The sequence below is a fragment of the Cupriavidus sp. 2TAF22 genome, from assembly GCF_052115045.1.
Classification (GTDB): domain Bacteria; phylum Pseudomonadota; class Gammaproteobacteria; order Burkholderiales; family Burkholderiaceae; genus Cupriavidus.
Genome location: NZ_JBFRFX010000030.1, coordinates 1 through 92,023, shown reverse-complemented (window position 1 = coordinate 92,023; position 92,023 = coordinate 1). Strand labels below are relative to the sequence as shown.

Here is a 92,023-nt window from a genome sequence, read left to right as displayed (position 1 = left end):
CTACTGCAGCGCTCACGGATGAATGGCATGGCTTGCCTGGGGCAATACGAAGCTGCGCTAGAGACCGCTGTGGGCTGAGTTCTCGGCAGGCGCAAGATGGAAAGCACCCGCGGCTATGTTGAAGAGTTGCAGGGTACAAGGCGCTGGCGCAAGCGGCCTGAAGCCGGGTTTTCAATAGGCGGGGCGTTGACCCGTACTCATCTCGGCGGTGTGCAGTTGAGGAGTTTGCGATAAAGCGAAGCGCGCAGCAAATGACGCTTGAGAGCGAAATGCTGCCAGATCAGGCCGAAGTTCGGCAGGAAGGCCTGCGTGCGCCTTGGGTCGCGGAATCCGCGCATGCGCCGCTCCCGTTCGCGGGTCAGCTGATGACTGTTCTCGGCGCGATTGTTCACGCGGGCGGGGGCCTTCACGAACACGTGCTTGACGCTGGCCAGCTCCGAGATTTCGGCCTTTGCGGCTGGGTAGCCGCGCAGTTGATCGGTGACGATCTTGCGTGGCGCCGGGCAGGAACGCAGCACGCGCTGAAAGAAGCGTCGGGCGGCGGCCTTGTCGCGCCGCTTCTGCAGCAGGATGTCGAGTTCGGCACCATATTCATCGACGGCCCGCCACAGCACGTAGGGCTCGCCACGCAACGTCGCGAGCATCTCATCCAGTTGCCACGTGCTGCCTGGTTTGCGGCGCGCAGCCTTGGCGCGATGCGCAAAGGCCGCGCCAAACTTGTCGCATCAGCGGCGGATCGTCTCGTAGCTGACGATCACACCGCGCTCGAACAGCAGCTCCTCAATCTCGCGCAGGCTCAGGTTGTCGTCATGGCTCGTTGTAGGAGGAATCCTCGTTGTGGGAGAGCCCATTTCCTACATTCAACCGGCAATCCAATGCGTACCCTGAAGAAAGAACGAAGTTGAATAGGAGAACCTTATGAAGCTCATCCTTGTGTTGCTTGCCGCTTCCATTGCATTGCTCAGTGGCTGCGTTGTGGCGCCCTATGGAGATGAGCACCGGGGCGGTGGCGGGTACTACGGCGGAGATGGCCGAGGGGACCACGACCGGGACCACGGCAATCGCGACCGGAGCGATCACCGGGACGACGGTAGCGACAGAGACCGGTGGCAGGGCGGGCAGCGATACTAGCGCCTCGCTAGCGAGTGCGCGAGGCCATGTGATGAATACGCATTACGATTTCGTTACGAGTAGCCTCCGGAGCCCGGAATAGACTGAATGGTAGGGTCCTCAATTACATAGCCTCTGGAGATCGAGATGCGGAAGATCAAGATGTTCGCCAGCCTGGCGCTAGCGGCGTGCACTGTCATTTCGATTGCCGCCTATGCCCAGGATAGGGGTCCTGGTGGAGATGATCGCGGAAGGCCCCCCATGGGTCACGATCAGGGTCAAAATCACGATAACCAGCACGGCTACAACGATCGCGGTCGGGACGGTGACCACGGCCGGCAAGGTGACATAGGTTGGGAAGGTGACAGGGGCAGGGGGCAGATGGACAGAGGGTACGGCCCTGACCGTCGCGCTGATCGCCCGGGCCCTGGCCATTGGCAAAAGGGTGAAAGGATCCCGTCGGAATACCGTCACCGTCAGTACGTGGTCGATGACTGGCGCGCCTATCGGCTATCGCCTCCGCCGCGCGGATACCAGTGGGTGGGGGTTGGCGGGGATTACCTACTGGTCGCCGTTCCGACCGGCGTGGTCTTCCAGGTGGTCATCGGGCGCTAGGTCGCGGGCAACAAAAAGCCGGCAGATGTGAATTGACGCCAAAAAAATGGACGGATCGGAAAGCTAGGCCTGGCAGGGCTGAGTTTCGCTAAAAGGTCGCAGATCAGTCGTCCCGATTCTGAACCCGAGAGTTGTCCCAATTGTTGCATCTTCCTAATATCCTGAAGGAGCGAAAACCGTTCGACGTGACGCGCCGCTTCGCGTACACATTTAGACTAGACCCGTAGCACTGTGGGTACAGGCGACACGCCGCTAATACCTCTCGGATTTGGCAAAGGGCTTGAAAGAAGTCCGTCGCGGTCACATCGATCACCTGGTCTCTATAGCGACCTCGCAAGCGACATTTTGGGTAGGTGCCCGAGGCGCGAAAGTGAATCTGTTCGTCCTCCTTACCCCCTATAAGCCTGGCGCGGAACTTGAGCATCACCAATAAGCCGACGGCCCACCCATTATCCATACAACTAGAGTGTAGGGCGGTCTCGTGGATTCCGGCGTCAGCGTAATCCTACATTTCTGGCTGTCGGCTCGATCGGCATCATGCACTGGCGGAACTCCCCGCTTCCCGAGATTGTCCGTCTTTATAGGGAGGCCATAGCGCTGTTGGGACGAGCGCGATATGAAACGAGTTGGGAGGCATTACAGGAGACGATGATGAAACTTATCGTGAAGATGTGTCTCGCTAGTCTTGCGGGATTGCTTGCGACCGCAGGCGAGGTAACCGCCGGGACAGATGCGCCCAGATTGCCGACGGTAACGGAGGGCGTCCCCGCCATAAATAATAGACCCGTCGGAGCCCCAGAAGGTGAGTTTGGCGGCGGCATCATGAAGTCCGCGCCGATCGCAGCACCCGCGACAAACGTTTCCGACAATGCAATCACCATGAAGGTGAGAGAGCAGCTTCTAGCCTCCGGGCTTCGATCAGGCCGGATGCGGGTGAGTACCGAGAACGGCATCGTGCAGCTCAATGGCAAGGTGCAAAGCGACACCGAAAAGCTGACGGCCTTGAATGCGGTCCGAACAGTGGAGGGCGTGCAATCTGTCGTGGACGGCCTTGAGGTCGAGAAATAGTATCGCGCACCTTTCGCAGGAAAACGCCCCCGGCGATGCTTGGCGTGTTGATGGGGCGATTGAACCTCCCGCCGGGCGCTTGATGGCAGCGGCGGGCCTTCCAGCAAAGTAATGCAGATAGGAAGGTAATGGAGCGCACGAAGCATCGCTATTGGTCGTTTGGCTGACCACCTTCGCTCGGTGTCGGCGCGCGCCTAAGGCCGGGCCGTTATGTCGCAGGCTGATCCTCGCATTGTCGGAGATGGGTACGAGTGAGTCCGTCGGCGGGGGTGAGGGTCAGGATCAATTGTGTCAGGGGGCCGTAGAAATTTATGGAAAAGCCTCCTGCAACAGCACTGCGGCCCCGCACATTAGTTTTTTTGCGATTTGGATTCCGCCTTAACGATGAGGCGATCTTGATTTGCGTCCAACTCCACGCGGGGGCGGTTGCCCTGCACGAGACAGTCCCGCATGTCGGAGACGATATGAGGAGGCATCTCGTCGCGCTCGGATCGGGCCTGTGCGCCGACGCCGACCTCAAATGGGCCACCGCAACTCGCGCAGTGATATACGTAGCCAGCCAAGGTGCGCCGGCGTTCCGCGAGCGTCTGGCAGAGTGGACAGCTAGCTGTTTCAAACGGCAATTCGTTCACGTCTTCACCATTAAAACCATGTCATGTGAGATGCGGGCCTTTCCTCAGTAGAAATGGGCCTCATGCTGAGCTGGCAGCGGCCGGTAGTATCCGACCGAGCGGAATGGTCCAGGCTCCACGCGGATTCCGCCCGCTAAGACTGGAGTTCTTCGGCTGCCGCCGCGAGCGAATTTACGCTTCGAAACAGTTGGCGGGAAAGCATTGCATCGGGGATCTCGATGTTGAATGCATTCTCAATGGCCAGCATCACGTGCACGGTAGCCAGGGAGGAGAGGCCCGCTGCGTAAAGATCTGCTTGGTCGTCAAGCGCTTCGACGGGCACGTCGAGCCGTGCGACGTCGCTAAGGATCTGTCGAATGATAGCCTTCATCTGGAACCTCTCGGCGGATGAGTATGATCGAAAGAAACCATTGGGCCGAATCCGTCGTGGGGCTTCAGTGCGCCGCCGCACAAGCTCGCCACGTTGGTAGCCCATCTGCTCGCGTAGCTCATCTCGCGGCGAGCGCGCTGCTGCTGTGACGTCCCGATGTGCGATGAGAAGTACATCCGAAAGCTGCCGCGATCGTGTCGAAATTGCGCGACCGGAAATGACCGAAGTCTTCAGGCATAACGGCTAGATCATTTGCGAAATGCGAATAGGAATCTGAACACTTCAACTGCCAGGCAGATTTCTCAGGCTTCCGCCCGGGATCCGGAGCTTTCTCGGCGAGCTTAACTCGGCCAAAAACGTGCTTTCGCGCTTCCGGGCCCAGAATCGTACCCTCTGCAGACCGACCCTCCGCGTCACATTCAACTCAAAATCGCTATGACGGTGCCCCTGACAGCGGGAGCTGCGTGTAGCTAGCTCATTGGCTTAAATTTTGCCCAATCGTCCTTTGCGCGCGGGAACAGAGTGTGCTCTCTTGACTGCGAGCATGCGAAGCGCATGCCGTTTCCCCAAAATGACACGTAAGAGTTGACCATGGACAAAGCAAAAGTACCAACAGACCAACGTGCAGCTCACGGCCTCCTGGCAGACGACCATCGTGCGGCCAAGAAACTGTTCAAGCAATTCGAGGAAAGCTCCAGCATAAGTTGCGAAGTCTGCGTCAAGAATGAATGCCCAATTCTCGACCACTTGGAACGCATACGCGCGCAGGTCGCGTTGGCACGCGAATGGGCCGCCGTTACCGGACGCTGCATGAGATCGACCAGGAGCGCAATGCTGCTTACGCACGGCGCAGTTCCCTGGGATGATTAATGTATTTCGTCGGCGTGAGCGTGCGTGAGGGAATGCGCGCGGTGCAGGGGGCGGAGGCTTTCCTGCCCATTCGACGCATTGAAGGTCCCGAATTGCCGCTTGGAATTTGGGTCCTGCTGATCGGGCCAATCAGGACGGGCGCGCGGAGGCAACCTCCGCACCTGGGCGGTGGCGGCTGCGACTGAGCGCCCTAGCGAAACCAGGTGCCGGCGCGCAAGAGGGTCGGGCCTGGTCCGCGATTCAGTCTATCTTCAGTCCTAGCCCCGGTCGCCACCCCGGTTTGCCATCAACAGGCCCAGGATAATGCCGACCCCGACCGCCACGCTCATGGAACGCAGCGGCTGATCCTTAACATAGGCGGCGGTATCCTCGGCTCGCCGGGAGATTTGCTGGCGCACATTTTCCGAGATGCCCTTTGCGGCATCCCTGGTCGCGTTCATCTTGCTCAGGAACTCTTCCTTGGCCTCGTCCAGCGCAGCCCCGGACAGGGTGGGAATGCGGCTGATCAGGTCGTCGAGCTCCCGCTTCAAGCCGTAGGCTTCGCTGCGTGCGACCGCACCGACCTGTTTGCCGGCGTCCTTGGCAGCGTCCAGGATGTTTGTGGTTGCCGTGCCGAACTTGCCGGCGATACCCGGCGAATCGTTCTGGACGGAGGATTGGGTATTGCCTTGGGTTTCCATTAGTCGTGCTCCTGAAAGTCGGTCGTTCGGCATCAGGTCATCGCGCGCCGGACACGCCGCGCGGTACCCCGTGGTCGTCCGCCTGCTCGTCGGCGGCGCAGGCCAGGTACACAGCGCATGTTTCATGCCATGAATGCATCATTACCCCCAAGTGGAGCGCGCTCTGGCCAGGCATCGCCGGTCGGTCACTGCGGGGAGCAGCGCGGCAGCCGTGATGCGACCAGAACCAAGCCCTCGCGGCGAATCCAGCAGCCCTGCCTCTCGCGCACGGCTGCATAGAAAATTACCGGCCTTGAAATTCCTCCCTCGGCCGGAGGTTGGCAAAATTTCGGAGATCCTGCTCGACGTGCGTGGCGGACGCATACGCTGTGCTGACCAACGGTGGCTTCCTCGGAATGGGCGATTCCCTGCATGCCAGTCCCTGGGGCGCGCTCAGCCTGGACACCGACGATAAGTGCTTCAGCACCGGTGTGACCGCGCAACGGATCAAGAATGCGCCGGGTTTTCCTATCTGATTTATGAATAATTCCATGGGAGCGCAGCGAGCGGTGCGCGTGCGCGGCAGGGCGAGCGGGTGGCGGCTCAGGGTCAGTCCGGGCTTTTCATCGGCGACAACTAAAGGAAGGGAGCAAGGTCCGTGCAACCTTTGAGAAGGTTAGTGGCGTGGCAACGGTGACGAATATCGAGCCGGAATAAGCGCCCTACGGATTAGGCAATGCTGCCTGTGGCCCCGCCGCCACAACCTCGTGCACGAAGCGGAGCTTGTCCACCACGACAGGGCTCAGTGCGAACGGATAGCCATCCGGCACGCCCAGGCTTCGGTTGAGGCTGTTGCGCACGTAGGTGAGCGGAAACCACCGATTCATCAGACTTTGAAAGCTGGCATCCTCGACGGGTGTCTGGTCCGTCAGGGTAGGCTCTCCGACTGTGGCTGGCTTGAGCGCAAGCCCGCATGCCGCGGCGGTGTCCACGGTATCGACGATGTGGAGATAGTCTGCCCAGGTTTCGGCCCAGTCCTCCCACGGGGGCATGGCCGCGTAGGCGCTGACATAGTGCCGAGGTGGGTGCAACGCCTGGACGCCGTGTATAAAAAGAAATGAGCTCATCTGGATCGCTCGCCTTCTACCTGCGACTGCATCGCAAGGCTGGCAATGCCATCAAGTACACCCCGGACGGTGGCGTCATCGATCTGAGGATCAAACGGCAGGGCGAAGATGCGGTGCTGAGCATCACCGACAACGGCATCGGCATCCGCAAGGAGTTTCTTGCCAGCATTTTCGAGATCTTCGTGCAAGCCGAACCGGCTACCGACCGCCGCGCGTCAGGACTCGGCCTCGGGCTGGCCCTCGTGCGCAAGCTGACCGAACTCCATGGGGGGACCGTGACGGCCACCAGCAACGGGCAGAATGTCGGGAGCCGGTTTGTCGTGCGCCTGCCGGCACTGCCGGACGGCACGCCAGCGGCTGCGCCCGAGCCCTTGCACACCGTGACGGCTTCGGTCGTTTTACCCCGCCGCATACTCGTGGTCGACGATAACTGCGATGCTGGCGACAGCATCGCGACGTTACTTCGCCTGGACGGCCACGAGGTGCGGGTCGCGCGGGACGGCTCGAGTGCCCTGACATGCGTGGATAACTTTCATCCCGAGGTCGTCTTGCTTGATATCGGCTTGCCAGATATCGACGGCAATGAAGTGGCACGGCTGATCCGGGCGAACCCCAATCTGCCCGATGTCCGGCTGGTGGCCCTGAGCGGATACGGGAGGCCGGAAGGAGGCCTCGGCGAACGGCGGGATTTTGATCACTATCTGGTCAAGCCAGCCGCATTGACGCAGTTGAATGCCTTGATTGCCATGGGCGCAAAGCGCGTATAGGCAGCAGGGCGGGGCATTCACATACTGTGCCCCATCACATCACTTCTGCCGTGGCGCCAACACCTTGCGGTCGGGCGCTTCCAGCTTGCCCGCACGGCGCAGACTTACCGCCTCGGCAATCGCGCCGGCCACATTGTCCACCTCGCGCGGCATCGCCTGGTCGTGATCGAGGTCAGCATGGCTGGTGGCGTACGGGCGCCAATAGCCGATATAGCGGTCGAGTTTCGCCAGATGCCTGCGTCTATCAAGCCCATCCAGTCCATCCAGTCGCACAATGCGCGTCGCACACCATCGATTCCGGCCACGTCGCCATGTACCGCCACACCGTAGACGCGCCCGGCCAAGTGCTTGGGGTAGTCCCAGCCCCGCAATTCCAGCGCCTTGGCTTGCTCCGGCTTTTGCCATGCGTGCTGCTCGGATCGGGGTTACCGCCATCGGCACAGACCAGCCGGTTAATCATCAGCTTGAGCGGACTTGTGGCCTGATACCAATAGACCGGCGAGACGATCATCACGCCATGGGCGCCTACCCAGCGCGGATAGAGCGCGTTCATCCAATCGTTGACCTGGCCGAGCGAATGATTGGGATAGCAACTGCATGGCCAATGGCAAAGTGGCATGGCCGTAAGCTGCGCCGCCGTCGGATAGATGAGCGCAACAGCACGAAGATTAATGCCAATCAAATGTTGTGCTCAGCGTGACGGGGGACCGGCGGGGCGCATGTCCCGTGGCTACAGGCATTTTGCCGCGCGAAGGAAACTTCGGCCATGCAGCAACAGAGGGCAGGACAAATGTCCCGCCAGCTAATAATCCCTATTGGCCGATGTTCTTCCCATAACCGCCCTTACCAACTTTCGCGCGGCCGAGCATTTACCCCTCAACCCGGCCCCATCCCCTTCGGACCTGCACCACCACCGGTAACAGCGATACGACGATAATTGCTATCGTCAGCCAACTCATATGCGAACGCACCCACTCGATGCCGCCCAGCCAGAAGCCGGCAAGCAGTAAGCCACTTCCCCACACCACCGCGCCGAGCACGTTGAAGGCAGCGAAGCGCCGGGGGTGCATGCCAGTCAGGCCGGCGAGGAAGGGGGCCACGCTGCGGACGATCGGCACGAAGCGCGCGATGGTGATGGTCGAGCCCCCGTAGTGATCGAAGTAGGCACGAGTCTTTGCAATATATTGCGGCTTAACCCAGCCACCGCGCAGCAGATGCTGACCCAGGGGGGACCGGCCTATCAGGTAGTTGACGCCGTCGCCGACAATGGCTGCGGTGCAAATCATTGCCATTGCTGGTAGCGGCGACAAACCATTGACGCCGAGGAATGCGCCAGTCGCGAACAGCAATGAATCACCCGGCAAAAACGGCAGAATGACGAAGCCGGTCTCCAGGAAGATGATGGCTGCCACGAACAGCACGCCGGTGACCCAGTTCTGGGCCAGCATCGACATAATTTGCTGGTCATTGAAGAGCCAACTGAGCAATCCGGTGGATAACATGCGATGTCCCGGACCTTAACGTCGTCCGCCGAGCCGGTCAAACGTGCCTAAAAGATCCGTCAATGCTTGCTTGCACTCCACCGCATTTGGTGTGGTAGACCGCACTGCTCCGAGCGCGCGGTCGATGGCCTTGTCGGCGACGTGCCAGTCCGCGGCGGCGCGCGGCTTCAGGCCGGCTTCGGCGTTATCCCACGCAACCTCTAGGTCCTTGATCCTCGTCTTTGCCGCGGGTAGATTGCCCTTTTCAACGAGCAAGGCCACGTCTGCAGCGATCACGCGAAAGGCGGACAGGTCGCCTAGCCTGGATTGCGTGGGCGTGTCCGCAGGAGTGGCCGCCACAGCGATGTGAGGGAGGAGGGCGAGGGCCGCGGAAACACTTGCGTAGCTTGGCGCCAGCACGGCTGCGGCGAGCAAGGCCGCGTCAAGTCGGCGGTGAATGATGTGTCGCTTCATGTCGTACTCCTAAAGGATTCGCGTGATGCATTACGAGGTGCGAGGGGCGGGATTACCGGGCCCGCGCTGACTAACATTCCGTTGGGCGATGGCGACCATCAGAACGATCACCGATAGGAAGATCGCGCTTGTCACCAAGGCGCCGAGACCAACGCCGCCATACTCGTGCGACTGTGACAACATGTCACCGAGCGAAGCGCCCAGGGGACGCGTGAGGATATAAGCGATCCAGAACGCCAAGACAGTGTTTAAGCCACAGTAAAAGGCCGCGACGGTGAGCGCGATCAACGTGCCAAATGCCACGCAGCCGAGTCGGAATCCCAGTCCCAGGGCTTCGGTGGCGAGGTCGCCTGCTGCGGTGCCCAGTGCAAATGTGCAAAGAATCGCAGCCCAGTAAAACAGCTCTCTTTGGGGGCTATCTATGGATTGGATAGATAGCGTCCTTTCTCGGCCGTACCAGAGCAGGAAAACCCCAGCGAGCAGGATGGCGAAAAGCGCGGTGCTTAGGTATAAGCTCACGCCTAAGCCGTCAGTCAGAGCGTCGGTGATCTGGGTGCCTACTACGCTGACCAGCACTACCGTCAGCCAGTAAAGCCATGGAACGTAACGACGCTGCCGCACGTGGGTGAGCAAAGCAAGGCACAGCAGACCGAACATACCAGCACGTGTGGCCGCCTGTCCCAGTCCCGCATTGACAGCGAGGTAATCGGCACCAGTCTCGCCAACGGTGGTCGACATAATCTTGATGATCCAAAAACCGAGGGTGACTTGCGGCACCTTGTTCTGCCAATTGGACATGGGATCTTGCAGTACGGTGGGCATAAAGGGCTCTCCGATTCGGTCAGCGGGTTGGCGTGCGCAGTCGCATCTGGCCAGATACATGGTCGCGGTACGCAACCAACTGGATACCCGACACGGAAACGGGCAGCAAAGGATGGAGTTAAGGCTAACGCCGTATGCCTTAAGGAAGAATTAAAGGAACGACGTTTGGGCGAAGTGACTAAGGCAATACCGGCCGGCGCCGGCAACTGAGCGTTTTCCCATCGCGGGATGGCGCGTGGCACGGGGACAGCCGGCCGCATACGGCGAGGGGAGTGCCTTTCCGATGCCTATGCGGCGATGAACGTTCGCAAGGTTAGATCAATGCCTGGCCCCTGGCCCAAAATGTCGATGAAGCCGCTACGCCTGGCGGCGTGCTCCAACGCGGCGCGCATAAGTGGCGACAAAAAAGAGGGCGGGGAGTTCGTCGGCGTTCCGGTAGCCTCCACCCTCGGCGAAACAGCGGAGCCTGGCAGTGCAGCGGGGTGAAGGGGGAGCAGCAGGACTGGACTCCTACGCGGAGGGGGGCGCGGCGGTTAGACCGTAAGCGCCCGGCGAACGCGCCTTGACAGCGCACGACGCGGTGGCGGGAGAAACAGGCATGACCTCGAAGAGGCTGCCGACTGTATTCGCTTACGAGTAGCTACAGGCCGCTATACATGACGAATCCCTTGGTCCAAGCAATGTGACCTTCTTCGTCAGCCTTCCAAAAAACCTGCGCGGACACATCGTATGGCAATGGACCCTTTCCCTTGCGGAAGAACTCCGCACGATGGATGGAGATGTCACTCCTACACACACCATCAATCTTAAACTCCTGATTCCGAAGCGCATTTTCGAGCGCGGCCACAGGTGACCCAGGCGGGAATAATGTTCGCAGCCGAGCGTCGAACTCTGGCGAGATTGCCAGCTTCCCGCCCCATCCCTTCAGCATCTCCACTTCCGTCTTGTTGCTGGGCGGGCACGGACTCGCATGGCCGCCTCCAGCCGTCACATTGCGCAACAATGGTGGTAAATCGTTTGCCTTCGGTACCGGACCACACCCCACAGACAACAGGCTGACCAGGCCGATCCAGACCAGCGATCGGACAGATATACGTCTGCGGTAGGCGTGCCTCATTTTTTTCACCAAGGCCTCACGGCCGGACTAGCTCTCCTTCTGGCCGGGTTTTGGGTGGCTACGTTATTGGGGGAAGGGCGGATGTCTGTCTGCGCCGCCAACAACTCAAGTCAGCCGTCGGCGCGCTGGCCCTCAGTTCCGGATTCCCAATCAATATTTTCACGATGGTGAAAGTACTGGGTTGTGACCATGGCATCCCGCGGACACTCAACGGTCGTCTCTTGCCACGACCCTTCTCCGCCGGTCGACCGGTCTAATTGTTCTGACTGAAGTCGCGACAAGAGCGGTCGCCCGGTTCGGTGTTGCGACCGTCGCCCGCAAGTTGGATGCCAGGTTTTGGCAGACGATCAGGCGGCAATGCAGGAAATCAGGCTTATGTTGTCGGATCCGCCAATGACGAGCCGAACGACAGGTTGCTCCCGCAAGATCGCGAGATGCTCACGCTTGCGTCGACCAGCGCTTTGATTGCCTTTGTCTTGATGCGCCGGACATCGGGGCTTGCGCCGATTAGCGTCAGACACGCGACTGCCTCGTTCTGAACATCGAGAATCGGCGCGCTCACAGCGGACAGTCCTGGGATGAGAACCGATTCCGCTTCGTCGTATCCGACTCGCCGGATCGTCGAAAGACGCTCAAGCAACTTCACTGGCGGCTGTTCATGGTTCTTCGAAACGGCCAACTCGATCAGGTCATCTCTGACCTGATCGGGGGTGAAGGCGAGCAGCACGCGACCCGTTGCCGAATTTGTCAATTGGAATGTCGAGCCCACCGACAACGTAGTAATGAACGGCACATAGCTGCGTTCCCATCGCACGATAGTGGGGCCGCGATCGCCGAGCACACAGAGGAGGGCGGGCAATCCCGTGATAGAAACTAGCTGTGGCATTGCTTCACTGGCGAGGCGCAGATGATCAATACGCGCGAGGGCAGACGCGCCGATGCGTACCGCCGTCGGCCCAAGGTCGTAGAGACCGGTGACTTCATCCTGTACCGCGAGACCGCTTGCCATTAGGCTCGCGAGGTAGCGATGCGCGAGGCTGTTTGGCATGCCGATGGCGCGCGCCAGATCGCGGAGGGGTGTCGCCTTACCCGCCTCGACAAGCGCAAGAAGAACCTCCGTTGCCTTGTCGGCCGACTGAATCCGGCGTCGTCCTCCGCTATTGCCGGCAGCAGTCGGTGGCGGGTCGTCCGCCGACACCGCCGATGGTTCTGCGATGGTTTTTTTTGCTTCTGTCAAAGCCGTCGATACTCCTCTCGGAAGGGGGCGAACCTCGGATTCAGGGTGCGCGAACGATTTTTGAGTTTATCACGGGCGATGACACGGGAATTCAGCCAGCTCCAGGCAAGCAGATGACGCGCGCATCGGCATTGCGGAGGCGGAGCGGCAAAATGCGCTGATAGTCTGTGGAGGTGTACCAGGCCGTGGCGTCCTCGGGGCTCTCGAACTCCAGAACCACGAACGTCCCGGTTTTGGCGTTGCCCTCGAGCACGTGGGGCGTGCCTCCCCGAATCAGGAACACGCCGCCATAGGAATCCAGCGTGGGCTGGACCTTGCTGGCGTACTCATCCCACTCCGCGCCGGGGGTGGATGTCTACCTCGGCAAAAATGTAACCTTTCGTCATGTCGTCTCCCGTCAGAAGGATGAGGTGAAGTTCGCTGGAGCGTCGCAGGCCACCGTTCCCATCTTTGCCGGAATCGAGACTTCGAGAAGCTCGAGGTCTGGTGAGATCGCCAACTCGTTGTGCTTGAGTCCGCCAGGGATCAGGAGCGATTCTCCCGCGCTGACGCGAATATGGCGGCCGTCCTCGAAGACCAGGTCGACCCAACCGCGCAGCGTATAAATGAACTGCGAATCGCAGAGGTGATAGTGCCACCCGGTTTGCTGCATTTCGCCCGTTGCAAGAGTTATCTGCGCGCGCATGCGGCCATCCGTGGCAGTCGTCACGCCCAGGTCCCGATACTTGAAGAATGAGCGGCGTCCCGGCACCAGTGGCGCCGTTTCGGGCGTGGCATAGGAAAGCCTTTGCGCAAGCGCTTCGGCGTCGGCAATCGACGTGGCGGAATGAACGTGTTCGGTGGATGAGTCCATGGTCTGCTCCGTGGGTGTTGTCGTTGTTAAAGTTGCTGATTGGCGGGTTGCCGCCGTGGTGCCCCGCGTACCAGCACGGTGGCGCGTTCTTCCACACTCTTGATGATCGAAGTGAAATCGTCCTGGCCGCGTCCTTCTTCCATTGCCGTTTGCCAGACGCCCCGGGCCTGCTCTAGAACGCGCGCCGGGATGCGCAGATTGCGGGCCTCTGCGATGGCGAGCTCCACATCCTTTGCGAGGATCGACATGTGTGCCCCGAAGTCGAACGATCCAGGGAGGGCGAAGCGAGCAAGTATGTCTGCTGCCGCGCTCTGGCCGGTGCTGGATCGGATGACGTCGGCCATGGCGTCGGCGTTCAGGCCTGCTTTGGCGCCCATTGCCAACGCCTCCGATGCAACGGCCATGTTGGCGGCCAGCATGATGTTGTTCACCAGCTTCATCGCCTGTGCCTGGCCGGGCTGATCGCCCAGCTTGTGAATTGTCTTCGCGATGCGATCCAGCGAGGGCATGGCGCGCGCAATGTCATGGCTCGCGCCGGCCAGCATGATGGACAGCGTGCCCGCACGCGCGGCGGACGGCCCACCACTGACTGGCGCGTCCACCGTGGCGATATGCTGACGCTGAAGTCTCTGTGCGATGGAGGACACCGCAGTCGGACCGATCGTCGACATCTCGATGTACGTATGCAGCGCGTTGCCGGCCGCCACGCCGTCCTGGCCGAAAATCGCCGCTTCGCATACCGCCTGGCTTGGCAGGCAGGCCATGACGATGGCGGCGGCATCCGCCACCGAACGTGGACTGGCATGCGCCACTGCGCCAGCGTCCACAAGTCGCGACACGGCTTCCGCGTTAGGGTCGTAGACGTGCAGTCGGCACCCGGGATGAATAAGCCGCATTGCCATCGCGGCACCCATGTTGCCAAGGCCTAAAAARCCGACKTGGGTAATCTYGCTCACGTTCGTATGTCTCCGTATCTGGGTAGATTTCCGCGCACCGCGTCTACCAGTCGGTGCCGCGCGCGTCGTGCTTCGGGTAATGTTGCAGTGCCGGCCTTCACTCAGATCAACAGTTCGATCAGGAAGGGGCCGTCCTGGCGGAAGCTCTGCTTCATGAGGTCGGCGCACTGCTCGAGCGTCGTTGCGCGTGCGGCCTCCACCCCCATGCCGTTGGCGAGCCTGACCCAGTCGAGATCGGGATTCGACAGATCCAGCATGCTCATGGCCGTGGGCCCCGGTAATGCCCCGACGTTCTCGTATTCGCCGATCAGGATGTTGTACTTGCGGTTGGCCAACAAAATCGTCGTGCAGGGGAGTCGTTCACGTGCCTGCGTCCAAAGCGACTGAAGCGAATACATCGCCGAGCCGTCAGCCTGCAGGCTGATGACCCGTCTCGAGCCCCCACAGGCCACCGCCGCGCCGGTTGCAACCGGGAGTCCGTCGCCAATGGCACCGCCGGTCAGTGAGAGCCAGTCATGTGGTGCTGCAGCGTGGGTGAATCGGTAGAAGCTGCGGCCATACGAAATGCTTTCGTCCGATATGATCGCGTTCTCCGGCATCACGGCGGCGATCGTCTGGGCCAGCCCTTCCGGCGTGGGTACACCGGTAGCGATCTCCGGGCAGGGCTGCGCGGGCGGCATATCGACCACTGGCGCGTTCAGCGCCTCCGCCAGCGCGAGCAGGGCCGCTTCGGGATGCTGGTCGACGCGCGACAAATGATGGATCTGGGCTTCGCGCGGATACTGGAGGGAGGGCTTGCCGGGATAGGCGAAGAATCCGACTGGTGGCCTGGCGTTGACCAGGATGATGTGCCGGAACGATGCCATCATCGTGATGGCTTGATCGGTGTTGTAGGGCACCCGCTCGATCGGCAGACGGCCTCGTCCACGCGAGACCCGCCCCATCACGTACTCATATTTCAGGGTCGCGCCCGTCGCGCTGGCAATGCGCCACGCGAGCGCCTGCGCTTCGGGCAGCGCGCACTCGCCGCCAAGCAGAATCAGCACGTCATTGCTATTCTGGCGCAGAATGCGCGCCGCGTTGTCGACGGCAAACGTATCGATCGATGGCGCTGACGGTACGGGCAATGCGCGCGCGGCAGCGCCGCCCGCATCCCATGACGTATCGGAAGGCAGGATCAGCGAGGCGATCTGCCCGGGCGCGGTCCGCGCAGCGGCTACTGCGGCGGCCGCATCACGACCGACGTCGGCTGCGGACTGGCTCGTGCGGACCCATGCCGATACGGCGCCCGCGAGCGCGGCCGTATCGGCAGTGAGGGGCGCATCATACGGGCGGTGATAGGTCGCCTGATCTCCCACGATGTTGACGACCGCGCTATTCGCGCGGCGAGCGTTGTGAAGGTTCGCCCACCCGTTGGCAAGTCCCGGTCCGCAATGCAATAGCGTGCTCGCGGGCTTGCGGGCCATGCGGAAATAGCCGTCGGCCATGCCGGTCACGACGTTCTCCTGCAGTCCCAGCACACACCGCATACCTGGAATTTGATCCAGGGCCGCGACGAAATGCATTTCGCTGGTGCCGGGATTGGCGAAGCAGGTATCGATGCCCGACTCGAGCAGTGTGGTGACCAGACTTTCAGCGCCGTTCATGTTGTGTGTTCTCCGGTTCGATGAGGATGGGTCGCGTGGGGTCAGCGCGAGCAGGCAGGATCCGTCCAACCGGAAACTGCCTTGGCTTCGAGGAACTCCTCGATGCCCCAGATCCCGCCTTCGCGGGCGCGTCCGGACGCCTTGATGCCGCCGAAAGGAGATCCCGGGGCGCGCGGCCTGCCATTCATCTCCACCATGCCCGAACGCAGCCGGCCCGCGACGCGGCGGCATCGTTCGTCATCGGTCGATTGCACGTAATTGGCCAGCCCATACGGCGTATCGTTCGCGATGGCGATCGCCTCTTCCTCGGTGTCGAACGGAATAATGGAGAGCACAGGGCCGAAGATCTCCTCTCGGGCGATGGTCATCTGGTTGGTCACGTCGGCGAAAACAGTCGGCCGCACGAAGTAGCCGCATTCGTGCGCTTCGGGACGCCCGGGGCCGCCTGCAACAAGTCGCGCGCCCTCCGCCGTGCCTGTCTCGATCATCTCCTGGACTTTCCTGAATTGCGCCGCCGAGGTCAGCGGGCCGAAGAACTTCCCCGGCGCGTGCGCCGCCTCGGCCGCGAAGTTCTCGGCGATTTCCCGGGCCTCGTCGACTACGCGCGCATAGATCGAGCGCTCGACCAGCATGCGGGTAGGGGAGTTGCAGCTTTGACCGGTGTTCTTGAAGCAATGGAGCACCCCGCGTCTCACCGCATCCGCATCGGCGTCGGCAAAGATGAGGTTGGCCCCTTTTCCGCCGAGTTCGAGCACCACTCGCTTGAGTGTCTCGGCGGCGGCTTTCGATATGGCGATGCCAGCGCGGGTCGAGCCGGTGAAGCTGATCATGTCGATATAGGGATGCGACGACAGGCGCGCGCCGACCCCCGTGCCGTCACCGTTCACGAGATTGAACACGCCGCTCGGAAAGCCGGCTTCCTCGATGAACTCGGCAAAGAGCATCGAAGAGAGCGGCGCGATTTCCGATGGTTTCAGCACGACGGTGCATCCGGCCAGCAGTGCGGGCACCACCTTCAGCGTGACCTGATTCATGGGCCAGTTCCATGGTGTGATGAGGCCGGCCACGCCGATCGGCTCCATCAGGATCCGATCGTTGGGTGCATGCGTGCCGATGGAACGTTCGAACGAGAACGTGCGAAACGCGGTAATGAAGTTCCTCATGTGATACGCGCCAGCACCGACATGTTCGGCCCGCGCCATGTCGACGGGCGCCCCCATCTCCAGGCTGATCATCCGCGCCATTTCCGCGGCGCGTCGTTCGTAGATCTCCAGCAGCCGCTCGACCAGCCGAAGCCGCTCGCCCGGCTCGGTGCGACACCAGCCTGCGAAGGCTTGCCTTGCCGCCTGCACCGCGCGGTCGGCATCGATCGTATCGCCGACGGATATCACCGCGCAGGGTTGTTCGGTGGATGGGTCGATCACCGTCAGGTCTTGGGGCCGTGCGGGCATTACCCACTTCCCACCGATATGGAACTGTCTCTTATCAAGCACGTTGTCTCTCGTAGTTTTTGCGTTGCGGCGTACCGATCATGGCCGGGATGCTGCCGATGAATCGAACGGTAGAGCATCGCCTCCTCTTTGTAAATAGGGTTGTATCGTTATCCATAGGATAATTTTCTACGCAAACAACCCGGGGATCACTTTTCCTAAAATTATCCTATGGACAACGTTGAATCCCTATTTACAACCATGAATCGTCCGTCTATGGTTTGACCGACGGCGCTTTCGACCGCAATCACCATTCAGGAGACAACCACCATGACCCACCGCTTCAGCCCCATTTCTCATTTCCGTTCACGCCGCGCCGTATTGGCGCTGGGGGCCGCCATGCTGGCTGGTGCGGCGTTTCCGGCCGCGAGCCAGAGTGCGGCGTGGCCGGCACGGCCCATCCGCCTAGTGGTGGGTTTCGCTCCCGGCGGCGGAACGGACGTGATGGCGCGTGCGATTGCACAGTTGCTGAATGAAGCACTGGGGCAGACAGTGATCGTCGAAAACAAGCCGGGGGCGAGCGGCAACCTGGCGGTCGGCGAAGTCGTGAGGGCGGCGCCGGACGGGTACACGTTTCTGATTGCGCCCACCTCGGTTGAGACGGCCAACCCATATCTGTTCAAGTCGAATCTCGTCCCGTCCCGGGATCTAACGCCCGTCATGGCGATCGGACGCGCCCAGATGTATCTGGTCGCCCGTCCCACGCTTGAGGCCAGGGACGCCAAGCAGTTCATCGCTTTGGCGAAGTCGCAACCGAGCAAGATCACCATCGCGTCGGCCGGTACCGGGACGGCACCGCATCTCGCCGCCGAGCTATTCAACCAGAGCATCGGCACGTCGATCACGCAGGTGCCGTACAAAGGCTCCGCCCCTGCGCTGCAGGATGTGATGGCCGGTCAGACGGACGTCGTATTCGACCCGGGGATTGGCTTCCCCCACATCCGAAGTGGCAAGGTCAAGCTGCTGGCAGTGGCGAGCGAGAGCAGGTCGCCGTTCTTTCCGGACGCACCGTCATACGGGGACCTGGGCATCCGCAATGCGAGTCTTGATGTCTGGTTCGGGGTGTGGTCACCGAATAAGGTCCCGGCCGACATCAGCGAGCGATTTTCTGCGGCGTTAAAGAAGGTGTTGGCCTCGCCAGTGCTCAAGCAACGGTTCGCGCAACTCGGCGCCGAACCGGTGGCACTGGACAAGTTAGCTTTCCGAAACCTGCTGACTGACGAGAGCAGGCGGCTGTCAACGCTGATCAAGGAGCGCGGGATCGTCGTCGAGTAAGCACCTCGGCAGCCTCCCACCTCTGATTGTCCCGGACCCTTGCGGCCCGATTCCATATCAGCTTCCAAACCGGTCATCCGTGGCCGAATGTTCATCGCGGACTACAGCTTCTCCAGGCGGACCGATGTGTATCGGCGTACACGCGCAATGCGGCATTGAACATTTGTTCCGCCGCGATCGGCTACACAAACGGCTATTACCTCGGTACAGACAAGGATCACATGTTTGGGGTGGCGGTCGGCGTCAGGCACAAGTCCTGAGCGCGCCGGGAGACCGGCAAGGAATAGGGGGTGCACGCCCACTACGATGACGGAATGGAGTCATAACTCGGACATCGACCTGGTTCCTGAACACCCGGAGCTTGCGAGGACGTCTGCGAAGGCTCAGGCGTTCTTTGCCCCCTGTCATGGACAACGCTGCGAACTTCGCAGGGGCGCACAAATCCGCATAGGGCGGTCGAGGCGTCGCTTGCGATTCATCGAAGCTTCGACCAGCCCGACATCGTCCGGGCGTGCGCGTTACTGGGGCGTTAGCGACTGAATCCCGATTGGTGCCCCTCATCGGGATAAGGGCATCGACAGGGCCCCTGTTCGCCCCGGCAAGCGCCTAGTCGCCCCCGAGGTTCGCTGCGCCTGCGCCAGCCGGCAGGAGGCGACCCTTCTCCACCATTCCCAATCACGCATCGGAATGGCAGTTCGCAACCGGAAACTAGCCATTCAGTTGTGCCGACATCTGGCGCCAGAAGCGTACTTTGGGCGCATGCGGCTCACATTTCGGTGGCGATCTGCCTGAGCGGGTCAGTCCAGAACTTCAGTATCTCGAGGTCAAGTTTGCCGCGTTGATGTCGTATGGTCTGACTGTCAACGTCCTGCAGGAGGTATTGCCGCTCGATCTTGTGCTGGCAGCCAGCTCGATCCGGCGGCAGGTCACCACGCTCGGTCGCCGGTTGGGAGCGGAACGGGCCGCCGACGCCCGGCAGCAGGCTGAGGTGGCGGCGAACGTCCGCTCGCTCGAGATCCCGGAGCCCAGTCCGGTCCGCGCGGTCGGCATTGTCGGCGGCTACCTTCGGGGGGGCCGGCCACCGGCGCCGCCAGGACGCTGGTTTGAAGTGATCGTCGGGAAGTCCCTGCGGGATCGGGATGGCGGAAATAGTTTTGCCTACGCGCACAAGCTGGAGCGCCGACCGGCCGATCGTATGTGGAACTTCCTGCTACGAGAAGGTGTGCAACCCAGTCAGCCGGTCACCTTCCTGTCGGACGGCGGGGATACCGTACGGTTTGCCCAACTCGGCTTTGGTGACCGCGATGAGTACGTTGTCGATTGGTTCCACATCGCCATGCGGGTACAGAAAATGCGGCTAACCTGTTGTTGAGCGAAATCAAGATGCCTGTCATCCGCGCATCCTAGGATGAATGCGGAAAGCCAGATTTGCGGTGACACCTGTCCCTCGCGGTAAGCTCTAGTGAATTTGGGGCTCATGCGGCTTCTTCAGGGCGGTGGCCAAAGTACGGAGGTATCTCGTGCACTGATACGGTCGATACGCTTAGTGTATTGCTCGCAGCTAGCCCTCACGGGATATGCCTACAGCACCATCCAGTCGGAGGATGCGTGCCATGGTGTCGAAGCGCGTCTCCTTGAGTCTGCGACGGTAAGCGGCGCTCATCTCGGCCAAAGGTAGCTCACCCGAGCCGCAGACCAGATCATTGTTCTGATCCTAGTGCAATGGGTGCCCATGAACGCATAGCGGATGCGCAAACTTGTGGGGGGCAGTGTCACGCGCGCGCTACTGGAGTCGACGACAGTACCAGTGCTGTTGTCGGACTGATTGGCCAGCAGTTGGGGCGTGCTTGGCCGCAGGCTGAACACAATCCAGCAATCCTGAAGGAGATGGCGCATGTACAAGAATATCTCGGTGGCGATCGACGGCAGCCACTGCAGCGATCAGGCCCTGGAAGAGGCGATCGATCTTGCCGGCGCTTGCGGCGCGGAGCTGGAGATTGTTCACGTCATTGACAGTGGATATGAATTGGCAGAGGTGCGGGTAGGCTTGGTCAGGAGGGGGCAGGAACTGCTGACGGCGGCACAGGCGAAGGCCGAAGCCAACAATCTGCACTGCCATGTCGTCCTGGTCGACGACGTCGCGGCGCTCGGTGACATTGCCAATCAGATCCGGCAAGTCGTGGAAGGCAGCCACGCTCGGCTCGTCGTGATCGGCACCCACGGACGTCACGGGGTGACCCGGCTGCTGATGGGCAGTGTAGCTGAAGGGCTTGCACACCAGTGCAAGGTGCCTGTCATGCTTGTGAGGGCACCACAGGAAGCGTGAGCCACGGATGCGGTGCAGTCGGTTCGGCAGGCGACCGGCGAGTCGGCCATCTTGCGAGCCGCGGCGCGGCTGCAGGCGAGCGAGGCGGAAGCTCAGCGCGACCTTCAGCCGGCAGTGGGGAGCAGCGGAGCAGGCACGCATGCAGGGGACGGCAGAGTGGAGGCGCCTGCTGACCAAATTGGAAGCCGCTCTGCGGCGGGCCGGGCGCGCGCAAGCGAACGCGATAGAACCTTGACACTTACCAATTCCGCACGCGCCCCGTATCCGCATGCACGAATTGCTCTTGCGGATAGAATCCCACACCGCCACCGCGCAGCGACAGGGCGGCATCGCGCAGATCCGCCAGCGGCACGCCGGGCAGGCGGATATCGATGGCCTTGCCGTCCATATGCAGGCTATGGGTGGCGACGCCGCCGGCGCCCGTCTTGCGTAGGCGCGCGTTTGTGGCCGGGCTGCGATAGCCTGAGATGACCTGGAAGGGTGCTTCGCAGGATAGTGTCTGCTTCAGGCTGTAGAGCAACGCGAACAGTTGCGGGTCGATCGAACCGACTTCGCCGGAATAGTGATCGCGCAGGAACCGGTTGAGCGCGGCCAGCGCCTCGGGCACGAACTGCTCGCCCACGGCGTAGACGATGGCAATGCGCTCGCCGGTGTGGGTATGGTCGAAGGCGAGGCTGCGGGCAGCCGGCAACGTTGGCAGGGCCGCAAGCGCGGGGTGGGCCGGTAGCGGCAGCAGCATGCCGGCCAGGGCGAGTTCGCCGGTGCGGCGCAGGAAAAGGCGGCGAGGGTCGCTGTGCGGTCCGGTCATCGAACACTCTCCCTTGACTTATTGGCTCAATCTTGCGCGTGTACTAGTCCATGAGGAAGTCCGCAGGTTCGCGGAGCGTTGCCGCAGCGCCTCGTCCAGCACTCGGTCGAGCCCATAGATATCGGAGAAAAAATACACGCGCCCGTCGGCCTTGACGATGACCGTGCCGTACGCGAGCACCACAGGCAGCGGCTGCTGCAAGCGCAGCGTGCTGGATTGCCCTTTGTCCATGGCATCGCGAATGCGCGCTTCAGTCCAGCCTGGCATGTCCTGCAGCACAAAGCTGGCCAGGGCCGCCGGTTCCTCGACCCGGATGCAGCCATGGCTCAGGTCGCGCCGGTCCCGCGTGAACAGCCCGGGCGCGGGCGTGTGATGCAGGTAGATGTTGTCGTTGTTGGGGAAGATGAACTTGATGTCCCCAAGCGCATTCATCGGCCCCGGGCGCTGCCGGATGCGCATCTGCCCGCGCTGGACGGCATCCAGGCTGGCCGCCGACAGCGTGGTCACCGCCTTGCCGTCGGCACCGACGAATTCGAAGCCCTGCCGCTCGAAATAACCGGGGTCGCGCCGCAGCCTGGGCAAGGTCTCCGCACGCGCAATAGAGGGTGGCACGTTCCAGTACGGGCTGAACTCGATGAAACGCATGTCTTCTTTGAAGAGCGGTGTCCGCGTGTCGAGCGCCTTGCCGACGATGACCTTCATCTCCACCTTGACCTGGACGTTACCGTCGTGGACTTCATAGGCGCGCAGCACGAACTCCGGCACGTTGACCACGATCATGCGCGGGCTCTCCAGCAGCGGCGTCCAGCGCAGGCGCTCCAGCGTCAGTTCGATCTGCCGCACGCGGCTGGCGGGCGAGGCATTCAACTGCGCTAGTGTGCTGGCCCCGATAGCGCCATCGGCCTCCAGCCCGTGGCGGGCCTGGAATGCCTTGACACCTTCCACCAGCGCGCCTTCGTAGCGCTCCGGGACGGGCGTGCCCGTGGGCAGGTCGCCCAGCGCGATCAGTCGCTGCGTCAGCACCGGCACGCCAGCGTAGGCCTGGCCATGCGCCAGCTTCTTGCCCGGTAGCGGCGGCAGCGGCGCCTGCCAGGCCGGATCACCTGCCAGCGCCCGGTAACGGGCGAGTGCCTCGCGCAGGGTGCCATACAGGGGAAACGACGGCGCCGCCTGCTGGACGGCCCTCGGCAGGCTGTGCCTGGCGACGGCTGTGCGCAGGTAGGCCGAAGGATCGAACTGCCCATCCGGTGCGGCGGCAAAATTCTCGTGGATCTGACGCGGCTCGACGCGGCCGCCGTGCAGGTCGGACAGGTAGCGCAGCATTGCGCCCGTCAGATCGCCATCAAGCCGCGCCACCGCTTCCGGTGCCAGTGGCGGCCCTTGCGCGGCCTGGTCAAGCGCACGATGCAGGACGTCGGCGTCATAGTCGCGGGGCTCCAGCCCGTCGGCCGCGGCGGCGACCAGGATATCCGCGGCCTGCCGCGCGTCGGCAGTGGGGTGGCCGTGCGAAAACCAGAGCGCGACATCCGTGGCCAGCACTCCCGCATGCCAACTCGAGGCCCATGCGGCCAGCAAGCCCGCCACGATTCTGGGCGTGCCGGCGCGGCGGATCAGCGACACGCCTAGCACCAAGCTGCGCGCCGCCGGCGCGACGCCTATCATCCGCGTTCTGCGCTCATTCAGGGCGCTCGCTGCGGACCATCAGCACAGGCTTGTTGCTCTTGTGCACCACGCCTTCGGAAACGCTGCCCATGATCAGGCGCCGGAAGCCGCGGCGGCCGTGCGTGCCAATTACGATGAGATCCGCACTCCAGCGATCGGCTTCTTCCACGATGGTGGTGGATATCTGCCCGGGGGAAACGGGCTTTTCGAGAATCTTCGTCGTATGCGCGATACCCGCTTCCGACAGGCGCCTGGCGGCGGCTGCCAGCGCATCGCGCCCCACGGCCAGGATGCTCTCCATGAGCTTGTTGGCATCGTAGCTGCCAGTGGAGAAGAAGACATCGCTATCGTCCGCCACGAAGAGCACCTTGACCTCGCTGCCGGTAGCCTTGGCGACGGTGATGGCCTGGCTCAGGGCGAGGTCGGAAGAGTGACTGCCGTCCACCGCGAGCAGTATTCGCTGATACATGGTTCGTGCCTCTTGGCTGGATATAGGGAGGTGTGCGCGCATGGGCGCCGCCGCCATCTGCAGCATAGGGGGCGGGCCAGATGCCGTATTGACCTGCATCAAGACACCGGCAGCAGGCAGGCTAGGCGATGCGCAGTACCGCCGCGCCGGCCAGGCGGCCCGCGCGCAGGTCGGCCAGTGCGGCATTGGCCTGCTCCAGCGGATAGACCGTCGTGGTGGTGCGCAGCGGCGTGGCGCGGGCGATTCGCATCAGTTCCAGCCCGTCGTCGCGCGTGAGGTTGGCCACCGACACGATCGACCGCTCCTCCCATAACAAGCGATAGGGGAAGGCCGGAATATCGCTCATGTGGATGCCACCGCAAACCACGGTGCCGCCCTTGGCGACGGCTTGCAGCGCCATCGGCACCAGCGCACCCACCGGCGCGAAGATCAGCGCGGCATCGAGCGGCTGCGGCGCGGGCTGGTCGCTCGGACCGGTCCAGCAGGCCCCGGTGTCGCGGGCGAGCTGGCAGGCGGCGTCGTCGCCGGGGCGTGTGAAGGCGAAGATCTCGCGCTGCTGGGCTACTGCGATCTGTGCCACCAGGTGGGCGGCCGCGCCAAAACCGTAGATGCCGATAGAACGGACGTCACGGGCGTCTCCCGCCATGCACAGCGTGCGGTAGCCAATCAGGCCCGCGCACAGCAAGGGCGCAGCATGCACGTCGTCGTAGTGCTCCGGGACGGGGAAGCAATAACGGCTGTCGGCCACCACATACTCGGCGTAGCCGCCGTCGCGCGTATAGCCGGTGAACTGCGGCGTATCGCACAGATTTTCGCGATGCGCTGCACAATAGCCGCAGTGCCCGCAGGTCCGACCAAGCCAGGGCACGCCTACCCGGTCTCCGGGGGCGAGGCCCGTCACGCTTGCGCCGCAGGACTCCACCCTGCCAACGATTTCGTGGCCGGGAATCAGCGCCGCCTTAGGGTGCGCGAGTTCGCCGTCGAGAATGTGCAGGTCGGTGCGGCAGACGCCGCAGGTGCTCACGGCAATGCGCACTTCGCCGGGGCCGGGAACCGGCACGGGGACGCGCGCCAAGCGCAGGGCTGGCCCGGTGCCGTCGAAGATCATCGCGCGCATCGTACCTTGCATGTTGCCATCCTCCGCGAACGCCCCCAGAGGCACCCAGCATTCATGCTAGGCGACGCCCGCCGCCGCCGCTTGATTCGCGTCAATGGCGCGCGCCAGGCGGGCGTCCCATACAGTTTCCGATGCCATGATCCGCATCTGCACCGAGCGCGTCCGAGCATACACGCTAGATGCATCCAAGGGCGGCGCGCAGGCGTGTGCGTGCCGGCCATCCGCCGATTTCGCTGATGCTGGAGGTGCATGAAGTACAGCAAGATACTGTTTGCGGTGGACGGCAGCGCTTTGGCCAATCGGGCGCTGGCGGAGGCGCCTCGCCCGGCGACTGCGATAGGCTCCGAGCAGGTGGCGCACGTGATCGATAACAGCTATCTCAGGTATGAGGTGGACTATGTCGACCTGACAGACCTGCGCGCCAGCCTGCTCGAGGGTGGACAGATCCTGCTGGACGAAGCCAAGGCCAAGGCTACGGTCCAGAAGGCGGCATGCAACGCGCCGTTGGCAGAAGGGAGCGCCGGCGCAAGGTCGGCGTAAGCCGAAGTAAGCAAGGGGCATCGGCTTGACCTGAGTCAATAGCCCTATCCAGGCGTTTCCTAGACTGGATACAGGCCTCCCAACCGCGCAGAAATGTCATGGATTACGCCAGCATCATGGTCCATCTGGACACCAGTCCACGAGCGCTGGACCGGCTTGAAATCGCTGCCCGGCTCGCCGTCGCCCGCCATGCACGGCTGATCGGGCTGTTTGCCGGCTTTATGCCTGATGCTGCCTGGTTTTACTTGATGCAGGGGGCTGCGACCTATATCGACGAGGACCGCCAGCGGCGCAGCGATGCACGCGAGGCAGTGCGCCGCCGCTTCGAGGCCGCAACGCAGGACCTTGGGGTGGAAATCGAGTGGCGCGCAGTGGAGGGCGATCCATTGATGATGGCACTGCGCGAGGTGCGCGAGGCCGACCTTGTCGTTGCCGGGCAATACGATCCGGCCGCCCCGGACAGCTTTGTCGCGACCCAGTTCCTGGAAAGCATCATCCTCGATGGGGGGAGGCCGGTCCTTGTCATTCCATTCGCCGGCCGGTTCGCCGTGCCCGGCGCACGTGCCATGGTGGCGTGGGACGGCGGGCGCGAGGCCGCTCGCGCCTTGCATGACGCCATGCCCCTGATCGCCGGTGGCCAGGCCAAGGTGCTTTGTGCGCAAGGCGCGCGCGCGCGGCCCGATGCGAGCCCGCCGAGCCATGCTGTTGCTGCGCTGGCAAGCCATGGCGTCCACGCAGACATCGAACACTGCCAGGAAGGATCGGACATCGCCATCGGCGAGACCTTGCTCTCGCGCGGGGCGGATTTCGGCGCCGATCTGGTGGTGATGGGCGCCTACGGGCGCGGCCGCCTGCGCGAGCTGGTACTGGGCGGTGTCACCGCGGCTTTGCTGGACACCATGACGGTGCCGGTACTGATGTCGCATTAACTGCCGGCACTGCGTCGCCACGATACACAAGCGCACCGGAGAACACGATGAAGAGCGATGCGAAACTCAGGCAGGACGGCCGCGAGGAACTGGAGTGGGTCCCCCAGATTTGTGCCGCGGGCATCGCTGCCCAGGTCAGCGACGACGCCAGCAAGGTCATGTTGTCCGGCACGCTGCGCAACTGGGCCGAGATCCGAGCCGCCCGCGAGACGGCATGGTCCGCACCGCGCGTGACTCAGCTGGTGGCCCGCATGATGGTGGGGCCATGACGCGCACATTGCCGCCTGCCGCCAAGCAGCGGCGCCTGGCATGCCAGGCGCTCGCCGGAGTTGCCGTGCTGTGCTGCACCGCAGGCCTGCCTGCGGCCGCGTGGGCTGGTGCCGCCGACAAGGTCGTGCTGGATGCCGACGAACTCGATGCACTCTGCGAAGCCGTGCTGGCGCGCTTGTACGCACGCAATCCTGGCGCGCGGGCCTTGGCGGGCAAGTCCAGCGGTGTGCTGGTCTTTCCCGATGTGCTGGCCGGTGGCGCAGTGGCAGGCGTGGAGCAGGGTGACGGCATGATGCGCGGCGTGGGCGGAGACAAGGCCTATTACCGGCTCATAGGCGCATCGCTCGGGGTGCAGGCGGGCATGGGATCCAAGGCGGTCGTGCTGGTGTTCCTGACCGAGCAGGCGCTTGAGCGCTTTCGCGCCAGCCAGGGCTGGACCGTGGGTGTGGACGGATCGGTATCGATCCTGAGCCTGGGCATCGGGGCCAGCATAGACAGTAATACCGTGCGGGGTGACATTGTGGGCTTCGTGCTGACCAACAGCGGCATCATGATCAACCTGTCGCTCGTCGGCACGCGGATAACGCGGATCGAGAGCTGAGGAGCCATCGATGGAAAAGATCCTGATCGTTTATTACTCACGCACCGGGACGTCGCGCCAAGCCGCGGAAGAACTGGCTGCGCACACCGGCTGGCCGATCGCGGAAGTCGGCGACCAGGTCAGCCGCGCCGGCTTGCTGGGCGATGCCCGCTGTGTACTGGACGTCCTGTTGCAGCGGCATGTAGGTTACCGCTACGCTGGCCCTTCACTGGACGAGTACCAACAGATTGTCATCGTCGCGCCTGTCTGGGTTGGCCACTTGGCCGCGCCTATGCGCAGCTTCCTGCGTGACAGGCTGCCACTGACCTGTAAGACGTCGGTGGTCTGCGTGATGGCCCGGCAAGGTGGGTTCAATGCGGCAGAGGAAGTTGCCCGCCTGGCCTCGGAGGCGCCGTCACCGGTCATTGCGCTGCGCCAGAGCAATGTGGCCAGCGGGGCAGCGCTGCAGGCGCTGCGTGCCTTCGCGGCACAGGTGGAGGCAGCAAGCGCACGGGCCGACACCGCGCAACGGCCTGCCTGGCTATCGCCCAAGGAAGCCTGACCTGGCAAATCTTACGTCGATGGCACAGCTTGATCCGCATCAGCCAGTTGATCTGGCGTCGCCAATACGCACTACATGGCGCCATTCATCGCTGCCCAACGGCTCCTGCACGCGCCGCTGCCACTCCAGCACCTGAAGGTCGGCGTCGGACGGGTCCCCACCCTGGCGCGCGCGCGCGGCGATGCGTTCGCGCAGGGTAGCCAGGTCGGCACTACAGTCGACGATGGAGAACGCCACGCCCCGGCGCGTGGCCAGCGACGCAAACCGTAGCCGGTGCTCGCGTGCAAGGAAGGTCGCGTCGGCGATCATGGGGAAGCCAGCGGCACTGCCAAGCCGGCAGATTGCTAGTAGTCGCCCGTAGACGCGGGCGGTGTGTTCAGCCGTGTAAAGATCGCCTTGTGAAGCGACTTGCCTATGTGGAAGACGTTTGCGCTCAACGTCCGCGCGCACGCGCACCATGGCTGCGGCCACCGCGATCTGCTGGGCAACGGTGCTCTTGCCGCTGCCCGATAGGCCATGCATGATGGCGATCGCGCCCGGAGGCCGCGTCAGGGTAACGCTGGCCAGCGCAAGCAAATCGACGCAGCGCATCTGCATCGTCGCCATTTCCGCGGCGTTGCTCAACCCCGCCACGCTGCGCTGGTGCTCCCGCTCAAGCAGCACGCGGGCGCGCACCACGGCGCGCAGGGCCGTGTAGAACGGCAATAAAGCCAGGCCGGCATAGTCGCCGGTACACTCCAGGTAGGTATTGATCAGGCGATAGGCAAGATCTTGCCTGCCGGCATGCAGCAGGTCCATGAAGAGAAAAGCGATATCGCTGATCGTGTCGATCCAGCGCAGCCCTGCATCGAATTCGAGGCAGTCGAAAGGCGTAGGGACACCGTCGATCAAGGCGATATTGCCGAGATGCAAGTCGCCATGGCACTCCCTGATATGACCACTCTCCAGCCGCTTCTCAAAGGCGGGGTGCAGCGAAGCGGCCCGCTCGCGCAGCAGCGCCGCCAGGTGTGATGTTGCATCGGTGGCCGAGGCGAGCATGGCAACGCGCGCGATGGCCTGCTCCGCCACCGCCACGATCCGTCCTGGCGTGCCGTGCCCGCTGCTGGCCACTGCTACGGGCGCAGCCAGATGGATCGCGGCAAGCCGATGGGCCAGCGTCTCGATATGCGATGCGGTCAACCGGTCCGACTCTGCCATGCGGCAGAACAGATCTCGCTGACGGAAGCGGTGCATCTTCACCACATACTCCAGCGCTTCGCCAGTGCCTCCTACCCGGACATCCCGCTGGCCAGGGCCCGCCACAATCGGTACCAGGCCGAGGTAGAGCGCCGCCGCCATCCTGCGATTCAACTCCAGTTCGGCTTCGCAATCCGCTTTGCGTGCAGCCAGAGTGGAGAGGTCGACGAAATCCAGGCGCACCGGCTTGCGCACTTTGTAGGCAAAGGCGCCGGCCAGGAACACTTGCGAGATGTGCGTCTCGATGACGCTGACTTTGCCCACGGGATGTGGGTAGGCCGTGGGGCGCATCAACGCTTGCGTGAGTACCGCCGGTTCCATGCCGGGCCCTCCCAGGTGCCTGCCTCCCCGATCGGGCCAGGTCATATGCCCATGCTATGCACGTGGCCGGAATTCGGATTGACGCGGATCAAGTTGGCCGGCGGCGACCCGCCTATATTGAAGCTTGAAGCGGAATGAGGGTTCGGCGCGCGACGCCGCGGACACTTGTTGTCGGGGGTCCATGCGCCTGCGACGGGAGAGAGGCGATGAGGAGGTCCGAAGAAGGTCGGGGTGGCGGCTCCACGCGTTCGCGTGGCCTTGCGGCTTGCCTTGCCGCCATGCTTTGCGCCGGCTGTGCGTCGGAACCGAACTGGCTTCGCCCGCCCAAGCCAAGGGCGGAGGCCACCGTTCGTGGCGATCCCGGCGTTGCCCGCAATGGCGCCGGGGGCGACAAGATCCGGATCACGACACCTGACTTGGCGCAAGCCGCTTGCCCGCTCTCATCGGCTCATTGAGAGGATCCACCTTTCCGTGCCCGGGAGCCTGCGATGTCCAATTTGACCAAAGAGCAGATATCCAGCCTGGTCACTGTGCTGGACAGCAGAGAGCAGAGAATCCGCGGCCAGATGGACGCCGCTGCCGTTTCCCGCACTGTGTCCGCCGAGCGAGAACCGAGCGACGACTCTGATCTCGCCAAGCATGGCACTTCCATGGCGGCGTCGGCGGTGTCGGCGGGAGAGCATGCGCACGTCTTGGGCCGCGGCAGGCCCGCCGCCGCGCATATGGCCGCCAATACCCGCTCGCTGACGGCAATGCAAGTGCTACTCAAGCGCACCATGCAAGTCCCACTGCAGGCCCCTAGATCCGGTCCAGTGCGTCAAGATCCATCAGGGTCACGCGTTTTCCCTTGACATCGATGAGGCCGTCGCGCTGGAAGCGCGACAAGGTGCGGCTGACGGTCTCGAGCTTCATGCCCAGGTAGCTGCCGATCTCTTCGCGCGTCATGCGCAGCGTGAGTTCGCGGCGGGAGTAGCCGCGCACCTGCTGGCGGTCCGAGATATTGAGCAGGAATGCCGCCACGCGCTGCTCCGCGGACAGGCTGGCGAGCAGGAGCATGACGCCCGATTCGCGCACGATTTCGCTGCTTAGCATCCGGTGCACATGCTGTTGCAGCGAACGCATTTCGCGGCAGAGTGCTTCGAGCAGATGGAAGGGAATCACGCATACCGCGCTGTCTTCCAGGGCGATGGCATCGCAGGCGTGCCGCTCGGTGCAGATGCCGTCGAGCCCGAGCGTCTCGCCGGTGAGGAAGAAGCCGCTCACCTGCTCGCATCCGTTCTGGTGGGACACCACCGTCTTGAATGATCCGGAACGCAGGGCATAGATGCTCTGGAACGCGTCGCCGGCACGGTAGAGCGCTTCGCCGCGCCGCACCATGCGCCAGTTATGGATCACGGTATCCAGCCTAGTGCGATCCGCGTCGTTCAGGTTGCCACCCATGCAGATGGCGCGCATTGCGCAGCTGGAGCAATTTGCCTTGCGGGTCACACCTGCTGGCGGCGCGGTGTCCCTGTACATGGACAGGGACTCAAGGACTTCAGCACCGATGGGGGCGACAGGCATTGCCGCCGGTGTTGCCCGCTGCAGATACTCTGACATGGTTGCTTCCTTTGTCTCCTGGGCCCAGCCGGTCCGACTGGCCGCTGTTGTGGTTCGCCCTCGCTGCCGGCACCAAGCGCGGCGCTAGAGCCCCGCGCTGGCTATGCCGCTGTGGACTCCTGGACCGTACCCGTCGCCGCGCTCTTGTCCGCTGCCAGGCGGAGCAGGGCGCGGCGCAGCGCGTCGCACTCCGTGGTCTTGTCGAAAAAGAGCGATGCACCGGCCTGCAGGTAGGCACTACGCATCGGCGGCACCGAGCAGTTGCTAAGTACGACCACCGTTACGTGGCGACGCATCCGCTTCAGGTCCTGCAGCACGTTCAGCCAGGATCTTTCGTGCCGGTTCAGGCTGAGAATGACGACATCGGGCAGAAGGATCTGTGCTGCCAGCAGGGCCGCGCACGCATCCCGGGCCAATGCGAGCAGTTCCAACTCTTTGATCGATCTCAACATCCTGGTCTGCCGCGCGCCGATCAGGGTAGAGTCCTCGAGCAGCAGTACAGTCAGGAGGTCGGGGCGGGCCGGGTGGTTCATGCTTCCGAGTATGGTTAATGGCGGGGCCTCTCGAAAGAAGGGGCGGCTGAGAGTGTCGTCGGGAAAGAGAGCCTCCTTGTCAGGAAAGCCTGACAAGGGTCATCGGCTATCCGGCTGATGGCGCCAGATGCTTCCGTCTCGCAAAATTACAGGCGCATCACAATTTGCGTGTGCATTTTGCGCGGATAGCCTACCTTAACAGGAGAGTCTCCGGCGGCCCCCGGCAGGACTTGCCGAGGATCCAGAAGCACTCCGTGACCAGCCATGGCGATCAAAGAGCCTCCTTCACCGAATCTGCCTTCTGCGGCGAAGACATCGCTTCATGCCAAGCTTGGCGAACTGGCGGTGGGCGGCACCGTGCTCTTGCTGTTGATGTCGCTGGCGCTGTGTTTTATCACCGCGCTTGCCCCACGGCCTGGGGGCCTGGCCGCGCCGATGCTCGGCGCCTGGGGACTGGCCGTGGCCGTGATGCTGTCCCTGCTGCTGGTGCGCTTGCGGCGGCTGCAGCGTGACGCAGAAGAGAACCTGGCGCGTACCCAGGGCAGCGAAGCCCGGCTGGCAGGGATCATCCGCTCGTCAATGGAAGCGATCATCACGGTGGACGAAGGCCAGCGAATCGTGTTGTTCAACCCCATGGCGGAGCATTTGTTTGGCTATGCCGCCGCGGACATGATGGGCCGCCCTCTGGCGGACCTGATTCCGGCGCGTTTCCGCTTGGCCCATGAGACGCACGTGCGCCGGTTCGGCGTCACTGGGGTCACGGACCGGCAGATGGGCCAGCAGCGGGTACTGCATGCGCTGCGGCAGGACGGCACGGAGTTTCCCATCGAAGCTTCCATTTCCCAGATGCAGGAGGGCGGCGGCAAGCTGTTTACCGTTATCCTGCGGGACACGACGGAGCGGGTGCGGGCGGAGACGGCCTTGCGGCAGTCGCGGGAGGAGCTTCAGCAACTGTCCGACCGGGTCGAGGCTTCGCGGGAAGAGGAACGTCGCCGTATCGCCCGCGAATTGCACGACGACCTCGGCCAGCGCCTGAGCGCGCTGAAAATGGACCTTGCTCTTCTCGCCAGCGACCTCAAGGACGCTGGAACCGCGCCCGGCTTACTGGACCAAGCTGCAGCCATGCACCTTGTCATTGACGAAACCGTGGCTTCGGTGCGGCGCATCGCCGCGGACCTACGCCCGGCCTTGCTGGACGAGCTTGGCCTGATTCCCGCGATCGAATGGCTGGCGAAGGAATTCTCCGCACGCTACGGCATCACTGTCATCACCCATGCCGCCGAGGAGGAAGACGTCGGCGAGCAGGCGGCCATCGCGGTGTTCCGTATCGTGCAGGAGGCGCTCAGCAATGTCGTGCAGCATGCTCAGGCCGACCGTGTCGATATCGAGCTGGTTCGCCAGGAGGAACATTACGAGCTGACAGTGCGGGACAACGGCCGCGGCAATCTCCCCAGGCAACCTGCCGGTGGCGAGCGGGTATCGCTTGGGCTGGTCGGGATCCGGGAGCGCGCACGGCTGCTTCGCGGCACCGTGGCGACCAGGCAAGCGCCTGGCGAAGGCTTCTGCCTGACCGTGTGTTTCCCATTGACCACGACTGCGAGCGCGGAGGCAAGTCCATGATTCCCGTGATGATCGCCGACGATCACGCCGTGGTGCGCGACGGGCTGCGCCATATCCTGAGCCGCGCGGGCGGCTTCGATGTGGTGGGCGAGGCGGTGGATGGCACCGCCGTGCTCCAGATGGCGCGCGAGTGCAAGCCCCGCGTGCTCTTGCTGGACCTCTCCATGCCGGGGCGCAGCGGGCTGGAGCTGATCAAGCAGTTGCGCGTCGAGCAGCCCGCACTGCGTATCCTGGTACTGACTATGCATGCCGAGGAGCAGTACGTGGTGCGTGCGTTCCGGGCTGGGGCGGCGGGCTACCTGACCAAGGAAAGCGCCGCCACGGAACTGGTCAGCGCCATCAGCAAGGTCGCTGCGGGCGGCACCTACGTCAGCCCGGCAATGGCCGAGAAGCTGGCCAACAGCCTGCAGGACGAACATCTCGAGGATCCCCACCTACACTTGTCGGACCGCGAGATGGAGGTCTATCGACGCCTGGTGCTGGGCGAGCCGTTGACTGAGATCGCCGCCGGCCTGTGCGTGAGCGCCAAGACAGTGAGCACCTACAAGATGCGGCTGATGGAAAAGCTGCAGGTGCCCAGCGAGGCGGCGCTGGTGCGCTATGCGATCCGCCATCGCCTGTTCGGCGAAGGCGACCTCTAGACCAGCCCTGGCCCCCGACGACGTCTCGCTGTCCGTCGACGCCGCGCTTGATCTGAGACAAGGCGCGTCAAGCATGCTGTGCCACCATGAAGTGGAGGTCCGCGCCTCATGCGGACCCGTCACTCCAAGGAGGCGACAAATGAGCAATCTGAGGATCTACGATCCGCTGTCGATCGAACCGGTTGGCGACATGCTGCAAGGCATGTTGCGCGCGTTTCGCGGCAACTACGAAGGGGGCTTCGCATTCAAGGTCGATGTGACCGAGACCGACAAGGCCTACAACCTGGTCGCGGAGATCCCCGGCGCCAGGAAGGAAGATATCGAAGTGTCCGTCGATCGCGGCACGGTGATGATTTCGGCCAAGGTGGAGAAGTCTTCCGAGCAGAAGGAAGGCGAGCGGGTGATCCGGCGCGAGCGCTACAGTGGCTCGATGCAACGGGTCTTTACGCTGGACAGTTCCGTGGACGAGGGCAAGGTGGATGCCAGCTACGAGAACGGCGTCCTTCGCGTGGTACTGCCCAAGAAGGAAGCCTCGCCGCAGCAGCGCGTGACGATCCGCTGACCCGGTGTTTTCCGGGTCCGCCCACGGGCGTGCTGGCCAATACAGCCAATACACGGAGCACATCATGGACTACCGAACCGTGCTGGTCGCGCTCGGAGCGGATCCCGATTGCGCATCGCGCGTCAGGATGGCCGCCGACCTGGCAGCCTCTTTTGGCGCGCATATCAATGGCGTCAGCGCCACCGGCCTGCGCATGGACCCGATCCGGGGTGTTGGCGATGACGCTGTGCGGTATATGGCGGCGTCCCGCCACAGGCTGCTGTCGCAGACAGCACGGCAGGGCGAAATCCTGAGCGAAGTCATGGCAGCGCATGCGCCGGGCGTGCCTTTTTCGCACCGCGTGGTGGAAGAGGAGACCGGCTGGGTCCTGGCGCGGGAGGCCCGCGTGGCCGACCTGGCAGTGATGGCGCGACCTGTGGCAACGCAGGAAGTGGCATCCCTGGGCGCCGGGGAGGCCGAGTACGTGCTGCTCAATGCCGGTCGCCCGGTGTTGCTGGTGCCGCCGGAGTATCGGCGGCTGCATGGCGGGCACGTGGCAATCGCATGGGACGGGCAGCGTGAGGCGGCCAGGGCCGTGGCCGATGCCATGCCTCTGCTGCTGCGCGCCAGCCACGTCACCATCGTCGGAGTCTGGGACGATCGCGGCGAACCGCAGGCAGACTCGGAGCCGGTGGCTGGTTTGCGGCATTACCTGCAGCGCCACGGCATCGTGGCCGGCGTGCGCAACGAGCAGAAAGCGTGGCCGGTCGGCTCCACCCTCCTTGACGTGGTTAGGACACTGGGGGCCGACATGCTGGTGGCCGGGGGGTACGGGCACTCGCGCATGCGCGAACTGATCATGGGCGGCACCACGCGCACGCTGATGCACCATGCGCCGGTGCCACTGCTGTTGTCGCACTGACGGAGCGCCCCATGCAGTTGCAATTTCTCGGCGCGACAGATACGGTCACGGGATCCAAATATGTGCTCGACACTGGACGCAGCCGTGTGATGGTGGACTGCGGGCTGTTCCAGGGCTACAAGGCGCTGCGCCTGCGCAACTGGGACCGCTTGCCGGTCGATCCGTCCAGGCTCGACGCGGTGGTGCTGACGCACGCGCATATCGATCATAGCGGATACCTGCCATTGCTGGTTCGCAACGGCTTTCGGGGACGGGTGTTCTGCACCATGGGCACCGCGCAGCTGTGCCAGATCCTGCTGCCAGACAGCGCGCACCTGGCGGAGGAGGATGCGCAATACGCCAACCGCAAGGGCTTCTCGCGGCATCAGCCGGCGTTGCCGCTCTACGACGGCGCGGACGCCGTGCGCGCCTTGCGCCGGCTCGATCCGCTCCACTACGACACGCGGGTAAGGGTGACGCCCGACGTGGAGGTGGAGTTTCATCGCGCCGGACACATCATTGGCTCGGCCATCGTGACGCTGCACGTGGACGGCAAGCGGATCGTTTTCTCCGGCGACCTGGGGCGGCAGCAGGACATCGTGATGCGCGCACCTGAGATCGTCCGCGAAGCGGATCACCTGCTGGTGGAATCCACCTATGGCGACCGCGCCCATTCCGCAGACGATCCGCTCGACAGGCTGGGTGAAATCGTCAGCCGCACCATCGGCCGCGGCGGCAGCGTGGTGATTCCTGCGTTTGCCGTCGGGCGCACCCAGGCGCTGCTGTACTGCCTCTACAAGCTGCGCCAGCAAAATCGCATTCCGCACGTGCCGGTCTACCTCAACAGCCCGATGGCCATCGACGCCACCACGGTCTTTGCCTTGCACCCCGACGAACTTTGGATCGACCGCGCCGCCTGCACGGCAGCGTGCAACCTGGCCATCCTGGTGCAGAGCATGCAGCAGTCCGTCTGGCTGAACCATGACCGCGCGCCCAAGATCATCCTGGCCGGCAGCGGCATGGCAACCGGCGGCCGGGTGGTGCATCACCTGGAGACATATGGCCAGGACGCGCGCAACACGATATTGCTGTCCGGCTTCCAGGCCGCCGGTACCCGCGGCGCAATGCTAGCCTCGGGCATGCGCGATCTGCGGATCCACGGCAAGCGGGTTGCCATCCAGGCTTCGGTGGAGCAAATCACCTCGCTTTCGGCGCATGCGGACGCCAACGAACTGATGACATGGCTTGGCGGCTTCGGTGGCCCGCCACGGCAGACCTTCGTGGTGCACGGCGAGCCAGCTGCGAGCGACGCCCTGCGGCAGCGGATCGAGCGGGAGCTGCGCTGGCCGGTCACGATGCCGGAGTATCTTCGTTCATATTCGCTGGACTAGCCAACGGAGGAACGGGAATGATGAAAAATGGCTCGCAAGACTGTGTCACACCACGACACTTGCAACTGTTAGGTGCGATCGTCCAGTGGGGGTTCCGTCGCGCCCCGCGATCAGCGAAAGATCGCCAGGGCGCATGACACCTAGGGGAAACCTAATTTGAACAGGAGAACCCGATGATCAGCATGAAGGCAGCGGTCTTTATCGAGCCCGGACGGATTGTCCTGCAAGACAAGCCAGTGCCGGATATCGGCGCGACTGACGCGCTGGTCCGTATCACTACCACCACCATCTGCGGTACGGACATTCATATCCTGAAAGGTGAGTATCCGGTCAAGCCCGGCCTGACCATCGGGCACGAGCCCGTGGGCGTGATCGAAAAACTCGGCAGGGAAGTCCAGGGATACCGGGAAGGGCAGCGCGTGATTGCCGGGGCGATCTGCCCCAGCTTCCATTCCTATGCTTGCCAGGACGGGCTACCTTCACAAGACGGCCAGTCGCACGGACATGGCTACAAGCCGGCCGGTGGCTGGCGCTTCGGCAATACCATCGACGGTACGCAGGCGGAGTACGTGCTTGTGCCCGATGCGCAGGCGAACCTTGCTCCCGTCCCCGACGGCCTGAGCGACGAGCAGGTGTTGATGTGTCCGGACATCATGTCCACCGGTTTTGCCGGCGCCGAGAATGCGGGCATCAAGATCGGCGATATGGTTGCGGTGTTCGCGCAGGGGCCGATCGGCCTGTGCGCGACGGCGGGCGCGCGGTTGCGCGGCGCGGCCCTGATCATCGCGGTAGACGGCATCGACACGCGACTGCGCATGGCCAAGGAGATGGGTGCGGATATAACGATCAATTTCCATCAGGTCGATGTGGTCGACGAGATCCTGAAACTGACCGGTGGCCGGGGCGTCGATGCGGCCATCGAGGCGCTGGGCACGCAAGGGACCTTCGAGACCGCGTTGCGTGTGCTCAAGCCGGGAGGCACGCTGTCAAGCCTGGGCGTCTATTCAAGCGACCTGCGCATCCCACTTGACGCTTTCCATGGCGGCCTTGGCGATAATCGCATCCTGACGGCGCTGTGCCCCGGTGGCAAGGAGCGGATGCGCCGCCTGATGCAGGTCATTCAGAGCGACAGGTTGAATCTCGGGCCGCTCGTCACGCATCGGTTCAAGCTTGATCAGATCGAATTGGCGTACGAGTTGTTCGCCAACCAGCGCGATGGCGTGCTGAAGGTAGCCATCACGCCTTGAACACTGCCACACGCCGCGGTTGCGGTGCGCGCGGGCTCGCATGGCAACGGTCTGCTTGCAGCGCGGCCACTTCGTCCGGCCGCCCCGGCCTGCCGACCGGGATCTGAGGCATGATCCTGGTCTGGAGAATGTCGGCAGGGATGTCCGTGACCATGTGCCTGGCAAGGTAGCCTGGCGCTAGCGGTCTAGCCAGGTTTGCACGTGGTCATTGCCCGGCGAATGAGTGGCTGCCACGTGCTATCCGGCGTCGCTCAGGCGGATCGAAATGGCTTCACCCAGTCCACCCGCCGCCGGTCACCGGCGCGATCCGCCATGAAGGTAGGCTGGCCGGCGCCTCGCCTGCGTGCTCAACTGGCATGGGCGGGCCTCTTTCGCGAACTGGCTGCGGCGCCACCTCCTACTTCGGCGCCGGTGCCGTTCAACGCGGGATTCCACGCCGTGGCTTGTCTGAATTTCTCGAATATTTCCTGCACCGGCGCCACCATCGAAGCGGTATTCCCCGCCTGCTGCAAGCTCATCGCCTGGCATCGCTGCCAGGACTCGCCGATCTCGCGCATCTGTTCGACGATGGCGGTCTGGTTGTGGATGGCTAGACTCATCCACGCTTGCATCAGGTGCGCGCAATGCTCGGCTTCGGTGCGCAGGAAAGTGACTGGCAGCGCGGCGAGCGCGGCGATGTTGTTTGCATTGGCAAGTTGCGCACCCACTTCGCGCGTTGTCTTGATGTCCTTGCGGATGGCTTCCAACTGGAATTCAAGGAAACGCTGGCGGCTCTCCTGCAACAGGGTCAGCGCACGCAGGCCCGCCTCGCAATTGGCGCTGAAGTATGCGAGTGGGACGTCAGTCTGGTCCGTCATGGTCTCTCTCCGTGATTGGCGCGCATACCCTGTGCCGCTGCAACGCCATGCTTATTCCCACGCGGGAAGAGCCCCGGATTGGCATTGCTGGAAAGGACGAGTGCAGGGCATGCATGTCAGGCAACTCGTCTGCGAGATGCTTCTGAAGCGTGGCGGCCGCGCTCGTTGATCCACATCGAGCGTTGGGCCTTCCATGGCGTGTCGCCAGTGGGAATGGCGGCGACTCCTGGCCGTTGCCGCGGGCGTCGGCCGGATCAGCCGGGCTTTCCGCCCGAGGCCGGGCAGGTCCTGACGCCGAGCAGGCTGTAGAGAGGACAGATGCGGACGAGCCCCGTCAGGACCGGAATCACGCCGATCCATCCCCACACACCGATCGTGCCGGTGACGGCAAGGCCGATCAAGGCCAGGCCGACGACGATCCTGAGAGTGCGGTCAACCGTACCGATATTGGTTTGCACAGCGTCCTCCTTTCGATAGCCCGTTAAATACAGGTGCGGCGTCGCCGGGTTCGTTTCGCAATTCGGCGGCTGCACGAGCCCAATATATCCAGCTGGCTACCGGTGGCGTTGATCTATGGCAACTTTGATGCGTACCAGCGCTGGAGTGCCTGCCGCGCCGTTAAACGGCTCCCGTGTCAGCGGCCGCGTCGCGGGCACTTCGACTCGCAATAGACCCAGTCGCCTTCCATCTCATTGACGCGCAGGCGAACAGGCGACGACACGCTTGCCAGCCATGATGGTTTTGGTCCGTGTCAATCTGACTGCGGGCGCCGATTGTTCCAGTATTGTCGGTGACGCCGCGCGCGGCTTGATCCAGCGCAATGCGGCGCGAGGTGGAACGAGTCGTCGACCATTCTTTTGCCCTCATGTGCGGCGGCGTTGGCAATCAGGCGTCGCCCAACGCCTGATACAGCTCGTCCTCCTGCGCGAAATGCAGACGCAGAATCGCATTCAGCTCATACAACAGGTGCCGGACCTCCTGCGCGCTTTCCAGGTCGAGGCCGTCCGCCGCCTGGTCGGCGGCGATGCGCTCTAGCATGCCCACCAGATGGAATATCTCGCGATGCCCGCCGCTCAGGGCGGCCAGCGGGTCCTTGCCGCCAAGCCGTTGCGCCAGCTCCGGATACAGATTGGCGTCGTCGCGGAGCTCATGCGCGAGCAATTGCTGGCGCAATGCCTGATTGAGTTGCGCGAGTTCCACGGCCGCGACTCTCCCAGGGAGGCCGGCTACGCGATCCGCCATCGATCTCACTTGGCCGAGCACCTGTCTCAGTTCGCTGTGTTCGGCCTTCAGTTTCGTGGCTTCGGCCGGCGTGATTTGCGCGGGCCGCCAGTCCGGCCCTGGCTTGCGTGCCCGCAGTGCATTCAGGATCACCGCGACATCGATCAGTTCCTGCAGCAGCGCACCTGCCAGCGGCGGCAAGTAGCCGAACGCGGCTACTATCATCGCCGCCAGGGATAGCGCCATGCCCGCCACGACGCTCTGCACGGCGATACGGCGCGCGCGGCGGGCGATCTGGATCGCCTCAGCCAGTCGGTCCAGGCGGTCCACCAGCAGTACGACGTCTGCTGCCTGCGCCGACGCAGCGGCGCCCGCCGCGCCCATCGCCACCCCGACATCGGCAGCCGCCAGCGCGGGCGCGTCGTTGACGCCATCGCCGACCATGATGACCGTATCGTGGCGCTGCGCCTCGCGGATTGCCGAGAGCTTCTGCGCTGGCGTCTGCTGGGCGCGCACTTCCGTCACGCCAAGCATCGCACTGGTCATCTGCGCCACGTCGTCGCGATCTCCGGTCACCATGACCATGCGCCAGATTCCGGCCTGCCTGAGCAACCGCAACGCACGGGGCGTGTCGAGCCGGATCTGGTCCTCGAGCTGCAGCGCGCCGCCCATGGCGCCATCGATGCCAAGAAAGACGGCCGACGTGCCCTCATAGCTCATTCGCCGCAACAGCGCCGTGCTCCATGGCTTGGGCGCGGTTGTCTTAGCCACATGGGCCAAGGAGCCCATGGTGACAACGTGTCCGTCGACGATGCCTCTCAGGCCGGCGCCTGGCTCCTCGCAGACCTGCGCTGGCAACGCCAGCGCCAGGCCGCGCTCGCGTGCCGCGGCCACCAGCGCGCGGGAACTCACATGCACCGATGCCTGTGCCAGCGAGGCCGCCAGGCGCAGCACGTCGTCTGGCGCGTGTCCCGGCGCTGCCTCGATTGCCGAAACGTGGGCATGGCCGGCAGTCAGCGTGCCCGTCTTGTCGAAGAACAGCACGCGGCTCTGCGCCAGCCTTTCGAGTGCGGCGCCGCTTTTGACCAGGATGCCCCGGCTGGAACTACGCGACATGCCACAGACGATGGCCACGGGCACCGCCAGGATCAGTGGGCAGGGCGTCGCTACGACCAGCACCGCAAGCGCCCGCCGTGCATCGCCGGTAATGAACCAGGCCACACCAGCCACCACCAGTGCAAGGGGCACCAGCAGCAGGGCGTAGCGGTCGGCCATACGCATCGACGGGCTGCGGCTTTGCTGTGCTTCCATCACGAGGCGGACAATGCCAGAGTAGGTACTTTGTGCCGCCGTGGCGCCGGCAAGCATCTCGAACGGCGCTCCGGCGTTGACCACGCCGCTATGCAGCGGCTCGCCCGGCGCGCGACGCTGCGGCATCGCCTCGCCGGTCAGGGTGGATTCGTCCAGGTCAGCGGCCTCGATCAGCGTCCCGTCGACGGGTACCACTTCGCCGGCGCGTACGAGCAGGCGGTCGCCCGGATGCACGAGGTCCAGCGGCACCAGCCGCCATTCGCCCTCTTCGTAGCGGCTTGCCTCGCGCGGGGCGTGGCGCAACAGGGCGCTCATCTCGCTTGAGGCGCGCGCTTCCGCGTAGCTCTCTAGTGCGCGTCCGCTCGCCAGCATCAGGGCAATCACGGCCGCGGCGAAGCGCTCGCCAAGCCACCATGCGAAGCCGATGGCCAGCAGCGCCAGGACATCGACCCCAGCTTTGCGGCGCCATGCCGCCAGGACTGTGCCGGCACTCAGGGCGACCAACACCGGCAGGATGCCGATCAGCCACACGGTGCGGGCGAGCGCGGCCGATCCGAACCAATACAGCAGCGATCCTGCGGTTAGCGTGACCGCGGAGGCCGCCAGGAGCCCCAGATCGAGCCAGGGATGGCGGCGAGGCTCCGCGAGCGCCATGTCAAGATCAATCGCGGCGGGTGAGCGCGATGGCGAGAAGCGCCCCGCAGGCGGCGGCAATGGCTGCGGTCGTGCCAAGCGCGCGCCATGGGTGTGCCTGTACATACTCCTCGCCGGAATCTGCCCAATCCCGTACCTGCTCGCGGCCCTGCGCCTGCAACTCGCGTAGCCGCAGTTGCAATGTCTCCAGCCGTGTCTTGAACTGCTCGCGGGCTTGACCGGCTTGCTCGCCGGTCAAGGCGGCGGCGTCGCGCAGCAATGCCTGCACATCTGACAACAGGACATTGATATCGCGCTGTAGCGTGGCACGGTGCGCGGACAGGGCGGATCTGAGGTCGTTCACGGCGGTCTCCTGGCTGGTTCAACGAAGTGAATGCGGTGGGATGAGGCGTGTCGGATCCGCCAYGGGGGATGGCGGAATGGTATCTCCAACTATAGGCAGGGCTCCGGCGCGTCGGTTGACCGGCGTCAAGTCCGGAAGGACGCTCCGCGCCACAGGCGTGATTGATCTGCATCAATGGCCGCCGAGCGCCCGACACTAGACTGAATGCACGGCACCGGCGTGCCTTGGCGACCCCTGGCCATCGCCGATGTACTCCATGGGCGACTTGATCGGCCCGTATCAAGGTCAGGCCAGGAGAAGCATGATGAGGATCGAAGAGAGTTGCCCGCTGTCCGCCGTTCATCTCCCGCATAAGTGCACACCGCGGGGCAGAGGCACGACCGCCATGTCGGTGCGYTGATGGTGACAGAGCCATTCGGAGGCGGCCAGCGCGCGATGGGCATCGTAACGGATCGCGACATCGTACTTGCAAGACCATGGTGCCTGGCATTCCCAACCTCGCTTACCAGTTGCTGGTGAACGTGCTGCAGGAGTTGCAGGCCGACGTCCAGGCCGGCACCGCCGGTTACCTTCAAGTGCTGGTGGCGGACGCGCAGTACCACCAGGCCGAGATCGGCTACCTGCAGGCGAGGACCCGGCGGCTGCAGGGCACCGCGGCCTTGTTCTTGGCGCTGGGCGGGAGTTGGGACGCCAGTGCTGCGCAAGCACAGGCAAGGCCGCCATCATGATTGGCCGGGCGATCCAGTACCTGGGCGAAACGGTGGGCCGGCTACGGTGCCAGCCTCCTGCATCGGCGCAAGGCGCGGCAGGTACCGCGCCGACGGACAGGCTCCGGCGGCGTGCCGGACGCGCTGCTGCGGGCCGCCGGCATTCCGCCGGCGACCCTGCTGCAGCAACTGGATACCAGCCCGGAGGGGCTGACAGGCGCCGAGGCCATCGCGCGCCTGCAAAACGTCGGCCCCAACCTGGTGGATCACGAGCGCCCGCGCCCGGCGGTGCTGGACCTGCTGCGCCGTTTGCTCAATCCGCTCAATGTGATGCTGCTGACCCTGGCAGCGGTATCCTCAGCTATCCACGACTACGACGCCGCCGCGGTAATTGCCGTGATGGTGATGCTTAGCGTTGGCTTGGCCACGGTGCAGGAGCGCCGCTCCGGACGCGCTGCTGCGGCGTTGCGCGCCATAGTGCATACCACCGCCACCACGCAGCGCCGGTCGGAGCCAGGGGCATTGCCCATCACCAGCGAACTGCCGATCGGCGCGCTGGTGCCGGGCGACATCGTTCACCTGTCGGCAGGTGACCTCGTTCCGGCCGATGCCCGGCTGCTGACTTCCAAGGACCTGTTCGTCAACCAGTCGGCCCTCACCGGAGAATCGCTGCCCGTGGAAAAGTTCGCGCTGGAGAGCGCTAGCGGCGACGGACCTGGCACGCTGGAGAATATGGTGCTGATGGGCACGGCCGTGGTCAGCGGCAGCGCGACCATCGTGGTGGTGCTGACCGGGCCGCGCGCCGTGTTCGGCGGCATCGCCCGCTCGCTTGAGGAAGAGACGTCCGGCACCGTGTTCGAGCAAGGCCTGCAGCGTTTTGCACGCCTGATGATCGGCCTGATCGTGATCCTTGCGCCGCTGGTGTTCCTGATCAACGGGCTGACCAAGGGAAACTGGCTGGAGGCGCTGCTGTTCGCGGTGGCCGTCGCCGTGGGGCTGACCCCCGAGATGCTGCCGATGCTGGTGACCGTGAACCTGGCAAAGGGAGCGCTTGCCATGTCGCGCCGCAAGGTGATCGTGAAACACCTCAGCGCCATCCAGAACCTGGGCGCCATGGATGTGCTGTGCACCGACAAGACAGGCACTCTGACGCAGGACCGCATCATCCTGAAGAAGCATGTGGATCTGGCGGGGCATGAGACCGCGCGTGTGCTGGAATTCGCCTACTTGAACAGCTACCACCAGTCCGGCTTGCACAACCTGCTGGACAAGGCGGTGCTCCTGCATGACGAGGTGGGCGAAACGCTGCGGCAGGAGGGCGGCTACTGCAAGATAGACGAAGTGCCGTTCGATTTTGAGCGGCGCCGCATGTCGGTTGTGGTGGACGGGCCGCAGGGCAGGCTTCTGGTCTGCAAGGGTGCGGTGGAGGAAGTCTATGCCGCATGCGCCAGCGCCGAACTCGGAGGGCAGGCCATGGCGCTTGATGACTCGCATCGCCACTCGCTGATGACGGTCTGCAACGCACTCAACGAAGATGGCTTCAGGGTGATCGCGATCGCCTACAAACTTTTGCCGCCGGCGCCGGACACGCAGCCGTATTCGGTGGCCGACGAATCCGCGCTGATCCTGCTTGGCTATATCGCGTTCATCGACCCGCCCAAGGATAGCGCGGCACCGGCGCTGGCCGCCCTGCGCGACAGCGGCATCGAGGTCAAGGTGCTGACCGGCGACAGCCCGGTGATCGCGCGCAAGATATGCCGGGAAGTCGGCCTCGACGTGGATCGGGCCGTACTCGGCGCGGACATCGACGGGCTCTCGTCGCAAGCGCTGGGGGAACTCGCGGAGCGCACGCAGCTCTTCGCCAAGCTGGCGCCGGCGCACAAGGCGGCCATCGTCAAGGCCCTGCGGGCGCGCGGACGGGTGGTGGGCGTACTGGGCGATGGCATCAACGACGGGCCTGCCTTAAAGACGGCCGACGTGGGCATCTCGGTGGACAGCGGCGCCGATATCGCCAAGGAGTCTGCCAGCATCATCCTGCTGGAAAAGAGCCTGTTGGTCCTGCATGACGGCGTGATCGAAGGTCGCAAGGTCTTTGCCAACCTGCTCAAGTACCTGCGCATGGGTGCTAGCTCCAACTTCGGCAATATGTTCAGCGTGCTCGGCGCGAGTGCCTGGCTGCCGTTCCTGCCGATGGCGCCGATCCAGGTGTTGACCAACAACCTGCTCTACGATTTTTCGCAGACTGCGCTGCCGACCGACAACGTGGACGACGATGCCGTCGGCCGGCCGCGCCGCTGGGAGATCGGCAAGCTCGGCCGCTATATCCTGTGCATCGGCCCAATCAGCTCGCTGTTCGACTACGTCACCTTTGCGACGCTCTACTGGGTACTGGGCGCCAGCACGCCCGCGCAGCAGCACCTGTTCCAGACCGGCTGGTTCCTGGAGTCGCTGCTGTCGCAGACCCTGATCGTCCACGTGATTCGCACGCGGAACATTCCCTTTGTGCAAAGCCGCGGCAGCACCACGCTGATTGCCACCACATTGACGATCTGCCTGATCGGCATCTGGCTGCCGTACTCGCCGCTGGCGGCGCCGCTGGGCCTGCTATCCCCGCCGGGCACGCTCTGGCTATTCCTGCCGCCGATCATCCTCGGCTATTGCTGCCTGACCTATGCGCTGCGCGGATGGCTGATCCGGCGTTTTTCGATTGACTGAGGCGCTATCCGGGGATCCGTGGCCCAACCCTTGATATAGCACAAGGACTGGCTTCGCCTACGGCCTATTCTGAGCGCAAGCGGGAACTAGCTCGCAGCGCGCAGCCGCCGCACGAAGGATGGGAGGCAAATCGATGAATTCGCCACTTGCCCGCTTTGCGGGGCGGGAGGAAGCCGCAGCGCAGCTAGCCGCGGCACTCTCCGAATATCGGGGCCAGCATCCCTTGATCCTTGCCATTCCGAAGGGCGGCGTACCCGTCGGTCGCGGACTCGCCGACGCGCTGGAGGGGCAACTCGATGTGGCACTGGTCAGCAAGCTGGCCGGCCCCGCCAACGGCATCGCCGCGATCGGCGCGGTGACCGAGAACGGCTGGACCTACCGCGTGGAGAACCCGGTAGGCGGGCAGCCCGATCCCATGCATTTTGCGCGGGAACGGCTGACAAAACTCGATCTGCTGCGGCAGCAATGTGCAATCTACACATCGCATCGCGCACGGCCTGACCCGCATGGCCGCGTCGTGATCCTGGTGGACGACGGACTCTGCACCGGCGCCACCATGATGGCGGCGATCCACGCGGTACGCAGGCAGCAGCCAGCCAGGCTGGTTTGCGCGGTTCCCGTGGGCACCCTCCAGGGGCTGGCGGCGGTTCGCGCCAGCGCCGATGAGGTGGTGTGCCTGCGCACCGCCGGGCCAGATCACGATGTCCACCATGCCTACCAGTGCTTTCCGGAGGTGGACGACGGAGTAGTCCGCGCACTGCTCTGGCGCGATATCGAACCGCACAATGCCGAGGCCATCGGAACGAAAACCCTGGCGGCCGCTGTGCCGGTAGGCATCCCGTGCGACGGCATCAGGCTGCACGGCGTGCTCGACGCCCCCGCCAGTCCTGTGGGATTGGTGCTGATGGTACATGCCAACGGCATCGACGACCATGCCGTGCGCAACCAGTATGTGGCGAGGAAACTGCGCGGCAGGGGGCTGGCCACGCTACTGGTGGACCTGATCGGGCCACGAGAGGTGATGCGGATGGAGAAGCGCCGGGACATCGCCATGCTGTCCGGCAGGCTGCGCGGGGTAATACAGGCGGTGCCAGGCTACGTGCACGCGCGGCTGCGTTTGCCGGCGCTCCCGCTCGGCTGCTTTGGCACCGGCACCGCTGCGGCCGCCGCATTGAGCGTGGCGGCGGAGGAGGGGACGGATTTACGCACGCTGGTCCTTGCCGCGGGACGCGTGGACCTGGCCGATGCCGAAATCTTGGGCAAGGTGACCATACCTACGCTTCTCGTGGTGGGCGCCAGCGATCCGGAGGGCATTCGGATCAATGACCTGGTGTTCGGCAGGCTTCGCTGTCCCCGGCAATTGCGGCTGGTGGCGGGCGAGGGCAGGGTATTCGAGGAACCCGCAGCGATTGAAGAACTGGCAGCGCTGACAGGAAGCTGGTTCTCGCAATTGCTTGCCGATGGGCGGATCGTTGTCGTGTAGGCATGCCCGGGGTTGTGCTTTTTTTACGTTGGTGGATACGGGGGCAAGGAGGGGCTGGCGCTTATCACCATACCGGCGCAATAGACTGGGCAGGCAGCAGTTTGCTTGTGGGCGCCAGCAAGCAATGCTTTCTTGACTATGCTTTTGATCAGGATTTCAAACTGTTGCGGAGTCAGCGCTGAGGGAATCAGGAAGGAACGCCATGAACAAGTCCAATAAGCAAGAGTGGAAAAAACGCGATCCCGATGGCGCGACACCGTATATGACCTTTGAGGAGCAGCGCTTCCGCCGTCCGGTTTTATACACCCTAAGTGAGCGTCTTAACGCGATTTCTTGGCCGGCACCAGCTTCTTGAAGTTATCGCTCCGCCTGACAATCGCCGCCGAGAACTCCGGCATACCTGGAGCGCTGATTCCAGAGTCCGGCCCATCTTTGACACGGGACTCGTGCGCACCTTGTATTTTGGTCAAGTGGCCGTGGTCAAGGCTAACGATGGACGTCACCAGGATGATTCGCTTTGTGTTGCCAGCGGCAAGCACTCGCGGTGATTGTGACAAGAGGACTACCTTCACGCCGAAGGAGCGCTTCATGCCTGCGGCTCGCCCTGGGCTGTAGAACTCGTCGCCACGTGGAGATACTGGTGGAGCCGCGGCGAAGTCCATTTCGCAACAATTGACTTTCGATAAACGTCCAAATGCCAAGGCGCCCCGGCCATGCCGAAATAGACTATCTGCTATATGCGAAGTGCCGTTGCCGGCAGCGTCAGCATATGAGAACTTGTGCGCAGGAGCCATTGACGCTCCTCGTTCGTGCGCAGCTTGGGTGCCCAGGCTAACGCGCGAGCGAATAAGAAGACAGCACTGGAGACTTTATGCTAGTCAGCACCTTTCACATCCCGCACACCGAGGAAGCGCTTGATTCAGACAGCAGACCCCTGTTGATGCGTCGCCGCACCTTTGTATCGATTGCGACCATTCTGGCGGTTGTCCTTGGTTCGGCTTCGGTTTTGGCGATCGCACAAGATGTCTACCCGAGCAAGCCAGTGACGATTGTGGTCGGTTTTCCACCGGGAACCGCGACGGATACCGTCGCCCGAGTAATGGCCGAGCGTCTTTCGAAGCGGCTTGGTCAACAGTTCATCGTGGACAATCGCCCAGGCGCCGGCGGGAGCATCGGCGCGGGTATCGGCGCACGGGCGAAGGCTGACGGCTACACGCTGCTGATCGGTGCGTCTGCGCCTCAGGCAATCAATCCCCATCTATACAGCAAGCTGACATACGACGCACAGAAGGACTTCGCCCCAATCGGTCTACTTACGTGGCTGCCGTATCTGTTCGTTGTCAGCAAAGAGAACTCCGCAAAGGATCTAAAGCAGTTTTTGGACGCGGCAAGGAAAGCCCCCAATACCCTGAGTTACGCGACAACAGGGGTAGGAACCACCAGTCATCTCGTGATGTCGGTCCWTATGTCGAAGGCGGGCGTGAAGATGGTTCACGTTCCGTACAAGGGAAGCAGCCAGGCGCAGACCGACATCCTCGGCGGGCAGGTCGCATGCACGTTCGATACTTTGGTTTCGGAACTGGCTATGGTGAAGAGCGGCAAGCTCAAGGCGCTTGCAGTGAGTACGCCTAAGCGCACAGAGATTTTGCCGGGCGTGCTGACTGCGGCTGAACAAGGGTTCCCGGGCTTCGATATGGGGGCTTGGCTTGGGCTCATTACGCCGGCCGGTGTGTCGGCCGATATCCGGAAAAAACTGGCGAAGGAGGTGAACATCATCCTGCAAGAACCAGAGACCAGAACGAAGCTGACTCAGCTAGGAGCCGAAGTTCGCACCACGTCTTCACCAACTGAGTTCGGGGCATTCATGAAGAGTGAGTACGACTCTTGGGGAAAGATTGTGCGTGATTTTGATGTTAAGGCTGAGTGAAGGAAGGAGCCAGAGCGAAATGGGAAAAATGAGTAGCTCCGAGATGAGTGAGCATGAATGGGAAACACGCGTTCAGCTTGCCGCATGTTATCGGCTAGTGTCGCACTTTGGAATGAGTGACCTGGTCTACAACCATATCACTGCCAGAATTCCCGGTCCCGACGACCATCTACTCATCAATGCATATGGGTATATGTACGATGAGATCACCGCGTCCAACCTGATCAAAATCGATATCCAAGGGAATGTGATCCGCAATGCCAATCCTGACTATGGGATCAACCAAGCTGGTTACGTTATCCATAGCGCTGTGCACAAGGCGCGCCAGGATGTTCAATGTGTTCTGCACACGCACACACGCGCGGGCATGGCGATCTCCAGCCTAAAGTGCGGACTACTTCCGCTGACTCAGACTGCGATGCGATTCGCGAAGATTGCATACCACGACTATGAGAGCGTCGCCTTGGATTTGAGCGAGCGTGAGCGGTTGGTTGCCGATTTAGGCGATCGGGATGCCATGGTGCTCAGGAATCATGGTCTGCTTGCCGTGGGACCAACTATCGCTCAGACCTTCAACACCATTTACTGGTTGGAGATGGCGTGCAAGGCTCAGGTCGACGCCCAGGGTTGCAACAGCGAATTGTATTACCCGCCCCAGGAAGTGATCGAGAAAACGCATCATCTCTATCGGCCGACAACGCGCAGGCCTTACGGCGAGATGGAGTGGGCCGCGATGCTTCGTCTAGTGGACCGCAAGGATCCGAGCTACAAGCTGTAGTTTGGGTCTGGCGCTTGGACTTGCCCGACGCGGCAAGCAAACGTCCATTGGCATTTTTCATCTAATCTACGTCATGCCCAAGCAGTACACGAACGGACGCAGCGCCTTCCTCCAACTCCTATTGAATGAAGGTGTGACACACTTATTCGGCAATCCCGGCACGACCGAATTGGCAATCATGGAGGCAGTACCGAGCTTCCCGGATCTGAGGTATGTGCTGGGATTGCAGGAGTCTGTTGTCTTGGGTATGGCCGACGGATATGCGCGCGCGTCGGGAAGACTTACCGCATGCAACCTTCATTGCACCCCGGGTTTGGGGCACGCGATGGGCGCGTTGTACAACGCCAAATTCTCAGGCTCGCCAATCATTGTTACCGCCGGACAATATGAGATTGGATATGGACTCACAGAGCCTCTACTCTACAAGCCCTTGGTTCCGATCGCCCAGCCGCTGGTGAAGTGGGCGGTCGAGGTCCAACGGGCCGAAGACCTACCCAGAATCGTCCATCGAGCAGCGAAGATCGCGCTAGCGCCCCCCAACGGGCCCTGTCTTCACTAGCTTGCCCGGCAGTATCCTCGACGAAGAGGCGGAGCTCGATATGGGAGCCGTCTCTCGTGTCGAACTCGGCACCCGTCCATCTGATGCGTTGGCGGGGAGGTTAGCCTTGCGCATTCTGACGGCGCGGCGTCCGGTGATACTGGCGGGCAAGGAGTTGTCCGACTGAGAAGCATTTGAGGAGGCGGAGGAGTTCGCCGAATTTATCGGGGCCGCGGTTTATCAGGAACCTGTGCCCTACAACACTAGGTTCCCCGCAGAGCATCCGAACCATGTTGGTGTATCCGGAAGCAGGAGCTGGTGAGGGCCACGTTGTCGGAGTACGACCTCTTGATATGCCTCCGAGCTGATCTGCTCCGCATGTCTCCATATGGCGCGATCGAGCCATTGCCCGAAAGCCTTCCGGTCATCCACCTTTCCGAGCGTCAGTGGGAGTTGGGGAAAAACTATGCGACTGATATCGCGGTCTGTGCGGACGTCAAGGAGACTTTGAGAGCTCTGCTTGATGGGTTGCGTGCGGGAAGCAACCAAGCCTACATCGATCAAGCAAAGGAGCGCAACGCGCAGTTGGCCTCGATGAACTGGAGCGTGAAGCGAGCACGAAAAGCCGAGGCCCTCCGAAGGCTGGCCGATCAGGTGCCGATCCATCAAGACTATCTGATGCTCCAGATTAGCGAAGTCTTGCCGCAGAACGCGATCCTTGTTGAGGAAGCTCTGACGTCAGCACCCGCGTTGGCTTCGGTTCTCAAGTCCAATGATTCACGAAGCTACTATGGCCTTGCCAGCGGCGGCCTTTCGTCGTAGTGAACAACCGGAGCTATCGTATTGTCAAGGAGCGGCCGCAAGCTCTCCGGGGTATGGACCACTTCGTGGCGATGGACATGACGGATCCGCCGATCGATTTCGTGCGTGTCGCGACGGGCTTGGGAGTCCACGCCAAGCGTATCTCAGACCCGTCGGCAATTGAAGCGGAGCTTCTTGCCGCTGTAAACTCCGGCGGCCCGTCGCTGCTTGAGATCATCGTGGACGATGGCTTCGCCAGTAAGAAGTGAACGACGTACGGAGCTTACACCACTGCAGAGACATCACTGTCGAGATTATCGGTACCGGTTACATGGCTCGCCGCCTCCGATGCGAGGAAGGCTATCAGAATAGTAGCTTCTTCCGCTTGGCCGAGACGGCGTTCCGGCGCGTATCAGCCGCTCCATAGCTATACTGCTGCGCGGTTGCGCCTGTGGTTACGCAACAAGTACAAGGTCATGCGTGGTAGGGGTGGGAACTCCACCCTCGTAGTCTATGGGCACTTCGGTCCCGTTCGTCTGTCGGGTCCTTGGCTGTAGCTTGCCGTGGTCGAAGGGGTGATGCCTTGTCCGGAGAGCGCATTGCGGGAAATCCGCACGACGGGTTCGATGAGCGGCGTATGAAAACGGAACCATGGTGAGGTTACTTGGGCATCGCCGGACGAAAGGGTTGCAACAGACGACCTGAACCTATCGCCACCGCGTCGACTCTACCGTCTGAAGAGACGACTGCCAACCCATGGCGCTGAGATCGACTTTCATACTCCTCGCTATGTGGCCGAGCACCCGAGCCCCTGTTGGGGAAACCGCGAGGCTTCTTATGCCAGCACATCGTGGCTTGCCGGCGCCGTTGGCGGCGACGCCGCCACATGCTTAGCCATCCATTCTGGGAGGGAAATGCAGAGCCTAGCGGCGTTTGTGCGGCGTTCGGGACGGTGTCGTGCGTTAGCTGGGGGCTACTCAGCCGTGAGTTTTCCCTGCTTGATCAAGGCAGCGGCGACTTCTTCCTCGGCCTTCAGGATCTGATCGAAGCGCTGGCCGTTGCCGTAATACGCGCCACTTCCCATTTCAAGCAACATCGCCGCGAATTGCGGGTCCGATACAACTTTCTCCACAGCCTTGCTCAGGATTGCCACCACGTCGGGGGGTGTCTGCTTGGGAGCCAGAATGCCGATATAGGTGCTGGCATCAAATTCTGGCACGCCGACTTGCTTCAAAGTTGGGATCGAGGGCATCGCCGCTGCTGGCGACGGACCACAAACCACAAGCGCTTTGAGATTACCCGACTTCAAATGCTGCAGCGAACTGCTTATTTGATCAAATATCACATCGATCTGACCAGAGATGAGGTCGATTAGCGCGGGACCCATGCCCTTGTAACCCACAAAACCTAGATGGACGTTTGCAGCACTTTCGAATTGCAGCCCGGCGAGATGATTAGGAGAGCCGGCGCCGGCATGTCCCACATTTAGTTTTCCTGGGTGTGCGCGGGCATACGCTAAGAACTCTTCGAAGTTCTTAAATCGAGTGTCACTCCTTCGCACCACCAATACGATTGCGGTCCTGCTGACGACTCCGATCGAAGTAAAGTCCGAGAGCTTGTAGGGGGTCTTGAGCAACTGCGGCACCGTAGCCACCTGCGCAGGTGTCGCACTCAGCAATGTGTAGCCATCGGGTTTTGCCCGGGCAACGAGACTTGCACCTATTGACCCGGATCCTCCAGAATTGTTGACAACCACGATTGTCTGCCCCAGCAATTTCCCGAGAGGGGTTCCTAGCGATCGCGTGACAAGATCGAGATTCCCGCCTGGCGAAAATGGCACGACCAAGGTGACGGGCTTAGATGGGAAAAGCTCTTTCGCGTGTGCGTGCAGAGCAAGGGCGCCAGTGCCGATCGCCACTCCCAATCTCAAAAATGAGCGGCGAGTGTGTAGCATGAATTGTCTCCTTAACGAATAGAATAATTCCCGTTGTAATGGGTCAAAATGGCGCTGGGATTCTTCCGAAAGTAATCGAATCGTTAGTTAATAGTTGATCGAAGACTCTCGCTGCGGACATTTCCGCCCTCCTGGTGTCCTGACGGCAGGCTGAGCGCGATTCCTCCGCCATTTCACGCTTTACGCGCTCAAGACGGGCAGCTCCCCGCAGACAGACGCCCACAATCGACTTTTCCCCAGCACCAGATTGGCTAGACCCAACAGGATGAAGCGTTGTGCCGAAATCTCGCCCGAGCCATTGCTGCGACCCTTGCGATTGCGGTGACTAGAATCAGTCTTCCCCTATGCGAGGAATTGAGAGCCTACGCCAGTTCGGACAGCCTACCCAAACCATGGATTGGCGCCTCAATCCCGGCAAGCCGCAGCAGCTTCCAGAGCAACGCCTGATTGGCTGTCACCACAGGCTTTCCCGTTGCTTTCTCCAGCCTGTGAATGACAGCATGCGCCGGGAAATTGATGCAGCTAAGCAGAAGGCCATCCGCGCGCGCGTTGAAAGTCTCGCTTGCCGCTTCGAAGATCTCGTCTGCCGATGGCGTCGCCAAATCGAAAGCGGAGTTGATGCCGAGATGCACCTCGTCAACAATATGGAATCCTAGCGCCTCAAGGTAGACATGCTCCGCGGCGGCAATCTCTTGACCATACGGTGACACAAGGGACAAGCTGCGGATTCCACAAGCGCGCAGTGCACTGGCAATTGCCCCCATCGCCGTGGTGCAGGGCCGCATCGCCTGCCGTTCAAGATCGCCCTGCAGATGACGGTCGTACTCCGGGCCCTGCACGATACTGCTGGATGCGCAGGCGTAGCCAACAACCGCTGGCCTGCACGTCATGATTTGGGCCAGCGCCCGCGGACCGTCTTCGCAGTCCATTCGCTCGATCGTCGCCGGAGTCAACGCATCCGGCATCAACATTCTGGCCGTGTGTATGGTTGTCCCGGCAGGAGTCGCCTCGTGCATCCACGGCTCCGCCACCGTGTTCACGCTCGGCAGGATCAATCCTATTCGGACTGACGAATCCGGTAGTCCAGGGCGAGCGGCCTTTCCTCGTCTGGTAACAGTGGGGTGCGCTTCATGACTCATTTTGTCCTCCCAGACTCACCTGACTGGGGAAGCCATACAGATTGGCCGGATTGCTTACGAGAATCTTCTCAAACATTGCAGTATCACCGGCCCACGCCGCAAGCAAATCCACCAGCTTTCCAGCATCAGGCATCTTGCGATGCTCCAGCAAAGGGTGCGGCCAGTCGCTTCCCCAGACGCAGCGTTCAGGAGCGGCCGCGATGATCGCGCGGATCGGATCGAGCATATCGCCATGAGGGAATTCTTGGGCCGACGCGCGATATCCGGACAACTTGATCCACGCCCGCCCTGAGCGAAGCAAACGAAGCAGGCTAAGGAATTCCGGATGGGCTAGCCCCTTCGCCGGGGAGACTTGGCCCATGTGGTCGATCGCAACGTGCACGGGCAGATCCAGCAGACGCGATTCCAGCGACGGAATCCGCTCGCCCTTTACCCAAAGCTGGATATGCCAGCCAAATCGCTCAATACGCGCAGCCAACACATCCAAATGTTCAAGCGGCGTTCCGCCTGAAATTGCATTGAAACGTATCCCACGTACTCCCGCCTCGTGCATCCGCTCCAGCTCTTCGTCCGTGATGGCGGGGTCGATGACCGCGATACCCCGCGTCCTTTCCTCACCCAGCAAAGCAATAGAATCCAGAAGGCACCGGTTATCCATCCCGTAGGGACTAGCCTGAACGATCACCATGCGTCCTATGCCCACCGTATCTGCCATCTGCCGATACGATTCGACTGATGCCTCTTCCGGGTTGTACATTCTTCCTAGGGAAAGCGGATAACGCTGCCGCGGCCCGAAGATATGAAAGTGGCAATCGGTAGCATTGACGGGGACATTGACCGAAGGCGCGCTAATTTTCTCCGGCCTCGGGCTGAAAGGAATGTCTAGGGAATCTGCCGCGTCATATACCTGTTGCATGATCTTTAGTCTCCTTAAGAATACTTTCCCGCACTGACCGCCTCCGGGGCTACGGAATAGCCCGGTCAGGCCGGAGCGGCGTTGGGCGCTACCGCACCTGGCAGTGCCTGGCGAAGTCACCCTGCACGTGAGCGACAAGTTTCTGGAATGCCGACCTGAAGAGAATTTCGTAGCTGTCTCGCTCTACATATCCTATGTGGGGTGTCGCCAACACATTGCCAAGCTGCAGCAGGGAATGGTCCGCAGATATCGGCTCGCTTTCATAGACGTCGATGGCGGCCATCCCAGGCGTACCGCCTTTCAACGCAGCCGCCAGGGCACCCGGCTCGACCAGAGCCGCCCGGCTCGTATTAACGAATATTGCGCTTGGCTTCATTGCCTGCAGATCGGCGAGCTTGACGGAGTGCAGCGTTTCCTCGTTGAGCCTCAACTGAATCGTCAGCACATCACTGTTGGCGAACAGACACGCACGGCTCTCCGCGACCTTGACCCCGTCCGCCCGTGCCGCCTCCAGCGAGCGCTGCCGGCCCCACACCAGTACGGTCATACCAAAAGCTTTGGCGTAGCCACCCAGCAACTGGCCAATTCGGCCGTAGCCGAGAATGCCAAAGGTCTTGCCCCGGAGCGTTTCCCCGATGGCGGCGCCGCTGCCCTGATGCCAGCGACCCGTTCGGAGGCTATCGATATACTGAGGAAGGCGCCGATGGGCGGCCAGGACCAGTGCCCAGGTCAGCTCAGCGGCCGAATGCCCATCGGTTTTACCTTCGAGCACGTCGATCCCGCGTTCCGCGCAAGCGGTGGTATCGACATGAGCTGTGACTCCAATACCCGTAGAGCCTGTCTGCACGATCGTCTTCAATGATGGCAGCTTCGCGAGCAGCTCGCGCGTTATGCGGGTCCGCTCCCGGATCAACACAAGGTATTCCACGTCCTCAAGCTGCGCCAGCCCGGCGGCCCCTAGCGGTTGCTCGCTGATCAGGCGTATGTCCGCTGCCGGTAGCGCCGCCCTTAGCTCCCGATAGGCTGCCAGGCCGGGGACAAAACGTTCGTAGTCATCAATGATGGCGATGATTGGCTTCGGCATTGGATCCATTGGGAACCTCTCAAGAACGTGGAGGGGTGGTCTCGGCAAAACTGGGCCGGTCGACGTATAGGTCGCACCACGCGGCAAGCTCGGGGTACTCGTCGCGCCACCGGATCGCCGGGCAACGGAAAGAGACGTAGTCCAGCGCACAGGCCACCGCTATGCCGCCCAGGCTCATCTGGGACGGAAGCATAGTCGTGGAAAGCGCGGCCAGGGAACGCCTGATCGCATTCTCCCAGCGCAGCAGCCAGTGTCTTGAGGGCTCGGTATCGCTCCTGCGCGCTTCTAGGACGGAGGCCACGGCCGCGTCCATCATGCCATCGGCCAGGGCCTGGAGCCAAAGTACGCTGATCCGCGATTCCGGTTCCCGGGGAATCAGCGGCCCGACCCCGGAAAGCCCGTCCAGGTATTCGCAGATCAGTGGGCTGTCGAACAGCGAATCACTGCCGATTTGCAGGGTTGGCACCTTGGCCAGCGGATTCAGCGAGAGAAATTCGGCGCCGTTATCGTGAGGGTTCACCACGGCCTCCTCGACGCTGTCGATCAGGCCTTTCTCCCTCAGCACGATCCGGACTTTCCTCGCATAGGGCGAGCCTGGACTGTAGAGCAGTTTCATCATCGTCATGGGCGCTCAGGCGTGGATGTCGACATGCCTGGTTTCACGAAGGAACAGCACGGCGACTACCAGCGAAACGGCGACGACCATGGTGGGATACCAGAGGCCGAAATAAATATTGCCGAACTGCGCGATCAGCGCGAACGAAACAGTAGGTTGAAGCCCCCCGAACCATCCGGTGGCAATGTGATACGGCACCGAGAAAGAGCTATAGCGAATCCGCGCGGGGAACAACTCCACCAGGATTGCACCGACCACGCTATAGGTCATTGCAGCGTAGATCATCAATACCGCCAGCAGGGCAAATACCGCTGCCTTGTTGATATCCTCGGGCGCGGCGGCGTGCGGATACTGGGCCTTTGTCATACCATCCAGAACGGCGGCCTTGAACTTTTTCTCGGCCTCCTTAAGCTCCGCGGGGGCGAGCCGCGAGGCATCATATGAGGGAATCTCGAGGCTTCCAATTTTTACTAAGGCGACGGTTCCGCTGGCTGCCGGCAGCGTTTCATAGCTGGCGGCATTTTGCGCGAGGACTTGCTTCGCCACATCGCAAGAGCTCGTGAACTTCTTGGTGCCAGTCGGGTTGAACTGGAAGGAGCATTCCTGCGGGTCCGCCTGCACCACAATCGGCGCTGACTGCTGCGCGCGTTCGAGGGCCGGGTTCGCGAAGTGCGTCAAACCTCGATAAATCGGAAAGAATGTCACAGCGGCCAGCAACAACCCCGTTACCAGGATCGGCTTTCTGCCGATCTTGTCGGACAGTGAGCCAAAAACCACGAATAGCGGGCAACCGAACACCAGCGCGAACATCACGAGCATGTTCGCAGTCTTGGCGTCGACCTTGAGCGTCTGTGTGAGGAAGAACAGTGGGAAGAATTGGCAGGTGAAGTAAATGACGGTCTGGCCTGCGCACACGCCGAACAAGGCGATGAGAACCGCCCGCAAGTTCTTCCATTGGCCGAAGGCTTCGGACAGCGGCGCTTTCGAGCGGGTTCCCTCTGCCTTCATTTTCTTGAACACCGGTGATTCGTGCAACGAAAGACGAATATAGAGCGACACCAGCAGCAAGGGTAGTGAGAGCAGAAACGGCACTCGCCATCCCCATTGCTCGTACTGGTCACCCGTGGCGTAGGAGACCGAGATGACAACCACCAGCGACAGCAGCATGCCGGCGGTGCCCGTGGTCTGGATCCAGGAGGTGAACATGCCGCGCTTATTGGCCGGAGCGTGCTCGCAGACATAGATCGCAGCACCCCCGTACTCGCCCCCAATGGCTAATCCCTGCAGCATCCGCAGCGCGATGAGTAGCACCGGCGAAAGAATGCCGACCTGGTTGTAAGTGGGGAGGAGACCCGTGGCGAAGGTGGCCACACCCATCAGAACGATGGTGATGAGGAAGGTGTACTTGCGGCCGATCATATCGCCGAGCCGCCCGAACACCGCGGCCCCCAGCGGCCGCACGATAAATCCCGCGCCGAAACCAAGGAGTGCAAGGATGAATGCCGAGGTGGAATCCAGTCCCGCGAAAAATTGTTTGGCGATGATCGTGGCGACAAGGCCGTAGACGAAAAAGTCGTACCATTCGAAAACAGTACCGAGGGATGCCCCTATGACCGCCTTGCGCGCGTCGGAACCGGATAGTACTTCGGTCGACGTCGCGCTCGACACCGCACCTGTGCTGTTGCTAGCCATGCTGTCTCCACCCATATATTAGTCGGGTGCTTGCTTGCACCCTGCGGGGCCAGTGCGTGACTGGCTTACCGCTAATTTCGTCCATATCGAGATAACTCGCAATGGCATCCCGTCTATAGCAGATAGACCTTTTCGGCATAGTGCGCCTCGTGGCACATCAAATTTGGAAACAGTGAGCGCCATATCACATGGCCTTGCGCGCCAGTCTTCTATTTTGTGCTTAAGTACACAGCACAGCACTCACGAATCTGCCCGAGCTCCTCAACGCGAGCCCGAGGTTGTCAGTTTTGGGGGCGCTTACAGTTTGGTGCTAAAGGAGGAGTGACGCTCGAGAAGCTAGCCGCCGATGCGCTACTGTCATGGCCGCAACCATAGAACTCCCGAAAAAACTGATGAATGTCGATAGCGACAAGAATGGAGTTATCTCGCCAAAGGTCTTGGCGTCTATGAATGCTGTGTCGTGGCGATGGATGCTTAGCTGGGAATCAGCGGAATGCTGCAGGCTGGTGAGACCCGCCGCTCAGGTAACGCTTCCACTAGGACTTCCCCCTGCGGCCTCCGCGACTTTGATCAGTTCGTCAATGAGGGCCTTCGCGCAGCCGGGAAGCCCGTCTAAATCCCGAGCAATCACTACGCGCTCGCGTATGACCCATGGCTCGTTGAGTTCCAGGATTTCCAGCTTCATCGTCCGACGATGGCGAAGGGCCGCCGATAGCGGAAGGATATCAATGCCAACCCCGGCTTCTATCATCCGGCACATGGCCTCAAAACTACGAATCTGAATTCGAATTTGCAGTTTGCGCCGCTCGTCGCGGACGAGGTCGGTAAGGAACGAACGCGTGAAGGGTGCTTCCTTCATGCATGCTTACATGCTCATACTCTAGTGTGTCAAGAAGCGAAACATTCGACTTTTCCATCAGAGGATGCCCCGCAGGAGTCACCAACGCCAACTTGTCCGTACTGAAATGGACGACCTCAAGACCCTCCGCGTTTAGCGGTCCGGAGATAATTCCCAAATCGGCGCTAGCGTCCAATACCCCTCGAATAATGTCTCGCGTCTGGCGCTCTTGGAGGTCCACTGTGACCGCCGGTCGCCCTGCCATAAAGTGGGCAAGCACCTCGGGCATGAATTCCGTGACTGCGGTTGTATTCGCAAAGATGCGTATATGGCCAACGGAATCCTTGGAGAATTCCTCAAAGTCGCTGCGCACGTGTTCGAACTGGCGCTCGATGACCCGCCGGAGACAAAAATGCCTTTTTCGCCCCGCGCGATAGGTTTTCTTCTTCTGCGATACGTGCAAACAGCCGAAGGTCAGCGAAATCAAAGTGCATGAGAACTCCTTCAATATAACTGTATCAAGGCGTAGGAGTGAACCCTGATTTCCCAGGCTCCGACGACATGGAGGGCAGTGATCATCAATCCAAACGACAAAGCACTCGACTGATCTGCCCGTGAACCACCGGTTGAAATGGCACTGGCTGCTGAGGGAGGCACGGCAAGGCCGCGCGTGCGCATCCGATTCCGGCACGATTGAAACGCTAGCTTAGCGGAATGAGGCCGTACTCGCGACCTGCCTCGATGGTGAGTTTCTCTATGAGAGTCTGGATCTCTTGCCTGAGAACTCGCATCCCCCTTGTGACTGGCCGGTTCGAAGCTTCTGCAAGCATGAGCCGAGTCTCCAGCACCGGGTTCTCTATCGCGACTTCGGTGACTTTCCCTTGCTGGAACTCGGTCAAGTAAGCCGGACGAGCAAGCACGGTCGACGCCAGGCCTTCAACAACCAGTTCCTTTGCCAATGCCAGCGTGTCAACTTCATAGACGACGTTTAGCGTAATGCCAGCATGTCCTGCTGCAAGTTCTAGGGTACGGCGGAGCCCGTGATTCTTGCTCGAGAGCGTCAGAGGCAATCCATCCAGATCGGCGATTGAAATAGCGTTCTTCCGCTTGTTTGGTATCTTGGCGCCTGGATGTGTTACTAGGAAAAGCCGGGCCGCGCCAATCGCGTCAACGGCAACCGTTGCCGAGCGGCGAGCATCATGCAACACAGCGATGTCGAGTCTGCCGTCCACGAGCCATTCGTGGACGTAGCCGCTGTATCCCGAGACGATATTCACACTGAGCTTGGGGTACTTCTCCTGAACTAACTTCAGGAGCCTGAGGCCCATCAGGTTACATATCGTGGGAGTCAAACCGAGGATTACGGTCCCTTGTGGAGCTTCATGTACCGACTGCAAATCTCCAGCGATTGCTTCGAGCTGCCGAACCAGAGGCTTGGCTCTGGAAAGGAGAAGCTCGCCCTCTGGGGTAAGGGATACCCCGCGGCCATGCCTGTAGAGGAGACGAACCCCGCACTCGTCTTCCAGCTTTTGTATCTGGCGCCCGAGCGCGGGCTGCGCGATTCCGAGTACTGCAGCCGCCTTCGAGAAACTTCCAAAGTCAGCCACCTGCATCAGTAGTTCCAAGCGCCGAAGGTCCATCGCGACTCCCAGATAATATCGGCATAGCTTATCACCACCTATCGTTTTTTGGGGTCCCCTCACTCCCGCCGCGTCACAATTCCGCGATCGTTTGGCACTATCTGGTGCCAGCAGGGCCGCGCTCCATACATGCGCTACACGCTAGGCGCTGTCCATCCCGACTAACCGACGGGTTGATTCATTGAACGTTTCCGATGCAAACGTACTTCTTCTCGAGGTATTCCTCAATCCCGTACATCGAGCCTTCTTTCCCAAAGCCAGACTCCTTGACGCCGCCGAAAGGCGCGACCTCCGTTGAAACAGCGCCTTCATTAATACCAACAATGCCGAAATCGAGCGCCTCGGAGATGCGTAGTGCACGATTCAGATCCTTGGTGTAAAAGTAGGCCGCCAATCCGTAGGGCGTGCCGTTTGCAATCTGGACCGCTTCGGCATCGTCTGAGAAGCGTTGTACTGCTACGACCGGCCCGAAGATCTCTTCTCGAGAGATTTCCATGTTGGAAGTCACGTCCGTCAACACTGTTGGGGCGTAGAACAACGGTCCGGCTTTGTGCTGATGGCCGCCCGCTAGCACAGTCGCGCCGCCGTCCACGGCCTCCTTGACGAGCCTGCCGACCTTGTGGATCGCCTTCTCGTCGATGAGCGGGCCGAGTTGAGATTCAGGCTCGAAGCCATCCCCCATTGTCATGCCAGACACTGCCGCGGAGAGCTTGGCAACAAACTCGTCGTGGCACGAGGTATGCACCAAGAATCGATTTGCACAGACACAAGTCTGACCTGCATTGCGGAACTTCGAGGCCATGGCGCCCACGACGGCAGCATCAAGATCGGCGTCCTCAAACACGATGAACGGAGCATTGCCGCCGAGTTCCAGAGACAGCTTCTTGACCGTTTCAGCAGCGGCGGCCATCAGCATCTTGCCGACAGGCGTGGAGCCGGTAAACGACAGTTTGCGGACCGCCGGGTTGCTCAGCAACTCTCCGCCAATCTCGGCGGCTTCTCCGGTCAGTACCGAGATTGTGCCTGGAGGAAAGCCAGCCTCTTCGGCCAGTACACAAAGCGCCAACGCAGAGAAGGGAGTCTGCTGTGCAGGTTTGAGGACAACAGTACATCCGGCTGCCAGAGCAGGACCTACCTTGCGCGTTACCATAGCCGACGGAAAATTCCAGGGTGTAATTGCCGCGCAGACACCGACGGGCTGCTTGGTTACGGAGATGCGCTGCGAGGATTTTGGCGCAAGAATCGTATCGCCATATACGCGCTTCGCTTCTTCCGCGAACCACTCGAGATAGGCAGCCGCGTAGTCGATCTCCGCGCGCGATTCGGCAAGTGGCTTGCCTTGCTCGGCGGTCATGATCACTGCAAGATCCTCTTTGTGCTCGAGCACTAGCTCGTACCATCTGCGGATCAGCGCCGCACGCTGCTTGCCCGTCAGTCGCTTGAACTCATGAAACGCGAGTTCGGCTACGCCAATGGTTTCCTTGGTCTGAGCAGCAGATATATTGGGCACATAGCCAATAACCTCTCCGGTCGATGGATTCCGAACTTCCAGGGCTTCATTCCCACAGGGATTCCACCTGCCCGCAAGGTATGCGGCTTCTCGGAAGAGATCGGGGCGAGAGAGTTTCATGTCGTATCCTTGATTTGGCTCTTGCCGCATGGCCCACGGACCAGTATTGGTCTTTCGGGCTCGGCGCAACGTTTCATCCTAGGCGGTGTGATCTGATCTACCTGCCTGCCAGGCGTGTCTCATATACAGAACCGAGCGCGGATGTTCCCTCGTTGCGCAGTTCCTACGTCGAGACCTGATTCATCTGATTTAATTGCCGGATCGTTCGACGGCCGCCACCTCCGATTTCGTGCCGGGAAGGATGGCAGAGAGGCTCGACTGCACCTCAATGAAATAGGGGCGTCGAGCATCCAGACCACGCGCAATGGCGGCGTCGATCTCTTCCAGCTTCGTGAGGCGCTCCGCCTCAACACCGAACGAACGGGCGATCCCTATGAAGTCCGGATTGCTTAGTGTCGTCCCGACGTGGCGACCCGGATAGGTCTTTTCTTGGTGCACACGAATGGAGCCATAACAATTGTTGTTAGACAGAATAAAGAGGATCGGCAGATTCCGTTCCACCGCAGCAATGATTTCATTTCCCGTCATCAGGAAGCCACCGTCCCCAACTAGGCACACGACAGTATGATCCTTCAACCGCAGTTGAGAGGCCACCGCCGACGGCGTACCATAACCCATTGCGCCGGAGAGAGGAGCCATCAGGCGCTGCGGGAAAACAAACGGGAAGTGCCGGTAGACAGGAGCTGCGAACGTGCCCGCGTCGAGACAGACAATGGTGTTCTTGGGGGCAACATTGGCAAGCCTTTCCACCACCTTTACAAAGGGTACACCGTCGCTCGCCTGGAGCAGAGGCCAAGCGGAGATTCGTTTGTGGATAGCCCCCAGATTGCCTGCCCATTCCATGCGTTCACTCGGGATCGAGGTGCACGCGCAATTTGCGAGCTGTGCCGCGAACAGTTCGGGGTCGCACAGGAGCCCAATGTCGGGAGCGAAATGAAGGCCGACTATATGCTCATCCGGATAAACGTGAACAAGGTTCTGATGGGGTTTCGGAAGCGCGGGAAACGTATAGCCCTGGCTCGTGATATCGCCAAGACGAGTACCCAGTGCGATGATCAGGTCGCTCGTCCCAAACGCTTCGATCTGGTCCTTCGGGTTGGCGAGACCCAACTCGCCAACGAACAACTGGTGCGTGCAAGGGAAAATGTCGTGCTGCCGGAAAGAGACCGCGACCGGGACATGAAACTTCTCCGCAAGATTCTGCAGCGCATGGCGCCCGGCTGGCGAATCCAACGCACCACCTGCGATAATCAGCGGACGTCTAGCGTGGTCCAGCAACGCCGCGACCTTGGCCAGGGATTCTTCTGTTGGTACCACAGCTTCGTGCCGGACTGCCTGCCAGACTGGCTGTACAACTTCCTGCTGCTGGATATCCTCCGGCACGACCATTACGACAGGACCCGGCGTGCCCGAAGTCGCAATGCGGATCGCCTTAAACGCCGCGTCCGCCAGCTTGGCCGGGTCGGTCACTTCGACCACCCACTTCGCGATTGACCCAAACATCTGCTGATAGTCGATTTCTTGAAAGGCCTCCTTTCGGAGATCCGCCTTTGGAATCTGGCCGACCACAAGGATCAGTGGTATGGCGTCCTGCTGGGCAGTGTGGACGGCAATCGATGCATTAGTGGCGCCCGGACCGCGGCTTACCATCACAACGCCAGGCCGGCGGGTCAACCGGCCATCGGCGCATGCCATGAAGCCGGCCCCGCCTTCATGCCGGCAAGTTATGACATCAATCTCCGGAAATTCATTGAGGGCATCCAGGATGCCTAGGTAGCTTTCACCGGGCACGAGAAACACCCGATCAATACCATTGGCGGCAAAGACAGAGAGCATCGAGTGGGAAGAGGTAGCGGTCTTAGTGCGTGTCATTTTTCCGTGCAGCGTGTGCTGCGTCTCCATGGAGTTGCTATGGCCTTATTCTTCTACCGATCTGGCTATCCATCAATTGGTTGGCTTTTATATCAGCTATGCTTTTTAGGCACCACTTAGATCGGAACCTTGCCAGGACATTGCCCGGGCCGTATTCCTCAACTACCTTCAGTGCTTCGGTGGCGCAGTCTCGCAGAAGCTTGGTCGATCGACATAAAGATCAAGCCAGGCCCCCAGAGAGGGATACTCCTTTCGCCACTCAATGTCCGGGCACCGAAAAGAGAGGTAGTCCAGAGCACAAGCCACGGAAATGCTGCCGAGGTTTGTATGCGAAGGGAGCCAGCGCTCCGCCAGCACCCCCACGCTACGTCGAATCGTCTCCTCCCTCCGGAGAAGCCAGGGCTGCGTATCAGTTCTTCGCGCCTCAAGAAAGAAAGCCATCGTAGCGCCCATGACTCCGTCGGCTATCGCTTGCAGCCTAAGCACGTCGATTCGTGGTTCAAAGGCTCGCGGAATCAGAGACTCGATCGGTGACAGTCCATCCAGGTACTCACAGATCAGTGGACTGTCGAACAATGACCCGTTACCGCGCTGCAAGGTCAGCACCTCGGCCAGAGGATTCAGGGAAAGCAGCTCGGCGCCGTTCCCGTTGGGATTCACTACGACCTCGTCGATGATGTCGAGCAAGCCTTTCTCACGCACCGCAACCCGCACTTTCCTGGCATATGGCGAGTCGGGACTGTAGAGCAGCTCCATTATCGCTGCCGGTTTCCGGGTACCGGCATCGGCTTTGCCACCCATCGGTTCCGCACGCTAAGCGGCATCACCACGGCATACCGGCCACACGCCATCGCCCCCCTGCTAACGGCTCGCGAAGCGCCTCGCAGGATAGTGCGCGGTTCTGCACCCGATCGCACGCTCTGACTATCCTGGAAATTCCCATACGTTCTCTACGCTACCTATGCAATTGGAAGCCGGTGCTCGCCACCGAGGAAGGTGAGACGGGCGCCGCACGCTTACCGCCAATTTGGTACAAGCGCAACGAACTTGCAATGGCATATTGTCTATAGCAGTTAGACCGTTTCAGCATGGGGATGGCGATCTGTCGAACCAAAGATGCCGTAAAATCACTACGGATCTGGCGCGGGAGTCGCTTGCCCGTCTTTGGCGGCGGCTTTCGCTTCCGTCGTTTGACCCATCTTTGCATTTTTGGCTGACCCACAGCTTCCGCCTGAGGTCCTAGATCCGCCGCGTAGGTGGTGTCGCCAAGCCAGGTCACCGGCACTTGCAAAATACGGGGCAGGCTCGCATGCAAGTCAACACCCGAGAGACCACTGCAGGTTCGACGCGCTACTGGCGATTGCCGCTGCGCCAGACGGCCCGATGCTGGCGAAGCGCGGCTCGCGCTGTACTGGCCCGGTGCTCGTCGATCCAGGCGTACTTCACCGTGCCCCCTTCGCAAAGTACGCCGTCGCTCGGTGTAGGTCGCAACTATCCGCATAGGGGGCGACAGCCTCGGTTGGCCCCGTTAGGAACCTGACATTGCCCACAAGTTGCGGTCGGAAAAGCGTGAACGGCCGCTTCGGCCGACAACGCGACGGACACGGTCGGCACGCGAGGGGCCGTTGTCTGGGCGAAGGCGACATTCAAATGTCCATATAGTGGCGCGGACCACTGGCCGTAGATGGCCGGAAAGGGACCACGGTCATCTGGGAGTCGGGGCGCCTTAGCGTCGAGATCGGCCGTGCGGAGCGTGCCTCCGCCAGGAGAGCGCCGCGGCTGAGCAGCAAGAGCGCGGCCTCACCCACGCCGCGTGCCGCGGGACTATCGCGCCGCAGTCGATTCGCGCTCGAACTCGCGGATCACCGGGTTGCCAAGGATGGCATCCCTTCCCGCTTCGATCAGGCTATCGACGTCTTTCTCGGGCAGACGAAGTCTGGTCGGCAGATCGTTCAGACTTGCAGCACGCTCCTTGTCGAGGACCTCAAACGATATCCGCGTGACGAAGAAATCGACTTCGTCGCACCGCCAGCCTGGGAGGCGTGCAGCGATCTCCTGCTGCCGAGAATACGGCATCCCACACCGATAGGCCAAGAGGTCGTCGCGCCACTGCTGCATCATGGGAACGAAGGCGTCATAGCTCATTCGAACGTTGGTCGCCATTGCCGCGTCGATGGCCGCGCTTGCGACTTCGATTCCGGATGGGCCAATCTGGCTTTGGTTCAAATCGCCGCGCGGGCCCTGACCGGCGTCAACAACGATGAAAAGTAGCCGCCGCACCTTGATCGCGTCGTTCTCGCTCATGGGACCATAAGCCGTGCCCAGCAGCAGGCGCGATTGTAGAATGGTAGCCAATCCGTAGTTGTCGGACACCCCGCCGTCGACCAGCTTGATGTACTTTCCCTTCGACGTGTCCCTGAGACCGCGAACGGCGTTTGCCAACGCGCCACGCAGCAGCGATCGCCCAGGCGCCTGGGCGTGGTCAAGGTTCGGCAGCGGTGCGCTACAAGCCTCGGGATGCTTTTGAAGGACGATCGGTGCGAAGAAGAGCGGGACCGCCATGGATGCGGCGACGGCCTCGGAAACGGGAAAGCTCGCAAGATCACTGCATAGCGCATCGAATGCCAACTGGCTGAACGGAAACGCGACCCGGTAGTAGACGTTCGTGGCATTGATCCAAACGATTGGCTTGCCGCGGCGGAACATGTCGGCGTACGTCGCGCCCTTGAACACGTCTTCGTCGAGCCATGTCTGGAGATCTTCCCGATCGTTGAGCCCCCCCGCGAAGAGGCGTGCAACGTTGACCGGATTCAGGAGACTGAAGCGAAGTCCCGCCTCTCCGTTCTTCAGGAGCACTGATCGAAAGGTCGCCAGGCTGGCCGTGCCGTGCAGACCGTAGTACGCAGCGGTGATGGAGCCTCCGGACACGCTGCTAATGAATGCGACGTCGTCGAGCAGGGACGCGCCCCCAGGACCTCTCATGGCGTTGAGCCCCTGCAGCGCCCCGAAGGCGAAGGCTGCGGCTCGCGTGCCACCGCCAGAGAACGACATGGCGATGGCTGTCTGGTCGACGACGTCGATGGGTTCGCGCATGGCCGCGGATGCGCTGCCAGCCGCGGCCTGAGGCAGATTGCGCGGAGCATTGTGAGGAAGCGACCCGCAGGCACTGAGTCCCGCAAGTAGAAGTAGCATCAGCGTGTGGTAGGCCCTGCCGCAGGCGCGTCGCTCACTCCCTGCCCCCCATTTGCCAAGGCAGGCTGCTTTTGTGGCGAAGAGTGTGGTCATGTCGAAACTCACATTGGACGAGGTCAGGAACGTGCTCGGCGTGGTGGCGGCCCGCAGAAAGGGGGGATCGTTCTTTTGCTGCAAGTTGATACGGTCGCGCTCCCAAATTTCCTGTGAATCAACGATTTGCGAAAGACTCGACATTCTCGATATAAAGGGAAGTCGGAAAGCCTCGCTGCGAGAGGCTTTCCGGACGGTCGCCGTATCAATCTGCAGCAAAGGGACGATCACCCAAAATCGCCTGATGCAGACGTTCGCGCCCCGCCCGAAGGGCAGGCGTCCGGCGGGCCAGTGAATGGTCTAGAGGACAATACCGTGCTCTGTCGTTGGTTCGAGGACATCGCTCTTCTCGCCAAGCATGTCCATGAGCTCGCTTTCGATCTTCCAGCTGATCTGCGCCATGGGCACGTCATTGGGGTTTCCTTCGAACGGGTTTTCCGTGCTTTCACCCACCTGCTCCAGCACTAGGTACATCCACGAGATCATCGTGCTGAATGGAATGACCAGCCAGATCATATTGCCATGCATGACGCCTGAAACGCTGTCATTGAGCTTTTCGAACTCCGTAAGAATGCCGAAGGGCAGCAGCAGGCAAAAGGTACGGACAAAGAGCTTGTTTATGACCTCGTATTGCCTGGGATATGGATAGTCCTTGACACGCTCTGCCCTTCCTTGCTGCGCGAAGAGGCCCCTGATTGATCCAACGAATTCCAGATAGAAGGCATTGCTGATCTCGCCGACATCAAGCAACCGCCTGATTGTTGCCGCTTGCGTTCCCAGCAAGCGGGTTGTCCTGCTCTCGGCGTGCAGAACCGAGTCGAGTTCGGCCAGTGGCAGATAGCGCGCAAGCGCCAGTTCCAATGGCGTCTCCCACTCGGGAACCCGGTAGTATTTCCGGTACTCCACATTGGCTACCTTGCCCGCATTTTCCCAGATGCGTGGGCTTCTCAGTTGATAGCGGAGTGCCGTCAGCCACGCGCAATGCCGGAGAATCAGTTCTCGCCCCGCCGCCGGTCCTGCCGGAAAGTCCCGGCTCATCACACCCAGACTCCGGCTGCCATTCAGGATGTCAGTCCAGATCTGCTGTGCCTCCAGGGCCCTGCCGTAGGTCTGCACGTTCCTGAAACCCACGATGAATGACGTGGCCGTGCCCAGCAGCACCACAACGGAGACCGGGATCGACAGCCATTTCACCCCGAGGAACTGGTAGAGGAAAACGGGCAGCGAACTGCATGCGAGGGAGGCATAGAGTTGCCGTCTCGACCAGAGCGTGAATTCGAATAATGTGTACGATTTTCCCAAGTGCATGATGCGCATCTCGCGGCAGTGTGGCAGAACGCAGGCCGAGTATCAGTGGGCGGAGGCCGCGGTGCCGGACATGGCCCCCTTGTCGGGCTTCGTGAACCAGATCAACGGAATGATGGCGGCGAAGATCACGCCTGAAATCCAGAATATGTCGTTTAGGCCGAGCATGATGGCTTGCGTGTTCAGGCTGCGCTCGAACCAGGCAATGGCTTGCTGGGGGGATAAGCCAAGAGTGGACTGGATCGAATTGATGGCCGCGCCATACAGTGGGTTGTTCGGGCTGGCCTGCTCCACAAGGCGCGCGTGGTGCAGCACGGCCCGGTTGTTCCAGCCGGTCGTGGCCAGCGACGTGCCCACTGCGCCACAGAACACCCTGACGAAGTTGGACAGGCCGGCGGCGGCCGGCATTTTTTCCGGCGGCAGGCCCGACAGGATGATTGCCGTCAGCGGGACGAAGAACAGCGCGGTTGGAATGCCTTGCAGCAATGTCGGCAGTACAAGCGTGAAAGTGTCTACGCCGATGCTGTACTGCGAGCGCATGAAGAACACGCCGGCAAAGCCGAGGAAGGAAAGTGTGGCGAGGACGCGCAGGTCCGACCTGGGCAGGATCTTGCCCACCACCGGCGCAAGCAGAACGGCAAAGATGCCCAGCGGCGCCATCGCCAGACCGGCGTCGACGGCGGGGTATGCCAGGTATTGCTGCATCCACTGAGGCAGGACGACCAGGTTAGCAAAGAAAACGGCGAAGGCCACCGAGATGGCGACCGTACCGGTCAGGAAATTGCGGCCCTTGAACAGGCGCAGGTCGACGATCGGATTCGCTTCGGTCAGTTCCCAGATCACGAAGAAAAGGAAGCTGAGCAGCGCGACGATGGCAAGGGTGACAATGACCGGCGAGCTGAACCAGTCCAGGTCCTTGCCCTTGTCGAGCATGATCTGCAGCGACGCTACCCAGGTGATGAGCGAGGCCAGGCCCACGAGGTCGATCGGCAGCTTGCGCGTCGGCGTTTCGCGGTCACGGTAGATCGCCCAGGTGACGGCTGCAGCGAACAGTCCGACAGGGACATTGATGTAGAAGATCCACGACCACGAATAGCTGTCGGTCATCCACCCGCCCAGGGCCGGGCCGGCGATGGGCCCAACCGTGGCCGTCATCGCCCACAGCGCAAGTGCCACGGCATTCTTCTCCTTGGGATAGGAGGACAGCAGGATCGATTGCGAGAGCGGAATCAGGGGGCCCGCTACCACGCCCTGCAATATGCGCGCGGCCAACAGCATGGCCAGGTTGGGTGCGATGCCGCACAGCCACGACGACAGCACGAACATGAGGATGGCACCCACGAACAGGCGGATCTGGCCGACGCGCTGGGTTAACCAGCCGGTCAGCGGTATTGCCACGGCGTTAGCGGCGGCGAACAGTGTAATGACCCAGGTGCCTTCGTCCACGGAGACGCCAAGGTTGCCGGAAATCGTCGGGATCGCGACGTTGGCGATCGACGAGTCCAGCACGTTCATGAAAGTGGCGAGAGCCACGGCGAAGCTACCCGCTACAAGTTTGGCTCCGGTCAATGGGATTGGCACGAGTGTGGTCTGGGCTTGGGACTGCATGATGCGTTCGCGGGTTGGATGTGACGAGTGATATAACCGTTGCGTCAGCTCTATGAGCAGAGGCAGGCCATTGCCGGAGCGCGCTGCCTATGCGGCTGGCGACTCGGCGCGATGTGCTGACGCGCCTGGGGCCGCTTGCATACTGCGCCGTGCCGGGTGGGGTCCGGCCTTCTGCTTTTGTTGCGCCGCGTGTTCAGCCGCCAGTTCCGCGCTGGCTGTACCGTTACGGTTCTGCGAGACGATCCGCGCGATTTCGCGATCGGCTTCCTCGCCGAAGCGCTGGAACACGTCGGTGCGATAGGTCGTGCGGTACGGCGCTTCGTTACCACTGCGGCTGCCACTCGCGAGGCGCAAGCCGTCTTCCTTGCGCGTTTTCACGTCGATCTGCATCGACAGACCGATTTGCAACGGATGCTCGCGCAACTCCGCCGGATCGAGCTGAACGCGCACGGGCACGCGCTGCACCACCTTGATCCAGTTGCCGGTGGCATTCTGCGCGGGTAGGGCCGAGAACGCGTTGCCGGTGCCGGCCGAGAAGCCCACCACCTTGCCGTGGTAGGTCACATTGCTGCCATACAGGTCGGCATGCAGTTCAACCGGCTGGCCGATGTGGATGTGCTGGAGCTGAACTTCCTTGAAATTGGCGTCGACCCACACGCCGTCGAGCGGCACAATGGCCATCAGCGGGTTGCCGGGGGCCACGCGCTGGCCAACCTGCACGGAGCGGCGCGCCACGTAGCCGGTGACGGGCGCGGGAAGTGTGTTGCGAGCATGGGCCAAGTAGGCTTCCCGCACTTTGGACGCGGCGGCCAGGACGCTGGGATGGTCGGCAACGGTGGCCTGGTCTGTCAGTGTATGGTTGGAGGCAAGCTGCTGACGCGCGGTCTCGAGCGCGGCTTCGGCGGCCTTGAGTGCGTCGCGGGCGTGGGCGACGTCTTCGGCGGCCACCGCACCGGATTCGACAACCTCGGTGCGGCGGCGCAGATCGTCCTTTGCGCGAGCGAGGTCGGTCTGGCGCTGCTGCACCGTCGCGGCCAGTACATTGTTGTTGAGATAGAGCGCGCTAACTTGCCGCACGGTCTGGCCAAGCGCTGCCTCGGCATTGGCGAGCGCAATCTTTGCATCGGCAGCGTCGAGCGTGACTATGGGCTCRCCGGCCTTGACGATCTGTGTATCGTCGGCGTTGACTGCTACCACCGTGCCGCTCACTTGCGGCGTGAGTTGGATCAGGTTGCCATTGACATAGGCGTCATCGGTTTCCTCGTGGAATCGAGCCACTGTGTAGTAGTACACGCCGTAGCTGGCTGCCGCGAGCGCTGTGGTTAAGCCGACCAGGGCAAGCAGGTGCTTGCGGGTGTCCTTGCTGGCGGGCCGGGTGCCGGCGGTTGACTGGGCGCTGATCTGTTCAGCGGCGGGGGCGGAATTGGTCGTTTCGTGCATGGCGTCACCTGTTCGTGTTCACTGAAAGCGGAATCAGCGGGCGAGCGCCGCTTGTCCGGTCGAGTAAAAGGTATCCGTATAGCCGCCGCCCAGCGCAGCGGCCAACGCGACCTGCCGGTCGCGACGCGTCATGCGCAGGTTGGCGAGTATCTGCCTGCTGGCCAACGCGTTGGTCTGTGCATTCAGCACCGTCAGTTGCGTGGTCAGGCCAGCCTTGTATTGCGCCAGCGCCAAGGTCAGAGCGCGTTGCGCGGCGGTATCGGTACGCACGGCATTGTCGATCTGCGTGTCGATAGCACGGATGTCCGAGAGTTGCGTGGCAACATCGGTCAAGGCATTGACCAGAGTCTCGTTGTAGTTGGCCACGGCGAAGTCGAATTCGGCATAGCGGCCCTTGAGTTGGGCGCGCAGTGCTCCTCCGTCGAAGATCGGCAGGTGAATCGCAGGCCCAAACGAGGCGGTGCGACTGGCGGCCCGCAGGAAGCGGCCCCAGCCAAAGGCATCGAGGCCGATCATGGCGCTCAGGTTGATGTCCGGATAGAACTCGGCCTTGGCCACCTTGATGTCGTGAAGGATCGCGTCCACGCGCCAGCGCGCGGCGACGATATCCGGGCGCCGCGAAACCAGATCGGCCGGCAGGTTGTCGGGTAGGCGGACGTCGTCGCCGACTTCGAGGGCCGGACGGTCGATCGCCATGCCGCGGTCCGGGCCCTGTCCGAGCAATGCGCCCAGCTGGTAGCGCGTGCGCTGGATGCCGCCGGCTAGCGAGGACAACGCAACTGCGCTTGCGGCCAGGTTGGCTTCCGCGGTGCGCTTTTCGACCTCGGTATCCAGGCCCATGGTGACGCGCCCGTTGGACACGCGCAGCACTTCGCGGCGCTGCTTCACTTCATCCTTGGCGATGTCATGCAGCGCGTAGAGGCGCGCTAGTTCGTTATAGGCACGGGCAATTGCGCTGCTGAGTGCCAGCTTGACCTGTTCCGCCTCGGCCTCGCTGGCACGCAGCGCGGACACCGCAGACTTGAGCGCCTCCCGGTTTTTGCCCCACAGGTCGAGTTCATACGATGCATTAATGAAGCCCTTGTTCTCGGACTGCCACGAGCCAGCGAAGGGGGGCGGTATCAGCGTACTTTCCGAAAAGCGCTGGCGCGTCCAGGAGTAACCGGCACCCACTTGCGGCAATGTGTTGGCGTTGGCGCCTTCGCTGAACGCGGTAGCGGCGGCCACGCGGGCACGGGCCTTTTCGAGCGAAGGGCTGCCGATCAGCGCCTCGTCGATCAGCGCTTTGAGTTGCGTGTCGCCGAACTGGCCGGCCCAGTCGGCTGAGGGCCAGCGGCCTTGCTCGGCGGGGATGCTCTGCGTGGTGGCGTAGCTGGTGGCGTCGGTGATGTGCTTGTCGCTCTTGATGCCGGCATAGTTGGCACAGCCGGCCAACGCGGCGACCATCAGCGCGGAAACGGCGGGTCCGGCGAAGCGGCGCGCTCGATGATGGCGCTGCGATGCGACGATCAGCAGATCGCGGCGCGAGGGAATCGTTGTCGACATGCTCATGATCCTGCTCAGGTGTTGTGTCGAATGGCAAAGAGCCGCCCCCCGGTCGCGTGCGGACCGACGGATCGTCTCTCTTGGAAAACAGGGAGCGCGGCAGGAACACTGCGGTGGAGTCATTCCTATCCGCAGAAGATGCACCGGCGTTGCCGGTGCCTGCGCGAACGGCTCTTCTACTTCACCGGGGTCAGGATCGGTGCGCCCTTGTTCTTGAGCAGGAAAACGACAAACCTGGCCGGCTGCGTGGAACTGGCATTACGTCCGACGGTATGGATGTCGTTGCGGCCCTTCGTGGAACGTATCGCCAGCCTTGAGCGTCACCTCCTTGCTGCCCTTAACCCCCATGACGATGCTGCCCTCGATCACATAAATGAAGGCGTGCCCGTGGTGACGGTGCACGGGATCGACACTGCCTGGCGGATACTCCACGACGATCATCTGGGCTTCCTTGCCCGGATATTCGGGCAACAGCTCCGTGGCCAGCGGCGTGACTTTGGCCTCCGGCTCGGCGACTGCCGGCTGTGCAACCAGCAGGCACGACAACATCAGGGGTGCCGCAATCGAAATGACGCCCCTTCATGGCATTACTCCAGATTGGCCTTGTCGAGCCCGAACATTTTGTCCAACGAGCCCGGCACCATGCGAAACGCTACGTTCAGGCGATTCCAGTTATTGATCGCGCCCACGAGGAACGTGAGATCTGACAGCTCCTTTTCGGAATACTGAGTGCGTACTCGTTCGTAGATATCATCCGACACGCCTTGGGCGGGAAGCTGGGTCAACACCTCGGTCCATTCCAGCGCGGCGCGCTCGCGCGGCGAGAACAGTGTCGACTCGCGCCAGACCATCACGTGATACAGGCGCAGTTCGCGCTCGCCGTGGATCTTCGCCGTTTTGATATGCATGTCGACGCAAAATGCGCAGCCGTTGAGCTGTGACGCGCGAATCTCCACGAGTTCGCGGATCTGCGACTCGATAGTCGTTTTCGCAAACAGCGCGCCAAGCTCCACGAGCTTTTTTGTCAGTTCCGAGGAGTGCTGAAAGTAGTTGAGGCGTTGCGTCATGATCTTTGTTCCTGAGCTGGAGGGGTTGTGTTCGCCGAACCTGCGTCGAACAATTTGCCGCAGGACCTGCTTGGGATGCATCGTAGCCGTCCATCGGGGGGGGCAGTAGTACCGGCAAGGTGCGCACTCTGTTGCCGCTTCGACACCAATCTGTCCGCCAGGCATTGAAGATAACCACGAACTTTTACCGCAGTCGATGGCATGCATCGAGGTCCAATGCTCAGCCCGAAACCGTGACAACGCTGCGTATCCCCTCACGGGCCATCTTTGCATACGGGCAGAGGCGCTCCGTATTGCGAACGAGCTCTTCCGCGACATGCCTGTCTACGCCCGGCATACGGACGCTAACGTCGGCAATCAGGGCATAGCCCCCGTCCATAGGATCGCGGCCGAAAGAGACCTCGACCGCAACCGTTGCCCCTTGGATATCAATCCGCTCGCGCTTTGCCAGGAGACTCAGCGCCCCATGAAAGCAAGCGGCGTAGCCGGCGGCAAAAAGCTGCTCGGGATTGGTGCCGCTTCCCGGCCCGCCCAGCGCGAGGGGCAATCGCAGATCGAGGATGAGGTTGTCATCGTCGGATCTCGCGACGCCCGATGCACGGCCGTGTCCGGACTCTCCCCCCGACACCGTGACCGTTGTCGTATAGAGCGCAGTGAATCCTTGCCCCCGGTACTTGTCGAGCAACGTAAGGGGTGGAGGTTGCAATCTCTCGTTGTCCATACGATATCCACCAGGCGCCTGTTGACGAATATTGCATGCTAGGTAAAAGCATGAGACCGCACCAGATCGGCTCGGGACGCACAGTGTTTCCAACTTTGCATCAATCAGACGCTGCGCAGGCAGCCTACATCGGCCTTGGTGCTGGAGAAGGTCGATCAAGGTGGGGTTGGCTGGCAGAAGATCGTAACTTGGCGCCTTGTCGATACACCTTCAGGCGGTATTCGCGGGGGCAGAGTCCGAAGTGTAAAGCCACGCATATCCGCTCTTTGCTGCCAAAGCCGCACTCCCTCGCAACCAGGTCCATCGGTTGGATTGCGCCCTGGAGTAGAAGCCGCGCGTCTTTCGGCGAGAGTACTCGACGACGTTAGCGGGCGTATGCGGGCTCTTATGCCAGAGTCGTCCGCAAGCTGCCTGCCCACTGGCTTCTGGAACAGTGCCGCAGTTTCACCAATTGGTGTCGAGGAGGAAACAGTGAGTGTTCTGATGCGTATCTACCCAGGTATGGACTTCGTACCTACGATAGTGACTTCAACGGAGGTACGTTGGTGGTGCCTCGCCTTGGAAGCTCTCATGTTAATCGGCTCACAACTTCACCGGCTTTGACCAGCGCAGAATGCAGCATTGAGGTCAGTGCGCTTGCCATTGAGTGATCAACCAATACAGGCCACGGAATTGATGCAAGAAATGGATACGCGTTGATCAATAACAGCAGAACATTTCTGCGCATGGGGTGTGCTTGGTGTCGTGCATTGTTGGCATCTCCGTTATCGCATGCTGGCCAATCTCCGGTATGGCCGCTTCGTCTAGGTTGACGCGATGCGACGGCGGCGAGCGTTATTACGCGATATGAGACCCGCCAGGCGCCTCCGCGCAACCATTTCCTTTCATATGGGAGAATTTGCCATGAAGATCGTCGTAATCGGTGGTTCCGGCCTGATCGGCTCGCGTGTTGCCGCGCTGCTCAGCAAGGCGGGCCACGAGGTGCTCGCCGCGTCGCCGCGCAGCGGTGTGAACACAGTTACGGGCGACGGCCTGAGCGACGCGCTCGCGGGCGCGGACGTCGTCGTGGATGTGACGAATGCGCCGTCATGGGAGCCCCAGGCGGTGCTCGATTTCTTCCGCACCTCGGCGCGCAATCTCGGCAAGTCTGAAGTGGCCGCAGGCGTGCGCCATCACGTCGCGCTGTCGATCGTCGGCGCCGACCGCATGGCGGAGAACGCGTATTTCGCTGCCAAGGTCGCGCAGGAGGAGGGGGTCGAAGCAGCGGGGGTGCCATACACGATCGTGCGCGCGACGCAATTCATGGAATTCATCGGCGGTATCGCGGATTTCAGCACTGAGGGCGGCACAGCGCGCGTCGGCGATGGGCTGTTTCAGCCGATCGCCGCGAATGACGTCGCGAGCGCTCTCGCACAGGTTGCACTCGCTGCCCCGCTGAACGGCACGGTCGAGATCGCGGGCCCGGACCGCGCACCCTTCGCGGACATCGTCGCGCGTTATCTAAAATCAGTGGGCGACGCACGCCCGGTAGTGACGGATCGCGACGCGCGGTACTACGGCGGGCGTGTCGAACAACAGTCGCTCGTGCCGCTCGGCGACGCGCGGATTGGCCGCATCAGTCTCGACCAGTGGCTCGCGCAGGCCAAAAAAGACTGATCCCGGGCTACCAACGACATGTTTCGGGCCAGCGGAAATGATCAATCAGACTCATCGGAGCGCGGCATTCGTCTCAGCTTGCCGAATCGCGCTGACGCGTTGTCCACGAGTTTTGCCGCGAGTTATACAGGCATCATGGCATTCATAGCCGTGGCGAACGAGGGGAGTTTCACCAAGGCCGCCGAGCGTTTGGGCATCGGCAGACCAGCAGTCAGCCGGAACGTCCAGAAACTCGAAGCATTGTTGAGTACGCGACTCTTTTTGCGCACCACGCGCACCACTCAATTGACGAGCGAAGGCCAACGGTTCTTCGAGAACTGTCACCAGGGTGTCACGCACATCGTAGAGGCCATGAATGACATGCTGGAGCTGCGCCAGGGCCCGCCGCGCGGCATTGTCCGTATCAGCTCGACGGTAGGTTTCGGCAGAAAGGTGGTCGCGCCGCTGCTGGAGATATTCATGAAAGCCTACCCCGAGATCGGCATCGATCTGCTGCTCGACGACCGGCCGACCGACTTTGCCTCCGAGAAAATCGACGTCGCGTTCCGCAAAGGCCGCATCGAGGACTCCAGCATCATTGCCAAGCAACTCATTCCGATGCAGATGGCGCTTTGCGCGGCGCCATCCTATGTGGCCACACACGGCCTGCCGCAGACGCTGGACGATCTGAGCCAGCACGAGTGCATCAACTTCCGCTTTTCCAGCGGCCGGGTGTTCGAATGGGAATTCAAGGTCGACGGTCACGTGCGGAAATACATGCCGACTGCCCGTCTCACGTTCAACGATGCCGATCTGGTGCTGCAAGCGGTTCTGGAGGGACGGGGCATTGCACAGATGGCCGGCTACCAGGTCTGCGACCACTTCGCAGCTAACGAACTCGTCATGGCGCTGGCCGGGCATGCCCCCGATGACCGAGGGCACTACATCTGCTACCTCAGTCGGCAACACTTGCCGACTCGCATTCGCGTCTTCATCGACTTCATGACGGAGAAAATCCGTGCACTCGACCTGAATTGTCTGACTGAATTCAATGCGGACAACGGTGTCCGCGGTGGTGGTCGCCTCGCCTGGCCCCTTCATGTTACGGACTGACGCATTGGTGCTAAAGAGGAAACGCCGAGGGGCTCGGTAAGTGCCTACCCCGGGATGACTTCGGTGCTTACCATGCCTTATCGGCATCCGGACGATGCAATGGAGGCGCTATCAGGACAAATCGGTAGGATAGGCGGGCACGGTAAACTGAAATACGGCGCCGCGAGTCATATTCGCGTCCAGCCGTAGCGTTCCGCCGTGCGCTTGTACGATCGAGCGGCATATGGACAGCCCGATGCCCATTCCCCCGCTCTTCGTCGTATAGAACGGCTCAAAGAGGTGCGCGATGTTCTCGGCTGCGACACCCGGCCCCGAATCGCGCACCGCTACAAGGACGGCACTCGGCTCATCCTTGCTGGTGCTAATCGTCAGTTCCCGCGGTCCGTCGTCAACCGTGCTCATCGCTTCAATGGCGTTGACAATCAGGTTCAGCATCGCCTGTTGGAGTTGTACCCGGTCGCCTTGAACGAGTGGCAGGTCCTCTGCAAGCTCCATCTGCACGGAAACGTTGTGTTTCATGGCTTCACCGCGCGTCAGGGTAATGACATCACGAATCGCTTCGTTGATCTGGACACATTCCATATACATCGGGGCATTTTTGACGAGACCACGTATGCGGTTCATGATCTCGCCGGCGCGCTTTGCGTCGTTGGTGATACGCTCCAACGCCAGCCGAACCTCCTCCAAATTTGGCAGCCGGGCGCCAAGCCAGCGTAGACCCGCCTCGGCATTGGCGGCGCACGCGAAGATTGGTTGCTTCAGCTCATGGCTGATCGAGGCTGTGATCTGCCCCATCGTCGTGATGCGGTTTGCGTGTGCCAACGCGGTCTGGATCTCGCGGTAGCGGCGCTCGCTTTCGCGCGCTTCGGCCTCCGCGCGCTTACGTTCGGTCAAATCGAGCACGAATGCGACACCCTGATCCGCGCTTTCATCGAAGCTCGCCACGCCGATCAGCACGGGCACCCGGCTGCCATCCCTTCGGAAATACTCCTTCTCGAACGGTTGCAGTCGGCCAGTCCTCCTGAGCTCTGGCAGCCATTGGTGGACATCGCGCTCCAGCCATTCCGGCGGCGTCAGGTCGATCCAGCGGAGGTGACTGCAGATGAGATCCCGACGTTCGTAACCCAGGATGCGGAGGAATGCGTCGTTGGCCTCGATGATGCGGCCTCCGAGTTCCCAGATGAAGATGCCGATAATGTCGGCGTCGACCAAGCGCTGGATCTTGGCTTCGCGCTCTTCAAGCTGTTGGTTCAGTATCGTCAAGGATTTCAAGTCAGCCTGCAACACGTCGCGGCACATGAGCAGAAGCCTGAGGAAGGGCTCGCAATAGTCGTTTCTCTCTTTGTCAAGCGCGCAAATCGTTCCGAAGATCTCGCCATCGGGCCAACTGATCGGGACACCCAGGTACGAGATCATTCCGAGTTTGATATCAGGGTTCGATTTCCACGCCTCGTCCTGGAGAGCGTCAGAAACAAGCAGCGGTTGGCGCGTCTTCATCACGGTCTCGCAATACAGCCCCGTGTTCAAAGGCGCGGTTTCGGCCGGATCGTAAGGATTCCCTGTGGACTCGCTGGATACGAAGACCTTTATGTTCGGCGGCTCTACTTGCATGATCAGTGCGGAAGGAACGCGCATGATCTCGGCGAGCAGATTGACAATCTCTTGCCACTTCTTGACGGTTTCGGGCGGTATAGGGATGGAATGCAGCATGATCGCTATTGCGCTGAGGAAGGATTGACCTCATCGAATCCTGTTCTCACGACAGGTGCCGGCTCCATTGCCGCATCCCGCAGTGCAGATCGGGTGGCAGTCTCCAAAGTTGAGCGCCTATCTCGGCTTGAATGGTAGTCCTTGTTCTGGCCGATTGCGACATGACCTTGGATTCCCATTTGGTACGTTGCTTCTCCCCGATGTGGCCTTGTCCCATTAGACGGCCCGAACAGTGTCGAAACGGGCACCTCTGCGGCACTTCTGGCCCTCGCACTGCGCGGCAATCAGGACGGATCGGACCGATAGGCGGGCACGGTGAACTGAACGATCGCGCCGCGCGGCAGGTTGGCGCTGACCGACAGACGACCGCCATGCGCATCGATGATCGAACGGCAGATCGACAGCCCCATTCCAAGACCGGTGGGCTTGGTTGTATAAAAGGGCACGAAGGCGTGATCGGCACTCTGCGGAGCAAAGCCAGGCCCCGAATCACGCACGGTGACGAGCACGCACCCGGGTTCCGCAACCCCTGAGCTGATAAGTAATTGCCGCGTGCCGTCGCTGACTTCGCGCATCGCCTCGAGCGCGTTGATGATGAGGTTCAGCAGCACTTGCTGCAGCGCGACGCGGTCGCCTTCGATATCTGGCAAGCCGTCCGAGAGTTGCGTCCGGACCGAGGCACCGCTCTTGGCGGTCTCTCCCCGGGTCAGCTCGATCACCTCGCGGATCGCCTCGTTAATGTCCACCGGCTCCTTGCGCGGTGGCGCCTTCCTGACCAGCTCGCGGATACGGTGCAGCACATCAGCGGCCCGATTGGCATCCTTGATGATCCGCCCAAGCACCTGTCCGACCTCGTCGATGTCGGGCGGCCGGGCGCTCAGCCAGCGCAGCGCGGCCTGGGCATTGGTTACCGTCGCAGCGATCGGTTGGTTGACTTCGTGCGCGATCGAGGCCGTGAGCTGCCCCATGGTGGCGAGGCGGGTAGCGTGCGCGAGCTCCGTCTGCACGTCGCGATAGCGCCGCTCGCTCTCGCGGACCCGTTCTTCCGCCTGCTTGCGCTCGGTCAGGTCGAGGACGAACGCGACTCCTTCCTTTCGGCTGTCGGCGAACGTCGCCAGACCGACGATGACGGGTACGCGGCTGCCGTCCTTCCTGATGTACTCCTTCTCGAAGGGTTGGGCGCGGCCCGTCTGCACCGCCTGCGCCAGGGCCTGTTCGCTGTCCTGGCGCGATTCCGGGGGCGTCAGGTCTATCCAGCGCACGCGACCCGAAACCAGATCCTCCCGCTCGTATCCCACCATGCGAAGGAATGCGTCGTTGGCTTCGATGATGTCACCGCCGGCATTCCAGACAATGATCCCGATGATGTTGGCATCGACGAGGCGCCGGATCTTGCCCTCCCGCTCCGCGAGGTCACGGTACAGGCGGGCATTCTCCAGCGAGCTTGCGGCCTGCGAAGCCACCAGCTTCAGCACGGCAATCCGGGTCGGGCTGAACGCGCAGGCCGTCAGGTTGTTCTCGAGGTAAAGCGCGCCCGTGAGCTTTGCCTGGTTGATCATGGGCATGCACAGAATGGATCGGGCGCGGCGCTGACGGATGTAGGGATCTGCAGCAAAAGAAGGCTCGGACGCGGCATCGTCGAGAACGACACTCTCCCGGGTACGCAGAACGTGGTAGAGAATCGACTCAGGCAGCATCTGCGCGCTTACCGGCTCATCGCGTAGCTGCAGATCGATGGCATCGCCGCCGGTCGTTGCCTGCGCTGCGATCCGCTGCTCGGCGCCGTCCGCCAGGATCAGTAGGCCGCATTCCGCGCCGGCCTGCTCGATAGCCGTGCGCATGACCATGGCGATGAGCTTGTCCAGCACGATGTCGCCCGAGGCGGCCTGCGATACCTTGAGCACGGTGGCGAGGTCCAGGTGCTCGACCGGCGTGGCGATCGTGCTCGTCGGGCCCGGCGCGGTCTCTTCCGTCCTCAGGAACGGATAGCTCTCCTCGAGTTGCCGCACCTTCCCTTCGGCGCCCCACCGCAAGTAGCCGTAGCGGGCGTCCTGCAGATACACACGGGCGATCTTCGCGAGACTACGTGCTGAATAGAAGCGGGACGCGAGTTCGTTGGCGAGCGCCTCAATGTGGACAAAGCCGCTGTCCTGCGCTGCGCGGATGGCCTGCTCGTAGCGCTGTTCGGCATCTACCACGTTGCCTTGGACGCGGGCGATCTCGGCACCGACGAGCATGGCGCGGTCCGCGAAGTTGTCCGGACAGTGTTGCGCCCAGACCTCGATCTGGTGGTGGTGCGCAGTCATCGCATCCAAATGCTGCGCCCGCTCGCTGGCGGGCGCGAAGTCACACCGGGTGGCGTGAGCCAACGCGCTGTAAAAATGATACTCGGCTTCCTCAAAGAACGACGTGGAGGTCCAGAGCAGCGGTTGCGCCTTCGCTGCGGCTGCCAGGGCTGCCGCATAGTCGCCGGCGAGATAGTACGACTGCAGTTTCCGGATCCAGTACCAGCACTCGGCCAACGCCAGGTCAGGGCAGCTCGCCAGATGGGCTTCGGTGTCAAGCTCTGCGAACTGTCCGTCATCAAAGCACCCGAACCTCGGTGTCAGGCCGCGTAGCATTCGGATGAGCGCGAGCTGCGTGGTGATGAAGTCGATGACAAGGCCGAAACGCACCTTCTTGGCGTAGGCAAGACCCTGTTCTGCTTCGCGCTGTACCTCGGCCAGCGACTCGCCACCAAACAGCAGGTCGGAGTTGAGGCTATTGCCGGCGTAGGCACCATACGGCAGGTCTCCGATCCGGTTCGCCGCGGTAAAGGCGCGACGCAACAGTTCCCGGCAGGTCCGCACGGGTTTCAGCCAGCGCACGACAAAAATCGAGAAGCACAGATAAGTCTTGGCCTCAAAGCGCTTGAGTCCGCGCCGGCCGACGAGCTCGCACCCGAGCAGGCCGAACCGGTATCCGGCCTGATAGTCGCCGAAACGCCGCCCCGCGACCCGGCAGACGTTGGCGTAAAGCACGCAAGAGGCATCGCAGTTGCCATACTCAAGGCTGAGGCTGACCGCCTTGCAAATCGTCAGGCAAGCCAGGTTTGCATCGGTCTGCAAGGCCGGCGCGAATAGCTTGCTCAGTGCCTCGACGGTCCCAAGGGTGGCCGCGTCCTCCATCAGCGGCAAATCGACCAGTTCCTCGATGGTTCGATCACCCAACTGCGACCAGATGCGATCGTATTCGCTCCGCACGTCCGCATCGTCCGGATGGGGTGACCACTGGATGCCGACATGCTGCAGGTAGGCCAGACAAACCGCGACCGCGCGGTCGCTGCGATCCAGGACCAAGTAGACATCCAGTTGCAGGCATGTGACCAAGGCTTTCTCGACCGTGGTTGTGGCGCGCGCTGACAGCGCCGCCAGGCGCTCATCTGCCACGGACAACTGCCCCGTCAGGAATTCGCATTCGGCCCGGTTCAGCTCCAGCGCAAACATCAGGCCGTGCCTGCGCGGCCAGCAATCGCCGTCCAGCAGTTCCGCACCGCTCACCAGATAGGTGAGAGCCGATGCATAGGCAGTGGATGCCTTGGCACGCTGGCCGGCGAGGAGGTTGAACTCCGCCAGTTGCTCCCGTTCATGCTGCGCGGTGATCAGAGCGGCGCCGCGATTGAGTTGGCCAACGATCTCGAAAATTTCCTCCTCTCGATTCTCCGGGGGGGTCTGCGCGGCGAGCAGGCGCCCGATGCGCAGATGGGCCTCGGTGCGCGAGGTTTCAGGGATCAGTGAATATGCAGCTTCATGGACCCTATCGTGGACAAAGGCGTAGCAAGTGTCCTGTCGCTCGACTAGCTGCTGGCGGGTCGCCTCCCACAGCGCCGCGTGGACCTGCGCCGGCGGTCGCCCGAGAACGGTAGACAGCGCGGCGACCTCGGCGACGTTCCCGAGGCAGGCAAGCTGCTGCAACGCGTGCAGAGTCCCCGCCGGCAGGCGGGTCAGCTTGCCGGCCATCAGGTCCACAACATTATCGGTGTAGCCCTTGGCATGGATGCGGTCTGGATCCCAGTGCCAATGCCTCGCCCCATGATCGAGGGCGAGCAGATCCTCGTCAACAAGGGCGTGCAGGAACTGGATCACGAAGAACGGGTTGCCGCCGGTCTTGTCATGCACCAGGTGCGCCAATGGCTCGATGCGCTTTGGCTCGCATCGCAGCGCCTCCGCGATCAACTGCCTGACGTGCTCGCTGGCGAGCGGCGCCAGCGTGATTTCATCGATCTTGACCCCCGCGTTGCGGATCTCCTGGAGCTTGACCATCAGTGGATGCGTTGCGTCCACCTCGTTGTCGCGGTAGGCGCCGATCAGCATCAGGTGCTGCAGGTCCGATCCGGTCAGCAGGTCTTCGAGCAGGTCGAGCGTCGCGGCATCGAGCCACTGAAGATCGTCAAGAAATAAGGCGAGCGGATGTTCCGGCCGTGCAAACACACTGATAAAGCGCCGGAACACGAGCAGGAAGCGGCGTTGCGCCTGTTGCGGCTCGAGTACCGTGACCGGTGGCGGCTCACCGATGATGAGCTTCAGCTCCGGGATCAGGTCGGTCATGAGCCGGGCATTTGGGTCCAGCGCTTCGAGCAACTCGGCGCGCCAACTCGCCAGCTCCGTGTCGCGTTTGCCAAGCAGCGGCCGCACTAGATTTTGGAACGCCTGCACCAGCGTCGAATAGGGGATGTCGCGCTTGTACTGGTCGAATTTTCCGGACGCAAACAACCCGCGCGGCGGCACCAACACCTTGTGCAACTCGTTGACGACCGACGATTTGCCGATGCCGGAATAGCCCGAGACCAGCACCAGTTCCGGGGCGCCTTTACTGATTGTGCGCTCGAATGCGGCCACCAGCGTGTGGACCTCTCGTTCACGCCCGTACAGCTTCTCGGGAATGAGCAAGCGGTCGGGCGTGCCGTGTTCGTCCAGGGGAAAGTCATCGATGCGGCGCTGCCGGTGCCAGTCGTCCAAGCAGCGCTGCAGATCATGCTCGACACCTGCGGCCGTCTGGTAGCGCTCTTCGGCCGTCTTGGCGAGGAGCTTCATCACGATGTGCGAGACCATAGCCGGGACGGTTGCCTCCCGCGCGCAGGGTGGCGTCGGCATGCGGGCGATATGACAATGCACCCACTCCATGGGATCGGCGGCCGCAAACGGCAGCGTACCGGTCAGCATCTCGTAGAGCGTGACGCCAAGCGCATAGAGGTCGCTGCGCGAATCGATCGAGCGATTCATCCGTCCGGTCTGCTCGGGCGCCATGTAGGCAAGCGTGCCGGCAATGGTCTCTGGCGGCCCGGGCGGCTGACGCTCGCGCGGCAGCCGCGATGTGAGGCCGAACCCCGTAAGGCGCACCTGGCCGTTGGCACAGTTCACCAGGATATGGGTGGGTTTTAGATCCTTATGGACCAGGCCGCGCCGGTGCAACTTGCCCAGCGCCGCAGCGATACAGACCGCGAGCCGCAGGAACTCGCTCACCTCCATGGGGGCGCCGAGCAGACGCGAAAGCGGCTCGCCGCCTGGGTCCTCCAGCACCAGCAGGGTCCGGCCTGCCTCGCGTGCCAACCCCAGCGGGCGCACCGCCCAGCTGCCATCGAGCTCCTCCTTCAGGCCGAACTCGTGAGCGAGGCGATCCAGGCTGGCCGGCAGGGGATGTTCAGCCGCGGGCCGAGCGAGCAGCACGTCCTGGTCGCCGCCGTTGCCGGGCCGCCGCACGCGACAGAAAACGCGCTCCCCATCGTCCCACAAGACCTGAGGGGCGCTACCCATCGGTTCCGGAACCATATGCAGCTCTCCATCCGCCGCACGCTGCCATCAGGCTGCCACCCGACCTGCAATGGAATGGCGACATGAGTCCGATTCAGCCGGGGCAGGGTACACGCCAGAAGCCAACGCCACAAAGGCGACAAGCCTACAGAATACACGGTGGTGACCGCGTCGCCGCCGGTCGTGATGGAAGGGATGGAAGGGATGGAAGGGAGGGCAGGGATGGGCGGGATGGGAGAGCAGCGGCTCGCTTTAGCCAGTGGCCAGGTAACAGATTTCGCCGCCGCCCCGTTCGTGGCGCAACAGGCACTTTGTGATGATTTATCCCTGGCGGACTCGGCCCGATCTGTCTGCCGGGACAGCTGCGGGGCGGGAAGGACAGCTTTGGTGGCGAACCCCACTTATGCAGCCAACTTCTCAGGCGGGCTGTTGGCGACACCTGCATAGATGCCGTCCCGGTAGGCCAGATCGAGTGCGCGGACCTGTTCGGTCATGAAGTCGATGAAGACGCGGATGCGCCTCGGCAAATGCTGCCGGCAGAGGTAGCAGATATAGTGGCCCCGGTCGTCCGGCATATGCGGCGCCAAGGCCATGACAAGCGCGTCGCGCGCAAGGTGCTCACGTACCTGGTATCCCGCCATCTGGGCGATGCCGCGGCCGTCAAGAGCTGCCCGCAAGACAAGATCCTCGTCATTGAACGTCAGCCGGGCGGTCGGAAGATACCTGCGCCGCTGGCCGTCAACTTTGAACTCCCACTCGCAGATACGGCCGCCGGGAAATCGGAAGTTGATACAGTCGTGCTGGCTCAGTGCATCCAGCGTGGCGGGCAGCCCCCGCTTTGCGGCATAGGATCGGGACGCGCAAAGCACCGTCTGCATCGGGGTCAGTTGCTTTGCGATGATGCTGGCATCCTCGATGCGGCCATTGCGGAACGCGACATCGATCTGTTCGGCGGCGAAATCCGCTGGCCGGTCATCCAGCATCAGGTCGACCGCGATATCGGGGTAAAGCTCGGCAAACCTGGAGAGCAGCGGCGCAACCACCTTGCGTCCAAAGTCGACGGGCACGCTGATGCGCAGCAAGCCGCGCGGCGGTCCCTGGCGAAGCTCCAGCATGTCATTCATCGCCTCGACAATATGGGCCACGCCGCGGTTGCAGTTCTCGAAGAACCTCTCGCCCTCCCGCGTCAAGTGTGTTGACCGCGTGGTGCGCAGGAACAGCCGGGTGCTCAGCTGCATTTCAAGCTTCTGCACGTTCCGGCAGACCGCCGAGCGGCCGACCCCTAATCGTTCACCGGCCTTGACGAAGCTTCCCTCCGTCGCGACGGCCATGAACGCGATGATTCCCGTGTAGCTTGTCGCGAAGCATGCTGACAAGTCGTCAGCGGGAGTGGGCAAGCCAACGCGAAAGCCACGCTGCGAAATATCCGATTGGTCCATTGCTGACTCCCACGCTTGCTCAGGACGCTTGCGAACGCACTGCGCGATCGCATTGCCCTAGAGCAAAGGGTAGCTGGCGGGCGCCGCAAAACCATTCTACGGAGCGGTGGCGTTGATCCTACGTAGGCGTCGAGCGCTCATACTCGGGTATAACGCAGCGTGAGAGTGGAGGCCGGAAGTGCAGCATCCATTGCGCAGGACTCTTCCTGATCGTGGACTGAGGTGTCCTATACGTTCGTATGATTCCCAGGCGCTGTCATGGGAATTATGCTTGGTATCGTAGTGCTACGCCGGTACCCTCTGGGTCATGAGAGGAGCGTTGGCTGCGTGGCACGCAATTCCCGAACGTCGAGGGCCGGTCTTTTGTGTTCCGCTCAAACAGTTTCGATTGTGGACGACGATGAGTCCGTCCGCCTCGCGACGGCGAGCCTGGTACGCTCGCTCGGCAGGCCTGCACGGCTGTTCGCGTCCGCGGAGGAGTTTCTGGCGTCCGGCCACATCGCCGAGACCTCATTCCTGATCTCCGACGTGATGATGCCCGGCATGTCGGGCATCGCGATGCACGACCGCATCCTTGCGCTCGGATACGCGCCGCCGACCATCTTCATAACGGCATTCCCGGGGGACGACCTGAAGGCCAGGGCCGTGGCGAACGGCGCGCTGGCTGTTCTGGATAAGCCGATTGATGCCGACGCCATTGCGCATTGGCTCAGCACCGCGCTGGACCGGCCATAGCGGACAACGACCGGCGGGATCGCCGCTTTCCGCTGGCGCCAGACTCAAGATGGCTTCTTCGGCTGCGGATTGACGCCCAGCGATTCGGACATCCTGACAAGGTCCGCAACGGATCGCGCCGCCATCTTTTTCATTACCTGCCCACGGTGGATTTTCACGGTAATCTCGCTGAGATTCAGCTCGGCGGCGATTTGCTTGTTCATCAGGCCGGCTACGACAAATCCCATGACCTCGCGTTCACGCGGCGTCAGCAAATGCAAGGCGGCACGCAGCGCCGCAATCGACTGTTCGGCCGCAAGACGCTCACCATCGCGCGTCAGCGCATTTGCAACGGCGTCGAGCATGTCCTGGTCGCGAAACGGCTTTGCGAAGAAATCGACGGCGCCCGCTTTCATGGCCTTGACCGACATCGCGATGTCGCCATGCCCGGTCATGAATACGATCGGCATGTGCACGCCGCTCTTCGCGATCTGTTCTTGGAAGGCAAGGCCGCTTTCGCCCCGCAGCCTGACGTCAAGAATCAGGCAACTGGGCGCGTCGTATTTCGGGAAAACCAGGAAGTCTTGAGACGATTCAAAGGTCTCTACCCGTAGCCCGACCGAGTGCAGCAGACCGCACAGGGCGAGCCGCATCGACTCGTCGTCGTCGACCACATAGACCACGGGCTCCTTGCGGTCGTTTGGTTTTTGGGCCGATGTCGAATGCGACGACGAACTCATCTTGCCTCCTTTTGCCGGCCGGCACCATTCCGGGCAGCGCCCGCTAATCACCGTAGGTAGTTTAGATGATCAGAACGGGCCAAATAGTGGCGCCCTCCGCGGAAGCCGCCGAACCACCAGGTCGCCCCAGGAGACGGATAGCTCACCTGAAAAATCCCAAAAAAAGCGAAAATCATTCATTCTCGATGGGCGTCGCATCGCCATGCGGGCTCGTTGGCCGTGCGACGATGCTCATAGTATCGCCGTGGATATACCCGAGTATGAGGGGGCGACGCCTATGTAGGGGCAGCAGCAGCCGTCCGTAGAATGGGCTTCGTGGCACACGACGCCTACCCTTGGCTCATGGCCGGTGCAATCTCGCAGTGCGACCGCACCACGCCGGGGAGCAAATCCGAAGTTACGCAGTGAAGTCTTTTCCCGAGGAGGACCCTCCCCGGCGGGATCCCATTGTCTTCAGTCAGGCAACGGTGACCAGCGCGTCGGTGGGTTTATCCATGAGGTCCGCTAGTGATACGGAATTCATTGCATTCAAGCTATTAGCCGCTCGTCATGGAAACTCTGTATTTTGATCAGTTCACAGCGTCGCCAGCGTGGGCCAGCGCGGACCACCATATCGAAATCGGTGCCCATCTGATTACCGAGCGCGATGGCTACACCCACCACGGCATTTATGCGGGAGAAGGACAAGTCATTCACTATGGCGGCTTTGACCGTTCCGCCAAGCGCCGTCCCATCGAATACATCCGGTTGCGTGGCTTTGCGGCAGGAAAGGGCGTCAGCATTCAGGCTGATCCCGATGCCATTTACGCCGGAACGGAAGTGGTGGAAAGAGCTAGGTCCCGCCTGGGCGAAGACAGGTATCAGGTCCTGACCAACAACTGCGAGCACTTCTGTACATGGTGTGTGTCAGGCGCCGGGCGTAGCGAGCAGGTATATCGATGCGTGCGGAACCCGTGGCTGGGGCTCAAGACGCTCTTTACGCTCGCACGGGGAAAAATCCGTGCTTATCATGAACGCGTACGGCGTATATGGACTTCAACCCAACAGATGAACACGAAAACGAGCACTTGACACGGTCAATACATATCAGTCCACGGTGGCACCGGTATCCCGCACAATCTTCCCAAGTCGCGTAGTCTCGCTGCGGATCAGCGCGCCGAATGCCTCAGACGTGCCGCCGACCACCGGCGTGCCAATCGCCTCCCAGCGCGCGCGGAACTCCGCATCCTTGAAGATTTCATTGATCACGCCGTTGAGCTTGAGCACGATAGCTTGCGGTGTTCCCGCCGGGGCCGCAATACCGTGCCACGCGACGAACTCGAAGCCTGGAAGGCCTGATTCCGCAAGCGTCGGCACATCCGGCAATGCCGGCGAACGGGTTTTGGTGGTGACAGCAAGTGGACGCAGTTTGCTCGCCTTGATATAGGTCAGCGAACTGGCGAGGATATCGAACATGACCGGTACCTGACCACCCAGGACGTCGTTCAGCGCAGGACCTGCCCCCTTGTATGCCACGTGTTGCATCTTCGTGCCCACAGCGGTATTGAACAGTTCCCCGGCAAGATGCTGCGGCGTGCCGTTGCCGGCCGAGGCGAAGCTATACTCGCCTGGCTTGTTTCTGGTCGCGGCAATGAACGATTTCACATCCTTGACTGAAGTACCAGGATTCACTTCCAGCACCAGCGGAAACGCGGAAATCTGTATGACCGGAGCCAGTTCAGTCAGCGGGTTGTACGAAAGTTGCTTGTACAGCGTCGGGTTGACCGCCATCGGGCCACTTGCGGCAAGCAGGATCGTATAGCCATCCGGTGCGGCCTTTGCCACCGCGCTCGTACCGATATTTCCCCCAGCCCCGGGGCGGCTTTCCACAACTACCGGCACCCCAAGCCGCAACTGCATGCTGGCTTGCAGCAGCCGCGCCATCAGGTCCGTCGGCCCGCCAGGCGGGTACGGCACAATAAAGTGAATCGGTTTGGACGGATAGCCTTCAGCCGCCAATGCCACCCCATGCATTCCGAGGCCGGAAGCGATTAGCAAGGCAAGCGAAACGAATCTGGCTGTCTTTTGCATGGTTGTCTCCACCTATCGTCCTTGTTGTTGAGCGGAGTATAAGGTCCCCCGATTCATTCGTTAATTTGTATTTTTCGATCGATTGATCTGTGTTGTCTATCAAAATGCCCACCACGGATTCATCGCGCAGAAGTCGCCAATAGCTGCTATCCAAAACGTGCACAAATGTGCGCGTCCGGTTCCTGCCCCGAACCCCCTGACTGACCAGGCTCGTATCTGACAGGCTTAACTTTCCCGATAGCCCCGGGTAGTGAAATCATTTGTTCAAGGTTTACGCTCGCGTTAAAGTCCCTGTCATGGCGCGTTTCACAGCTTACGCAAGTCCACTCTCGATCCTTTAACGTCAAAGCCGAATTTACCTCGCCGCAGCATGAGCAGCGCTTTGAGCTAGGAAAGAAGCGATCCGCCGTCACTAGTGTTGTCCCATACCAAGCGCTCTTGTATTCGATCTGGCGACGAATCTCCCCAAATGCCACGTCGAGAATGGCGCGGTTCAGGCCAGCCTTTTGACGGACATTTCTTCCTGGTTTGTCGACACTCCCCTTGGCGCTTGCAGTCATTCCCTGCACAGACAAGTCCTCGATGCCCAACGTTTGGTTTTCACGTGCGAGCGAGGTCGTCATCTTGTGCGTGAAGTCATTGCGAATGCACCTGATCTTTCGATGCTGATCAGCGAGCTTTCGCGATGCCTTCTCACGGTTCTTGGACGGGAGAAGACGCACCCCCGTGGGAATCCGGCCCTTTTCACCTAGGCCCATACGTTGCTTCTGCGCTTCCATCTTGCGCGACACTGACCGCTGCAACCGCGTCAACCGCTTCTGCGCCTTCTTTAGCGCACGCGGCGTCTCATAACGTTTGCCGTCAGAGCAGACGATTTCCTTGACGTTGAGGTCGACGCCGGTGACCGGGCGGCGAGCCGCCGGCTCAATCCAGCATATGTCCACCTCCTGCTGCAGCGACAGATACCAGCGCGTGCCATCGCGTGACACCGTGGCGCCCATTATCTTGCCGCCGAACCGCGGTGCCTCTTTCATCCTCACCTTGCCCAGCACGGGCAGACGTACCTGCCTTTCATCCACGGTCAGCTTGTCGTTGGCGACGTAGAAAGAATCGCGCGCCTTTCCCTTCCGCTTGAAGACAGGGCGATAAGCATTCTTTCCCCTTTTTACGTCGTCGAAGAACTTGCTCCAGGCCTTGCTCAGATTGGCAAAGGGCTGCGCATGCGAGTCACGATGCATGTCCTTCAGCCGCATGTCCTTCAGCC

77 protein-coding genes and 8 pseudogenes are annotated in these 92,023 nt (G+C 61.8%); 32 read left to right on the top strand and 53 right to left on the bottom strand.

Annotated elements, in window-relative coordinates:
- Positions 1-197: 197 nt before the first annotated feature.
- A pseudogene (locus tag AB4Z48_RS29335) lies at positions 198-800 on the bottom strand (IS6 family transposase); the annotation flags it as partial.
- Positions 801-1,257: 457 nt separating this feature from the next.
- On the opposite strand from AB4Z48_RS29335, the gene AB4Z48_RS29330 reads away from it, so the two are divergent.
- Positions 1,258-1,725 (top strand): RcnB family protein, encoded by a 468-nt coding sequence (locus AB4Z48_RS29330; RefSeq protein WP_441620481.1) that lies wholly within the window; start codon positions 1,258-1,260, stop codon positions 1,723-1,725.
- 648 nt (positions 1,726-2,373) lie between these two features.
- Complete coding sequence (locus AB4Z48_RS29325) at positions 2,374-2,793, top strand: BON domain-containing protein (protein ID WP_441620479.1); 420 nt, start codon at positions 2,374-2,376, stop codon at positions 2,791-2,793.
- A 765-nt stretch (positions 2,794-3,558) separates the two neighbouring features.
- Here AB4Z48_RS29325 and AB4Z48_RS29320 read toward each other — a convergent pair.
- Positions 3,559-3,795 carry an acyl carrier protein gene (locus tag AB4Z48_RS29320; protein WP_441620477.1) on the bottom strand — a complete coding sequence of 79 codons (237 nt, stop codon included), beginning with the start codon at positions 3,793-3,795 and terminating at the stop codon, positions 3,559-3,561.
- 1,127 nt (positions 3,796-4,922) lie between these two features.
- Positions 4,923-5,345: a DUF883 family protein gene (locus AB4Z48_RS29315; protein ID WP_441620475.1), complete on the bottom strand. Its 423-nt coding sequence runs from the start codon at positions 5,343-5,345 to the stop codon at positions 4,923-4,925.
- A 316-nt stretch (positions 5,346-5,661) separates the two neighbouring features.
- Between AB4Z48_RS29315 and AB4Z48_RS29310 the strand changes: the two are divergent.
- Positions 5,662-5,851: pseudogene (locus AB4Z48_RS29310) on the top strand (PRC-barrel domain-containing protein); the annotation flags it as partial.
- A gap of 195 nt (positions 5,852-6,046) precedes the next feature.
- On the opposite strand, the pseudogene AB4Z48_RS29305 reads toward AB4Z48_RS29310, so the two are convergent.
- A pseudogene (locus tag AB4Z48_RS29305) lies at positions 6,047-6,403 on the bottom strand (putative zinc-binding metallopeptidase); the annotation flags it as partial.
- A gap of 38 nt (positions 6,404-6,441) precedes the next feature.
- Between AB4Z48_RS29305 and AB4Z48_RS29300 the strand changes: the two are divergent.
- Entirely contained in the window at positions 6,442-7,218 is a 777-nt protein-coding gene (locus AB4Z48_RS29300; RefSeq protein WP_441620473.1) for an ATP-binding protein, read from the top strand.
- A gap of 39 nt (positions 7,219-7,257) precedes the next feature.
- Here AB4Z48_RS29300 and AB4Z48_RS29295 read toward each other — a convergent pair.
- The 11 genes and pseudogenes from AB4Z48_RS29295 to AB4Z48_RS29245 form a co-directional block, all read right to left on the bottom strand.
- A pseudogene (locus tag AB4Z48_RS29295) lies at positions 7,258-7,843 on the bottom strand (flavodoxin family protein); the annotation flags it as partial.
- 244 nt (positions 7,844-8,087) lie between these two features.
- On the bottom strand, positions 8,088-8,720 hold the full coding sequence (locus AB4Z48_RS29290) for a VTT domain-containing protein (RefSeq protein ID WP_441620471.1): 633 nt from the start codon (positions 8,718-8,720) through the stop codon (positions 8,088-8,090).
- Positions 8,721-8,735: 15 nt separating this feature from the next.
- Positions 8,736-9,173, bottom strand: coding sequence for a hypothetical protein (locus tag AB4Z48_RS29285; RefSeq protein ID WP_441620469.1), 438 nt, complete (start codon positions 9,171-9,173; stop codon positions 8,736-8,738).
- 30 nt (positions 9,174-9,203) lie between these two features.
- Entirely contained in the window at positions 9,204-9,971 is a 768-nt protein-coding gene (locus AB4Z48_RS29280) for a COG4705 family protein (RefSeq protein ID WP_441620489.1), read from the bottom strand.
- Positions 9,972-10,635: 664 nt separating this feature from the next.
- A complete protein-coding gene (locus tag AB4Z48_RS29275; RefSeq protein ID WP_441620467.1) occupies positions 10,636-11,112 on the bottom strand; it encodes a hypothetical protein in 477 nt (158 codons plus the stop codon).
- A gap of 373 nt (positions 11,113-11,485) precedes the next feature.
- Positions 11,486-12,349, bottom strand: a complete 864-nt coding sequence (locus AB4Z48_RS29270) for an IclR family transcriptional regulator (RefSeq protein ID WP_441620466.1) — start codon at positions 12,347-12,349, stop codon at positions 11,486-11,488.
- 91 nt (positions 12,350-12,440) lie between these two features.
- Positions 12,441-12,680: pseudogene (locus tag AB4Z48_RS29265) on the bottom strand (DUF1330 domain-containing protein); the annotation flags it as partial.
- Between the two features lie 66 nt (positions 12,681-12,746).
- Complete coding sequence (locus tag AB4Z48_RS29260; RefSeq protein ID WP_441620464.1) at positions 12,747-13,202, bottom strand: cupin domain-containing protein; 456 nt, start codon at positions 13,200-13,202, stop codon at positions 12,747-12,749.
- A gap of 26 nt (positions 13,203-13,228) precedes the next feature.
- Positions 13,229-14,158, bottom strand: coding sequence for an NAD(P)-dependent oxidoreductase (locus AB4Z48_RS29255; RefSeq protein ID WP_441620462.1), 930 nt, complete (start codon positions 14,156-14,158; stop codon positions 13,229-13,231).
- Positions 14,159-14,259: 101 nt separating this feature from the next.
- Positions 14,260-15,804, bottom strand: a complete 1,545-nt coding sequence (locus AB4Z48_RS29250; RefSeq protein ID WP_441620461.1) for an acetolactate synthase large subunit — start codon at positions 15,802-15,804, stop codon at positions 14,260-14,262.
- 41 nt (positions 15,805-15,845) lie between these two features.
- Complete coding sequence (locus AB4Z48_RS29245; protein ID WP_441620459.1) at positions 15,846-17,297, bottom strand: aldehyde dehydrogenase family protein; 1,452 nt, start codon at positions 17,295-17,297, stop codon at positions 15,846-15,848.
- A gap of 267 nt (positions 17,298-17,564) precedes the next feature.
- Here AB4Z48_RS29245 and AB4Z48_RS29240 point away from each other — a divergent pair, with 267 nt between their 5' ends.
- The 3 genes and pseudogenes from AB4Z48_RS29240 (at position 17,565) to AB4Z48_RS29230 (ending at position 20,895) form a co-directional block, all read left to right on the top strand.
- On the top strand, positions 17,565-18,569 hold the full coding sequence (locus AB4Z48_RS29240; protein WP_441620457.1) for a Bug family tripartite tricarboxylate transporter substrate binding protein: 1,005 nt from the start codon (positions 17,565-17,567) through the stop codon (positions 18,567-18,569).
- Between the two features lie 784 nt (positions 18,570-19,353).
- Positions 19,354-19,923 (top strand): annotated as a pseudogene (locus AB4Z48_RS29235) (ISKra4-like element ISBte1 family transposase); the annotation flags it as partial.
- A gap of 540 nt (positions 19,924-20,463) precedes the next feature.
- Complete coding sequence (locus tag AB4Z48_RS29230; protein WP_441620455.1) at positions 20,464-20,895, top strand: universal stress protein; 432 nt, start codon at positions 20,464-20,466, stop codon at positions 20,893-20,895.
- Positions 20,896-21,133: 238 nt separating this feature from the next.
- On the opposite strand, the gene AB4Z48_RS29225 is transcribed toward AB4Z48_RS29230, so the two are convergent.
- From AB4Z48_RS29225 to AB4Z48_RS29210, 4 genes are all read right to left on the bottom strand, one after another.
- Positions 21,134-21,703, bottom strand: a complete 570-nt coding sequence (locus AB4Z48_RS29225; RefSeq protein WP_441620453.1) for a DUF882 domain-containing protein — start codon at positions 21,701-21,703, stop codon at positions 21,134-21,136.
- A gap of 18 nt (positions 21,704-21,721) precedes the next feature.
- Positions 21,722-23,365 carry a L,D-transpeptidase family protein gene (locus AB4Z48_RS29220; protein WP_441620451.1) on the bottom strand — a complete coding sequence of 548 codons (1,644 nt, stop codon included), beginning with the start codon at positions 23,363-23,365 and terminating at the stop codon, positions 21,722-21,724.
- Positions 23,366-23,378: 13 nt separating this feature from the next.
- Positions 23,379-23,834, bottom strand: a complete 456-nt coding sequence (locus AB4Z48_RS29215; RefSeq protein ID WP_441620449.1) for a universal stress protein — start codon at positions 23,832-23,834, stop codon at positions 23,379-23,381.
- A 121-nt stretch (positions 23,835-23,955) separates the two neighbouring features.
- Entirely contained in the window at positions 23,956-24,963 is a 1,008-nt protein-coding gene (locus AB4Z48_RS29210) for a zinc-dependent alcohol dehydrogenase family protein (RefSeq protein ID WP_441620447.1), read from the bottom strand.
- 237 nt (positions 24,964-25,200) lie between these two features.
- Here AB4Z48_RS29210 and AB4Z48_RS29205 point away from each other — a divergent pair, with 237 nt between their 5' ends.
- The 5 genes from AB4Z48_RS29205 (at position 25,201) to AB4Z48_RS29185 (ending at position 27,832) form a co-directional block, all read left to right on the top strand.
- The gene (locus AB4Z48_RS29205) at positions 25,201-25,491 is read left to right on the top strand and encodes a hypothetical protein (protein ID WP_441620445.1); all 291 of its coding nucleotides are present in this window, start codon (positions 25,201-25,203) and stop codon (positions 25,489-25,491) included.
- A 98-nt stretch (positions 25,492-25,589) separates the two neighbouring features.
- Positions 25,590-26,420 carry a universal stress protein gene (locus AB4Z48_RS29200; RefSeq protein ID WP_441620443.1) on the top strand — a complete coding sequence of 277 codons (831 nt, stop codon included), beginning with the start codon at positions 25,590-25,592 and terminating at the stop codon, positions 26,418-26,420.
- A gap of 47 nt (positions 26,421-26,467) precedes the next feature.
- Positions 26,468-26,689 (top strand): BON domain-containing protein, encoded by a 222-nt coding sequence (locus AB4Z48_RS29195; protein WP_441620441.1) that lies wholly within the window; start codon positions 26,468-26,470, stop codon positions 26,687-26,689.
- Positions 26,686-27,291 (top strand): YSC84-related protein, encoded by a 606-nt coding sequence (locus AB4Z48_RS29190; protein WP_441620440.1) that lies wholly within the window; start codon positions 26,686-26,688, stop codon positions 27,289-27,291. The genes AB4Z48_RS29195 and AB4Z48_RS29190 overlap by 4 nt, the downstream gene beginning before the upstream one ends.
- 10 nt (positions 27,292-27,301) lie before the next feature.
- A complete protein-coding gene (locus AB4Z48_RS29185; protein WP_441620438.1) occupies positions 27,302-27,832 on the top strand; it encodes a flavodoxin family protein in 531 nt (176 codons plus the stop codon).
- 39 nt (positions 27,833-27,871) lie between these two features.
- On the opposite strand, the gene AB4Z48_RS29180 is transcribed toward AB4Z48_RS29185, so the two are convergent.
- The 3 genes from AB4Z48_RS29180 to AB4Z48_RS29170 form a co-directional block, all read right to left on the bottom strand.
- A complete protein-coding gene (locus tag AB4Z48_RS29180; protein WP_441620436.1) occupies positions 27,872-29,389 on the bottom strand; it encodes a bifunctional aminoglycoside phosphotransferase/ATP-binding protein in 1,518 nt (505 codons plus the stop codon).
- 798 nt (positions 29,390-30,187) lie between these two features.
- On the bottom strand, positions 30,188-30,907 hold the full coding sequence (fnr, locus tag AB4Z48_RS29175; RefSeq protein ID WP_441620487.1) for a fumarate/nitrate reduction transcriptional regulator Fnr: 720 nt from the start codon (positions 30,905-30,907) through the stop codon (positions 30,188-30,190).
- Positions 30,908-31,089: 182 nt separating this feature from the next.
- Positions 31,090-31,521, bottom strand: a complete 432-nt coding sequence (locus AB4Z48_RS29170) for a response regulator (protein ID WP_441620434.1) — start codon at positions 31,519-31,521, stop codon at positions 31,090-31,092.
- Between the two features lie 264 nt (positions 31,522-31,785).
- On the opposite strand from AB4Z48_RS29170, the gene AB4Z48_RS29165 reads away from it, so the two are divergent.
- The 6 genes from AB4Z48_RS29165 to AB4Z48_RS29140 all read left to right on the top strand — a co-directional run bounded on the left by AB4Z48_RS29165 (position 31,786) and on the right by AB4Z48_RS29140 (position 37,862).
- Complete coding sequence (locus tag AB4Z48_RS29165; RefSeq protein ID WP_441620432.1) at positions 31,786-33,141, top strand: PAS domain-containing sensor histidine kinase; 1,356 nt, start codon at positions 31,786-31,788, stop codon at positions 33,139-33,141.
- Positions 33,138-33,782, top strand: coding sequence for a response regulator (locus AB4Z48_RS29160; protein WP_441620430.1), 645 nt, complete (start codon positions 33,138-33,140; stop codon positions 33,780-33,782). The genes AB4Z48_RS29165 and AB4Z48_RS29160 overlap by 4 nt, the downstream gene beginning before the upstream one ends.
- Before the next feature lie 139 nt (positions 33,783-33,921).
- The gene (locus AB4Z48_RS29155; protein ID WP_441620428.1) at positions 33,922-34,344 is read left to right on the top strand and encodes an Hsp20/alpha crystallin family protein; all 423 of its coding nucleotides are present in this window, start codon (positions 33,922-33,924) and stop codon (positions 34,342-34,344) included.
- A gap of 64 nt (positions 34,345-34,408) precedes the next feature.
- A complete protein-coding gene (locus tag AB4Z48_RS29150) occupies positions 34,409-35,245 on the top strand; it encodes a universal stress protein (protein WP_441620426.1) in 837 nt (278 codons plus the stop codon).
- Between the two features lie 11 nt (positions 35,246-35,256).
- Positions 35,257-36,615: an MBL fold metallo-hydrolase RNA specificity domain-containing protein gene (locus AB4Z48_RS29145; RefSeq protein ID WP_441620424.1), complete on the top strand. Its 1,359-nt coding sequence runs from the start codon at positions 35,257-35,259 to the stop codon at positions 36,613-36,615.
- Positions 36,616-36,788: 173 nt separating this feature from the next.
- The gene (locus tag AB4Z48_RS29140) at positions 36,789-37,862 is read left to right on the top strand and encodes an NAD(P)-dependent alcohol dehydrogenase (protein WP_441620422.1); all 1,074 of its coding nucleotides are present in this window, start codon (positions 36,789-36,791) and stop codon (positions 37,860-37,862) included.
- Here the strand turns inward: AB4Z48_RS29140 and AB4Z48_RS29135 are convergent.
- The 5 genes and pseudogenes from AB4Z48_RS29135 to AB4Z48_RS29115 all read right to left on the bottom strand — a co-directional run.
- Positions 37,852-38,043: pseudogene (locus AB4Z48_RS29135) on the bottom strand (hypothetical protein); the annotation flags it as partial. The gene AB4Z48_RS29140 and the pseudogene AB4Z48_RS29135 sit on opposite strands and share 11 nt — an antisense overlap.
- 166 nt (positions 38,044-38,209) lie before the next feature.
- Entirely contained in the window at positions 38,210-38,719 is a 510-nt protein-coding gene (locus AB4Z48_RS29130; RefSeq protein ID WP_441620420.1) for a hypothetical protein, read from the bottom strand.
- Between the two features lie 254 nt (positions 38,720-38,973).
- A complete protein-coding gene (locus tag AB4Z48_RS29125) occupies positions 38,974-39,177 on the bottom strand; it encodes a YgaP family membrane protein (protein WP_267601401.1) in 204 nt (67 codons plus the stop codon).
- Between the two features lie 427 nt (positions 39,178-39,604).
- Entirely contained in the window at positions 39,605-41,905 is a 2,301-nt protein-coding gene (locus AB4Z48_RS29120; RefSeq protein ID WP_441620418.1) for a heavy metal translocating P-type ATPase, read from the bottom strand.
- A gap of 7 nt (positions 41,906-41,912) precedes the next feature.
- Entirely contained in the window at positions 41,913-42,248 is a 336-nt protein-coding gene (locus AB4Z48_RS29115) for a DUF883 family protein (RefSeq protein ID WP_441620416.1), read from the bottom strand.
- A 476-nt stretch (positions 42,249-42,724) separates the two neighbouring features.
- Between AB4Z48_RS29115 and AB4Z48_RS29110 the strand changes: the two genes are divergently transcribed.
- The 9 genes from AB4Z48_RS29110 to AB4Z48_RS29070 all read left to right on the top strand — a co-directional run bounded on the left by AB4Z48_RS29110 (position 42,725) and on the right by AB4Z48_RS29070 (position 51,466).
- Positions 42,725-42,976, top strand: coding sequence for a hypothetical protein (locus AB4Z48_RS29110; RefSeq protein ID WP_441620414.1), 252 nt, complete (start codon positions 42,725-42,727; stop codon positions 42,974-42,976).
- A 111-nt stretch (positions 42,977-43,087) separates the two neighbouring features.
- Complete coding sequence (mgtA, locus tag AB4Z48_RS29105) at positions 43,088-45,670, top strand: magnesium-translocating P-type ATPase (RefSeq protein WP_441620413.1); 2,583 nt, start codon at positions 43,088-43,090, stop codon at positions 45,668-45,670.
- A gap of 133 nt (positions 45,671-45,803) precedes the next feature.
- Positions 45,804-47,153: a phosphoribosyltransferase family protein gene (locus AB4Z48_RS29100; RefSeq protein WP_441620411.1), complete on the top strand. Its 1,350-nt coding sequence runs from the start codon at positions 45,804-45,806 to the stop codon at positions 47,151-47,153.
- 202 nt (positions 47,154-47,355) lie between these two features.
- Positions 47,356-47,508, top strand: coding sequence for a hypothetical protein (locus tag AB4Z48_RS29095; RefSeq protein WP_441620409.1), 153 nt, complete (start codon positions 47,356-47,358; stop codon positions 47,506-47,508).
- A gap of 516 nt (positions 47,509-48,024) precedes the next feature.
- Complete coding sequence (locus AB4Z48_RS29090) at positions 48,025-49,080, top strand: Bug family tripartite tricarboxylate transporter substrate binding protein (protein WP_441620407.1); 1,056 nt, start codon at positions 48,025-48,027, stop codon at positions 49,078-49,080.
- Positions 49,081-49,099: 19 nt separating this feature from the next.
- On the top strand, positions 49,100-49,858 hold the full coding sequence (locus AB4Z48_RS29085) for a class II aldolase/adducin family protein (protein ID WP_441620405.1): 759 nt from the start codon (positions 49,100-49,102) through the stop codon (positions 49,856-49,858).
- 73 nt (positions 49,859-49,931) lie between these two features.
- On the top strand, positions 49,932-50,417 hold the full coding sequence (locus tag AB4Z48_RS29080; protein ID WP_441620403.1) for a thiamine pyrophosphate-binding protein: 486 nt from the start codon (positions 49,932-49,934) through the stop codon (positions 50,415-50,417).
- 297 nt (positions 50,418-50,714) lie between these two features.
- Complete coding sequence (locus AB4Z48_RS29075) at positions 50,715-51,218, top strand: hypothetical protein (RefSeq protein ID WP_441620402.1); 504 nt, start codon at positions 50,715-50,717, stop codon at positions 51,216-51,218.
- The gene (locus tag AB4Z48_RS29070) at positions 51,218-51,466 is read left to right on the top strand and encodes a thiamine pyrophosphate-dependent enzyme (protein WP_441620400.1); all 249 of its coding nucleotides are present in this window, start codon (positions 51,218-51,220) and stop codon (positions 51,464-51,466) included. Before AB4Z48_RS29075 ends, AB4Z48_RS29070 begins: the two co-directional genes overlap by 1 nt.
- Before the next feature lie 704 nt (positions 51,467-52,170).
- Here AB4Z48_RS29070 and AB4Z48_RS29065 read toward each other — a convergent pair.
- The 8 genes from AB4Z48_RS29065 to AB4Z48_RS29030 form a co-directional block, all read right to left on the bottom strand.
- On the bottom strand, positions 52,171-53,151 hold the full coding sequence (locus AB4Z48_RS29065) for a Bug family tripartite tricarboxylate transporter substrate binding protein (RefSeq protein WP_441620398.1): 981 nt from the start codon (positions 53,149-53,151) through the stop codon (positions 52,171-52,173).
- 362 nt (positions 53,152-53,513) lie between these two features.
- Complete coding sequence (locus tag AB4Z48_RS29060; RefSeq protein ID WP_441620396.1) at positions 53,514-54,167, bottom strand: maleate cis-trans isomerase family protein; 654 nt, start codon at positions 54,165-54,167, stop codon at positions 53,514-53,516.
- 112 nt (positions 54,168-54,279) lie between these two features.
- Positions 54,280-55,206: an amidohydrolase family protein gene (locus tag AB4Z48_RS29055; RefSeq protein ID WP_441620394.1), complete on the bottom strand. Its 927-nt coding sequence runs from the start codon at positions 55,204-55,206 to the stop codon at positions 54,280-54,282.
- A gap of 88 nt (positions 55,207-55,294) precedes the next feature.
- Positions 55,295-56,290 (bottom strand): D-2-hydroxyacid dehydrogenase family protein, encoded by a 996-nt coding sequence (locus AB4Z48_RS29050; protein ID WP_441620392.1) that lies wholly within the window; start codon positions 56,288-56,290, stop codon positions 55,295-55,297.
- A 19-nt stretch (positions 56,291-56,309) separates the two neighbouring features.
- Positions 56,310-56,915: a glutathione S-transferase N-terminal domain-containing protein gene (locus AB4Z48_RS29045; RefSeq protein WP_441620390.1), complete on the bottom strand. Its 606-nt coding sequence runs from the start codon at positions 56,913-56,915 to the stop codon at positions 56,310-56,312.
- 6 nt (positions 56,916-56,921) lie between these two features.
- On the bottom strand, positions 56,922-58,598 hold the full coding sequence (locus AB4Z48_RS29040) for an MFS transporter (protein WP_441620388.1): 1,677 nt from the start codon (positions 58,596-58,598) through the stop codon (positions 56,922-56,924).
- A 520-nt stretch (positions 58,599-59,118) separates the two neighbouring features.
- Positions 59,119-59,457 carry a LysR substrate-binding domain-containing protein gene (locus AB4Z48_RS29035; RefSeq protein ID WP_441620386.1) on the bottom strand — a complete coding sequence of 113 codons (339 nt, stop codon included), beginning with the start codon at positions 59,455-59,457 and terminating at the stop codon, positions 59,119-59,121.
- Entirely contained in the window at positions 59,369-59,725 is a 357-nt protein-coding gene (locus tag AB4Z48_RS29030) for a LysR substrate-binding domain-containing protein (RefSeq protein ID WP_441620485.1), read from the bottom strand. The genes AB4Z48_RS29035 and AB4Z48_RS29030 overlap by 89 nt, the downstream gene beginning before the upstream one ends.
- Positions 59,726-59,764: 39 nt before the next feature.
- On the opposite strand from AB4Z48_RS29030, the gene AB4Z48_RS29025 reads away from it, so the two are divergent.
- On the top strand, positions 59,765-59,932 hold the full coding sequence (locus AB4Z48_RS29025; RefSeq protein ID WP_441620491.1) for a hypothetical protein: 168 nt from the start codon (positions 59,765-59,767) through the stop codon (positions 59,930-59,932).
- 205 nt (positions 59,933-60,137) lie between these two features.
- Here the strand turns inward: AB4Z48_RS29025 and AB4Z48_RS29020 are convergent, their stop codons facing one another.
- The 12 genes and pseudogenes from AB4Z48_RS29020 to AB4Z48_RS28965 all read right to left on the bottom strand — a co-directional run bounded on the left by AB4Z48_RS29020 (position 60,138) and on the right by AB4Z48_RS28965 (position 75,549).
- Positions 60,138-61,061: a LysR family transcriptional regulator gene (locus tag AB4Z48_RS29020; protein WP_441620384.1), complete on the bottom strand. Its 924-nt coding sequence runs from the start codon at positions 61,059-61,061 to the stop codon at positions 60,138-60,140.
- 193 nt (positions 61,062-61,254) lie between these two features.
- The gene (locus tag AB4Z48_RS29015; RefSeq protein ID WP_441620382.1) at positions 61,255-62,706 is read right to left on the bottom strand and encodes an NAD-dependent succinate-semialdehyde dehydrogenase; all 1,452 of its coding nucleotides are present in this window, start codon (positions 62,704-62,706) and stop codon (positions 61,255-61,257) included.
- A gap of 189 nt (positions 62,707-62,895) precedes the next feature.
- Positions 62,896-64,608, bottom strand: a complete 1,713-nt coding sequence (locus AB4Z48_RS29010; protein WP_441620380.1) for a thiamine pyrophosphate-dependent enzyme — start codon at positions 64,606-64,608, stop codon at positions 62,896-62,898.
- 138 nt (positions 64,609-64,746) lie between these two features.
- Positions 64,747-65,334: a glutathione S-transferase N-terminal domain-containing protein gene (locus AB4Z48_RS29005; protein ID WP_441620379.1), complete on the bottom strand. Its 588-nt coding sequence runs from the start codon at positions 65,332-65,334 to the stop codon at positions 64,747-64,749.
- 1,068 nt (positions 65,335-66,402) lie between these two features.
- Positions 66,403-68,094 carry a patatin-like phospholipase family protein gene (locus AB4Z48_RS29000; RefSeq protein ID WP_441620377.1) on the bottom strand — a complete coding sequence of 564 codons (1,692 nt, stop codon included), beginning with the start codon at positions 68,092-68,094 and terminating at the stop codon, positions 66,403-66,405.
- Positions 68,095-68,163: 69 nt separating this feature from the next.
- Positions 68,164-69,171 carry a bestrophin family protein gene (locus AB4Z48_RS28995; RefSeq protein WP_441620375.1) on the bottom strand — a complete coding sequence of 336 codons (1,008 nt, stop codon included), beginning with the start codon at positions 69,169-69,171 and terminating at the stop codon, positions 68,164-68,166.
- Positions 69,172-69,213: 42 nt separating this feature from the next.
- Positions 69,214-70,776: a DHA2 family efflux MFS transporter permease subunit gene (locus tag AB4Z48_RS28990; protein ID WP_441620373.1), complete on the bottom strand. Its 1,563-nt coding sequence runs from the start codon at positions 70,774-70,776 to the stop codon at positions 69,214-69,216.
- A gap of 87 nt (positions 70,777-70,863) precedes the next feature.
- Positions 70,864-72,216, bottom strand: a complete 1,353-nt coding sequence (locus AB4Z48_RS28985) for an HlyD family secretion protein (RefSeq protein ID WP_441620371.1) — start codon at positions 72,214-72,216, stop codon at positions 70,864-70,866.
- Positions 72,217-72,249: 33 nt separating this feature from the next.
- Positions 72,250-73,662 (bottom strand): efflux transporter outer membrane subunit, encoded by a 1,413-nt coding sequence (locus AB4Z48_RS28980; protein WP_441620483.1) that lies wholly within the window; start codon positions 73,660-73,662, stop codon positions 72,250-72,252.
- A gap of 275 nt (positions 73,663-73,937) precedes the next feature.
- Positions 73,938-74,310: pseudogene (locus AB4Z48_RS28975) on the bottom strand (cupin domain-containing protein).
- Positions 74,311-74,348: 38 nt separating this feature from the next.
- Positions 74,349-74,828 carry a carboxymuconolactone decarboxylase family protein gene (locus tag AB4Z48_RS28970; protein WP_441620369.1) on the bottom strand — a complete coding sequence of 160 codons (480 nt, stop codon included), beginning with the start codon at positions 74,826-74,828 and terminating at the stop codon, positions 74,349-74,351.
- A gap of 220 nt (positions 74,829-75,048) precedes the next feature.
- Positions 75,049-75,549 carry an Ohr family peroxiredoxin gene (locus AB4Z48_RS28965; protein ID WP_441620367.1) on the bottom strand — a complete coding sequence of 167 codons (501 nt, stop codon included), beginning with the start codon at positions 75,547-75,549 and terminating at the stop codon, positions 75,049-75,051.
- A gap of 903 nt (positions 75,550-76,452) precedes the next feature.
- On the opposite strand from AB4Z48_RS28965, the gene AB4Z48_RS28960 reads away from it, so the two are divergent.
- The gene (locus AB4Z48_RS28960) at positions 76,453-77,205 is read left to right on the top strand and encodes an SDR family oxidoreductase (protein WP_441620365.1); all 753 of its coding nucleotides are present in this window, start codon (positions 76,453-76,455) and stop codon (positions 77,203-77,205) included.
- Between the two features lie 18 nt (positions 77,206-77,223).
- A complete protein-coding gene (locus AB4Z48_RS28955) occupies positions 77,224-78,297 on the top strand; it encodes a LysR family transcriptional regulator (RefSeq protein WP_441620363.1) in 1,074 nt (357 codons plus the stop codon).
- Between the two features lie 111 nt (positions 78,298-78,408).
- On the opposite strand, the gene AB4Z48_RS28950 is transcribed toward AB4Z48_RS28955, so the two are convergent.
- The 3 genes from AB4Z48_RS28950 to AB4Z48_RS28940 form a co-directional block, all read right to left on the bottom strand.
- Positions 78,409-80,007 (bottom strand): GAF domain-containing sensor histidine kinase, encoded by a 1,599-nt coding sequence (locus AB4Z48_RS28950; RefSeq protein WP_441620361.1) that lies wholly within the window; start codon positions 80,005-80,007, stop codon positions 78,409-78,411.
- Between the two features lie 284 nt (positions 80,008-80,291).
- Positions 80,292-85,814 (bottom strand): trifunctional serine/threonine-protein kinase/ATP-binding protein/sensor histidine kinase, encoded by a 5,523-nt coding sequence (locus tag AB4Z48_RS28945; protein ID WP_441620359.1) that lies wholly within the window; start codon positions 85,812-85,814, stop codon positions 80,292-80,294.
- Between the two features lie 383 nt (positions 85,815-86,197).
- On the bottom strand, positions 86,198-87,235 hold the full coding sequence (locus tag AB4Z48_RS28940) for a LysR substrate-binding domain-containing protein (RefSeq protein WP_441620357.1): 1,038 nt from the start codon (positions 87,233-87,235) through the stop codon (positions 86,198-86,200).
- Positions 87,236-87,625: 390 nt separating this feature from the next.
- On the opposite strand from AB4Z48_RS28940, the gene AB4Z48_RS28935 reads away from it, so the two are divergent.
- Entirely contained in the window at positions 87,626-87,970 is a 345-nt protein-coding gene (locus AB4Z48_RS28935) for a response regulator transcription factor (RefSeq protein WP_441620355.1), read from the top strand.
- 44 nt (positions 87,971-88,014) lie between these two features.
- On the opposite strand, the gene AB4Z48_RS28930 is transcribed toward AB4Z48_RS28935, so the two are convergent.
- Complete coding sequence (locus AB4Z48_RS28930) at positions 88,015-88,689, bottom strand: response regulator transcription factor (protein WP_441620353.1); 675 nt, start codon at positions 88,687-88,689, stop codon at positions 88,015-88,017.
- A 549-nt stretch (positions 88,690-89,238) separates the two neighbouring features.
- On the opposite strand from AB4Z48_RS28930, the gene AB4Z48_RS28925 reads away from it, so the two are divergent.
- Positions 89,239-89,760 (top strand): lecithin retinol acyltransferase family protein, encoded by a 522-nt coding sequence (locus AB4Z48_RS28925; protein WP_441620351.1) that lies wholly within the window; start codon positions 89,239-89,241, stop codon positions 89,758-89,760.
- A 15-nt stretch (positions 89,761-89,775) separates the two neighbouring features.
- On the opposite strand, the gene AB4Z48_RS28920 is transcribed toward AB4Z48_RS28925, so the two are convergent.
- Both AB4Z48_RS28920 and AB4Z48_RS28915 read right to left on the bottom strand, forming a co-directional pair.
- Positions 89,776-90,759: a Bug family tripartite tricarboxylate transporter substrate binding protein gene (locus AB4Z48_RS28920; RefSeq protein ID WP_441620349.1), complete on the bottom strand. Its 984-nt coding sequence runs from the start codon at positions 90,757-90,759 to the stop codon at positions 89,776-89,778.
- A 146-nt stretch (positions 90,760-90,905) separates the two neighbouring features.
- Positions 90,906-92,023, bottom strand: a 1,118-nt coding sequence (locus AB4Z48_RS28915) for an RNA-guided endonuclease InsQ/TnpB family protein (RefSeq protein ID WP_441620348.1), incomplete at its 5' end; no start/stop codon positions are given.

Bases quoted from the DNA above. Each gene is read 5' to 3' on its own strand.
- AB4Z48_RS29260 (WP_441620464.1), bottom strand. From the start codon at position 13,202: ATGGACTCATCCACCGAACACGTTCATTCCGCCACGTCGATTGCCGAC.
- AB4Z48_RS29005 (WP_441620379.1), bottom strand. From the start codon at position 65,334: ATGGAGCTGCTCTACAGTCCCGACTCGCCATATGCCAGGAAAGTGCGG.
- AB4Z48_RS29110 (WP_441620414.1), top strand. From the start codon at position 42,725: ATGGTGCCTGGCATTCCCAACCTCGCTTACCAGTTGCTGGTGAACGTG.
- AB4Z48_RS29180 (WP_441620436.1), bottom strand. From the start codon at position 29,389: ATGGAACCGGCGGTACTCACGCAAGCGTTGATGCGCCCCACGGCCTAC.
- AB4Z48_RS28925 (WP_441620351.1), top strand. From the start codon at position 89,239: ATGGAAACTCTGTATTTTGATCAGTTCACAGCGTCGCCAGCGTGGGCC.
- AB4Z48_RS29165 (WP_441620432.1), top strand. From the start codon at position 31,786: ATGGCGATCAAAGAGCCTCCTTCACCGAATCTGCCTTCTGCGGCGAAG.
- AB4Z48_RS29190 (WP_441620440.1), top strand. From the start codon at position 26,686: ATGACGCGCACATTGCCGCCTGCCGCCAAGCAGCGGCGCCTGGCATGC.
- AB4Z48_RS28990 (WP_441620373.1), bottom strand. From the start codon at position 70,776: ATGCAGTCCCAAGCCCAGACCACACTCGTGCCAATCCCATTGACCGGA.
- AB4Z48_RS29205 (WP_441620445.1), top strand. From the start codon at position 25,201: ATGAAGTACAGCAAGATACTGTTTGCGGTGGACGGCAGCGCTTTGGCC.
- AB4Z48_RS28960 (WP_441620365.1), top strand. From the start codon at position 76,453: ATGAAGATCGTCGTAATCGGTGGTTCCGGCCTGATCGGCTCGCGTGTT.
- AB4Z48_RS29120 (WP_441620418.1), bottom strand. From the start codon at position 41,905: ATGGCGCTCGCGGAGCCTCGCCGCCATCCCTGGCTCGATCTGGGGCTC.
- AB4Z48_RS29230 (WP_441620455.1), top strand. From the start codon at position 20,464: ATGTACAAGAATATCTCGGTGGCGATCGACGGCAGCCACTGCAGCGAT.
- AB4Z48_RS29040 (WP_441620388.1), bottom strand. From the start codon at position 58,598: ATGGCTAGCAACAGCACAGGTGCGGTGTCGAGCGCGACGTCGACCGAA.
- AB4Z48_RS28995 (WP_441620375.1), bottom strand. From the start codon at position 69,171: ATGCACTTGGGAAAATCGTACACATTATTCGAATTCACGCTCTGGTCG.
- AB4Z48_RS28980 (WP_441620483.1), bottom strand. From the start codon at position 73,662: ATGGTCGCCGCGTTGGCCGGCTGTGCCAACTATGCCGGCATCAAGAGC.
- AB4Z48_RS29095 (WP_441620409.1), top strand. From the start codon at position 47,356: ATGAACAAGTCCAATAAGCAAGAGTGGAAAAAACGCGATCCCGATGGC.
- AB4Z48_RS29085 (WP_441620405.1), top strand. From the start codon at position 49,100: ATGGGAAAAATGAGTAGCTCCGAGATGAGTGAGCATGAATGGGAAACA.
- AB4Z48_RS29160 (WP_441620430.1), top strand. From the start codon at position 33,138: ATGATTCCCGTGATGATCGCCGACGATCACGCCGTGGTGCGCGACGGG.
- AB4Z48_RS29185 (WP_441620438.1), top strand. From the start codon at position 27,302: ATGGAAAAGATCCTGATCGTTTATTACTCACGCACCGGGACGTCGCGC.
- AB4Z48_RS28940 (WP_441620357.1), bottom strand. From the start codon at position 87,235: ATGGACCAATCGGATATTTCGCAGCGTGGCTTTCGCGTTGGCTTGCCC.
- AB4Z48_RS29225 (WP_441620453.1), bottom strand. From the start codon at position 21,703: ATGACCGGACCGCACAGCGACCCTCGCCGCCTTTTCCTGCGCCGCACC.
- AB4Z48_RS29010 (WP_441620380.1), bottom strand. From the start codon at position 64,608: ATGGAGACGCAGCACACGCTGCACGGAAAAATGACACGCACTAAGACC.
- AB4Z48_RS29275 (WP_441620467.1), bottom strand. From the start codon at position 11,112: ATGAGGCACGCCTACCGCAGACGTATATCTGTCCGATCGCTGGTCTGG.
- fnr (WP_441620487.1), bottom strand. From the start codon at position 30,907: ATGTACAGGGACACCGCGCCGCCAGCAGGTGTGACCCGCAAGGCAAAT.
- AB4Z48_RS29195 (WP_441620441.1), top strand. From the start codon at position 26,468: ATGAAGAGCGATGCGAAACTCAGGCAGGACGGCCGCGAGGAACTGGAG.
- AB4Z48_RS29130 (WP_441620420.1), bottom strand. From the start codon at position 38,719: ATGACGGACCAGACTGACGTCCCACTCGCATACTTCAGCGCCAATTGC.
- AB4Z48_RS29140 (WP_441620422.1), top strand. From the start codon at position 36,789: ATGATCAGCATGAAGGCAGCGGTCTTTATCGAGCCCGGACGGATTGTC.
- AB4Z48_RS29325 (WP_441620479.1), top strand. From the start codon at position 2,374: ATGATGAAACTTATCGTGAAGATGTGTCTCGCTAGTCTTGCGGGATTG.
- AB4Z48_RS28950 (WP_441620361.1), bottom strand. From the start codon at position 80,007: ATGCTGCATTCCATCCCTATACCGCCCGAAACCGTCAAGAAGTGGCAA.
- AB4Z48_RS29150 (WP_441620426.1), top strand. From the start codon at position 34,409: ATGGACTACCGAACCGTGCTGGTCGCGCTCGGAGCGGATCCCGATTGC.
- AB4Z48_RS29055 (WP_441620394.1), bottom strand. From the start codon at position 55,206: ATGCAACAGGTATATGACGCGGCAGATTCCCTAGACATTCCTTTCAGC.
- AB4Z48_RS29200 (WP_441620443.1), top strand. From the start codon at position 25,590: ATGGATTACGCCAGCATCATGGTCCATCTGGACACCAGTCCACGAGCG.
- AB4Z48_RS29025 (WP_441620491.1), top strand. From the start codon at position 59,765: ATGGCCAACGGAATCCTTGGAGAATTCCTCAAAGTCGCTGCGCACGTG.
- AB4Z48_RS28930 (WP_441620353.1), bottom strand. From the start codon at position 88,689: ATGAGTTCGTCGTCGCATTCGACATCGGCCCAAAAACCAAACGACCGC.
- AB4Z48_RS28955 (WP_441620363.1), top strand. From the start codon at position 77,224: ATGTTTCGGGCCAGCGGAAATGATCAATCAGACTCATCGGAGCGCGGC.
- AB4Z48_RS29155 (WP_441620428.1), top strand. From the start codon at position 33,922: ATGAGCAATCTGAGGATCTACGATCCGCTGTCGATCGAACCGGTTGGC.
- AB4Z48_RS29250 (WP_441620461.1), bottom strand. From the start codon at position 15,804: ATGAACGGCGCTGAAAGTCTGGTCACCACACTGCTCGAGTCGGGCATC.
- AB4Z48_RS29080 (WP_441620403.1), top strand. From the start codon at position 49,932: ATGCCCAAGCAGTACACGAACGGACGCAGCGCCTTCCTCCAACTCCTA.
- AB4Z48_RS29015 (WP_441620382.1), bottom strand. From the start codon at position 62,706: ATGAAACTCTCTCGCCCCGATCTCTTCCGAGAAGCCGCATACCTTGCG.
- AB4Z48_RS29280 (WP_441620489.1), bottom strand. From the start codon at position 9,971: ATGTCCAATTGGCAGAACAAGGTGCCGCAAGTCACCCTCGGTTTTTGG.
- AB4Z48_RS29320 (WP_441620477.1), bottom strand. From the start codon at position 3,795: ATGAAGGCTATCATTCGACAGATCCTTAGCGACGTCGCACGGCTCGAC.
- AB4Z48_RS29065 (WP_441620398.1), bottom strand. From the start codon at position 53,151: ATGCTACACACTCGCCGCTCATTTTTGAGATTGGGAGTGGCGATCGGC.
- AB4Z48_RS29035 (WP_441620386.1), bottom strand. From the start codon at position 59,457: ATGAAGGAAGCACCCTTCACGCGTTCGTTCCTTACCGACCTCGTCCGC.
- AB4Z48_RS29220 (WP_441620451.1), bottom strand. From the start codon at position 23,365: ATGATAGGCGTCGCGCCGGCGGCGCGCAGCTTGGTGCTAGGCGTGTCG.
- AB4Z48_RS29210 (WP_441620447.1), bottom strand. From the start codon at position 24,963: ATGCAAGGTACGATGCGCGCGATGATCTTCGACGGCACCGGGCCAGCC.
- AB4Z48_RS29330 (WP_441620481.1), top strand. From the start codon at position 1,258: ATGCGGAAGATCAAGATGTTCGCCAGCCTGGCGCTAGCGGCGTGCACT.
- AB4Z48_RS29315 (WP_441620475.1), bottom strand. From the start codon at position 5,345: ATGGAAACCCAAGGCAATACCCAATCCTCCGTCCAGAACGATTCGCCG.
- AB4Z48_RS29215 (WP_441620449.1), bottom strand. From the start codon at position 23,834: ATGTATCAGCGAATACTGCTCGCGGTGGACGGCAGTCACTCTTCCGAC.
- AB4Z48_RS29285 (WP_441620469.1), bottom strand. From the start codon at position 9,173: ATGAAGCGACACATCATTCACCGCCGACTTGACGCGGCCTTGCTCGCC.
- AB4Z48_RS29100 (WP_441620411.1), top strand. From the start codon at position 45,804: ATGAATTCGCCACTTGCCCGCTTTGCGGGGCGGGAGGAAGCCGCAGCG.
- AB4Z48_RS29170 (WP_441620434.1), bottom strand. From the start codon at position 31,521: ATGAACCACCCGGCCCGCCCCGACCTCCTGACTGTACTGCTGCTCGAG.
- AB4Z48_RS29050 (WP_441620392.1), bottom strand. From the start codon at position 56,290: ATGCCGAAGCCAATCATCGCCATCATTGATGACTACGAACGTTTTGTC.
- AB4Z48_RS29240 (WP_441620457.1), top strand. From the start codon at position 17,565: ATGACCCACCGCTTCAGCCCCATTTCTCATTTCCGTTCACGCCGCGCC.
- AB4Z48_RS29290 (WP_441620471.1), bottom strand. From the start codon at position 8,720: ATGTTATCCACCGGATTGCTCAGTTGGCTCTTCAATGACCAGCAAATT.
- AB4Z48_RS28970 (WP_441620369.1), bottom strand. From the start codon at position 74,828: ATGACGCAACGCCTCAACTACTTTCAGCACTCCTCGGAACTGACAAAA.
- AB4Z48_RS28965 (WP_441620367.1), bottom strand. From the start codon at position 75,549: ATGGACAACGAGAGATTGCAACCTCCACCCCTTACGTTGCTCGACAAG.
- AB4Z48_RS29060 (WP_441620396.1), bottom strand. From the start codon at position 54,167: ATGCACGAGGCGACTCCTGCCGGGACAACCATACACACGGCCAGAATG.
- AB4Z48_RS28945 (WP_441620359.1), bottom strand. From the start codon at position 85,814: ATGGTTCCGGAACCGATGGGTAGCGCCCCTCAGGTCTTGTGGGACGAT.
- AB4Z48_RS29045 (WP_441620390.1), bottom strand. From the start codon at position 56,915: ATGACGATGATGAAACTGCTCTACAGTCCAGGCTCGCCCTATGCGAGG.
- AB4Z48_RS29145 (WP_441620424.1), top strand. From the start codon at position 35,257: ATGCAGTTGCAATTTCTCGGCGCGACAGATACGGTCACGGGATCCAAA.
- AB4Z48_RS29030 (WP_441620485.1), bottom strand. From the start codon at position 59,725: ATGCCCGAGGTGCTTGCCCACTTTATGGCAGGGCGACCGGCGGTCACA.
- AB4Z48_RS29300 (WP_441620473.1), top strand. From the start codon at position 6,442: ATGAGCTCATCTGGATCGCTCGCCTTCTACCTGCGACTGCATCGCAAG.
- AB4Z48_RS28920 (WP_441620349.1), bottom strand. From the start codon at position 90,759: ATGCAAAAGACAGCCAGATTCGTTTCGCTTGCCTTGCTAATCGCTTCC.